We start from the raw sequence: 115343 nt of genomic DNA, 5'->3' as shown, positions 1-115343 counted from the left end.
GCAACTTGTTCGCGTGCAAGTTCAACGGCTTCTTCTGCTTCCCAACCAAAAGCGTGATTTCGTGAGGCGGCGTTTCCGAATTTATCGGTAAAGTATGGCATCATTGCCTCTAAGACACGCGGGTCCATTGGCGTAGTGGCATTATTATCCATATAAATCGGGCGGCTAAGATCTAATGACATTCGTAAGCAAATTAAAGTTAGATGTGATAAAAATTTTGGTAAAAGGCTTAATTCAAACCTCTGTTGTAAATCAATTTCAAAGTAATTCTGCGACAGTCGCTTCGTCGAATATTTCTTTAAATCGAGTTTGCAATCGTGTCAATGGTCTCTTTATGGTGCAAAGCGATACTGCGCCGCAACCGGAGCCGCTCTCGCATTCTATAAGCTCAATCGGTTCCTCAATGGCTTCAGCGATTTCGGTAAAAGAGATATCGGCTGCTGGTCGATTGAGCCGGTAACCACCCTTGACCCCTTGAACGGAACTCAAAATGCTAGCTTTTGAAAGTTGCTGAAGTACTTTTGAAACCAATTCATACGAAACACCGGTGTATTCGGAAATCTCTTTTGCGGTAGCCGTTTCACCATTTGAGGTAGATGCGATATAGCGAACCGCCATTAAGCCGTATTCAAATTTCTTCGTTAATCGTAGCATAAATTAAATTTACTATCCAAAAAAAAGCACCGTAAAGAGTCAATTTCTAAAGTTACGTAAGGTATGATTAAAGTTAGACTCTTTTAGTCGTATTTCGAGCGTTTGAAAAAGCCGATTTGGTCGGCTTTTGGAAGACAGTCTATTCAAAATCAATCCAAGCAAGCCTTAAGACATCAATGGATTAGACCGAAGACAATTTTTTATTTTACAGTTAATTAAACAGAATTGAATCTCGTGACGTTTCAAAAGTACGACTAATTTAGTCTTATTTCAAGAAAAAAATCGTATTTATTGGCGTTGACTTATCTTTGTAGAAAACGAGACGAAAAGAAAAATCGATGAAGTGGCTGAATCAATTTGCGACAAAACTCGGAATTCTTCGGGCGGAAATCATCATTATCGTTGGGCTTATTAGCTTATTTCTCATTGGAATTCTGGCACAAATTTGGCAAGGCTCCGTGAGTCGCGACAGGTTACTACGTGAGATTCGAGCGGAAATTTTTTATGAAACGGAAGCGGATAGCCTTATGGAAAGTGATTCTTTGCTATTGGAATTGAGCAATCCTTATCCAACACTCGTTGATTCTCAAGGCACGGTTAGAGGTATGACATCAAATGAAAAACAAGAAGAAAAATCAGAATCTCGGAAAAGTGGAAATCTCGATATCACCGGTCAAGGAACAAAATTAAATATTAATACTGCAACCGAAGAGGATCTGCTCAAAACGCTTCCCTATATCGAGCCGGCATTGGCCAATCGAATCATACGATTTCGAAAGTCACAAGGTGGGAAGTTGTACTCACTTGATGAACTTTTAATGGTAAGAGGAATTGGAGAAAAAACATTAAATAATTACAAGCGATATCTCACGCTTGATACCACGCAAACCCGCTGACGGGCAGACCTATTTTTCAAAGACATAGCGAAATAAGGCAGAGAAAGAGTATTTTAAAATAAAACTGCTCAGCCCAAGAATTCATCTTTATCGACAACAAAAAAGGATGCCGCATAGCCAATTGTCTGTTTCACTCGAAAGAAATAGTGTTACCATTATCGATACCACAATTTCTTCTGACTTTGCTGTTAAAATCGAAGCGCAAGAATTGCTTTCAACGGATTACGATATTTACAGCGAAATTTTTGAACGAGGGAATAGCAAACTCATTTTAGACCTTTCTACAAGACTGGCTGAAAAACTTAAAAGGTTTAAAACCGATAAGGTAGCTGTGAATTTGCTGATGAATGGTGCGCGATGCCTCACCGCTCAAGTGGATTCCGATTTAACCCCCGTTGATTTCGCGGCAGAATTGGAATTTGAGGCGGAGCAATTTCTCTCAAACCCTGCAGATTTTATCGCACAGCCCTTCAAACTTTCAGATCATTCACATTTGCCTTTTGAAAATTACGCACTGGCATTTATTCCAAAACGAAATCTTACACGGTTGCAATTGCTTTTTTCCCCAATTCGAAAAGAAATTAATTTGATTGACGTATCTCATTTTTCACTCGTTGCAGCTTGTTTAATGAGTCATTCGCAATTCATCCTGTTGGAATTGGAGCCAAACTACTTGGCTGTCTCAGTAGCAAGAAATGGAGAAATTTCAAAGGTTGGTTATTGGGAGTTACAATCCGAGAGTGATGCGGCTTATTTTGCACTCCGCGAAATCAAAGCCATTGAGGAGATCAAAACCCAAAAAACAGCGTTCCCAATTTTAGCTGCAGGAAGTTCTGGCGGCGGAGCGGCAAGAGCATTTATTTCGAATGCGGCTTTTGTTGATGTAATTGGCGTGGTTGCCCCGAAATCCACTATTAACAATCCAACGCTCAACGCTTCTGAGATTAAAGCGCTTGGGTCTGCGCTTACGGCAGCAAAGTATTTTACTTAGTATTTTTCAATAAGCTAATTCCTAAAGATTTATCCTGTTTGCTTGCTTTTTAAGTAAAGCGCTTGATGATGTGTTTGAATATCAAAAGTTTTGAATTAAAAAAAAGACTCAATGCCATTTGTTGCGGTTATCACCGATCACCCTGAGCAGGCGAATCTATTGCCGAGGCTTTTTTCTCAGCAAGCAATTACGGTTGAAACTTATACTTACAATGAGTTAGACTTGGTTCCACAAACGACGGAAGTTGTTTTTGCAGATTATAATGGCAGTCAGCTTCAAACCGATGCACTGATTCTGCTCCAATCCCGATTGAATGCCGCACCGATTTCCGCCCTAATTCATAACCGTGAGCTTACCGTTGTGACCCGCGCGATTCGAACATTTGCCTCCGATATTTTTCACCCCACCGGTCATTTTGCTGAAGACTCAGCCGAGGTAATTTCTTCCTTCTATCGGCTACAACGCAAGCGCGCTCATTCTCTAGCGCAGCAAAAAGAGCTGCATATCAAACTAAAAAATAGCGCGCATGCCGTTCTTTCTCCTAAGGTGAAGAAAGTGCCAAATACGATTCAGAAAATTGAGCAGCCGGTTTTGATTTTGGATAGTGACAATCGGATCGTGGGGATAAATTCAGCTGCACAACTGTTAATGGGGCTTTCGGAAGAAGATGTTTACGGGCGGCGAGTCGAACATTTTTTGATGCTAACCGAGGATGAGCGAAAAAATATTCGAGAAGGTAAAAGTTTCCGTGGCGAGTTTTCAGCCTCGTCTTTTGTAGAAATGAGCGTCGGTTATACAATTACCCCGCGCTTTGATGATAATGGCGCGATGCTTGGGGCGATGGTCATTTTCAAAGATATTACCGAAGATAAAATCAGACGCGTTCAAGCCGAGAAATCAGAAAAGATGCAGACTTTGGGAGAAATCGCGGCAGCGATTTCGCATGAAGTCAAAAATCCGCTTGCCGGAATCAAATCGATGGTACAAGCCATTAGTGTGGATTTAGATCCGAAAACCGAGATGTACCAATATGTGAATCAAATTTCTCAGGAAGTCTCGCGGATCAATAAATTCATTGAAGATACCTTCGCCTTTGCACGCCATAAGCGGCAACGAATTGTCAAAATCGCGGTTCCTGAAATCATTGATTCTGTGCTTGCACTTCTGGCAGAAAATTTCAAGTCAAGCGGGGTTCAAGTGTTCAAGCATTATGAACCCAATTTACCAATGCTGCGTGTGGATGCTGATCAAATCAGGCAGGTATTTCTGAATGTGGTTATGAATGCCGTCGAGGCAATGAACCAAGCCAATGGCGGGCTCGGGGCTACTGAAAAAAAATTAGAAATTACAGCCCATCAAACCATTGTGTTCACGGGCGGCGAAACACGGCCTTATGTCGAAACACTTTTTCACGACACCGGCCCCGGAGCCCCATCGCAAGTATTATCAAAAGTTTTTGATCCCTTTTTTACGACAAAGTCAAGCGGAACAGGTTTAGGGCTGGCAATTTGTTATAAAATTATTCATGAACATCACGGCCAAATTGAACTCTTGAATCGGCGGGGCGGTGGGGCAACGGTTTCGATTCGCTTGCCCGTATTGTTTCTTTCAAGGTTTGAAGATAAACTGAAGGATCCGGATGTTGCACTTGCCACAAACGCCTCTCAAAATGGGGCGCAAGAAGGAAATCGTGCATTGGTTCAAAATGTGACTCAAGAAATAAAATCTCGTGAAAAATCAATTGCAGAATCAGCAGTTCTTCGTTCATAATTCCCTCTTCTCAAATCGCCTGTTGAAAGCGTTAATTGCCTCGCTTCTTATCCCTTTTTTTTACGATTGTTCAATCCATCTTAAAGCGGGTGAAAATGGATGGGGTGTGAACGAAGATTCCACAACCACGAAATTGCGCGTCTTGGCTTTTTCTGCTCACCCTGATGATGAAGACGGTGCGACACTCTCATATTATGCCGAAATGCCCAACACAGAAACCTATAGCATCTTTTTTACCCGAGGCGAAGGCGGTCAAAACGAAATTGGTTCAGCACTTTACGACGAATTGGCTTATATCCGTACAAACGAAACTTATCGCGCGGCTTCTCAGCTTGGAACAGAAACCTTCTTTTTGGGATTCGAAGACTTTGGATTTTCAAAAACCGCGACCGAAACCTTTCAACGATGGGGTGGAAAAAACCGCGTCATCGAGCACGTGGTTTATGCCATTCGCTTGATTCAGCCCGATATTATTATCTCCAATCACGATACCATCACCACAAAACCGTTTCGTCAGCACGGCAATCATCAGGCGGTCGGAATTTCAATTTTCGAAGCATTCGAAAAAGCGGCCGACTCAACTTTCTGCCCGCATCAGTTTCGAAATGGAATTCGCCCTTGGCAAACTTCAAGGCTTTTTACGCGGATTTTTCGCGACAGCGCTCACGCTTCAATCTTAATCCCAGTGGATTCACTTGTTGAAACACAAGGCAAGACTCATGACACAATCATAGAAAAAGAAACCTATCGGAATCGCGCCTTTCGCGCACTTGCGGAACATAAATCGCAAGGGATGGATAAAATTTCGCCCATCACTTTTCCTTTCTTTTATTTGCCGCATCGATATTGGCTTACAAGAAGCCGTGGTGAAAACAATCGGACGGGTTTAAGGCTTGAGGAAGGGCTTTCGATAAATAAAAAAATCATTTACCCGCTCCGGGAGTGGGAAAAAAGTGGATACCCGTTTCAACCGATGCCGCCGCTACTCCTTTTCGCCTCACCACAAGTAATGCTGAAAAAGCGCATTGAAGAAGACGCCTATAGCCCGCAATTTCCGGTTCGATATCGGCGAGAGATTGAGTTTGTGGCCGTGAACGCCACAGGTGAAATATTGCCTGTCTTGCTTACCGCCCATCTTGTTTCGCCAAAAGAAAGGCGGCTCATCGCACAGCGTTCATATCTTTTTGCGCGTGAAAAACGGTTTCGGCTAAAAGACACGCTTTCCGTTTGGCTTGAGGCAGACCCAAAATTTGAATCAATCCGGGTTGAGCTTTCCTTAAAACCAATCAATTCGAGTGATACCGAGCGGTTCCGAAAAGTTGAAAAAACGCTCTTTATTGCCCCGGTTCTTGCAACAAAAGACAGTTCGATGCGGCCGATTGGATTAATTGAAACCTACGATCGAACCTTACGTGATTTCTTTGCGCAAATGGAAATCGACTTTACGCCTTTGGATTCGCTCACATTAGAAAAAACGGTTAAAAACTCCCGGTTAAAAGCCTTTCAAACCCTCATCGTTGACCTTCGTGCGCATTTGTATCGGCCTGATATTGTGAAGCACCGTAAGCAACTTTTGGAATATGTTGAAAAGGGCGGTCATCTGATTGTTTTTTATCATAAGCCGAAAGATTGGAAAGAGGGGGAATTGATTTCGCCGTTTCCCATTGAGCTCACCTCCGAACGCGTCACAGAGGAAACTGCTCCTGTTAAAATTCTCACCCCAAAGCACCGCTTCTTTAACTTCCCAAACCGACTTGAGCCCACGGATTGGCAAAATTGGGTTCAAGAACGGGCGGTTTATTTGCCTTCCGGCGATACTGCCAAAACCTCGCCAAAATTTGAACGCCTGCTCGAAATCAATGACACCAACGACCCTGCACCGCCAACATCAATTCTCACCGCCCGTTACGGAAAAGGGCGGATCACCTACATTTCGCTTGCACTTTATCGCCAACTCCGAATTTGGCAAAACGGTGCCGTAAGGTTATTTTTGAACTTGATTTCCGATGAGGGAAGGCTGAAAAAGTAGGTGGTTAACTTTAAGTGAAACCTCTAACGACCCAAAGCCGTTTACATTTTCTCTCTGACTAAATAAATTAACGATGAGATATAATAAAATGACTTTCTCCACCACACTAAAAGACAATTCTAAACAATTTTTGAAACATTTAATTAATATTCAATTCCACTTCCTTCGCCCAATTTTTTCAATTCTATTTTTATTATGCGGGATTTTATTTTCTCAAATAACAATTTTGGGAAATGAAAATGATATGCCTCAACAAAAAAAGCAATCCGGTTCAAAAAAGATTCCAAAGTGGAAGGCGGAAAGGGATGCGCTGAATGAAGAAAAGAAAGTCGGCGAAAAATTCGTAGGAAAATACCGTCGAGGCAATCCTGATGAAATGATTGAATTTTATTTCAATAAGAAAAATCGAATAAAAGGCCGCTATTTAGGTATCAATCGATTCGATTATCAATTTAGCATTACAGATGTGAAATTGATCGATGACCGTACGATTGAATATAAAGTAAAAGGAAAGTGGCACCGAGCAATGCGCATCGATGAATCACTCCAAGTGATTTATCCATCCGGGCAAATTCAATACTGCCCCAAAATTAACGAAACTGCTTTAACAGCGAATTAAAATGGAAATCCTGAAAGATTTATTTCTCTTTCTCTCCGAAAGAAAAAAATGGTGGCTTGCACCGTTGATTGTGGTTTTACTTTTAATTGGAGTATTGGTGGTGATTGGCGGCGGATCGGCAATTGCGCCATTTATTTATACACTATTCTAATTACCATTTACATAATTGATTTCTAAAGGGATGAGTCAAAACTCATCCCTTTTATTATTTATAGAAAATTAAGTTGAAAAATTATTAGAGATCTATTCGGCAAGAAAAATAAATGCACTTGAAAAAGGGGAATAGTCTTATTCAAATTCAAAATAAATAATGAATTTTCAATTCATTAAATAACATTATTCTCAATTTAAAAAAATTAACTATTCAAAACCTGAGACAATAATCCTGAAAAGGTTAAAAGGTAAAGGTAATGAAATGCAAACCGAGCTTTAAGGCGAACAGGTTCAATTCAAAGTCGAATCCGTTCATGTCTGAGGTAAACTTGTTCAAGTCAAAGGCGAATCCGTTCATGTCTGAGGTAAACTTGTTCAAGTAAAAGGCAAACTCGTTCAAGTTTGAGGTGAACTCGTTCAAGTAAAAGGCAAACTCGTTCAAGTAAAAGGTGAACTCGTTCATGTTTGAGGCAAACTTGTTCAGGTAAAAGGCGAACTTGTTCATGTTTGAGGTGGGAGGGGGTACCTTCGAGGAGGGGTGGGGGACTTCCGAGGTGGGTGAATTATCGAAAAACTTGAAAAAACGGGGGATTTCTTGTGAATTGAAGCCGAAATCAAGCAAACGAAGTGCATTCTTCCCCATTCAGGTGGTTTTGAGCATAAAAAAAGGGCTGCTTTTAGGCAGCCCTAGAAAATGAAAGAGGAAGCAAAATTATTTCAGCAAAATCATTTTTCTGATTTCAGAAAAATCTCCCGATTGAATCCGATAAAAATACACCCCACTGCCCAGAGCCAATTGATTGGCCGAGAGTGTGTAAGTGTAATAGCCTGCGGCTTTCGTCTCAGAAATTAGTGTCGCGACTTTTCGCCCCAAAACATCAAATACCTCCAATTGTACAAACCCCGAGCGCGGCAATTGATAGCGCAGGGTGGTGGTTGGGTTAAAGGGATTTGGAAAATTTTGAAGCAAGGCAAAGTCCTTCGGAATCGGGCGTTCGCGATTCGGAACATCAAGCGTAACGGGCCCAAGCGCACGAATCGAGGAAAACCCCGAGAAGCTTCCGCCAAAGTAACGTGGATTGGTGTAGGTATATGCCGATGAACCGCCCTCAAGCGTAATAATTGCCGAAGCCAAGGCTACCGACCCATCGAAACTACCGCCGTAAAAACGCGGGTTCAAATAGGTGTACGGGGAAGGTGTCCCTATGAGCGAAATAACTGCCGAGGTGTCGCGCGAACTGCCGTCGAAATTACCGCCATAAAATCGCGGGTTCAGATAGGAATAAGCTGTTGGATTTCCGGTCAGCGAAATCACGCCCGTTGCCAAAGCGGAAGAACCATCAAAGCTGCCACCTAAAAATCGCGGGTTAGTATAGGTGTAAGCAGATGCTGCGCCGCTAAGTGAAATGACATTGCTTGCACCGAGCGCTGCGCCATCGAAGCCGCCGCCTAAAAAGCGTGGATTGGTGTAAGAATACGCCGTGTTTGCACCGCTAAGCGAAATCACCCCACTGATGCCCACGCCCTGCCCATCAAATGAGCCGCCTTCATGCTTTTGCGCCAAAGCCATTCCCTGCCCGAGAATGAGCAGGGTAATGGCGGCGAAGCAAAATTGAGTAAGTTGTTTCATACGATCTCCTTTTCCTTGAATTGGTTACGGAGCCGTTCTGACACCTCTGAAGTTATCTCCAAAAAAGTTGTGGTTTCGATCGGATACTCGAAGTCTGATAAACGATGAACTTGCAGAATAATCACCGCCTCGTGAACGGGCAAAGTTTGAACTTGTTGACCATTCCGAAGCTTCAGGCCCTGTCAACGTGCCGGAGGGTGAAATTGCGCCAGAACCGTGAATTCCGGTATAAGCTCTTCCTGTGGTGTTTCCGATCATCACGCAAGCTTCCCACACATTTCCGCTTAGTTCCATTACGCCATAGTAAGAAGAGCCTGACTGCGTCCGGCCGGTTCCGCTTCGTGCAAAAATTCCGGAACGAAGGGTTCCAATTTGTCCGTCACCACCTACGAATGTCACTCCACCATAATTCGAATTGGCTTGTGAATTTGAAATGGTTTCGGTGCCATCTTCATTACCGGAGATGGAAGTTGCCGCTACAGCGGAGGCATTGCCCCAAGCGAATTCTCCCGGAAAAGGCTTTTCGGGGCCGCGGCAGGCTTTTTCAAATTCAAGCTCTGTCATTGGTCGAAGGCCGGACCAAGCCAAATACAGTAAGGAACGATCATACGCACTAAAGTAGATTGGGCGATCAGGTCGATTGGTGGTTATGTTTGGCACAGTTCCGCTGAAAGCGGCAGTTCGTGCTCCGGAAATACTGGCATTGATGCCTTGGCCGTTCGTCAAATTTGTGACTTGCTGTGGGGTTAGGGTATTGTAAAAATCAGCGATTTGGCCAAAAGTCACTTCGTACTTCATCACATAAAATGCCCGAAAGCCTTTAGGAAATGCTGCCGGCAAAGAGCGGGTTTGAGCACTTGAAAAGTCATCTTGTATAGAAGCACCGGTGTTATTTCGATTTGAAAGGTTGGTGGTGTTTGAACCGCCTAAGGTTAACGCATCTTCGCTGGTAATTTCGAAGGGTTCGATGGTTCCGCCTTTACAGAATTGATTGGCTACATTGGTTGTGGTGCTATCACCCACAAAGAAACTGCCTTGCGGGATATACACCATTTCAACGGCAAAGACTTGCATTGTAACAGCTTGAATCGGGACGGTCATATCGACACCATAATTCCAGCGCAACGAAACATTGGAAAGGTTCACTTCTCCTGAGCCTGAAGAAGAGCGGTAAATAAAGGCGCCTTTGCCATCAGCGGAAGGCATAACGGTATAGCCCTGCCCGTTGTGATGAGCCGCATTGTTAGAAAGCGTTGCGTGGCGGTAAAAGCCGGATTCATCGCGGAATTTCACAAAAATCCATACCGCGTCCCAATTGGCTGTAGGTGAAGGAGAGCCGGCGTCGCGCCAAGAGTTTTTCCACGAAAGATTGAATTGAACATTGGTGAAAGCAGGTTGCCCGTTTGGGTTATCACCTGTAAGGGTGACATTCGTGACACGAACGTCATTGGCGAAAAGTGATACTGAAGTGAGAAAGAAGAAGAGGAGGGAAAGCCCGAAAAATTTTGTTAAGTGTCGTTTCATAGTGATGATTGGATATGGTTAAAAACAAAGCAGAAGGAAGTTAGAGAGAAATCGATTAAAAAACACCCCACATTTAAGCGGGTGTGATTTAGGTTACGTTTTAAAATTCTATATCAATTGTGAAGTAAGGGGGAGTTATCAAATTACTTTTGGGAACAATTCGCCTAAGAATCCCGACTTGAAAAGGAAGCCAAAGGTTCAATGTTTATCTATGGAAAAAAAGAAATTTAGGGGACTTTCTCAAGTGTTGAGCCGCCGGTCAACACTGAGCGCTCAATCGCAGGGCTTCCCTTATAGCGAACCGTGCTTCCGCCGGAAGCTTCGACCCAAAATTTATTCAGAACTTGAAGTTCCAAAAAACCGCCGCCCGAAACGATTGCATCGGCTTCGGTGCTGGTTAGGTTTAAAAATCGAGACGTGCCGCCGCCACTTGAATTCAGTTTCAGCATCGGAGTGCTTCCGGAAAGCGTCGCTTTCGAGCCACCCGAAAGCGTCAGTTCAAGCCGTGAGCCCATCAAAACTTCGCCAGATATTTCTCCACCGCCACTGACCGTGATCAAAAGTGAAGGATTGCTCCACTGATTTTCAAATAACACATTACCACCGCCTGAGGAAACGATGTCGGTTAGGGTGGATTTCGAGATATAAACTTTTACATCGGGGTCACCTAAATAAGACACGTTCGGCTTCTGATAAACGCGGAGTTTGCTGCCAACCACTTCAACGATGATATTCTCTTGGACATTGGCGTAGGTTTCTATCGCAAAGAGGGTGGTTTCACTATCGGTAATTCGAAGATCAAAGCCATTGGCGACTTCAATCGATTCAAAGGTTCCTACTGCGCGAACTTGCTTGGCATAAGAACCGGAAGGAACGATAAAGGTATCCACTTCGCAAGCGGAAAAAAGCAATAGGAGCAAGGATAAGGATATGAAACGAATATGGAAATGAAATCGGTGTGTGTGGATAGACATTTTAATTTCAAATTTGGGTTATGAAAAAAGTTAAAGTCACAAAAGGATTGGTTGAAAAATAAGGGAAATGAGAGTATTTCTAATTTGTATTTTACAATCAAGAAACCAGCAATGATTGTGAATACAAAATCTTTTCACCTTGCCGTTTTTGGAAAGCCCGAAAGCGGATTTATTCGAATTCCCGTTTGGGGACATATTCCGCTCTCAGAGCCGTTAAAAGCGGTGCTTTCGCATCCGGCATTTTTACGGTTGAAAGGAATTCGGCAACTCTCTTTTGCCCATCATGTTTTCCCCGGTGCAACGCACACCCGATTTGAGCACTCCATCGGTGTTTACCACCTCACAAAGTTAATCTTAGAGCGGTTGGTTCAAAGCCCCTTTGCAAAGGCGTTACAAAGCGCGTCGTTTCGCTTCGATGAAGAAGCTTGCCGCACGATTCTCGCCTCGGCACTTTTGCACGACATCGGTCATTACCCCCACGCGCATATTGTTGAACGGATACCGCTCAATAGCAAAGATGAAATCATTTTTCAAGATCATCAAGAACTGACAAAACACTTTTTATTTGAAAAAGGCACTCATGAGAATAGCTTAGCCGATATTCTCAAATCACTTTGGAAGGTGAATCCGGTGACCGTTGCCGAAATGATTAAAGGTGAAAAGAAACTTCCCTTTTCAAAAATCATCAGCGGGACGCTTGATCCTGATAAAATGGATTACCTCATGCGCGATGCCCATCATTGCAATATTCCTTATGGAGAGATCGATATTCATCGCTTGATTGAATCTTTCGTACCCGATGCCAAGCATAAAAGGTTGGCGATTACTGAAAAAGGGGTCGCGCCGCTTGAGAGCCTGATGTTCGCCAAGTATATGATGATGCGCAATGTCTATTGGCATCATACCACACGAACGTTTTCGCTGATGCTGAAAAGACTCTTGCAAGATGCTCTTGATGAAGGCGCAGCGACACCCGATGCACTTCGCAGTGTATTTTATCCGAATAGTGATGAGCGGTTGCTCACCGATCTCAACTTTCTATTTCAAAAGAAGTTTAATTCAAGAGATTTACTTTCGGGTTTGATGGATCGAAGACCCTACAAACGCATTCATGAAATTGGAGAAAGCGAATTGCCTGAAATGTCAATTGAACAAATGAGAATCTCCGCTGCAATTCGAAAGAAGAAAGAAATTGAAATTTCAACGCTGCTTCAAAGCCAAGTTTCAAAACGCGAGAAGGCGACAAAGCTCAATTCACACTTAGCCCTAATCGATATTCCATCAAGAAAAAATATTTTTGATCATCACGATTTCAAGGAGCTTCAGCTTTACAAGTTGCCGCCAAAATTCTCTCAAGTAGGGAAGGAAAAGCTCGGAACCTTTGTCCCTTTCGATCAATCCGGCGTCTCGGCCTTTACGACACATTTTATCAGCGAATTTGAAGCCTCATCACGAATGATTCGCGTGCTCGTTGCCCCCGTCTTTGAAATGCAAGCGGTAAAAAATATTCGCGAGATTCGTTCAATTCTTTGTGCGTGAAACTTTAATACAATTAGTAAGAAAACTGCGAGAATACGCACCGTAAATTTTAGGGGCATACCATTTCGAAAAGAGGGCGTGAAAGAGAGTCGTTTTGGGAAGAAGTAACTCTGAAATGAGAAAACAATCGAAATAGGATTTGAAGCGTAAAAAAAAAGGTTTATCTTTGCGCCCTTCTGAATCAAACCGATTCAGTGTATTCGGCGTGTAGCGCAGCCCGGTAGCGCACTTCCTTGGGGTGGAAGGGGTCGCTGGTTCAAATCCAGTCACGCCGACAAACCCTCGCCATAACTTTCTACTCAATAAAAAAATCTGCATCCAATTTTCCTGTTTTGCGAAATACCACCTTCACCATTTCACCAACCTTGACTGTAACATACCTCGAAATTTGCTTTGCCGTTAAAGGCGAGTAATAACTGAGTTGGTATTCGCCCGGTTCCAAAAAATAATCTTTGTTACCGGAAAGCGTGACGCGAACCTTAAACTCATTTTCCATTGAAAGTGTAAATAGCTTTGGGGTTTTGGTTTCATTAAGAACACGAAGCATCCCTTTTGTTTTCGATGGCTTCGAAATGGTAGCTTCGGTTTGCTTTCCTTTTACTTTCTTTGATTGTGCTAAGGAATCAATGGCAGTTTCTTGTGCATGCAAGCTAGTACCCAAAAGAAAAACACTCAAAAAAAATAATCCAAAAACTGCAGAAGCAAAACGATGGGATTGAGTTTCATTAGCCATTGGAATTCTCCTCATCTTTGAGAAAAAGTTGAAAAAAAATCAAAACACCTCGCGTCTCTAAAATTCAAATTACAATTAGCGGCAACGTATAATTCAAATGAACTAAGTTGTGGTAGTTTTTGAGCTTGACTTTTCGCTCCTCCAAAACCATAGTGATAGCGCAAGCATCCCAAAAATCAGAATATTGGCGACAATCGAAACTGCCTTTCCACTGGTGAAAGCCGCGGAAGTCATCGTGAATTTTACCGTATGTTCACCTTCCGGCACAGTTACACCTTGAAAGGCATAATTGGTTTTGTAAATCGGGACTTCATTTCCGTCAATCGTGCAAACCCATCCTCGATAGTTCACTTCACTCACAAAAAGAAAAGAGCGTACAGCGTTACGTGTCTGGAATGATATTTGATTCAAGTTCTCACGCTTATAATCAACCGTTGCCTCGGGGCTTGGCGGAAGAACGCCGGCTGGAAGCTCAGATTCAAGATAAGCCGTTACGGCAGGGTCAAAAGTACCTTTTGCGATAGCTTGCAAAACCTCGTGATCAGGCTTTTGCTCAACATTGCCTAAAAACCACGCTCGGGGCTTAGGATTATCACGTTTCAATACTGTCTTTTGACCTTGAAATGAAACTTGAAAACCCGCAAGCTCTGCAGGTTGATCCACAATCAAATACTTCACATTAAGCAAATCCAACAGCACGGGATATTGGAAAAAAGAAGGTGATTCAGTGTTGCCGTTGCCAAAAAGCTCAATCAAATCTTGATAGTTACGGAGTTTCGCCCCTTGATATCCGCCAACACTCTCCAAACGGTGATAAGCAAACCAATTGGCATCGGTTTCGCGAATGAGAGGAAGAATACGAAATGCCGAGGAGTCGGATTGAATTGAGGAAATATAATCCGGTTTCGAAAACGCCGTTTTCTGCTCTCCTGCATCTCTTAAAGAATCAAGCATCCCGCTGTTGGTTCGGCTGAAATCAATAAATAGGAGCACAATAAAAACACTTTGAAAAAGCACTTTCGGTATTTTTCGGTGAACATAAAAGTAAGTGATTCCTAAGAGCGAAGCCAAAATGAAAAGTGAAAGAAGAAAATCCGATTTCATATTTTCAAAAACCTTCAATTGATCGTTGAACATCCCAATCACTTGTGGGTTTTTATACTGCTGAATTAGCATTTTGCCTTTATCACTTTGAGCGATACTTTTTACATAATCTTCCTTGCAACTGCTTAGTCCCAAGACACCAAATGCGAGCAAAAGTGCGCCCGCGTAGGCTGCCCATCGAAAATATTTTGCGAGTGTTTCATCACCCTCTGCTCGTGCATCATAAATTGCCTTTAATCCATATCCCGAGAGAATGACCGCCGAAACAAGCAACAGGCATAAAATCATTGATGGTGCACGAAACTTGTTGAAAATTGGCAAATAGTAAAACATCGGGTCAAAAAGCAGCGGCATATATTTCCCGAATGAAACTAAAAGTGCGAAACCCCCTATCGCCACAAGAGACAACACAAAATGATCTTTCCGAAAGCGAATGATTCCGATGATGGAAAGAATGAGAATCACTGTGCCAAAAAATTGTGGCGCAGCAGTAAAAGGTTGCGGTCCCCAATATGAGTCGTTTCCAAATCCGTAGTAAGACGGTGCAAAAAAGGTAATCACTTCGCTAACCCCAAAAGACCAATTGGTAGCATAATCATAATCAATTCCGCCGGATGCCTTTTTGGCTGCCGCTTCCGTTTCGCCTGAAATTTCCTTCAGCTCAGGGTAAGAAGAAACAATGCTTTCCTTCCCGCGAATCGAATCATTTTTATACTCCCAAACACTGAGGTAGGTATCTGCCGAAAAAGAAATCGCTAAGAGCAAGGCTAATGCAAATCCTCCCGCGCTTCGTCCCCATCGTGTTAGGGCTTCCTTAAGGGCTTCCGACTTCTGCAAAAAGGATGTTGCAAATTCAAAGGCAAAATAAACGCCAATGGCCAAGTAGGAATAAAACATCATTTGCGGATGCACCGAACGAGCTTGAATATTCAAGACAATAGCAAGCAGTGCCACATTGAGCAAATTCTTCTTCCACGCCTGTTCCGCACGCAAGCGTTCAATAAAAATGAGAGAAAAAGGAATCATTGCAATGGCAATCATCTTGGTGTTATGACCCACGGTAATCCATTGAATTGAGAGTGTTGCAAAGGAGGCGCCAATTGCTGCTACAAAACCGTGAAACGGGGTCATCCCTTTATACCGAAGAAGCGCATAAACACCGGCGCCAAAAAGAAAGAAGTGAAGTATAACAAAGGCTGCCTCTGGGTTAGCAAAGGGAAGAGTAAATACTTTAATCAAAAAAGTCCAAAGCCCATTGATGAAATCAAACCCTCGTTCACCGGTAATGGTTAAACTGCCATAAGCAGGCATTCCACTAAAGATATAGGGAATCCACAAAGGGAAAATGCCTTGCTCTTTAGCATCGTTTAAAAGTGTTTCGAAAGCTTGAGAGGCCGTGTTATCAGGAACTAGAAATACCTTCCCACCAAAAACCGCCGGTGCAAAAAATAACAGAAGCAACAAGAGGAGCGAACCAAGTGCCACTGGATCTTGATACTTTTCGGGGATCAATGCCGGCGGCTGTGGCTCGAAGTGCGATTTATGTCTGCCGTGCTTTTTTGAAGAGTGATTTGTATGTTCTTCGGCGTGCGGCTTTGAGTCGTGAGGTTTTTTTTCGGAAGGCTTTGCCATAAAAGAAATTCAGAAATTCGGTTATCAGTAAAAATGAAAGGTAAATTTACACTTTACGCCCCGATTTATTTGCAGCAACACCATCTCATCCTAAATGGTAAAGTGAAGAGTGAAAGGCACTCAAAAAGGAAATATAGATTATCACTTCACTCACTTGCTGAACAGCCCCAAGGCAATCGCCGGTGTAACCGCCAATGTGCTGTTCAAAAAAACGTTTTAAAACAAGCATTGAAATAAGTGAAAGCAGGAGCGAAAGAGCTATTGCCGTCGTCCACGCTTGTAATGGTATGGCTTCTCCTATTGAAACGTGAAAATCGTATGCGAAAAAAATCACGCTTAAAAGAATCAAAGGAAAAATTCCAAAAAGGTGTGATACGAGAGAGAGTCGTGACGTCGCGATTGGCTTTGATTTGCTTGCATCAAAGTCCTGAACATAAGTCGAAAGTTCTACCACAAGCGAAGCGGCAAATCGGCTGAACGAATATGCGAAAATTAAAATATAAGAAAGGGATAAAGTTGCCATATCAAAGGTATTCTTTAAAAGGAGCGTATCGATTAAAGAAATCAACAGGCTAATCTTTAAGGTCAGGATAACAAAAAGCCCGGCAGTACCGAACACACCGATTCGGCTATCTTTCATAATTTCAAGAATGCGATCCTTTCTCCAACCGCCACCGAATCCGTCACAGACATCAGCAAAGCCATCTTCATGAAAAGCACCCGTAATTAGAAGCGATGCAGCAATCGAAAGAACGACTGCAGGCATAACAGGGAGAAATATCAATGCGCCGATGAGAAAGAGGGAAACAAGAAATCCTACCAAAACGCCAACCCAAGGAAAAAATTTTCGCGAACGCTGAAGCCGCTCCGGCGTGTGGTGAACAAGTCCAGAAACGGGTAGCCGAGTATAAAACATCAACGCAGAGAGCCACTCCTGCCATAGTTCGCGTAGCCTCGTCATGATTTTTTAGTCATAAATGCCGATTCAGAAGCCTTAGAAACCGAAACACCGGATTCGCCGAAGCTCGCCATTTCACAAAGAAAATTCACTGCGTTTTCAACAATCGGATAAGCCAAAACTGCTCCGGTTCCTTCACCCAACCGAAGCCCAAGCGAAAGCAGCGGTTTTTGTTCAAGAAGTTGAAGAACCAACTCATGCCCCTTTTCAGCAGAGGTATGTGAAAAGATGCACGCTTCAGAGAGGTTCTTATTAAGAGAGTGAGCAACCGCGAAAGCTGCCGTTGCGATAAATCCATCAACAAGAATTAACATCCGCCGTGAGTGCGCGGCAAGAAAAGCACCCGCCATCATTGCAATTTCAAATCCCCCATATTCTCGTAATGCTTCAATAGCATTAAGGCGTAAGGATGTTCGCTTCGCGGCCTGTTGAAGCAAATCGACCTTTATTAAGTATCCGTCATCATTAAGCCCGGTTCCTCTTCCAATAAAATCTGTAACCTCACGGCCAAAGATTTTTGAAAAAATAAGGCTTGATGAACTTGTATTCCCAATGCCCATTTCACCAAAAATGACAATGTTTGTTCCTTCCAAGTAAAGTTTTTCAATAAGTTGTGCCGCCCGCTCAAACGCAATTTTGCATTCTTCTTCACTCATTGCGGGTTCAATGAAATAGGAACGCGTGCCAAACCCAATTTTTGCATCAATAAAATGAATCGAATTTACTTCGGGGTGAAAAGTAAAATCAAAGCAAACACCGCAATCGACAACCTTGAAACTCAAATCAGCTTGACGTGCAAAAACATTGATTGCAGCCCCGCCTCGTAAAAAATTAAAAACCATTTGTGCGGTCACAGCTTGTGGAAACGCACTAATGGGTTCGTTTGCCGCACCGTGGTCTCCGGCAAAAATCAATACCGTGGGTTTTGAAAGCTTTGGAGAAAGAGACTCTTGCAGAAGCCCAATTTGCAACGCAATTTCTTCAAGTCTTCCAAGCGAACCCATCGGCTTTGTCTTATTTCCGATTTTCTCCAAGAGGGCTATTCTCAAGTTTTCCATCATCTTACAATAAATCGTCAATGAGTGTGGTTTCGTCAATAAGTCCAAGTTTCCGAAGCCGGGAATAAATTGACCCCTTGCTACGCCCCATTTGCGAGGAGATTTCAGTAATCCCCATCCCATTTGAAAACTTCCGTCGCAAGTCATCCTCTTCACTTTTCTCCCATCGGCTATAAGCCGATGAATTTGAATTTTGCTTTTCTCTTCCGAGTTGAACTGGCATTTCTTTCGTTTTCAATTCGGGTGCTCGCTTTTGCGAATAAGATTTATGGAATGAAGGAAGTTGAGGATAATCTTCTTTAAGGTTCGGAAAAAACATCTTTGTCAAATTCTTAGGCAAAATCAGGTCGGATGTCGAACGGGTCAGCGCAACATAGAGTAAGTTAATTTCTTCATTCAGCCGCTTTGTTAATGATGCCCGGTCGTTCTCAAGCTGATCCTTCGAGCGCTTTTTGAAAGAGAAGTCTTCTTCCAATTTTGAAAACTGTCTTTTAATCTCAGATTCAGTAATAAAATCCTCAGCCAAAGTGACTTCGTCGTATTCAAGCCCTTTCGCTCGATGGACTGTCGAGAAAACCACCCCTGCTTTATCCCGTTCTTCTATTGGGAGCGAAAGCTCACGTAAGCGTTTTATGTAACGCGGCAAATTCTCACCATAAAGCTTTACAATTTCAATCATCGAGCCAAGCGAGGTATCCTCGGTTTCCTCGGTGAAACGAAGCAACTCTTCAAATGAACGAAGCGAAGCAAGTGTGGTATCTCGAATCATTGACGGCTTTCCTAAGTAAAGATTGAGAACATCAAAAAGCGATCCACCTTCTTGCGCATAGGTGTAAGAATCAAACCCACCTTCAAAGTATATAGGCTTCTTAAAATTTTGTTCAAAAACCAAATCAATAGCTTTAGAAAGAAGTGCTGAATTCGTTCGCGCCAAGACGGCCTTCGAAACAGCGCGTCTTCTCTCACCAGCCCCTTTGAGATGAAGAGGGGCTTGATATCCCAAGAGCTTCTTTAACTCCAATGACTTTCGAGCAAGTGATGCAATATTTTCTCCAAATCGGAAACTGGTAGAAAGCGGATATGAAGGAAAATCAACCGTTTCCATTGAATTCACCGCAAATCGCCAACTGTAAATTTGTTGGTGTGTATCGCCAACAATGACAAGGGTTGCGGGTTGATTCAAAAAAATATCCAACATCGCCCCTGAAGCATCTTGACCTTCATCAAAAAGAATTAAATCATATGGAAGTTTCGGAATTGAAAGCTGAAATTTCTTCAAATAAAAATCATGAGAAATCGGGCATTCTCCACGATTCATCAAGGCCAAGAATTGTCGTGTTCCTGCCACGATGGCGTCATAATTTTTTAAAACAAACACACGTGCATTTTCACTGCTCACTGTTTGAAGATAATCTAAGTCTTGAACACGCTCCGTTGAGGAATTGCAAAAAAATGCAGTATAGGCAAGAATATGCCGAGCAAGAACAGTATGATTTGCAATGCCTGAAAACTTTATCAGTTCCATCAAATCCGATGGGCGAATCGATTTTTCTTGTACCTTGTATCCATATCGACGAATAACCTCGCGATAAGCCATTGAATGTGCAGTTTCAACCGTGACTGAGTCAAGCCCATTTTCAGAAAAACGCTTACTTGCACTTACTTTGACCGATTTATTAAACGCCAAATAAAGAGCTTTTAGGTGTTTTCGACTCTTTGCATATTCAATCAGTGTCGATGTTTTCCCAGATCCGGCAACAGCATTGATTTTGATGTTACCTTCTGAGCTGATAATTCTGTGCTGCTCTTCAGTTAATTTCATATTTAAAAATGATGTGGGGCTTATCACAGCTTCTATTTTAAAGCATGATTTAGAACGGTTATATGCGATAAAGAGTTAATAATAAAAGATTTTCGTCATACCAAAACACATTTACAAACTACTCGATGAATAATTTTGAGTTAATTAAAGCTGTCTCCGAAACGGTTGCAAAACCTCCGGTTTTAATTGAAAAATGGCTGAATCAAGCATTTCACCAAGCGGAAATTGAACTTTTAACAAGAGGCGCATTGCCGCTTGCTGGAATTGGAATGCTTCGAAAAACACTTCTCCCCGCTGAGCCGAAAGAAGTTGGCGGTGAGTTAGTCCTTGCTCCACCTAAAATGGCCATCATCCTTCAGAAAGATGCTCCACTAAAAGAAGATTATCTTGCGGCGATTGCCGTCGGTTGCCTCAATATTACTGAAAGCGATGCAAAACTGCTGTCTCGAAACTTTGCTAAAATCGCCAAAAACCAAATTGATTCTGGCAAACAAATTCGCGTAGGGCGGCTTGGCGCAATCATGATTTCTCCTGAATCTCTTCAATTGACTTTTGTGCCTACCACTTGGGCAACTTCACTATTAAGCAAAACCGCAGGTGATTTGGAGCCTATTTCACTTGCAGGAGATTCACAAACGAGTGAAAAACCTAAAATACCATCTCTACAAAGCAAAGAGAATAGTGATTTTCCAATTTCACCAATCCTTTTCGAGTCATCTTCTCAAATATCAAGCCCAAAAGTTGGTGTACCCTTAGAAACAGTAAACGAAAAACTCGAACAAAAAAAAATACCCGAAATATCGCTAAGCGAAGTCATTCCATCTCCCATAGATAATTCGCAAACACAAGAGATTCAATCTGAGACGGAAATTGAACCCACGAATTCATTCTCACCTGAGATGAATTTAGTTCCAGATCGGCAAGAACCAAAGGTTTCGCTTGAATCGCTTCCCTTGATACCATCACTTACGGCAGATGAAGTCAATAAGATGTTTGTAAAGGAGAATAATGATAATACCATTCTCCCGATAATTGCCGAAGGAGAAACAAGTTCAGCGGAAAAATCTAATCCTGAAGTTCCTTCAGAGCCACCACCAAAAAAGAAAAAGGTAATTTATACGGATGATATTTATGATCCATACTACGAGCCACCTATTCCAAAATACACTTATCAACCACCGAAAGATTTTACCCCGGACCTAACCTCAGGCGCGATTCACCACGATGAAGAAGGAATCAACACCACCTTAGCGGAACTCGAAGAAACACTCGATAAAGAGCGTCAAAAAGAAACCCGAAGAAATATCTTCATTATTGTCATTATCGGGGTTGTGATTGTCGGAGGCGTGTGGCTCTATCAAAATACCATTGCCGATAATGTGAATGCGGTTTTAACACAAAAAATCGAAGAGCAAGAAAAAGCAAAAGAAAAAACAATTCAGCATCAAGAAAATAAACAAGAAGAAGTAAAAGTAAATGTTGACTCAGCCTTAATTGCATATCAAAAAGAATCCAAAATTCGTCAGGAGCAAGAAAGATTCACGAAAATCCTAAAAGCCGCAGGCTCCTCCGCAAAATTGCCTCCAATGACAAAAAAGCCTATCAATCCTTCAAAAGGAGGATTCGGGGTAAAGCTCGGAGAATATAAAAGTTTGGAAGAAGCGCTTGGTGTTGGTGCAGTTTATGCAAAAGCAAAGATTTCAAATTATACCTTCACTATTGGTTCAAACGACGATGAAAAATTCATCATTGTCGCTGGTCAATTTCCTACAGCAGCTGCCGTACAGCAGTTAATTCGACGGTTCCCAAAATTCTTTCCAGAAAAAGCCGAACCGGTTGCCATAAAAAAACCGGTAAAAAAATAAATACTCTCGGGCTTGGTTGAAAGAAGTCAAAAATTATTTAAAAATAGTTTCCAAAAAATTTTCTTAAAGAAAAGTAGAAAAAAAGAAAAAATGTTTGGAAATATCGATACTGTCCTGTAGTTTTGCAGTCCTTATTGAAATGCGGTACTGCCTATCCGCATCTTCTTCGCAAAGGAGTTAACCCGAAAAGCCTTACAAAAAGGGCAGTTATGGGTAGCTCGATGTAATAAGAGAGTTTGTTTTACTAAAATAATAAAGTTTAAAACGCCTAATAAAGCGTTTTGTAACTGCTTACAGATTTTTTAGAATGCCAACAATTCAGCAACTGGTTCGTCTCGGAAGAGAAACCAATGTGTTCAAGACCTCATCGCCGGCACTTGAATCATGCCCGCAAAAAAGAGGTGTATGTACACGCGTTTACACAACGACACCCAAAAAGCCGAATTCAGCACTTCGTAAAGTGGCTAAGGTTCGTCTTTCAAATCAACAAGAAGTTATTGCTTACATTCCGGGTGAAGGCCACAATCTTCAAGAGCACTCGATTGTTCTTATTCGTGGCGGTAGAGTAAAAGATTTGCCCGGTGTTCGATATCACATTGTTCGTGGCGCTCTTGATACTTCAGGCGTTGCAGATCGCAAGAGAAGCCGATCAAAGTATGGTGCAAAGAAAGTGCAGCAAGGAGCAGCAGGAGCAAAGGGTGCTGCAGCAGCAAAAGGTGCAAAGAAATAATCGAATTAATTAGAAAAGGAAATGCGCAGAAAATCAGCTTTTAAGCGTCAAGTGACACTGGATCCAAAGTTTCAAGATCCTACGGTTACGCGTTTGATTACAACGATATTGCTACACGGAAAAAAAGATACCGCGCAGCGTATTGTTTATGATGCGATTGCTACGATTGAAGCAAAGACAAAAGAAAACGGGCTTGAAGTATTCAAGAAAGCAATTTCAAACATCGCTCCGGTAGTTGAAGTTCGCGGAAAACGAATTGGGGGGGCGACCTACCAAATTCCGATGGAAGTTCGCGCTGAACGCCGAATTGCCTTAGCGATGCGCTGGTTGAAACAGTATTCGACTTCAAGAGGCGGTCGTTCGATGGCCGATAAGTTGGCTGCTGAATTGATGGATGCGGCAAATAATCAAGGGGCCGCTGTAAAAAAGAAAGAAGAAATCCATAAGATGGCAGAAGCCAATAAGGCGTTCTCTCATTTTAGATTCTAAGTATTGATAGTTGGGAAACGAAATACGATAAAGATACACGATCATGCCAAGACAAGTACCATTAGAAAGAACAAGAAATATTGGGATTATGGCTCATATCGACGCCGGAAAAACGACGACGACTGAGCGTATTCTTTACTATACAGGCCGCGTTCACCGAATGGGAGAAGTGCATGATGGTGCCGCGACAATGGATTGGATGGAGCAAGAAAAAGAACGCGGGATTACCATCACATCTGCTGCAACAACGTGTTTTTGGGTGCCTAAGTACGGAAATTTTAAAGATAAAAAATACCGGATTAATATTATTGATACTCCCGGTCACGTCGACTTTACAGTTGAAGTTGAGCGTTCGCTTCGTGTGCTCGACGGCGCTGTCGCACTTTTTGGTTCTGTCGAAGGTGTAGAACCACAATCCGAAACAGTTTGGCGACAGGCAAATAAATATGGCGTTCCACGCGTTGCTTATGTAAATAAAATGGATCGAATTGGTGCTAACTTTTTTGGAGCCATTGATTCAATGAAAGAACGCTTAAAAGCAAATGTAATTCCAATTCAAATCCCGATCGGTGAAGGTGAGCTATTTGCTGGATTTATTGACCTTATCAGAATGATCGGGGTTATTTATGATAAGGAAGACGGTTCAACTTATAAAGAAATCGAGATTCCCGCCGATCTAAAGGAACAAGCTGAGCAATACCGAATTCAATTGCTGGAATCGGTTTCAGAAGTGAATGATACGCTTCTTGAAAAATATCTTGGGGGTGAGCACATCACTGAAGAGGAAATGCGGGTTACCTTAAGAGAAGCAACGCTGAGAATGCTTATTTTTCCGGTTCTTTGCGGTTCATCCTTTAAAAACAAGGGCGTGCAATTTCTACTTGACGCAGTCATCGATTACCTACCAACGCCGCTTGATCTTCAACTTGTTAAGGGTCAAGATACCAAGAGTGGCGAAGAGATTACCAGAAAGATTTCCGACGACGAGAGCTTTTCGGGCTTAGCATTTAAAATCATGACTGATCCCTATGTCGGAAAACTTACCTTTTTGAGGGTTTACTCAGGTACCCTTAAGGCTGGCAGTTATGTTCTTAATACGATTTCCGGTAAAAGAGAAAGAATTGGAAGATTGCTTCAGATGCACGCCAATCATCGTGAAGATGTTGATGACGCAATGGCAGGTGATATTGTTGCTGCTGTAGGCCTCAAAGATACGCGTACCGGTGATACAATTTGCGATGAGTCTAAGCCAATCATCTTGGAAAAGATGACCTTTCCTGAGCCTGTGATTCAAATTGCGATTGAACCTAAAACCAAGGCAGATTCTGAAAAATTAGGACTTTCACTCCAAAAACTTGCCGAAGAAGATCCGACATTCAGAGTAACGACAGAAGAAGAAACAGGTCAAACTCTTATTGCGGGAATGGGTGAGTTGCACCTTGAAATTATTGTTGATCGGCTTCGTCGTGAGTTTAAGGTCGATGCAAATGTCGGTAAGCCGCAAGTTGCATACCGTGAAACCATCCGCAAGAAAGTCGAAGCGGAAGGTAAGTTCGTTCGTCAATCTGGCGGTAAAGGTCAATTCGGATGGGTAAATCTCATCGTAGAACCTTCCGAGCCGGGTAAAGGATTTGAGTTTGTGAATGCAATTGTCGGAGGGTCAATTCCTCGTGAATATGTTCCGGCAGTTCAAAAGGGGATTGAAGAGTCCTTAAAAGAAGGTGTCCTTGCAGGTTACCCTGTCCAAGATGTAAAAGTGACACTTTATGATGGTAAATATCATGATGTTGACTCATCGGAAATGGCCTTCAAAATAGCTGGTTCAATAGGTTTTAAGGAAGGTGCGAGAAAAGCTAGCCCAGCTCTTCTTGAGCCGATTATGTCAGTTGAAGTGGTTACACCCGACGATTATATGGGAGATGTAATGGGGGATCTTTCAAGTCGCCGTGGAAGAATCGAAGGGATGTCTGCAAGAGCAGGAGCTCAAGTGATTACTGCCAAGGTTCCGCTTGCTGAAATGTTTGGATACTCAACACAACTGCGTTCTATGACACAAGGCAGAGCAAATTATTCAATGGAGTTTTTGGCGTATGAAGAAACACCAAAGAATGTACGCGAAGAAATTATCGAAAAAAGCGGTGTCGCAAAAGGGGCTACAGCGTAATTGTTTCTAACCACTAATCAAGTTTTTTAGCAAATCTTAAAACGAATTCCGGAGGAAGGAAATGGCAAAAGAGAATTTTTTAAGAAATAAACCACATGTAAACGTGGGAACGATTGGTCACGTTGACCACGGTAAAACGACCACAACCGCAGCATTGACGAAAGTTTCTGCCGTTAAAGGTTGGGGTGCAAAGTTCGTCTCCTACGACGAAGTAGCGAAGGCCTCAGAATCTCAAGGTCGCCGTGACCCCACTAAAATTTTAACCATTGCAACGAGCCACGTCGAGTACGAAACTCCGAACCGTCATTACGCACACGTTGATTGCCCCGGTCACGCGGATTATGTGAAAAATATGATCACAGGTGCAGCCCAAATGGACGGAGCGATATTGGTTGTTTCAGCAGTTGATGGTCCAATGCCACAAACAAAAGAACATATTCTCTTGGCTCGCCAAGTGAATGTCCCTTCTATTGTTGTGTTCTTAAATAAAATTGATATCGCCGATCCGGAACTTGTTGATCTCGTTGAAATGGAACTTCGTGAATTACTCACGCATTATGGATTCCCGGGCGACGAAATCCCGATTGTTCGCGGCTCAGCACTCGGTGCAATGAATGGTGAAGATCAATGGGTTGAATCCATTGCAAACCTTATGGCCGAAGTAGATCGTTATATTCCAACACCAGTCCGTGAAGTCGATAAGCCATTCTTGATGCCAATCGAAGATGTGTTTTCAATTTCAGGTCGCGGTACTGTAGGAACTGGCCGCATTGAAAGAGGGAAGATTAAAATCAACGAAGAAGTTGAAATTGTTGGACTCGGCACTACCCGTAAATCCGTTGTTACCGGTATCGAAATGTTCCGTAAAAACCTTGATGAAGGACAAGCCGGCGATAACGCAGGCCTTCTTCTTCGTGGGGTTGAAAAGAAGGACTTGGAGCGTGGTATGGTTATTGCAAAACCGGGTACGGTTACACCTCACCATAAATTTGATGCGCAGATTTATGTTCTTAAGAAAGAAGAAGGCGGACGTCATACTGGGTTTGTAACCAACTACCGTCCTCAGTTTTACTTCAGAACAACAGACGTAACTGGTACAATTGAACTTCCGGCAGGTGTTGAAATGGTTCTTCCGGGTGATAACACCACCATCAAGGTTGAGCTTATGTCTCCGATTGCTATGGATGAAGGTCTTCGTTTCGCTATTCGCGAAGGTGGAAGAACAATTGGCGCAGGTGCAGTTGTTAAGATTATCGAATAAAGCATGATTCATTGGGTATAAAAAGGAGCGATCCATTCGCTCCTTTTTTATCCATAAAATTGAAATAAACACAAAGTACCGTGGCACAACAGAAAATACGCATCAAGTTGAAATCTTATGATCATAGCCTTGTCGATAAATGGGCTGAAAAGATTATTGATGCGGTAAAGCAAACGGATGCGATTATCTCAGGACCGATTCCGCTTCCTACAGATTCGCAGGTATATACCGTTAACCGCTCTCCTCACGTGGATAAAAAGTCACGTGAACAGTTTATGGTTGCTTCTCATAAGCGATTAATTGAAATTATTAATCCGAGCAATCGAACAATCGATCTTCTCATGCGCTTAGAGTTACCGAGCGGTGTAGATGTTGAAATTAAGAACTAAATTTTTATAACGGGTTGTGTCGAATCCTCGACCGCCAATCCTTAAGGAACAATGAGCGCAATATTAGGACGCAAGGTCGGAATGACCAGCATATATGACGCGAAAGGCAAAGAAATTCCCTGCACCGTAATCGAAGCAGGACCTTGCACAATCGCACAAGTCAAAACAAAGGAAAAGGAAGGTTATCACTCTTATCAATTCACCTTTGCTGAAAAGAAAGAAAATAGAGTTTCAAAACCTCTTCTCGGGCATTTCAAAAAAGCCGGAGTGAAGCCTACCTATAGTGTTGTTGAATTTAGAAAAGAAGATGTACAAGCAGACTTAAATGTCGGTGATGTGGTGAAGGTAGATGTCTTCAAAGAAGGCGAGATTGTTGATGTTGTAGGCACTTCAAAAGGTAAAGGTTTTGCTGGCGTTGTGAAGCGCCATCATTTCGGCGGGATGTCCAGAACTCACGGGCAATCTGATCGTGAAAGAGCTCCGGGTTCTATGGGGGGATCCTCTTATCCATCGCGCACATTCAAAGGAATGAGAATGGCCGGAAGAATGGGTGGAGATCAAGTTACAGTGAAAAATTTATTGGTAGTAAAGGTGCTTGCAGACTCAAACTTGTTAGTTGTGAAAGGTGCAATCCCCGGACATAAGAATTCATTCGTTCAAGTTGTATCTGTGAAAGGAAAATAATGTATGGCAACTATTGAAGTGAAAATATTGAAGAAAGACGGAACCGAAACAGGTGAATCGGTAAAGTTGAACGAAGAAATTTTTGGAATTGAACCGAACGATCATGCCATCTATATGGATGTCCGTTCGATTCGAGCGAATCAAAGACAAGGCACTCATAAGGTTAAAACCCGATCCGAGGTTCGCGGAGGAGGAAAAAAACCTTACCGTCAAAAGGGTACCGGGGGCGCTCGCCGTGGTACAAATCGGTCGCCACTCATGCCGGGTGGAGGGTCAATATTCGGGCCAAAACCACATGACTATGTTGTGAAAATCAACAAGCAAATGAAAGCATTGGCTCGTAAATCAGCTTTAACCTATAAAGCGAAGGAAAATGCAATTTTAGTTTTGGAAGACTTTGCACCCGATGCAATCAAAACCAAGCCGATATCAGAAATGCTAACTAAGCTTGGTCTTGACGGAAAGAAAACCTTGCTTTTAACACCGAAGCACAACGAAGAACTATATCGTTCTGGACGAAACATCGAAAACCTCTTTGTTCTCGAGGCAAAAAATGTATCAACCTACGACATTTTGGATAGCCGAGTTCTCGTTCTACAAAAAAGTGCTGTAAAAGTTCTTGAAGAGCAATTGGCCAACTAAATCTTGAGAAAACCAAAATTAGAGAGTATGTCTACTGTTTTAATACGACCGATTCTTACTGAAAAGGCGACTCTGCTTGCAGAAAAGGAAAATCAATATGTATTTGAAGTTGGCGATGATGCATCTCCAAACGCAATTGCAAAAGCAATTGAATCACGCTTTAGTGTTACAGTGACTTCTGTCAGAACAGTCAATAAAAAAGGTAAAGCAAAAATTCAATTTACACGCAAAGGTGTACGCGCAGGACGCAAATCAGATGAGAGACGCGCCTATGTTACACTTGCAAAAGGGAATAAGATTGACTATTACGGCGCGCAAAACACAACTGCAGCCGCTGAGAACAAGTAATCAAGGGTTAATAAAAAATTATGCCAGTAAGAAACTTAAAACCACGCACACCCGGGTCACGATTTCTTTCTTACGCTTCATTCGAAGAAATCACAACCGATAAACCTGAAAAAAGTTTATTGGTACCCATTAAAAGCTCCGGTGGGCGCAATAACCAAGGTCGCGTAACCAGTCGAGGAATGGGCGGCGGTCACAAGCGATTCTACCGCATCATCGATTTCAAGCGCGATAAAGAAGCAATCACCGCTGTTGTTGCGACGATTGAATATGACCCGAATCGCTCTGCGAGAATTGCACTCCTTAAATATGCTGACGGAGAAAAGCGCTATATCCTTGCGCCAAACGGGATCAAAGTTGGAGATAAAATTGAAAGTGGGGCAAACGCCGATATCAAGCCGGGTAATTCCTTATCCTTAAAAAATATCCCCGTTGGTACCGAAGTTCATAACGTTGAATTGAAAGCTGGTAAGGGCGGACAAATCGCGCGAAGCGCTGGTGGATACGTAATACTTGTTGCAAAAGAAGGGGACTATGCAACACTCAAAATGCCTTCTGGTGAGTTAAGAAAAGTAAGGGTAGAATGCCGAGCAACGGTTGGGATTGTTGGAAATCTTGAGCACGAAAATATTAGTTACGGAAAAGCAGGGCGGTCAAGATGGTTTGGCGTCAGACCGGTGACTCGCGGTATGGCAAGAAATCCTGTTGATCATCCAATGGGAGGTGGCCAAGGTAAATCGAAATCCGGTGGTGGACGACAGCATCCTGAATCGCCTTGGGGTCAAAATTCCAAGGGGCTAAAAACACGCCGTGGAAAGAAAGCCTCTTCAAAACTAATTGTTCGTGACAGAAGAGCAAAGAAAACTGCATAAATAAATTAAACAATGGCTAGGTCGTTAAAAAAAGGTCCGTTCATCCAACAGAGACTAATCGAAAGAGTAAAGCAGTTGAATGATAAAGGGCAAAAAAAAGTATTAAAAACTTGGTCGCGTGCATCAATGATTTCGCCGGATTTCGTTGGTCATACGATAGCCGTTCATAACGGGAAAACACACATTCCGGTTTATGTCACAGAAAATATGGTGGGGCATAAACTAGGTGAGTTTGCACCAACACGAGTTTTCAAGGGTCACTCCGGCGCAAAGGTTGAAAAAACAGCCTCAGCACCAGCTAAAAAATAAACATCAGGAGAGTCCAAATGGGTGTTAGAAAAAGAGAATCATCAGAAAAAAGAAAAGAAGCCAAAAAGAGTCAGCAGCAAGCTACCGCTTCCCTTTCTCATGTGCCAACTTCAACGCGGAAAATGAGAATTACCGTATCTATGATTCGAGGAAAAAAAGTATCAGAAGCAAAAGCAATCTTGCAAAATACAACACGGCATAGCGGAAGAACAGCACTTTTAGCCCTGAAATCAGCTATAGCAAATTTTACTGCAAAAAATCCAAATCTTACACTAAGTGAAGATCAATTGGTAGTAAAAAATGTTTCAGTCGATCAAGGAGTTACGGTGAAAAGAATTTCACCTGCACCTATGGGCCGCGCATATCGGATTAGAAAGCGCTCTAATCACTTGACAATTACGGTTGACAAATTGCGTGGCATCGCGAAAGCACAAAAGCCAGTATCTCGCAAAAAGGAATTACCAAAAACAGCATAAACCAAAGGGAGCACTCTTGGGACAGAAAGTACATCCAATCGGTTTCAGATTAGGAATCATCAAAGATTGGGATTCGCGCTGGTACGACAATACCGGTAACATCGCATCCAAACTGAAGGAAGATCAAACCATCAGAAACTATGTAATTACCCGCTTGAAAAGACAAAAAGCAGGTGTATCAAAAGTTGTAATTGAACGGACAACAAAAAATGTCAAGCTCTACATTTATGCAGCGAGACCGGGAGCTGTTGTCGGGAAAAGTGGCGAAGAAATCAACACTTTAGCCCAAGAACTGGGTAAGATTACTCAAAAAGAAGTAAAAATAGATGTTATCGAAATCAAGAAACCGGAATTAGATGCACAACTTGTAGGTGATAACATTGCTTCACAACTTGAAGGTCGTGTGTCTTTCCGACGCGCAATGAAACAAGCCCTGCAACAAGCAGAGCGAGCAGGTGCCGAGGGAATTCGCGTTCAAGTGAGCGGTCGTTTAGGAGGAGCTGAAATCGCTCGTATGGAAAAATACAAAGAAGGCAGCGTTCCGCTTCATACCCTAAGAGCAAATATCGACTACGCTCAATCCACTGCATTTACGATTACAGGGACAGTTGGAATTAAAGTGTGGATTTACAAAGGCGAAGTGTTGGTCCAAAGAATTGATACCATCGAAGAAGAAGAAAAGCAAAAAGTAAAAGACCGTCGCGAACAAAATAGAAGTCGTGGACGCCGAGACGATCGCGGTGGCAACAATAACGCCAATCGTAAACGCCGAAGAGGTAAAGGTGGACCTCGCAAAGGAAATCAAGGTGGGGGCTCCGAGGGAGCACCGGAAACTGAGACCGGATCTGAAAATTAATATTATTTATTAGGAGACCTAATTATGTTGATGCCAAAACGCGTCAAGTTTCGCCGTACACAACGCGGTAAAATGAAAGGCAATGAAACTCGGGGAACAGATATCGCTTTCGGTTCATTTGGACTTAAAACTCTCGAGCAAGCGTGGATTACAAGTCGACAAATAGAAGCAGCACGTGTTGCAATGACACGTTTTATGAAGCGTGATGGGCGTTCGTGGATTCGTATTTTTCCAGATAAACCGGTTACAAAAAAACCGGCGGAAACTCGTATGGGTAGTGGAAAAGGAGCGCCAGAATTTTGGGTTGCCCCAGTAAAGCCCGGACGAATTATGTTTGAAATAGATGGAGTAACGAAAGCAATCGCTGAGGAAGCTTTTCGACTTGCAGCGTCAAAATTGCCTGTGAGAACAAAAATCGTAACTCGGCCAGACTACGAAGAAATCGCAGAAAAAAAATAAAAATTGAAGCTAAAAACTAAGCGACGATGAAAAAATATGAAATTGCGGCTCTTTCCGAATCAGAAATGAAAGAAAGAATTAATGAAGCCCAAAAACTGATTGCCGAAATTGTTTTCAAAAAAGCAACCGAACCACCGCAAAATACAAGCGAAGTGCGCAACTTGCGTAAAGACATTGCGAGAATGAAAACCGCACTGAATAAAAAGAAATTAGCGATTGAAGCTGAAAAAACAAAGTAACGCAACCAATTGAGTACGAATAACATGTCAGAGCAAAATACAACCATTACAAACGAGAAGAGCAGCTCGGCAAATGCTCCAAAAAGAAGTACAAGAAAAGAGAAAATCGGTCTTGTTGTGAGCAATAAAATGGAAAAAGGTATTGTGGTTGCAATTGAACGCCGCGTCCAACATCCGATTTATAAAAAATACTTCAAAAAGACCACGCGTATTATGGCTCATGACGAAAAAAATGAAGCCAAAATTGGTGATAAAGTCTTGATTACCGAATGCCGCCCTCTTTCGAAAAGAAAAAGTTGGCGTTTAGTTGAAATTGTAGAAAAAGCCAAATAAAGTCGAAAATCGACTCTATCAAATCGAAATTTTTAGAATAACGCTATGATTCAAAACGAAACTAACTTAATAGTAGCCGATAACAGCGGAGCAAAAAAGGTTCGCGTTATCCACGTTCCGGGAGGAACTCATCGCCGTTATGCCGGTATTGGCGATGTTGTGGTTGTCTCTGTCAAGGCTGCTATTCCGGGTGGAACAGTGAAGAAAAAAGATGTTTCAAGAGCCGTTGTTGTTAGAACACGAAAAGAACACCGCCGTAAAGACGGTTCTTATGTTCGCTTTGACGATAATGCGGTGGTATTGATTAACGCAACAGGTGAGCCAAAGGGAACAAGAATTTTTGGACCAATCGCACGCGAATTGAGAGATCGGAATTATGCAAAAATAATTTCTTTGGCACCAGAAGTAATTTAAATTTTTTTATTCAAAAAGGTTTGCTATCTTTGCAACCCTTTTTTTAAGGGTATTTCGTTAAGGCTTACAAGCGAGAGTAACTCAGCTGGTAGAGTCACAGCCTTCCAAGCTGTTGGTCGCGGGTTCGAATCCCGTCTCTCGCTCAAGTTACCGAAGCATAAACGCTCGGTTCAAGAATAGAAAAAAAACCAGCTCGACCGGCTACAATCTGAATTGCAGATAACAATGAAATTAGGCACCATAAGACCAAAAGTACACGTTAAAAAGAACGACAACGTTCAAGTTATTGCAGGTAACGACAAAGGTAAAACCGGAAAAGTTCTTCGTGTTATTCCGGAAGAAAACCGCGTCATTATTGAAGGCGTCAATGTACGAAAAAAGCATCAGCGTCCAACAAGGACACAACCTCAAGGGGCTATTGTTGAACGAGAAATGCCAATTCATGCATCAAATGTGAAAAAAGTTTAATTAATCAGAAACGACCAAGACCGTTTCATATTATTACTGAGAATGGCCGAAAAAGAACAAAAAAAATCGAAAAAAAAGCAGGAGGAAGCCGCGCGCGTAGTGGTACCGCTTTCTAATGAACCTGCACCAAAGCCAAGGCTTGCATTAAAGTATAAGGAAGAAGTTGTCAAGAAATTGATGGACCAATTCAAGTACGACAATGTGATGATGGTCCCGAGGTTAAAAAAAATCAGCATCAACATTGGTGTTGGTGAAGCAGCAAGCGATCCAAAGTTACTTGAAACGGCTGTTAAGGAATTAAGTCAAATTAGCGGGCAAAAACCAGATATTCGCAAATCGAAAAAAGCGATTTCAAATTTCAAGCTTCGTGAAAATCAAGCCATTGGTTGCCGCGTTACGCTCAGAAAAGAAAAAATGTACGAATTTCTTGACCGCTTAATTTCTTTAGCGATACCACGTATTCGAGATTTCAAAGGGGTGAGTGATAGCAGTTTTGACGGAAGAGGAAATTATACGTTAGGAATTCGTGAGCAAATTATTTTTCCAGAAATCGATATCGATAAAGTGCCAAAAATCTCAGGTATGGATGTTACTTTTGTGACAAATGCACAAACAGATGAAGAAGCGTATGCACTATTGAAGGAATTAGGCATGCCCTTTAGAAAAAAGAATTAAAAATAGAGAATTCAACAATTTTATGGCGAAGAAAAGCGTTGTGGTTCGTAACGAAAAACGCAAAGCGATGGTTGAAAAATACGCTGCGATTCGTGAAGAGCTGAAGAAAAAGGGTGATGTTGAAGCAATTCGAGAATTACCTCGAAACAGTTCACCGACTCGGGTTAGAAACCGTTGCAGTATGACAGGTCGGCCTAGAGGTGTGTATAAAAAATTTATGTTATGCCGTCATCAATTTCGTGATATGGCACTTTCCGGTAAGATACCGGGTATGAAAAAAGCAAGCTGGTAAAGTTTTGCTTCCCGAAAGGGACAATTGTAATCTATTCCGATAACCTGCGGCCGCCGTCATCTCCGACGGAACGCGCAGAATTCACCAATATCTATGCCAGTACAAGATCCTGTTGCTGACTACTTGACGAGAATTCGTAATGCAGCAAAAGCCAAACACAAAAGTTTGGATGTTCCATCTTCGAAGCTTAAAGTCGCGATTTCAAGGCTTCTAAAAGATAAAGGGTACATTCGTGACTTTTCGGTTGAAAGCATCAATAACTTTCCAACCCTTCGAGTGCACCTAAAGTACGATGCTTATGGTCAACACGCCATAAAATCTCTTGATCGAATCAGTACTTCAGGCCGAAGAGTTTACACAAACAAAGAAATTAAACCCTATTTGAGAGGGTTAGGTCTATCCGTTGTATCGACTTCACGCGGACTTATGACAGATAAAGAAGCCCGTGCGGCCGGTATTGGCGGAGAAGTACTTTTCAGAATTCACTAAATCTTACTGACCCAAGAAGAACTATGTCAAGAATAGGAAAAAAACCTGTTGAACTTCCAAAAGGCGTTAAGGTTGAGTATAAGAATCAAGTGCTCAAAGTTACCGGTCCAAAAGGAGAGCTTTCGCAAGTATTCAATACCGATAAACTCGCTGTTGAAGTAAAAGACAATACCATTGTAATTAACCGTGGAGATGCTGAAGATAAGCAGACAAAAGCGTTTCACGGTTTATATCGAGCGCTCCTCAATAATATGATTATTGGAGTAACCCAAGGGTATTCAAAGAAATTAGAAATTGTGGGTGTTGGTTTTAAGGCTGAAATGAAACAAAGTTACTTGGTTCTTTCGGTCGGTTATTCGCATCAAATAGCATTCAAAGCGCCAGATGGAGTTAAAGTTGAAGCACCATCGCCGACAAACATCTTGATTTCAGGAATTGACAAGCGTATGGTGGGTGAGGTTGCATCCAAAATTCGATCGTTCAGAAAACCTGAGCCGTATCAAGGTAAAGGGATTCGCTTTGAAGGCGAAGCCGTAAGACGCAAAGAAGGTAAAACAGCAGGTAAATAATCGCTAATCAAAACAGGCGGCCAATATCGCCTATATGAAAAATGAATCCAATTGTAAAAGCAGAAAAGAGAGTTAAAATAAAAAAGCGCGTTCGAAAGAAAGTATATGGAACTTCGGAACGCCCTCGTCTATCAATATTTCGTAGCTTGCGATTTATTTACGCGCAAGTCATTAATGACGAAACAGGCCAAACGCTTTGTGCTGCTGGTTCATTAGGCAAAACTGCCACTACCACACTCAAGGGAAAAAAGAAGTCAGAAGTCAGCGAATGGGTTGGTAAAGAATTGGCAGAAAAAGCAAAGGGACTTGGAATTAAACAGGTGGTCTTCGACCGAAACGGATATCGATATCACGGTCGTGTAAAAGCATTAGCTGATGGTGCTCGATCAGCTGGACTTGAATTCTAACTGAAAATTTAATTGCGGTAATGGCAAAGCAAAAAAGAATAAAACCCGGCGAACTTGATCTTAAAGAAAGATTAGTTGAAGTAAATCGTACGGCAAAAGTTGTAAAAGGTGGTAAACGTTTCGGTTTTAATGCAATCGTTGTAGTTGGAGACGGAAACGGACATGTCGGCTATGGACTTGGTAAAGCCAACGAAGCACAAGACGCAATCGCCAAAGGAACTGAAAATGCCAAAAAGAATGTAATGGAAGTTCCGATTCACAAAGGAACCATCCCGCACGAGGTGTATGTGAAGTTTGGTGCAGCAAAAATATTAATGAAACCGGCAACACCGGGTACGGGGCTAATCGCCGGTGGTGCTGTTCGTGCAGTTTTAGAAAGTGCGGGCGTAAAAGATGTATTAACCAAATCGCTAGGCTCTTCAAATCCACATAATGTGGTTAAAGCAACGGTGAAAGGTCTGTTAAGCCTTTCAAATGCTCAGGAGGTTGGATTTAGAAGAAGCAAGACATTAAAAGAAGTATTTGAAAGTTAAGATTGGATAAAAAATGTCAGAGAAAAAGAAGAATACGCTTAAAATTACACAAGTAAAAAGCACAATCAAGGCAACGAGTCGTCAGAAGGCCACAATTCAAGCATTAGGTTTAGGCCGTCCGAATCAAAGTGTGGAAAGAACAAATGACCCCCGAGTACTGGGTCAGATCAGTAAAGTCAATCACTTGATTAAAGTTGAAAAATTAGGATAACACGAGTATTCTATTAAAGAGATAATAATAACATGAATTTACATTCACTCAAGCCGGCAGCCGGTTCAAGAAAAGCAAGAAAACGAGTCGGACGTGGTCCGGGTTCCGGAAATGGTACAACAGCCGGCAAAGGGAATAAAGGTCATAAGGCGAGAAGCGGTTATTCTAGTTCCTTTAAAGAAGGGGGACAAATGCCATTGGTTCGGAGATTACCAAAATTCGGATTTGAACCACCAAATAAGCAAGTTATCGACGTCATTAATATTGCCGATCTTATTGCGCTCGTTGAAAAAGGAAAATTGAGCACAACAATGACCCTTGAATCGCTCGTTGAAGCAGGCGTTGCAAGACGAAGGACGAAATTAAAAGTACTTTCGGAAGGTGAAGTAACAAAGCCAATTAAAATTACGGCACATGCCTTTAGTTCGGTAGCGAAAGAAAAAATTGAAAAAGCTGGCGGAAGCATAATTATTGCTGAAAGAACACTGGCAGAAGCTGAGACAATGAAATCCGCGGGTGATGTGTTGAAGGCTTTGGTAACGCCTAAGAAAAGTGTAGAAAAACATAAAAAGGCCATAAAGCTTGAAAAGAAAAAAGCAGCAGCAAAAAAAACCGCGAAATAATGCAATTAAATAAGAGCCGCCGTAAATCGTAATGCCCAATAGAGAATGAAGCTTTTTGAAAGTATAAGAAACATCGGGAAAATTGAAGAGTTGAAGGATCGTATTCTTTACACGATAGCACTTCTTTTCATTTACAGACTTGGGTCGCATGTAACGATTCCGGGAGTCGACGCCGTTGCTGTTCAAGCTGCAGCTCAAGGACCAAGTAATGACCTTTTTGGACTTTTTGACTTATTCGTCGGTGGGGCATTCAAGCGCGCATCCGTATTTGCGCTTGGTATTATGCCATATATATCAGCTTCAATTATTATTCAACTTTTGGGTGCAGTGGCACCCTATTTCCAAAAGCTTCAAAAAGAAGGAGAAGAAGGGCGAAAAAAGATTAATCAATACACAAGACTTGGAACTGTATTCGTAGCGGCACTACAAGCGTGGGGATTAAGTGTAAGTTTGCAAAGTCCATCGTCTTTTGGTCAATCCATTGTTCCTGATCCCGGTTTTTTATTTACCATATCTACCATTTTCACATTAACTGCTGCGACTGTTTTCACAATGTGGTTAGGTGAACGAATTACTGAGCGTGGAATCGGAAATGGAATTTCGCTCATCATTATGATTGGAATTTTAGCGCGCTTTCCACAGTCACTTGTGGGAGAATGGCAGATGGTGGCTTCTGGAAATAAGAACATAATCATCGAATTAATTGTCCTCGCGATTATGGTCGCGATTATCGCAGCTGTCGTATTCATTACTGTTGGTACTAGACGAATCCCGGTTCAATACGCTAAGCGGGTTGTTAATCGAAAAGTTGTGGGTGGTTCAACCCAATACATCCCGATGAAAATCAATACGGCTGGTGTTATGCCTATTATTTTCGCTCAATCCATCATGTTTATACCAAGTACGCTCATTTCCTTTTTTCCTGAAAGTGAAACGATGCAAAGGGTCAGCCAATGGATTGCATATGATTCTTGGGGATATGCGATCATGTTTGGACTCTTGATTGTATTCTTTACTTATTTTTACACTGCAATTGCATTTAATCCAAAAGATGTTGCAGATACAATGCAGAAGCAAGGTGGATTTATTCCGGGCGTCAGACCGGGAAAAAGCACATCTGATTTTATCGATAATATTCTTACCCGAATCACATTGCCCGGCGCTTTCTCGCTTGCGTTAATTGCAATTTTGCCGACAATTTTAATCAAATTCGGGAATGTGACACCGGGTTTTGCGCAATACTTCGGAGGAACCAGTTTATTAATTATAGTGGGTGTTGCATTAGATACTTTGCAACAGATTGAAAGTCATTTACTCATGCGTCATTACGATGGATTTATGAAATCAGGAAGGATTAAAAGTCGTAGCAGCGCAACCGCTTAAAAAATGATTACGGCACGAAGCGAAAAAGAGATTGAACTGATGCGTGAGGCCGGACGAATTGTTGCAGAGGCCCTTGACTTGTTACAGCAAGAAATTCGAGAAGGTATCACAACTAAGCACTTGGATGTTTTAGCCGAAGAATTTATTCGAGGTCAAGGAGCTTTGCCAAGTTTTTTGAATTATGTTCCGAAAGGATCAGTGGGGACAAGACCATATCCCGCTACACTTTGCACCTCAATCAACGAGGAGGTTGTACACGGGATACCAAATTTGAAACGCGTAATTAAGAGTGGCGATATTGTTTCAGTTGATTGTGGCGCATTCAAGAATGGTTACCACTCAGATTCTGCCAGAACATTTATTGTTGGTGAGGTAAAGCCTGAAATAAAAAAAATGGTCGAAGAAACAGAGCACTGTTTAGAATTGGGAATTGAACAAGCTATTGTAGGGAAGAGGCTCTTTGATATATCTGCAGCCATTCAGGAAAACGCTGAAAAATTTGGCTACGGTATAATTGAAAATATGGTTGGCCACGGTATTGGAACAAGGTTGCATGAAGAGCCTGCAGTGCCAAACCTAGGAAAAAGAGGAACCGGTACATTTTTAAGAGAAGGGATGGCTCTAGCAATTGAACCAATGATTAATCTTGGAAAGTCAAGAAAAGCAAAAATTGGTTCCGACACTTGGACCGCCATTACGGGGGATGGAAAACCCTCCGCACACTTTGAGCACACGATTATCGTTCGCAAAGATAGAGCAGAGGTTTTAACAATATCCCGCTTGAAAAGAAGCGAAACTAAAGCGGTACGAGCTGAACAACTTGTTAGTCTCTAATTCATCATTAAATCTTTAATTCGTTTGGCGAAAGAAGAAGCAATTGAAATTGATGGGGTTATTTTAGAAGCCCTCCCGAATGCAAGTTTTAGGGTAAAACTTGAAAATAACCTTGAAATTCTTGCACATATTTCGGGAAAAATGAGAATGAATTTTATTAAAATCTTACCGGGAGACCGTGTAAGGGTAGAAGTTTCACCTTACGATCTCTCGAAGGGTAGAATTAACTACCGTTATAAATAAATTGGTTGGAAAGTTATATTTTTTTATCTTTGCGCCCTTTTTTTATATACCTTAACGGGAAAAGAAAGGTCTGGAACAAGAAAAGAGAAGCACAATATGAAAGTCTATTCATCGGTTAAAAAGCGTTGCGAGAGTTGCAAGATTATCAAAAGAAATGGGAAAATTTTGGTGATTTGCAAGAAAAACCCGAATCATAAACAACGCCAAGGGTAATTTCAATTAATCCCAATTATTAAACAGAAGAGCACATGCGTATAGCAGGGGTGGATTTACCGAGAAATAAGCGCTCGGTTATTGGTTTAACTTACATCTATGGAATTGGAAAATCTTCAGCTCAAAAAATTTTGGCAAAAGCTAAAATTAGTGAAGATCGAAAAATTGCAGAACTGACAGATGATGATGCGAATGCGATTCGTAGCATTATTACATCGGAATACCGTGTTGAAGGTCAAGCTAGAAGTGAGCAGCAACTTTCAATTAAGCGATTAATGGATATTGGTTGCTATAGAGGACTTCGTCATCGGAGAGGTTTGCCGGTGAGGGGTCAAAGAACGCGAACCAATGCGCGTACACGTAAAGGAAAGCGAAAGACGGTTGCAGGTAAGAAGAAAGCAGCAGCTAAAAAGTAAAAAATAAAGTTGAAAGATGGCCAGTCCAGTAAAAAAGAAGAAAAAAGTATCGGTTACCAGTGAAGGCATTGCGCATGTTAAAGCGACCTTCAATAATGTGCTTGTCACGATTACAGATTCTGTCGGTAACACCGTTTCTTGGTCAACCGCAGGCAAAATGGGATTTAAAGGTTCAAAAAAGAATACGCCTTACGCAGCACAGGTAACAGCGGAATCAGCCGCAAAAGAAGCCCACGAATTGGGAATGAGAAAAGTGGATGTGCTGATTAAAGGGCCGGGTTCGGGGAGAGACGCAGCGATACGTTCGATGCAAGTAGCCGGATTAGAAGTTCGTTCAATCCGCGATATTACGCCGCTTCCTCACAATGGATGCCGCCCTCCAAAACGCAGAAGAGTTTAATCGATAATTATTGGGAGATAAAGCCAAATGGCACGATACCTAGGTTCAACAGCAAAAGTTTCACGAAGACTGGGCGTTGCAATTACCGCCAAAGATGAGAAATATCTTGAGCGTCGTCCTTACCCACCGGGTCAGCACGGGCAATCCAGAAAAAGCAAGATTTCTGAATATGCCGTTCAGCTTCGCGAAAAGCAAAAAATGAAGTACATCTATGGCGTCCTTGAAAAGCAATTTCGAAATTATTACGAAAAAGCGGCGTCACAAAGAGGTGTTACCGGTGATAACTTAGTAAAAATGCTTGAGCGCCGTCTGGATAATGTAATTTATCGCGCGGGATTCGCTGTATCTCGCCGCGCATCTCGCCAATTGGTTTCTCACGGACACTTGCTTATCAATGGAAAAAAAGTCAATATCCCTTCATTTCAATTGAAAGCCGGAGATGTGATTACTTTCCGTGAAAAAAGCAAGGACTTAGAAGCAGTGCGAGCCTCGTTGAATAAAAGAATTGAAAACACCATTGCAAAATGGATCGCAGTTGATAAAGCAGCGGCTAAAGCAACTTTCTTAGCCATACCCGATCGTGCGGATGTCAACGAACCTTTCAACGAGCAGTTGGTTGTTGAATTGTACTCGAAGTAACAGCTAAGACTACAGTAGAAGTAAGTCGCCAGTTAAGAATAAAAAATTTGAAGATATGATACAATCAATGCAAATGCCGGAAAAGTTAGAATTAGACGAAGCGTCCTATTCAAATAACTACGGCAAATTTACAGCTCAACCGCTAGAACGCGGATACGGTGTTACGATTGGCAATACACTTCGTAGGGTATTACTTTCTTCTCTTCCCGGAACTGCGATAACAGGGATTAAAATTGATGGCGTATTGCATGAATTCTCAACAATTGAAGGTGTTAAGGAAGATTTACCTGATATCATTCTCAATCTGAAACAAGTCCGATTCCGTTCAATCAGCAAAAAAAGCGCAACCGTCTCTTTAGTTTTAAAGGGACCAAAGGATTTTGTAGCAGGTGATATTGTAAGCCCAGAAGTTGATTTTGAAATTCTCAATCCGGAACTTCATATCGCGACACTCAATAAAAATGCCACTTTGAAAATTGATATATCCGTAGGCAGAGGTAGAGGCTATGTTCCGGCGGAAGACAACAAACCAGATAATGCGCCAATTGGATTTATTCCAGTGGATTCAATTTATACACCAATCAAGAATGTTCGTTATAGTGTTGAAAATACTCGTGTTGGTCAGAGAACAGACTATGAAAAATTGAATTTGGAAGTAGAAACTGACGGTTCAATATTACCAGATGAAGCAATTACTTTGGCTGGTAGGATAATTAGTGATCATATTAAGCTCTTCTCTCAGTTTACTCAAACCGCAGATGAAGAAGTGATGACTGAAACGACCAAGACTGATGATGAGGAGTTTAACCGAATGAGAAATCTCTTAACCACACGCATTGAAGATCTTGAACTTTCCGTGCGTTCTCACAATTGCTTGCGTTCGGCGGAAATTGAAACCTTAGGCCAGTTGGTTGCAAAAAGAGAAGAAGAATTGCTCAATTTCAAAAACTTTGGAAAAAAATCACTCGCGGAATTGCGCGAACTTGTCGAAACACGCGGCATTCATTTCGGAATGGATGTGAGCAAATACCGCCTAAAAGAAATCTAAGGACAGTTTACAAGATTATACACCAGTAACGATTTAGAAAAATGAGAAAATTGAAACCGCTCCGTAAATTAAGACGGACGACAACCCACAGACATGCTTTGATGTCGAATCTTTGTACACAATTAATTTTGCACAAGCGGATTCAAACAACAGAAGCTAAGGCAAAAGACCTACGCATGTACTTTGAACCCTTAATTACAAAGGCCAAAGCCGGTACACTTCACGCACAACGCGAAGTCTTTAAAGTCATTAAGGATAAAGAAGCGATAAAAGAGCTATTTGGAGACGTCGCAAGTAAAACTTCCGCTCGCAACGGTGGATATACACGTGTGGTGAAAATGCCACCCCGTTTTGGTGACGGTGCAAAAATGGCTTTCATTGAACTTGTCGATTACAGCGAAATTACTGAAGCGCCAAAGGCACAAAAGCAAGATCGTGCAAAACGCGTTCGAGGTTCAAAAGAATCGAAAACCAAAAAGGATTCAAGTGCAAAAGAAACTGCTGCAGGTGCATAACCAAAAAAAATCATTACCTACAGAAAAGGCTGCCAAATTGGCAGCCTTTTTTTGTGGATAAGAAAAATAGTTCATACAATTTGAGATTTATTCGGAAATAGAAATTAGTACGCTAAAAGGTTTGTGGTTTAACTTTAACGATAAAACTTTGCAACCAAATTATCTTTCGAGATTGGTTAAATAGTGAAATTAATCTTTTCAATTACTGGAGATTTTGGAATAATATGAAAATAATCTATTCAATCAGAGTTAGGGTTTATGACGCGAGAGGAATAATTTTCATTGAAATATCTAACGCGGTTACGGAATGAGTTAATTCACCAACAGAAATAAAATCAACGCCGGTTTCAGCGATTTTACCGACAGTTTGAAGTGAAACCCCACCGGAAGCTTCCAGCAAAACTTTAGGATTTATTTCTCTTGATATCTCAACCGCCTCCTTCAAAGCATCAATCGTAAAATTATCAATCAGAATAATGTCGGGTTTCGAAATTAGTGCCGCTTTTAGTTCAGGAATTGAACGAACTTCCACTTCAATTTTCACTTCAAGTGATTCCTTTTTTAAGTAGGCTTTTGCCCGTGCAATGGCTTCACCAACGGAACCTGCAGCATCAACATGATTATCTTTAATCAATATCATATCATAGAGACCAAAGCGATGATTCCGCCCGCCGCCATCGCGAACGGCTGCTTTATCAAAGTAACGCATTCCGGGAGAGGTTTTACGGGTATCTAAAATCACGGCTTTGGTATGTGAAACCGCTCGAACAAATTCCCTTGTTTTAGTTGCGATGCCAGACATCCGCTGCATCACATTAAGCGAGGTGCGTTCGCAGACAAGAAGCGTATCCGTTGGGCCTGTAACTTCGGCAATAATAGTGCCAGACTCGACCTCCTCCCCATCTTTAATAAAAGAATGAAAATGATTAGGCAGAGCCGATAGGGAAAAAAGTCGCTCCGCAACAGCAAGTCCAGAAATTACACCGAATGACTTCGCGCGAAAAATTCCCTTACTACGGTGAGTTGGTGGAATTATGGCAAGCGTGGTAATATCGCCCTCATTCAAATCTTCAATCATTGCAAGCTCAAGCGTTTCGAGCTCACACTCTTCATGAAACTCGCGAAATTGATCAGACATATTAAAAATTTGGTGAATCAAAATTTTTGAAATGACCATTGGAGCGAACCCGTCGCTTAATTTCTTCAGAACGTTCAATTTCAGGAATGGCCTTTTCAAAGTAAGAAATAATAAAAAGGAGTCGCTCAGTTTCACTCCGCATCTCTAATAATTTTTGCTTTTGAAGCACATCAAAACCTGAGGAATGTGCGATGCGAAACGAAACGGAATCAGTTTCTTCATATTCCTCAACAAATGTCTCGCCTTGAATGAGTTCACGGAACTTCATGTGAAGTGTGATGGCGCGTTCACGTTGAAGTATATCAACTTGATGGTCATCATCTTGAAAATATTCTACTTGAGCGCGCATATAGGCACGGTCTCGATAGGTTTCAATCATTTTATAACGGGTTAAGCCTGTAGTGATAATATCCAATTGTCCGTCAGGATATTCGCTCACCACTTCAGTAATTTCTACGGAACAACCGATGGTATAGAGTTTGTTGTTATAAGCGAGTGAAACACCAAAAGGCAAAGGCCGATCGCCCAATAGTTCTTTGCGACAGTCGGCAATCATTTGCTTGTAGCGTTCTTCAAAAATATGAAGTGGTAATGGCTCGGTTGGGCAAACCACAACCGGCAAAGGGAATAGAGGAATGAGATGAAGCTCAGGCATGAGAATATGATTAGCGTATAATAGATTGCTAAGGTAATTTAAGGCAAAAGGGGAAAAGCACACAGAAAAATCAAAATGGAAAATCAAAAAAACACAGGTAACGAAAAAGTACTAAAACATGAAATTGTCAACGGAAAAATGACAACTTCAAAAGGAAAAATCAGATTGGTCAATGCCATCTTTTATGCTCATCACGGGGTAAGCGAAGCCGAACATAAAGTTGGTGCTCGATATGAAGTCGATGTCGAATTAACCTACAACTTTACAGAAGCAGGTGCGACGGATTCACTCTCAAAGACCGTTGATTATGAAAAAGTGTATAAAATTATGAAAGAAGTAATCACACCCAAAAAATACTACCTCATCGAAAAGGTTGCAAAAAATATTGCTGAAGAACTCAAAAAGGACTTTGCAGATATTGAGGAAATTAAAGTAAAGGTGAGAAAGCGAAACCCACCCGTGGGCGGGGTTTGTGACTATGCTGAAGTGGAATATGCGCTCACCTGAAAACGATTGGCATTTAGTTTGGCTTGGCGCAGGAGCAAATGTGGCAGGGAAATTTGGAATCCCACACGAAACGCTTGAAACTGCATTAAATCGACTGCAGCATCATCTTTCGCTTCGGGTCTTGAAAGGCTCCAGCTTTTGGGAAAGTCCGGCACTAACAACGGAAGGAATCGATTATTCAAAACCACCATACCTCAATGCCGTTTGGCTAATTGAAACGAAATTAAGTCCAGAGGAATTACTTCGAGAACTGAAGCAACTAGAAAAAGAAAGCGGGCGAGAGCCAAGAAAAAAATGGGAATCGCGACCACTTGATTTGGATATCCTCTTTTACGATCAGTTGGTGATAAAATCTGATGTTCTAACCATCCCACATCCCGAATTGCACCGGAGAGAATTTGTCTTGCGGCCACTCTTGGAAGTCGGAAACCCGATTCATCCGATATTCAATTCGAAGTGTAGCGACCTTTTAAAGATTCTTGAAAGTGATTCAACTTTATCAAGCGAAAATGGAAAGGAACAAAAATCAAATTCAACGAAGTTAACAGCGAAAAAACTGAGTTTACGCTACTCGCCTTCATCGGAATCTTGAACGATGTCCCTTTTGGCAGATTCTTGGTCGTAATTGATCATCTTGGGGATAGCATCGTATTCATTAACAAGTGAGAGGACAAAGGCGCGAACTGTTTCGAGCGTTGGTGTGGTTTCCTTAAAATTCTTACAACTGAATTGCTTGTGTTCACAATATGTTTCAAGAAAATAGCCAATGTATGTTTCTTCTTCGCCTGAATCAAGAAGGCGAGAGGTTTCGCGAATTTCAAGCGCATAACTCAAAAGATATTTATTCTCTTTGTTAAAAACGGCAAAAGCATAAAGGACGGGGTTTTCAGACAAGTGTTGTGAAATGAGTTCAGCCGCCGGCAAAGGAGAAACATAAAGATCGATGAAATAAACATCCGTTTCGATTTCTTCAACTTTTACAAGGCGAAGCCAACGCGGGCTCATTAAAGCTTGAGACATAATGAAGTGAATTAATTCAAAAAAATGTTATAAGAACAAAGCAGAAGACAAATATTTATAACAAAAATTTACGGATTTAGATTTTCATAAAAGGAAATCAAGGAGCGAAAAATGAAAAAAGAAAACGAAGTGATTTCTCTAACTGAAGTTAGGCTTCAGGAAATCGAACGGGAATTGGCTGATTTACGCGAGGAGCAATCGCGAATACAAGCGAAGTGGCAACGGGAAAAAGAGGCCATCACAGAATTACGACGATTGAAGAGTGAAATAGAGTCAGCAAAGGTTCAGGCAGAAGAATTTGAGCGAAACGGTGATTTCGGTAAAGTAGCAGAATTGCGCTATGGTAAAATTACCGCCTTGCAAAAAGAACTTGAATCAGCTAAAACAAGACTCGAAACGATGCAGCAAAATGGTGCGATGATGAAAGAGGAAGTCGGTGCAGAGGATATTGCGCAAGTGGTGGCCAAATGGACAGGGATTCCTGTTTCAAAGATGTTACAATCGGAGCGGCAAAAACTCCTTTCGCTTGAATCTGAATTACACAAACGCGTAATCGGCCAAGATGAAGCCATAAAAGCAGTAGCCGAAGCCGTAAGGCGGGCAAGGGCAGGGCTTTCAGATGAACGGCGGCCAATCGGATCATTCATTTTTTTAGGAACAACTGGCGTAGGTAAAACGGAATTAGCCAAGAGTTTAGCTGAATATTTATTTAACGACGAAAATGCCTTGGTACGAATTGATATGAGCGAGTATATGGAAGCTCATAGCGTATCAAGGCTGGTTGGTGCACCGCCGGGTTATGTGGGGTATGATGAAGGCGGGCAACTCACTGAAGCAGTAAGGCGACATCCCTTTTCTGTTGTGCTCTTGGATGAAATAGAAAAAGCGCATCAAGATGTCTTTAATATTCTTTTACAAGTGCTTGATGATGGCCGGTTGACCGATAACAAAGGTCATGTAGTTAACTTTAAGAATACCATAATTATCATGACAAGCAATTTGGGTTCGCAACTGATTCAAGATCAACTTCAATTCATTACCGATGATAACCGACGGGAAGTGGTATCAAAGTTAAAGGTTGAAGTGTTTGAACTGTTAAGAAAAAAAGTGCGCCCTGAATTCTTAAACCGAATTGATGAGGTGATTATGTTCATGCCACTTACCCGAGATGAAACGAATGCCATTGTGCAGATTCAATTTGAACGGATTCGGGAATCGGCCCAAAAACAAGGCTTAACCCTTGAGCTGAATGAAGCGGCAAAAGATTGGTTGTCACAATTGGGCTACGATCCTTCCTTTGGTGCTCGGCCACTCAAGCGCGTGATGCAGCGAACAATTGTCAATACATTGGCAGAAAAAATTCTTTCAGGCACTTTTCGTGAAGGGGATCAAATTGAGATTGGATTAAATGGGACAGAAATCACATTTACTAAAAAATGAGAAGAATATTTATAAATGATATTGGAGAAGTAATATAAAGTTGAAAAGCCCCGAAATCGGGGCTTTTCAACTTTATAAAAGATAATGGCTTACATTTTCTTTTGAAGATTCTTGAAAAATTCGCTGCTGGCTTGCGGTGGTGGTGTCGCAGGGTTCGCTGGCTGAGCAGAGGGCTCTGCCGGTGTTGTGGCGGAACTGGTTTTAGAGCCAATGCGCTGCAATGTTATTTTGCTAATCAACTTCAATGTTTCCATTAAACCTTGACCTTTAAAGGCAACTGCTTCAGAATAAGGAAAGTTGTAAGCAGCATTTAAGGTTGATTGGAATTCATCGATGGTAATTGGATTAGCCACATCTCGCTTATTGTACTGCAATACAACCGGAAACTTGGCCATATCAATCCCATACTCAGAAAGATTATCTTTAAGGTTATTCAAACTTTCAATGTTTTCAGGCATTTTTCCTTGCTGAGAATCTGCGACAAAAACAACGCCATCAACGCCATTAAGCACCAATTTTCTTGTGGTATTGTAATAAACCTGACCCGGAACGGTGTAAAGCTGAAACTTAGTATTGAAGCCTTTCACTGAGCCCAATGAAATTGGCAATAAATCGAAAAACAGGGTGCGATCTTGCTCTGTGGCAAGTGAAATCATCTTGCTTGCGGAATCTTGCGGAACCATTTGATGAAGCACTTGCAAGTTGGTGGTTTTTCCGCTCATCCCCGGACCGTAGTAAACGATCTTAATAATGATTTCCTTATTCGCGTAATTGATATTTGCCATTGCTGATAAAGTTATGTGTTTGAAAATTCTACTGTTGCAATTCGATTCAAGATTAATGAAGCGGATTCGATGGCTGTTTGAACTGCGTGCAAATTGCGCTTCTGACTATAAACCACAAGGATGAGATCATAAACCAATTGGATTATAATTAATTTATCACTCATCGAAATACAAACCTGATTTGGAGACTCACCCAAAACTTGAAGATGCTTTGTCGCATCACTTGTTAAATAGCAAATGACCGGCGAAAGGGCATCATTGAATTCCGTCCCGGGAAATGAAGATACCAAATGCATTCCATCGCTATCGACAACGGAAACACCGATTACCCCTTGGATTCCGTTAAATACGGAAAGAACTTCACTAAAATTTGTCATGAAAACCCCTGCGCTTTATTTGCAGGATATGAGAAAAAGTTACAAAAAGCTAATCGATTTCTAAATCAAAAACTTAAAAGATATCGAACAAGTTGCTTTAAAGAATTTTTTTGAGCGTTGCTGATTCACGATCAATTGCTTTGAATATATCACCCGAAGTAATTGATGCCGGTGAAATTACAATAAACAGTGCTTCACTCTCTTGGACATTGCGCACCATCACAATTTTGTTTCCGAAGCGAAAGGTGATTTCAGAAAGTGTTCCTCCCCCAATATTCTTTCCGAAAGCAAAAACGCCGGGCATCAACTTGGCAATTTCATCGCCGGTTTTCGTAATATCTAAAGTTGCTTTGACACGTTTATCAAGCATAAAACCACTGTGTGTGACTAAAAAAGCGGCATCAGCTTTCGCGGCATCGAGCACGCGATCAAGCATTTTCGCTGGGTCAAGGTCGGCTTGCGGCTTCGGTGCGGGTGCTTGTGGCTTAGCAACTGCCTTTGGAGAAGCGGCGCCGGGCTGAGCAACAGGTGCATCAGGCATTAACATCACTGCCTCCATCATCAGTTGTTCCCAACTTTCAACAATGGTAACAGTAGGCGAAATCTGATCAAGGGTTTCAAAACTTCCACCTTGCCAAGAAACGATTTCTAAAAACGCATCTTTTCCGCTGCGGTTTGGCGTTTCGGCATGCGTGATATCGCCTTTGTTGAAGCAAATAATACCTTGCCCTGAACCGTCGCTTTTTTGAATAAGAAATGTACATGTTGATCGTGAAAGGCAATTCATTTGGATCACATCCATTAACGAAAGACCCGGAATCACACCTTGAACCCCGCTATCGGCTTCGGCCTCGGCAGGTGCAGCAGTATGTTCTTTACGATCAAAAAAATCATCAACAACTTGTTGGAGATGGGTGAATTCAAATGGTTTTTCAAGATATAAAAGAGACCCTCGCCGAGAGGCCTCTTCCTGAACTGCGGTTGAACCGTAGGCGGTCATGATGATGACACCAATATCCGGATAGTTGGTTCTAATATGCCGAAGCAAGTCAATTCCCTGAAATTTGCTATTGGGCATCTTGATATCGGTAATCACCAAATCGTAAGATTCTTTTTTCAGCAATTCAACGGCTAAATCTCCGGTTGGGGCATGCTTAGCAAAGTAGTGTTGGTGTTGACCTAAAGTTTTTAGAATGCCGATGGCGATGTTTGGCTCATCATCAACAACGAGCACGCGGCGTTTTTGGACATCAGTAGCTACTGTGGACATAAATCAAATTCCCTTTTGAAACAAAAGGGTAAAAAATTCAGATGGAATTAATGAATACGGATTATTTACAAGGGTAATTTAATCAAAAAAAAGTGTCTCTTCAGAGAAAAGAACAGTCAAAATGAATAAATGAATCAAACCAAGTAAAATTATGACTTGTGAATAAGTAACCAATAACTTGAAACACTCGGCAAAATAAAAAAGCGGACTTGACACCCGAAAGGGCATTTCAAATGTAGAAGAACGCTAAAAGGGAACTTCATCATCGATTTCAGAACTATCGCGATTTTGAATTTCTGTAATCAATTCGATTCCCTCAGGTGTAAATCCAAAAAGCTCATCGGCGGTGAAAATTCGGCTGAAATCCGAGGGCTTGAAGAAAGGCTTAAACTTATCGGTGAATTCGTCAAGTCTGCGCAGGTAAAAGTCGATGTTTTGATCAGGCTTGTCTTTATTCCACTCCGATGAAAGTTTTCCTTTTTCTGCGTTATTTCCGATAATTCCGGAACCTGAAAGGTAGTAGGTCACACGGTCACCTTTTGAAGCAACTTTTTTTGCACGAATCAAAACTTCATAAGTGATTCGTTTCGGCTTACCATTTTTAACACCAAGTTTGTATTCATCCATTGATTCCTTGAGGCTTTCGGTTCGACTGAATTCCGAGACATCCATTTCTTTTTTGATAATTCGCTCGCGGGTGTGAATAAAGAGTTGATGCAGCCCCACGATATCGAAATCAAGCAGATGTTGGAACCCCTTTTTGACAAACTCTCGGCCAAATTTTTCTCCGCTACGTGAAACAAGGGACGACCCTTTGATTTTCAATTTGCCGTCATACGATTGAAGAACATAGTTCTTCTTCATATAAGAAATCATTTTTTTGAATCGACCATCGTAAGCGATTGAAATCCCTTCGGGCATTGTGTCGGAAACTGATTTCACCAAAGCGCGTTCATCGTCTTCACCTTGAACGTTGGGAGGGGGAATTAAAAGAATTCCATCGGTATCAACTTCCACCACGCGGCTTCCGCGTTTTTCGAATTCAACAATCATTTTTTTGGCGATTTCTTGGCCTTTGGTTGTAACCCGGTCGGCTTCGGCATAATCATTAAAGATTCCTGCTCGAAACCCAAGGTAGCCATACATTGCGTTGATGAGAATCTTGAAGGAATTCTGCATTGCATCATAAAGGTCACGCTCGGCTTTTTCGGAGGAAGTTTTGGCGCGGCGTTTCGCGGTAAAGCGAAGTTCTTTTAGGTCTTTAAGAATTTTAGGAAAAAGTTTTCGCTCATCTGACTTTGGGCAAATATCAAAAGTGAGCATAATGGATGGATAAAGCGATTCGACATCGGCATAAACGATTGGACCTAAAATTCCTTTAAGAAAAACTTCGGTAAACCCGCCCGACTCCTGCTGCCCGATTTGAGGCCGAGGAAGTGAGTGCTTTTGCCGCAAGTATTCGCGAACAAAGAGGGCTTCAATCTTTGCCGCAGGGCCCATTCTCGAAACCTGTCCGTAGGAAAAGGGCATCATTTGGGTCATATAAAAATTGCTCCCCGAAAGGAGTTCGGAAAGTTTTCCGGCTTCACGAACATCATCGAGCGCATAATTCAGAAGCTTCTCAGGATTGGTATCCCACGTATGGGCGATGTCTTCGTGAGCAATGTATGTGCGGGAATCAGAAGCAAATCCGAAGTACTTGGCGGATTCTTTGAGGCTATAGCTAGGCATTGCCCGCTTGACGGAATCAAAATATTGAACCAGAAACAAAGTATCCACCACATGACGGCCGGCGATTTCGCAGTAGGGGTAATCGATGGTGCGCTCGGCAAATCGAATGCTTGCCGGATAGCTGCGTGGGAGGGAGCCATCGCGACCTATGGTAAAGCGAACCCCATTAAGTTCACAGCGGCGTTGAATGTAAGGTAAATCGAAACTGAAAATGTTATGACCTTCAATGACATCGGGGTCGCGCTCTTTAATGATTTCAATGAGTTCAAGCAATAAGGCCTTTTCACTTTGTGCTTTTGTGTGAATGACTTTTTCCCAACCGGAGCTATCGGAAAGGGAGACAATGATGATTGGATCTTTACCGATTTCAATTTTTCCGGAACGAGTGGCTTCGGGCTTCCAGTAGGTTTCGATATCCAACTGTAATCGGCGCAAATCTTGAAAAGTCATCCCTTTGAAGAGCGTTTTCCCTGATTGGAAAAGGTATTGAGAAGAGGCGTCACCTTTGGCATAAATTTCTTCTACACGATTCCCGAATCCATCTTCATCGCTTACCAAGGTTTCTTTTGGGTTTAACCGACGCTTCGTATCGGCAACATAGTCTTGAGCGGCACGGTATTCCTTCCAACTTCTAAAAATGGCCAGATGCTTGTAATAATTATTGCCTTCGAGATCTTTCAACCAAAAACCATCAGCCGAGCGGAAGTCTTTCAAAAACCCGTGTTTGGATAGAAAGAAAAATGGATAACAGGGGTCATCTCGGTGGATCAGGCTTCCGGAACGATCTCGTTTATAGACGCGGATATGTGTATCGTTAAGGGTAGAAACAGCGATAATATTTTCTTCTGAATCTTTTCCATAAAGCAATTCATTCGAAAGAAACCCGGCGGCTAGAGAGAGCTTTTTTGCCTCTTCATTGGTCAGCTCGGGAGAACTTTCCGGTGAGGCGGCAACGGGTTGAGAAAATAAATCCATTTGTTGGTCAGAGTTTTTCAAAAATGTAAATGCGAAAGCAAATATCAAAGCCCATCAAATACCTAAGGATTCGTTAAAGGTATCCAAAACATCATTCAAAGAACGCTTCAACGAGAGGAAATCGTTAATTCTTCGAATTAAGTAAAAAGTTATAAGCAGAAGTCCCAAAATGAAAACCATTTCGGGAAAGATCGAAAAACGAAAATAGCAAAAAGGGAAACAATGATTGTTTAATCTGAATGGAGGTGAATGGGATGGAAAGCAAACGCTTCGGCGAAATGGCCACAATCAATTGATTGTTAAAGCGAGATGATATCAAGCCTTCTGCGAAGTTCATCAACCGTTTGGCGGGTTTCAAAAGAAGAATTGAGCTTAGACTCAATGGTCGAAACGGCATGCATGACGGTGGTGTGATCGCGGCCGCCGAAGTGAAGGCCAATTGTTTTAAGGGTTTTACCGGTTTGATTTTTCGAAAGGAACATTGCCACTTGACGAGCTTCCGCAATTTCCTGTTTACGCGATTTTCCTTTGAGGTCATTGGCAGAGAGTCCGAAATAATCGGCAACGACTTTTTCAATCATTTCAAGCGTTACGGTCTTGCTTTTTTCTCTGATGATATCACGTAAGGCATTTTTTGCGAGCGCAAGATCGATTTCTTGCCCTGAAATCGAAGCCGTGGCAAGGAGTTTAATAAGGCAACCTTCCATTTCACGAATGTTGCTATTGACATTGGTACAAATGAATTGCGAGACATCTCGCGCAAGGGTGATGCCGTGTTCTTCGCTTTTGCGGTTTAAGATGGCAAGCCGCGTTTCATAATCGGGCAGTTGCAAATCGGCTGAAAGACCGGAAGCAAAGCGTGAAAGAAGGCGTTCTTCGATATCGCGAATATCTTTTAACGGACGATCGCTTGAGAGCACAATTTGTTTATTGGATTGAAAAAGGGCATTGAAGATGTGAAAAATTTCTTCCTGCGTTTTTTCTTTTCCGGCAAAGAATTGAATGTCATCGATTATAAGCAAATCAATACTGCGATAGAACTCGGCAAATTCCCGAATTCGGTCGTTCTGAATGGCGCTTACAAAATCGATAGTGAATTTTTCGCTTGAAACATAAAGCACGAACTCAGCCTTTTGTTTTGCACGAGCATAATTGCCAATAGATTGGATTAAGTGGGTTTTACCCAGCCCGACTCCGCCGTAAATAAAAAGCGGGTTATAGCTGTTATTTCCGGGGTTTTCAGCCACAGATTTTGCAGCGGCGTAGGCCAAAACATTGCAATCGCCCTTGATGTAGTTATCGAAACTATACTTTGGGTTCAGGTAGCTTTGAAACCGCTCGACATTGGCGCGAAACAGCTCAGAAATTTTCCGATTTTGCGAAATGCGATAAGGTGTAAGCTCCGATTGCTGTTCGATATGTTGCTGTGGTAAAGTGAGCGTGACGGAAGGCATTTGGTCTTGCGTCTTGACCACTTCAACGGAGTAAAGCATTTTTGCCCCGGGCCCCACAAACTTGATTAAACTGCTGCGAAGAATGTTGTAATAATTTTCTTCGATGAATTCATAAATAAAATGGCTTTTCACTTGCACGGTAAGTTCTTCACCAACAAGAGAGACGGCCGTGATGGGTTCGAACCAAGTGCTGAAGGCTTGAGGATTGAGGTTATCGCGCAAGAAATCAAGGCACTGATTCCAAACCTCGGAGGCTGTGCGGCTTGACGCCAAAGGATCCGCAATTTGTTCCGCAGAGGGCTTTAAGTGCAATGGCTGATACGGTTGGTTTATTTCTTTTTGTGTGGATCCCGTGGCATTTACAAGCGATGGCGTTTTAGGTGTCGTCTCGTTTGACTTTTGGTCTTCAATGGATTCATGTGTCTGAGAAGATTCAGCAGGTGGAATTTCCAAAGAAATTTGAAGCGGATCCTTTTTTTGGCGGTCGGACTTTGCCGAAGCGGATTTTGACGAAAGGGAAGGCGACTCCGACCCCGAAGGCAATGGGGCAGAGGAAGAGATTTCGAGGCCGATTTTCATCAGCGAAGAAGTTGGTTTTTCAGCCATTATGAATGAAGGATCCTAAACTTTCAAATTTTTATTACTCATCCTTGAGTGCAAAAGCACATCAATCGAAGAGATAGAGAATTGTATGCTCAAAGAGTCGCATTTTCATTAACCTCTATGGAATTTCTCCTTAAAAAAGGCTTTATCCACATAGGCTTGCGGCAATAAGCGACTCTTTTGGCTAATATTGATAAAGAATACAGTTGACAAGTGCCCAAAAATAATGCGTTTTCAAGCCAAGGAAAACGCGTAAGTACCGAATTCACCGAGACTTAGGCGAAACGAAGCAGTAACATTGCCGTAACATTAGAATAACGGAAGTTTATTGGAGATTGGGGATGTGGAATTCTCCACATCTATCCACAAGTTATCCACATTTTTTTCCCGTTAATGATTCTTGGCTTATTTTTTCGAAAATTCGATAAAAAATTTCAAAAATCACGCCGAAATCACCCAAAAATGAGCGCTGACAACAATTCAAAAAATGCAGTTGTGAAATCAGCGATATTGCACCTTAAAAAACAGAGATTACCAAAAAAGAGAAAGTAAATAGTACGAATCAAAAGAAAAAAACAAGACTCTCGAAAGACAAATTCAAATTCAATTGTGAATATATCGCATCCTGCTATCGAAGCATAAAAAGCCATTTGTATGAATCACTCTCGCGCTCTGAATTGACAAGAGGCGACACTTCCCCAAGAGCTTGATAGCCCAAAAGGAAAAGATGAACCGACAAAGTGAAAAAAACGAAGCGGTGTGACCTCGAAATGAGGGGACAATAATACAATAAAGATATAATGAGTCAAACTTGTTTTTTAAAAAAAACTGTGGTAAGTTTGCGCTCTTTTCTGAAATACTCGGCCTAAAAAGTGCGTGCATTTCTCACGCGAAAAAAATCTAAGATTTTTGGATGATTCGTTACAGAGAGACAGTTTGAAAACATATTGGAATGGGATATTGCCCGCAGAAAAAAATTAACACTGAAACCTAACAAACGATGAAACGTACATATCAACCGCATAACCGGAAGCGTCGCAACAAGCACGGCTTTCGCTCGAGAATGGCGACAAAGAATGGTCGCAAAGTTTTGGCAATGCGCCGAAAGAAAGGCCGTTATAAATTGACGGTCAGTGACGAGAATAAACCTAAGTAAAATGAAGTTTTTAGGTTTACGAGGCGACTTAGAAGTCGCCTTTTTTTATTTCAAAAATTATTTATGAACTGATTTCGAATTAAAGTATGCTCAATCAAAATGTTTTAAAGGGAATCCTCCTCAAAATTGATTTTGGAAGATAAAAGTGAAGGAGGTTCAATTGAAGGAGGTTCAAATGATGAGGTCAATCAGCAATTGCAGTCTTAATGGGATTTGAATAAAGCAAAAGACACCAAAGTGGCAGGGCTAACAAAGGAAGAAATCATTCGCTCAAAAAAGGAGCTTGAGATGCTCTTTGATAAAAACGCTTCGAGTGTTGCAGTGCACAGGGAGGGCGGGGTGAAAATGCTTTGCAGAATCAAACGCCTCGATGTTGAAAAAATGGGAATGAATGAGAAGAACCCCTCCCTAATGGAAACGCAATTGGATGTTGAAAAGGAAACCCAAATACTGAAAGTTGAACAATCGAAATTGTTTCGAATACAAGCACTTTTTAGTGTGGGAAAAAGAATTGAGCCTAAAGCGACAAGACGCAATCGAATTAAACGCTTAATGCGAGAAGCTTTTCGTCTTCAGAAGGAAGTGATTTACAACTGCGGAGAGTCGGCAGGGATACAAGGCATACTGCAAATTGCGTTTTTATTTGTCGGTAGCGGCTCAAAAAAGGAAGGAGATCGAGATCGTTCAACGAAAAAAAATAAGCCAAAATTGCCTTCTTACAATGAAATTGCCGCTTGGATGACCAAAGGCTGTGAGAAGGTCATTCGAAAAGTTGCCTTAAAAGAGAAAGGGAGCTGAAAACCTAATCCAAGCCTTTTTCACAGATAGCCGGATGATGTGGCAATAAGATTTTAATTCTCCGGTTCTTCTTCCAACGATTCGTAAACGCCCCCACTCCAAGCACCGAAGGCAAGAAAAGCAACTGCAAAAGCAGGTCGCAAGAAAGCGCGGCTCCACTCAAAAAAATACGGGAGCATTTTGAATGTAATGGCGAAAGCGCACAATCCCAATAAAGCGCCTCCCACAATGCCGACGAGGATTCCCCAACGATGCAAGAGAAAATGAGTCAAAAACCCGAAAGCAAAACACCATAAGCTTAATATGAGCAATGCATAACCCAATACGGGAAATGAAGCATTGCTTTCTGCCGAGATGACGGATGGACCCAATACAAAAGAAGCTATGATCTGAAAGGGTAAAAGAAAAGAATCGAACTTGAAATAAGAAACAACTGAAAGTGCGAGCGGAAAAAACCCACATCCTGAAAGGCAACTGATTAGGCTTGCGCGAAAATCTAACTGAGATGTTAACATGATGTTTAAGTATTGTGCCGACCAAGGCAATTATCGCAAATCCCGCAGCGCTCGGTGTAATAAGCTTCGCCGAAATAATCCAAAAGATAATTTCGACGGCAACGCTGATAGTGAATATAAGAACTGACGGCGGCAAGTTTCTTTAGGATAACGGTTCTGCGTTGATCCAAAAATTGCCATCGGGCATCATTAAGAATTTCTGGGGTTGGCAAACGAAGAAGCTCGGCTTCAAGCAGATCTTGAGCTTCAAAATGTGCCATATTGATGCTGCGCCAATGCTGAAACACTTCAACGGAAATCGATGCAGGGATTCCGGACTTTTCAGAAAACGACGCCAACGAAAATGGTTTTGATTCCAAAAAAACGGAGTGGCTAAAGTATCGCAAAATCGCTTGAAAAACTTTGTGTTCTGAAGGGAGGGTAGGCCGTTGAAGATATTCTTCCATCGACTCTCGCGAGACAAAAAAGTGAAGTTTTTCCCCTTCGGCATTTGAGGTGTGGTTCTTTAAAAGCCCCATCCGCTCAAGAAAAGAAAAAATGGCATCAATAGGCGGAAATGAATCAGAAGGAAAATCAAGTGGGTGTACTTTATGAAGCATTTCCGAAAGAAAATCTCTTGGAACAGAAAAAAGATCGCCGGCAAGATGGAGTTTGAGTGGCTTAGGGGTGTTTGGTTTGTACCAGCTTGCAATCATTTGATAAAGACATAATGCTTGGCGTGCGGTGGGTGTTGCAGATGAAACGAGCACTTTGCGGCGTTCAATATCAGCCTCTTGAAAAAGAAGAACCGCATAGCTTTTTTTCCCATCACGTCCTGCACGGCCGGCCTCTTGATAGTATGCTTCAAGGGTATCTGGCGGCTCAAGGTGAATAACAACGCGAACATCGGTTTTATTGATGCCCATTCCAAAAGCATTGGTAGAGCAAATGATGGGATATTTTCCAGAAAAAAATCCGTCTTGAATTTCCGCACGCTTTTCATCAGGAAGTCCGGCGTGGTAAAACGCTGCGCGGTATCCATTTTGATTGAGATAAAAGGCAGTTTCTTCGGCAAGCTTACGGCTCATTGAATACACAATTGCTGAGCCCGGAACGGCCTTGAGGATTTGCATCAATTTGGCGCGTTTATTTTCAACTTCAAAGATAGAGAGTGAAAGGTTGGTACGTTCAAACCCTCCTACATAAAAGAAAGGGTTGAAAAGTGAAAGAAATTTTTGGATGTCTTGAAGAACCTCTTGGGTTGCTGTTGCAGTTAGGGCAACAATATTTGGTCTTTTCGAGGGAAAAATTTTCGATAAGGTACTCCCTATGGCCTGATAACTTGGGCGAAAATCATAGCCCCATTCTGAGATGCAATGTGCTTCATCGACAGCGATAAACGAAATTGATATCGAACGCAAAAGCAATTGAAATCGCTCGTTTTGTAGCCGCTCCGGTGAAACAAAAAGGAGCTTAACTTTCCCCTCTTCTAAATCGGAGATGATCTTGGTGCTTTGTGCCGGTGGTGTTTGGCTGGTGAGCGCTTCAGCAGGGTAATTTCGAGCTTTAAGGCCATCCACTTGATCTTTCATAAGAGCAAGAAGCGGTGAAATTACAATGGCGGTACCCGTTAAGACAAAAGCCGGAACTTGATAACAAACGGATTTTCCCTGACCAGTGGGCATGACCCCAAGGACATCGTGCTTCGAAAGAACTTCGAGAATAATGGATTCTTGCCCACCGCGAAACTCTCGATATCCAAAAAATTTGTACAAGACTTCAAGAGCCTTTGTTTTTAAGTTTTCACGCGAGGGTGAATCGCTTGAGGAAGCTGAGAGTGTCATTCTTTTAAGTTCACTTGGTTATGGGCTTGCAGTTTAAATCTGCTAAAAATGAAAAGAAAAATAGACGAAAAAAAGTCTAAAGATTTATAAACAAAAGGGAAAAAAATAGTCGCGTCTCTTTGGAATCAAGCCGAGTTTCTCGAACGGGTGAAGCGGAACACAATGGGAACGCATCAACTGATGTGATATTTAACCGCATTGCAGGTCTAAAATAATGTATATTTAAGGCTGTCTTTCAATCTTTAATGAATCTTTTGAACAGAACGGGTGAGTTCGGTTTTGAACGATTCTTAATTAATGCAATTCGGAAAAATGAGAGGGAATCGGCTTTGTATGAAAAACACAAACAAAGCACCCTTTTTGAATAAAGAGCAAAACCTGTGGGATATAAGTTAAATCAATTATCAATGAAGCAAGGAAAAAGAGCATTGATGATCATTCAGCTCTTTTTCTTTGTTTCGGGATGTATGAATCAAAATGAACCTCAGCTCCGAAGTGAATACTCGGCGGGAAGCAATGGAAAAGTTTATGGAGGATCCTATTCATACAGTGTTTCAATACCAATCGAATCTTTAGACCCCATCAATATCTCTGATGCTTCATCGATAACGCTAGCGCATCAAATTTTTGAACTCCTTGTCGATTTAGATTCCAAAACCCTACAACTGACGCCGGAGCTTGCCAAATCGTGGACGATTGAAGATGGTGGAACAACCTATACTTTCACTCTCCGAGATAGCGTGTATTTTCATCAAGACAATTGCTTCCCTCAAGGGGTGGTGAGAGCGGTCTCTGCTGAGGATGTGAAGTTTTCATTTGAACGGGTTTGTAACCCGCGATACTCGCCTGTTGGCTTCTATGTGTTTAAGGATATCGTGTATGGAGCTACCGAATTCTACGAGGAACAAAAAGCGGCATTGGAACAGGGACGCGAACCAAGAATAAATGAAGTGAAAGGTTTCGAAGTGGTTGACCGGCTTCGATTTCGGATTCGACTGAATAAGCCGTTTGGGCCTTTCTTAATGACCCTCACCAATGGGTTTTGCTACATCGTTCCCAAAGAAGCCGTGCTTTTTTACGGTGAAAACTTTGGGAGACATCCTGTGGGCACCGGTCCCTTTATGATCAAAGAAATGGGGGTGAAGGAAAACGGAATAACGAAATCAATTTTAATCAAACGAAATGATGGCTATTGGGGGAAAGATGAGTTTGGAAATTCACTTCCTTTCTTGAATGAAATTCGTGTCAGCTATATCCCGGATCGGGGGATGCAGCAAGCAGAATTCAAGAAAGGAAACTTGCTGGAATCTTCCGGTTTACCGGGTGATATCCGAAGTCTATGGTTGGATGAAACCGGACTTCGGCTGTCACCCGAGTATCAGAGAGACTTCCGCTATCAATGGGTTCCTGCTTTAGCAACCGAATTTTTGGGACTTCATGTCATGCAAGCCCCATTTACAGATGTAAAAGTGCGGCAAGCGATTGCTTTTGCGATTAACCGAGAACTCTTGGAAAGAACCGAATTGAAGGGCGAGGGTGTTGCGGCGAATTTTGGATTTACCCCACCTACAATGCCGAAATACCGCGCTTCGCTCATAAAGGGATTTAAGTACGACCCGAATCAAGCCAAAAAACTTCTGGCACAAGCGGGATTTCCAAATGGTAAAAATTTTCCTGAGTTAATTCTACACATTCCCGCAAACAGTGAAAAGACTTTGCGAATTGCGCGTGCGATTGAGCGAATGATAACCGAGACACTTTCTATTCGTGTTTCAATTCGTCAAATAGAGTGGGCGGAGTTAAATCGGAGCATTGAAAGTGGGAAAGTCGCTTTCTATAAGCAAGAGTGGGTGGCTGATTATGCAGAGCCCCAAAATTTCCTCAATCTTTACTACGGTAAACTTTTGCCAAAAAATCCAGATGAGCGAAGTTTCCCAAATATGCAACGTTACAACAGCCCGCAATTCAATTCGATTTATGAAAAAGCGTTATCAACCCCTAATGATTCGCTGCGATACAAGCTTTACCAACAGGCTGAGCAAATTGCTGTTGATGATGCTTCGCTTGTGATTCTTACTTATCCGAAAGAAGAGCGTGTGTTGCATGCAGAAGTGCGTGACAATCCCCTGAACGCAATGAGTCGTAACGATTATAAATGGGTATGGCTTGATCGGCTTGATAGCATAAAGAAAAAGTGAGCGAGTTTGGCGGAGGAAAATCGACTGCCGGGCACTAAGCGTCTAAAATAGGGCTAGCCTAAGGGCGATGAAATTCCACTCATAAAGGGAGTGACCGTTTTTCAAAAAATGAATTAAGTCATTCAAAAAATCATAACCCGAAGGAATGTTAACTGATTAAACTTCCGCTCTCCCTTCAAGAGCTCGGGTGAGCGTGGCTTCATCGATAAACTCTAATTCACTTCCAATCGGAATCCCACGGGCGATACGCGAGACTCTAACGCCTAAGGGCTTGAGCAGCTTCGAGAGATATAAAACCGTTGTTTCTCCTTCAACCGTGGGGCTTAATGCCAAGACGATTTCAGAAATAATGGGGGACTCAGGATTCGAAAATCGTGCTAGCAATTCCTTGACCTTCAATTCGTTAGGCCCGATGCCGTCAAGAGGGGAAATCACGCCGTGTAAAACATGATAAAGCCCGGTGTATTGATTGGTTTTTTCAAATGCGATGACATCGGCAGGAGACTCAACCACGCAGATGACGGTGCGATTTCGTTTGGGGCTCATGCAAACCGGACAAGGGTCTTGATGCCGATCGGTCATGTTACAGCAAACGCTGCAGTAAATCACTTTTTCTTTGGCTTCGGTAATGGCAGTTGCTAAACGCTTAACATTTTCAGGGGAATCGCGCAGAAGATGAAGCGCAAGCCTTTGAGCGGTTTTTTTCCCAATTCCGGGTAATTGCGATAATTCTTCGATGAGATTTTCAATGGCTTGGGAAGAATAGCGGTTCATAGATAAAATTATAGTTAAATTTTGTTAACGGAAATACGATTTGTAACTTTGTTACTTTTTGTTTTCAAAACAGATTAAAGCACTTTTGTTGGATTGAACCGATTTTCGACTTTTAACATTGAGCGAAAATAGGTCAAAATATCGAACCAGTGTTATACACCAAATAATATTATTAAGTTGAACTTTGTACCGCACTCGCCCCTTTTCTTCTCTCAAAAGATTCGCCAAAGCAAGAATATCGGGTTATCTATGAGGAAGATGCTTTTGCATGTCTTGGTTATGGTGTTCCTAAGCGGTTGTGGAACGATGAAAACAGTGGATTTGGAACTTAAGCAGGTATTTCTCATTGAATCCACACACCCGGTAGAACCTTCGGGACTTGAGATGCAAGACGGGAAACTTTGGTTTGTATGCGATAAAGATGACTCAACACTTTATTCCGTAACGCTTCCTAAACTGACTGATCGAACCTACGGCTCAGAGGGAACCGCTCGCATTCTAATTGAACCACTGTACCCAAAGGAAGAAAGAAAATTCCATATTTATTCCAATGGGGCATTGCCTGAGAAATGTGACTTTGAGGGAATCTCAAAATCTACGGATGGGAATTTTTATCTCGTTAGCGAAGCACAGTCCAAAATTATCAAAGTGAATCCCAAAACAGGAGAAACATTCGTATTGACGCCCGATTTAAAGCCTTTTGTCAAAGACTGCGGCATGCTTGTCAATCGCAATGCGGGTCTTGAAGGGATTGCGGTTGTAAGTGCAAAAGAATTTTTACTCTCAGCTGAACGGGAAGTGAATGGGATAATTTATGTCAAACTCGATGCGAGAGATTCAATTCAAAAAGTGGTGGGGTATTTAATTCCTGAAACAAAAGCGGAACTGAAGATGCCCAGAACGCCCGACTTCTCAGACATTTTTATTGAACCTGTTCAAGAAAAAAGTAACGATTCCCCGGCTCGTGAAGATGTCGAGAGGATATCACAAGAAAATCGAATTTTTCTTTTGTATCGCGGCGCAGAAGGCATACTTGAAATGGACTTCAAGGATGGAAAATTTCATGAAAAAGGATTGTGGCGTTTTTCGAATTGGGTCACCCATCCCGATTTTAGTTATCAAGATACCACTTACGGCTTAGCCGAAGGATTATGGATGGATGAATCACATATCTATGTCATTTTGGATAATAATCAGGACGCTCGAAGAAATGCCCCTCAAGACCGTCGTCCATTGCTGTTTATATTCAAGCGCCCGAATTGAAATCGTATTGAACTTGAAAGAAAAAGGGGTTGAAACCCACAACCGATTTTTTTTGAATGGATAAATTGCATTCACGTTGTATTTTCTTTTTCCCAAAACAATAAGCATTAAGCACATCACCATCATCACTTCCTGAGACCCTTACGGGAGGCCATTGGTTTTCAAAATAAATTCTAAAAATCTATGAGCACACAGCCATTCACCGTTCTTTGCCTTGCTAGTTATGAAAAGGGTCAAGAATTCATGCGCGAATGCAAGCGGCAAGGCGCGCGCGTTTTTCTATTAACTTCCCAAAGCATTGCCGGCGCTGATTGGCCACGTGAAAGTTTGGATGATATTTTTTTGATTCCCGATAAAGATAAAGAGTGGAACAGGCAAGATGTAATTTACGGGGTCAGTTATATGGCACGCAATCACCGCATTGATCGCATTGTCCCGCTTGATGATTTTGATGTAGAAACTGGCGCTGCGCTAAGGGAGCATTTGCGAATTGGAGGAATGGGCGATACTACCGCGCGATATTTCCGCGATAAACTTGCAATGCGTGTTCGCGCAAAAGAAGCTGCGATAGCGGTGCCCGATTTTGTTCATGTGCTTCATTACGATGCCCTTCGCGAATTTATGAAGCGCGTTCCGGGTCCTTGGTTAGTAAAACCAAGAATGCAAGCTTCAGCGCTTGGAATAAAAAAAATTCATCATGAGGAAGAGCTTTGGCGTCACTTAGACCACTTGGGTGATAAACAATCATTTTATTTGATGGAGCGATTTGTGGAAGGGGATGTTTATCATGTCGATTCAGTCATATCGGAGCGGGCCGTGGTTTTTGCGTGTGCTAGCAAATATGGCAAACCGCCAATGCATGTGGCGCATCAAGGCGATGTATTTACCACCAAAACGCTTTCTCCAACTTCGGCGGAGGCAAAAGCTGTATTGAAAGCCAATAAGACTGTCTTGCAAACGCTTGGGCTGGTGCGAGGGGTTTCTCATACTGAGTTTATTATGGGGAAGGACGGCACGGTTTATTTTCTTGAAACCTCAGCGCGGGTTGGCGGGGCGAATATTGCCGAACTTGTTGAAGCCGCTACGGGCGTGAACCTTTGGCGTGAATGGGCAAAGATAGAATGCGAACAAGGAGAAAAAAGCTATATGCCACCAATAGCAGAAAAAAATACTGCCGCACTATTAATTTCGCTCGCAAAGCAAGAGCATCCGGATATGAGTGCCTACAATGATCCCGAAGTTTGGTGGAAAATGAATCGGAAGCATCATGCCGGGCTTATTGTGACATCCCCAAAAGCCTCGCGGGTAGATGAACTATTAGAGAGCTACTTGCAGCGGTTTTACAATGACTTTTTCACGACAGCGCCATTGCCGGATAAGGCGACGAATTGAACCGATCTGTTCGAAGTTCAATGCGGTTTCTCAGTCAAGTAAAGTCGGATATTACCTTTTTTGATTTTATCCAATTGCAAAGAACCTAAAAGATTATGTCTATTAAGGTTGAGAAAAAAAATTTATTTCCATCAAATTATTCTGCTTAAACAAGAATTAGTATCTCCTAAAATCCTAAACTATGAAACAGTTTTATCAATGGACAATTACGCTGCCCATTTTAGCTTCCCTGCTTTACATGACAAATCTAATTCATGATTATGCAATACTTCAATTATTGGCAGGTGCGTTATTAATTGGCTCGGTGATGTCTGCGGTGCATCATTCAGAAATTATTGCCCATCGGGTTGGTGAACCTTTTGGAACAATCATATTGGCTGTTGCCGTTACGATTATCGAAGTTTCTGTGATTATTTCATTAATGATTTCAAGTGGTAGCGAAGGGGTAACTTTAGCACGAGATACTGTTTTTGCTGCCGTAATGCTGATATTAAACGGAATTGTGGGGATGTGTCTTTTTTTGGGAGGATTAAAGCATCACGAACAAACGTTTTCAGCACACTCGGTTCGAATTGCGTTGGTCTCTTTGGTTTCAATCGTGGTGTTTACATTAATCCTTCCTTCATTTACCACCACGATTTCAGGTCCCTACTATTCAACCACCCAACTTCTTTTTGCTTCGGCTGTGTGCGTTATCATTTATGCATCATTTTTATTTGCGCAAACAGTTCGGCATAGAGAGTATTTTTTAACGAGCAACGATTCACAAGAAAGCGAAACGCCGCATAAGGTATCGACACGTGACTTCCTCATCAGCACCGTATTTTTGCTTATTAGCTTATTGATTGTTGTTTTATTGGCTAAAACTCTTTCTCCAACAATTGAGAAAATTGTCTTGGGTTATCACTTGCCAAAAACGCTCGTTGGAATCATCATTGCGGCAATTATTCTTCTTCCGGAAGGCATCGCTGCCATTGCCGCCGCCAAAAACAATAAACTTCAGTCAAGTTTGAATTTAGCTTTAGGGTCTGCACTCGCCAGTATTGGCTTAACCATCCCTGCTGTTTCATTGGTTTGTTATGCCTACAATATGGAAATTATTTTGGGGTTGGATTCCCTTTCAATCATATTATTAATGCTCTCTACTTTCACAGTTATTCTTTCTTTGAACAGTGGAAAAAGCAACGTCGTGTATGGAACCGTGTTACTTGTAAATTTATTGGCTTTTATTTTTCTGATTGTTTATCCTTAGAGTTTTATTACCATTTTACTTAGCGATCGATTTCGTAAATTGGCGTGAAAACCCTCCTAAAAACAAATACCATCCTTAAATATTTTTTCAATGGGATGATTCGCCACATCGAGAATCTCGCGTGTCCTTTCTTCCTTAATACTTCCTCGAAAAATTAAGGGCGGTTTGGTAAAAACCATTTCAACTTAAAAATAGAAGCCGGTTTAAAGGTGAAATCTATCGCCGCTTACATTTTTGTATCTTTTTGAATGAAATCCGACCTCAAAAGTCATTTTTGAAGTTAAAATCAAGCTTAGGTTTAACGCTCAAATCAAAGCTTGATTTCAAGGTTAAATCAAAGCTTGTTTTGACGGCTGAAACAAAGCTTGATTTCAAGTCTGAAACAAAGCTTGATTTCAACGCCAACATTAACCTATTCTCACGGAAAGAATAACCTATTCTTTCCGTAACAATAAGGCTTTCTCACGGTTGAAATAAGGCTTTCTTTCCGATAAAATACCCTATTGTAATTTCGGCGCACTCAAAAAGCGTTTTTATATTAAAATCGCTCAAAAATTGAATTTCTGCAATGCCTCGCGAAGAAACTTCCCGTTGCATTGCCCAAGAATGGCGTATTTTGGGGTCAATTAAACGCATGAACCAAAAGTATGAATGTCTTAACCGTCGAAAACCTCAAAAAAACCTTCGGGCTTCGTGAACTCTTCAAAAGCGTTTCGTTCGGGATGGACGAGCGCGATAAAGTGGGTGTCATCGGCGCCAATGGTTGCGGCAAATCAACCCTGCTTAAAATCATTGCCGGTGAAGAACAAGCCGACGCCGGCCGAGTGACCACACCAAACGGCAAAACCGTGATCTATTTGCCGCAAGACCCGCCCTTCAACCCCGAATCCACAGTGCTTGAAGCCGTGCTTGAAGCGAAAAACGAAACGCTGAAACTTATTCTTGATTACGAAAAAACCTGCATCGAGCTGGACCGAAACCCGACCGATGAAGTCATCGAACGGCTCACCACGCTCTCGCACAAAATCGATGAAAAAAATGCGTGGGGCATCGAAGCCCTTGCGAAATCCTCGCTTGCCAAGCTTGGCATCACTGCGCTTGAGGCAAAAATGAAAACGCTCTCCGGCGGTCAGCGCAAACGCGTGGCTTTGGCGCATGCCCTCGTCGCCCCGGCCGATTTGCTCATCTTGGATGAACCCACCAACCATCTCGATGCCGAAAGCACCGATTGGCTCGAAGAGTATCTCCGAAGCCTCAGCGGCGCCATCTTGCTTGTCACGCACGACCGTTATTTTCTCGACCGCGTTGCCAATAAAATCATCGAACTCGACCGCGGCAACTTGCAAACCTTTTACGGCGGCTATGCTTACTACCTCGAAAAGAAGGCCGAGGAAGAAGAGCGGCGGGCGATTGAGGGCCATAAACTTGGGCAGCTTCGCAAGCAAGAACTCGCGTGGCTGAAAAAGGGCGCAAAAGCCCGCACCACCAAGCAGAAAGCGCGAATCGACCGCGCCGAAGCCTTGCTTAATACGCCTGAAGAAAAAGCCAAAGAGAAAATGGAAATCGCGCTCACAATGAATCGCTTGGGGAAGAAAACCCTTGAATTCATTGGGGTTTCAAAATCATTTGGAGATAAAACAATTCTGAAAGACTTCACCTACCCAATGGAATCGCGCGATCGTATCGGCATCATTGGCTCCAATGGCAGCGGGAAATCGACGCTGCTTGAAATGATTGCAGGGCGGCAGAAGCCCGATAAAGGCGAAATTCAACGCGGCGAAACTGTGGTGCTCGGCTACTACGATCAGGAAAGCCGCGAACTAAACCCCGCGCAGCGCGTGATTGATTACATCAAAGAAACCGCCGAGCATATCAAAACCGCTAACGGCGGAACCATCTCTGCCGGGCAAATGCTTGAGAAATTTCTCTTTTCTCCCGAAGCACAATATTCACCGATTGCAAAGCTTTCGGGCGGTGAAAAACGGCGGCTGTATTTGCTGAAGATCTTGATGTCGGCCCCGAATGTGCTTTTGCTCGATGAGCCTACCAACGACTTGGATATTCCCACGCTTGAAGTGCTCGAAGATTATCTCGATACCTTCGCGGGATGCCTCATTGTCGTTAGTCACGACCGTTACTTCCTCGACCGCACCGTGCAGCATCTTTTTCGCTTTGAGCCCGATGCGACGCTTCGGCATTTCAGCGGCGGCTACTCCGACTTTTTGGCAGAGCGTAAAGAAGAAGAAGACGCGGCAAAGTCGGCAGAAAGTAAGAAGAAAACCCAACCGGAGCCCACGCCCAAAGCGGTGCCGGCGGCGGCGACAAGCGACTCGCGCAAACTGAGCAGCAAGGAGCGAAAAGAACTTGAAAAACTCGAAGCCGCAATAGCAAAAGCCGAGGCAAGAAAAGAGGAGATTGGGAATTTGCTTTCAAAGCTTGGGTCGGATTATGAAAAGGCAAAACCGCTTTATGATGAATTGGAAACGCTTACCAAGCGGCTAGAAAACGATATGGCACGGTGGTCAGAACTCGCCGAGTGGGCATAGCGTGATGAAAGAAGCATGTCTGAATCAGGATTGAAGGATTGAAGGATGAAAAGGATTAACACTTAAAAAGTGAGCTGGTTGAGCCTGCGCCGCACTGAGCCTGTCGAAGTGTCGAAACCACCGTGTCGTGCACCACACATCCTCAGCAAGTCATTCCGGCAAGCGAAGCGCGTCCGGAATCCGCACGCCACAAAATAAGGTGGTTGAGCCTGTCGAAACCACCGCATCTCACCTTACCGTCTTTTAAAAAAATGATTAGGAATTATTCTCACAATAACACAAAAAACAAAAAATGTTCAGTAACTTGGCTAAACCTTGAAACACCCTTGCAGAAAGGCGCTGCAACCCGTTTCAACGTATTCCACAACACGCCTTACATTTGAAACTACCGATGAAAAACTACTCTACACTTTTCTATACAATTTTCTCGATCGCTTTTTTTGCCCAAAACCTTACTGCGCAAGGCATTGAGCAAAAGCCCTTACAAGATGCCTTAGATGAACAAGGCCGAATAAAAAAAGGAATGCAAGGCTCCTTTAAGGCAGAGGGATTCCAAATGCAATATGGCAAAAATGGAGAACCGATTTTTCTCCCAAGCACACAAAACACGGGCGGCACTTGGGAGGGGCTTGGAGGAAACCCACCCAATTTGGCGGTATTGTGAGTGCAATTGCAATTAGTGGCAGTGATGTCTATGTGGGCGGTGGATTCAGATTTGCAGGAGGGAAAACAAATGCGGATTTTATTGCACGGTGGAACGGGACAAGTTGGAATGCCTTGGGTACGGGGCTGAATAATACCGTTTTTGCCATCGCGGTTAGTAGCAACGATGTCTATGTGGGCGGCGGGTTCACTGACGCGGGAGGGAATCCTAATGCAGATTATGTTGCACGGTGGGACGGGAAAAGTTGGAGTGCACTAGGTATGGGTTTGAATGGTGGTCAGGTTTATGCCTTAGCGGTTAGCGGCAGTGATGTTTATGTAGGTGGTGAGTTCAGTGACTCGGGTGGGGATTCCAGTATATGTTGGATAGCAAGGTGGGATGGTACTAATTGGAATTCTCTTGGCACAGGGCTGAATAACACGGCTTGGGCCATAGCGATTAGTGATAGCAACGTTTATGTAGGAGGTACATTTTGGAATGCGGGAGGAAACCCAAATGCCGACAATATAGCAAGATGGGACGGCACGAGTTGGAATTCTCTTGGCACAGGTCTGAATAGTTTTGTTTTTGCTATTACACTTAGCGGGAATGATGTCTATGCGGGGGGAGAGTTCACTGATGCAGGCGGGAATCCTAATGCAGACGGTGTCGCGCGTTGGAACGGGAATAATTGGAATGCACTGGGTACGGGGGTCAATAGCGGTACGGTCTACACAATTACTGTCAACGGAAATAATGTCTATGTTGGAGGAAATTTTAGGCACGCCGGGGAGTTATTGGATGCGAATGGAATTGCGATGTGGGACGGTACAAGTTGGAAAGAGTTCGGAATAGGATGGACCTCTGGATTGGTTCGCGCCATTACATTCAATGGGAGCGATGTGTATGTCGGTGGTATCTTCGGGGATGTAGGCGAGATAATAGGCGAAAGTCATTTTGCAAAGTGGGACGGCAAAAATTGGAATGCTCTCGGTACAGGTACAGGCTTGAATGGTAGTATTTCTGACATTGCAGTTAGTGGGAGTAATATTTATGTAAGCGGCAGTTTCTTTAGAGCAGGAGGAAACCCGAATGCTGTAGGTATTGCACGATGGGATGGCACAAATTGGAATGCACTTGGCACGGGGCTGAATAACTCGGTTAACGCCATTGCGGTAAACGGCAGCGATGTCTATGTAGGAGGCTGGTTTACAGACGCGGGGGGGATTGTTGCGGCAGACTATATTGCGAGGTGGAACGGGACAAGTTGGAATGCCTTGGGTACGGGGCTGAATAATACCGTTTTTGCCATCGCGGTTAGTAGCAACGATGTCTATGTGGGTGGAAATTTCACTGACGCGGGTGGGAACGCTAATGCAGACCGTATCGCACGATGGGATGGCACGAATTGGAATGCGCTCGGTATAGGTTTGAATTGGTCGGTTTACGCGATTGCGGCAAGTGGTAGCAATGTGTATGTAGGAGGAGAGTTCACTAATGCCGGGGGAAACGCTAATGCAGATCGTATCGCACGATGGGACGGCGCAAGTTGGAATTCCCTCGGAACAGGGATAGGGGGGAATGGCTCGGTTAAAGCCATCGTAATTAGTGGTAGCAATGTGTATATAGGTGGGGGCTTCTCTGATGTAGGTGGGAACGCAAGTGCTGATTGTATTGCAAGGTGGGACGGTACGAGTTGGAATGCGCTTGGAACAGGTCTGAATGGTACAGTAGAAGAAATTGCAACCAGCGGCGGCGATATCTATGTAGGCGGCGGTTTCATGAACGCCGGGGGGGTTGCGGCAGCAGACTATTTTGCGCTGTGGAACGGGACAAGTTGGGATGCCTTGGGTACAGGGGTGAATTCGAATGTTTCTGCGATTGTGGTCAGCGGAAGTGATGTATTTGTGGGTGGTGGTTTCACGAGCGCTGGTGGGGTTTCAGCGTCGCGCTTTGCGCGGTGGAGACAGTCACCCCTTTCCGTCTCCGAAACAAAGCAAAAAGTATCAACCTATGCGTTAGAACAAAACTACCCCAATCCTTTTAACCCAACCACTCAAATTGCCTATCAATTGCTGCAAAGCGGAGTGGTTCAGTTAGACGTTTTTGATATGCTGGGGAGAAAAGTCGCTACTCTCCTTAATCAACGCCAAGAGGCAGGTCGATATGAAGTGCCATTTAATGCATCATCCCTTTCAAGCGGGGTGTATTTTTATCGGTTGCAATCGGGCAGTTTTGTAAAGACAATGAAGATGACTTTGGTGAAGTAATTATTTACCATAAAGAATATTCTTTAAGGGCGCAAGTGAAAGGATTGCGCTCTTTTTATTTAAGGACACTTTTTGTATTGAATCAACTTTTTGTCATTTCGAACGGAGCGAAGCGGAGTGAGAAATCTCTGGTGTGTGGAAGTTCCGAGATTTCTCGCTGCGCTCGAAATGACTCTTTCAGGTGAAGGGCATACAGATTCCGGACGCGCTGCATCGCGAGCTTGCCGAGCGTCATTCTTCGCCGGAATGACAAAATGAAGGGGGTCATTGAGCCTGTCGAAATGCCCCCCTTCACGACACGGTGGTTTAGAAGGCTCAACCACCCTCTTTATTGCCTTATTTTCTGTCATTTCGAACGGAGCGAAGCGGAGTGAGAAATCTCTGGTGTGTGGAAGTTCCGAGATTTATCGCTGCGCTCGAAATGACTTCTTTAGGTTCTGTGCTAAACGAAGCGGTGGTTTCGACAAGCTCAACCACCTCGTGTTGTGGCGTACTGAGAGTCTGAGATTTCTCGCTGCGCTCGAAATGACAAAGTGAAGGGGGTCATTGAGCCTGTCGAAATGCTTGTGCTGAGCCTGTCGAAATGCTTGTGCTGAGCCTGTCGAAGTGCCCCCTTTCTCGACACGGTGGTTTCGACAAGCTCAACCACCAACGCCCTAAGATTTCTCGTCTTCCGATTTCACCAATAAAAAGTCAATCGTGCGGCGGCGTGGGTCAACTTCGTGGACTTTTACCTGAACCCGCTTGCCCAATTGCAGCCGCTTTTGTCGCCGCTTCCCGACAAGCGAATAAGTTCGCTCATCAAATTCATAATAATCATCGAGCAAGTTTTTGATATGAATCAGCCCTTCAACACCCATATCATCGAGCTTCACATAAATGCCGAATTCGGTTACGCCCGAAACAACGCCCGGATATGTATTGCCGATGTGTTCGGAGATAAACTCCACTTGCTTGAGCTTAATTGAATCGCGTTCGGCTTCGGTGGCGTTGCGCTCCTGATCGCTGCTGTGCTTGCATATTTCGGGAATCTCGCGAAGCAGCCGTGCGTGCCGCACCTTCGCAAGCTTTTTGCGTGCTTTCCGAAGCGTTTCATATTCAAAGAGCAACCGGTGAAAAATAAGATCGGGGTAGCGGCGAATCGGCGAAGTGAAGTGCGAGTAATACTCGAATCCAAGCCCGTAATGGCCGATGTTCTTTTCGGAGTAAATCGCCTTGGCCATTGTACGCAAGGTGATTTCCGAAACCATAAACTCCACCGGCGAACCCTTCACCTCTTCCAATAATTTTCGCAACGCCTTTGATGACGCGGTGTCTGAAAGGTTGCGGCTCTTGGAGATTTCAAGCGTGTAGCCGAGCTTCTTCACAAATGCAGCGAGGGTGCGAATCCGGTCGGGATGTGGGGAATCGTGGATGCGATAAACCGAGGGATAATTCTTCTCATATTCATCGTGCGGCTGAAAATGCTTGGCCACATGCGCTGCCACCGTGCGGTTAGCGAGCAGCATAAATTCTTCAATCAGCCGGTGGCTATCGAGCCGCTGTTTGCGAAAAACGGAGATGGGTTTTCCGGTGTCATCGAGTTTGAACTTGATTTCTTCGGTATCGAAATCAATCGCGCCTTCATCCATTCGCCGCTTGGTCATAATCTTTGAGAGCTTGTGCATATCCGAGAGCTCTTTGTAATGATCGCCTTTGCCGGCATTAAGAATATCTTGAACCTCTTCGTAAGTGAAGCGCCGCTTGGAGTGAATGACGGTTTTCTCAATCCAATAATCCAACACCTCGGCATTTTTATTCATCGTCACGAAGGTGGAGTAAGTGAGCCGATCTTCGTTTGGAACAAGACTGCAAATATTTTCAGATAGGTTGGAAGGGAGCATTGGAATCACACGATCAACCAAATAGACGGAAGTTGAGCGTTCTTGCGCTTCTTTATCGAGCTTTGAGCCTTCGGTGACATAGTGCGAGACATCGGCAATGTGAATGCCAATGATGTAGTTGCCATCTTTACCGTATTCGATGGAGAGCGCATCGTCGAAGTCTTTCGCGTCGTAAGGGTCGATGGTGAAGACGAGCTTCTGGCGCATATCAACGCGGGTAGCAATTTCATCCTCGTCAATCGTCTCTGAAATCGCATCGGCTTCTTTGACAACAGCCTTCGGGAAAGTTTCGTCGATGCCTTTGGAGCGTGCAATCGCAAGCACTTCGACTTTTGAATCTCCCGCGCGGCCGAGCACTTCTTTTACTTTTCCCGTCAGCGTTTCATTGTCTTTGAAATCGAGTTTATCGACAACAACCTTATCGCCATCCGTAGCCTCTTTGGCATCTTTCAGCGGAATGATAATGCTGACAAAGAGCTTCGAGTTATCGGGAACCAAGCGGAAAAATTTATTATGACGCTCGACTTTTCCGACAACTTCCTTAAGTCCTCGCTCAACCAAACGCACAATTTTCCCTTCGCTGCGTTTCGACCACGCTTCGCGCTGATACGGCGAGGTGAAAGGAACGAGCGTGACTTCCACTTCTACGGTATCGCCGTGAAGAATTTTCTTCACTTCGTGTGCGGGTACATAAATTTCTTCGTCGTATTCAGGTATGGTCACCAAGCCGTAGCCATTGCTGTGAGTGGAAATTTTGCCGATATATTTTTTGCCTCGTTCGAATTTCGGTTTTTTGATTTCGATTGCGGCGGCGGTTTCGGTTTCGATGACTTCATCGGCACCGGCTTTGCTTGATTTTGAAAGGCTGTAGAGCTTTTCGCTGTCTTTCTCTAAGCGTCCTTCTTCGTGCAGTTTATGAAGCACATACCAAAAGCCGGGCAAATCAGTGTCGCTGCCGTAGCCTAATTCGGTTGCAATGGTGCGAGAGCGAAACGATTCAGTGTCTCTCGATGAAAGAAAGTTGACGATTTCCGCGGCGATGCTTTTTTCGCCTTGCTTCATGAGGAAATCGCGAATGGCATCGAAGTCGTCGGGGCGAGGCCGCTCGGCACCGCGTTTGTTCCCTCTTTCAAATCGCTTATCGCGACGGTGTTTTTTGTTATTTGGCATAGCGATTCACAACTGAGTTGCGGTTAAGGATTGGAAGGAGAGGAATGACAAAGCAGAGAAAAAAAATTTAAGCCGAAGTTGAAGCAGCAAAGGAAGAGGAGGATACGCAGAAATAATATTTGGGTTAAGCGGCATGAATTGATTCAAATGCAAGACTGATAAATTTAATAAAGATAGGGAATTTCCGTTCATTTTTGAGGGGTCGTGTCCTCAAGAGGTTTCCTGTAGAAATCGGTAATCTGTAGTTTCTTTTGGCAGAGTGAAATTTCGTCGGGGTCATTGCTGGCGATAAGGCTGATGACGTGGGGTGCCGTGTCTTCCAAAAGTTTTTCAAATCGGGCTTTTCCATCGGTATCGAGTGTGGCGGTCGGCTCATCTAAAAAAAGCAGCTTTGCGGGTCGGGCAAACGCTTGAATGAGCCTAAGCCGTTGAATCATTCCCGAAGAATAAGTTTTGAGCATTGCATCTCTGGCGTGCCACAAGTTCAGGGTTTGAAACAGATGCTCGATGATTTCGAATTGCTCTTGATGGGTTTTCTTTATGCTTTGGCCTAAAGCAAATTGAATATTTTCAAGTCCTGTAAGTTCGTCATAAAAGGTTAAGTAAGGGCCGGCAAATCCGCTGTGTTTGAAGTATGATTCGCGTTCAAGAATAATTCCGTCAAAAGTTAACTGTGTTGTGCCTTCACTTGGGCGCATCAAGCCGGAAAGAATTTTAAGCAGGGTGGTTTTTCCGCTTCCATTTCTGCCGGCAAGTGCAAGCCGCTCGCCACGTTGAAGTGAAAAAGAAATATTTGAAAAAAGTGGCTTAAATCCATATCGTTTTGTGATGCCTTGGGCAATAAAGGAAATTGCGGAGAGTGAAGTGTCTTCAATGGGTGACGGATTTGACATAGCTTCTATTCTCCTTTGATTGAAAAGGTGGCAACATCGTCAGGCTTTTTACCTGCTTCAAACCGCGCTCGGTATTGCCTGACCGTGTAAATAATAAGGGGTGTGCCAAATGCGGTTGCCCAAAGCCAACGAATGACATCGGGTATAAATGTGAAATTCACCACCGAAAAAGCCGAAAGTGTGGCAATGTAAGACGCGCCCATTCTCGCGATATGATCGTAAAACCATTGATATTTCGAAGGCTGTAAGGTCATCCACTTGCGAAGATCTTGGACTCCCAAGACCGCACCAATGCCGCCAAAGACAATCATCACCACACCCAATTGAGCAAAATTGATGATGCCGTAAATCATCATCACAGCCGAGGCAAGTAGCATAACCACCGCAAGATCCCGATCCCATCGACTTCCATTGCCAGCGGTTCTCTTTTTTTGATAAAGTGCCCGATAGCCCGTTAGAGAGAAATAAAAACTGAAAATGGCGATTAAAAGAAGAAAATGATTGGTGCGAAGAATTGACATCCCCAATGCCGTGGCAGCAACAATCGCCATTCCCCAAAAATATATTTTACCTGACAAACGATGCTTCCTTCCGCCCTTATGCGTAACCATTGCAACGGGACCTGCGAAGAGCGCCGTGAAACCTGCAAGAATATGAATGGAACGCAAAAAATTAAAAATGAAATCGTTCATAATTTACCGGCAGATAAGTCAATGGTTTGCTGCGATTTCCAATCGTATAAAAAAAATTATTCAACTGGAAGGCTGGTTTTGAACGAAGAAATCAAGCTATGAAAGGTCTCCGTTTCTTTTCTGAGCGAAAGATTGACCGTAACACGCAGCGCCTTAAGTCCGTGAACGCCCTGCATATCTTCCAATTCCAATTCTTCCACTTCCTTTTGAAGGAAGCAGATGTTTTGAAGATACTGAATCATTTCACGGTATTCAGCAATCTCCCGCTGCTGAGAGTAAATGATGGCAATTCGCCCCGGCTGCGTGACGCGCTGCGATTCGCCTTTCACCACAGCTTTATCGATGCGTTTCTTCATAATCTCATAACGAATGTTATAAGTACCATCCACATCAAATTGCTTTTCATCGATATGAAATCGAATGGATAGCGGTGCGCTTTGAACTAAAATCAAGTGCGCGGTATCAAGCGGAACCGTAAGTGTTTCTTTCATTCGATCGGAAAGGCGTGCGACCCCGCAAATTGTCATGAGTTGCCACAGCCGCAGGTTGCGAGCATAAAGCGGGTCGAAACGGCCGTCGGGGCAGATCGATGCGCCGATATACATTGTATGGTCAACCCCATCAGTTTTATGACGCTCGTAATAATGCGGGAACATTTTTTGCGCGGCATCTTGCTCATGATCGAAATATCGAGCGATCGCTTCGGAGAGCGAAGCAACGCTTTCATCAAATGCTTTGCGCTTGTCATAGAGTAACCCAAGCCGCGGATCAATAAGTGATCGATAGGCTTCGATTTTAGATTTAATGGGTTTTGAAAATCTTTCGGCTTCGGGGAAAAAGGTTTCAATTTTATGTTTCAAAAACTCAATTGCTGAGCCTTCGTCGCCCGAACTTAAGCTCTTCTTAAAACCATCCATTTTAGAATTGAGATGAAAAATCATTTCTTGAATCAGCGGCAAAGGCTTTACTTTTTCTGCCATTTCAAGAATCTCTTTGGCGAGCTGCATTTGCCGAATCATATCGGCTTGAATGGCGGCATTGCGAAGCAAAGAGGAATTGCGAATATCTGAAACGCCGTAAAGTGGGTAAACATCGCGGAAGATGATTTCGTCCAAATCGGAATTCATTCCAGTGTTCTGCCGAGCGATCCACGCTTCAGCGGCCTCTTGAAATCGCCACTCCACAGAAGGGTGAATCACCGTAAATTTTTCACGAATCACCGCTTGCAGCTCGGTGTTGCTTTCTTCGTTGGCGCGTTTAACTGCCATTGAAAAGAGCGGAAGTACTTCTTTGAGCCGTACCACATTGATGGGGTTGATATCTCCGGCATTGGGCGAAGAGATTTCCAGTGCGCCGATCACATCACCTTGGTAATGAAGCGGAGCGATAAAGACATTGCGAACCCCTTTAATAAAAAGCTTCTTGAGCGAGTCACAATGATTTTCTGTGGGAATGTCATGAATATCTTCTATTAAAATTGGACGCGATTCCAAAACGGCTTTTGAGTGGATGGAATCTTTCAGCTCTGAAATGCTGAAGCGAAGTGCAGGAGAATTTTTTTTCCTAAGCGCTTCAAGTTCCTCATCGGCATTTTCACAATTATAATTAAGAACGGTAACCACATCTTTATTGACGGAAGCAAGTGCCATTCGTAAGTCGGGCTTATTCATAAGTGCACGAATATATTGGCGAAGGCTTGCAAAACGGGCATTGGAGACGATGGATTCCTTCTCGATGAGGTCTCGTTTTAACCCCGAAATCACTTCCTGATCAGTAACATCCAGAGCACTGACAATGGTAAAGCCACGGAATTCAAATTGTTCGCGCGGGATGAGTTCGCGCCAAACATTTAAATCTGAAAGGTTAGCAAAAAGACGTTTTTTTTCAGTTTCGGTCAGTGGCTTGACAGGGCCGTGGGCGATAATTTCGCAGAAGCGGGTATTGATAGAAGCGCGGAAATACCGATCAAGCAAAGTATCAGGGTCGATGATTCTGAAAATAAACGGGTATTGAAATTCTTGAATGTCAAGGCCATAAATCTGTTTTGCGATATGGGTAAAGGCTTTGAGTTCGCGGCCATAAGACATTTCCGATTCGTTGAGATTGAGCCACGACTGAATGCCGCCATTTTTACGAATCATTTTTTCATAAGGAGGTGTCGCATAAAATGATTGGAAATTAAACGGGATAAAGGCTGCCATATAATCGCTTTCCCAAGAAACAGGAGGGAAAACAACAGAGAACATTGTATCCAAAAGGCCTCGATGATTTTCAAAGCGTTCTAAAAATGCCTCAAGCTCCGCTTTATTATCTGAATCAATGGGCAGCAGGAGTTCGGGAATTTTCTTTATCTCTCGGTGGATGCTTTTGCCTAATGTATTTCGGATGGCATCGTCACGCTCGGCGAATTTTTCCCAATACGCCACAAGCGGTGAGAGCGATAGAGAGGTTTTAAAAGGAAAGTGAAATAGCGTGTGAGCGTCGGTATTTTTTTCTAAATCAACTTTAATGGAGGTTAACAATTTTTTAGCCGCACCGTTGGTGTTAAGATGATTCCCATTTTTTGGTGCAGAGTGAGCATTCGGTGTGGGTTGTTCGGGTAAACGCTCAACGCTCCACGGATCTTTTAACGAATTGGTCATGATGATACAATAGTTATTTGGCCGGCAGAATGACCGACGGTCAGTGAATTTACGCCAAGCCTAATTAAAAAGTTTTGGGTTTTTTTACGAGGGCTAAATTTACGATTAAAACCGCTGCTTTGCGGCTTGAAGGCACCAGAGGTGTATGGCTGCGGAAAGTGCAATGCTTTCAAAGCGAAATCTCATAAAGGGTTGTTTGGCTAAAAAAGCAAAAATTGGATTCTGATAGGTTACGATAGGGACCAGCGGGGCTGCAAAGTAGATTCCTGAATCAAGAATTGGTGATTGAAGGATGTGACGAAGTTTCGAAAAGGTCTCGCGGTCGTTCAGATGAATGGCTGTTGCAAGGGTTAAGAGAGACTCGTATCGCGACCTCGGAACCATTTTTTTAAATAATCTTTTCATCATCTCGATGTCTTCATCACTGAAAAAACCAGCCTTTACCAACTGACCTAAATCCACAGCACGCGCTAAAATGTAGAGTTGCAGCAAAGGAACAGGGTAATACCGAGTAAGAAAGAACGGGTGCGAAAGGATGAACTCATTTTTTAAGATATGCTTTATCCAACCTGCGGTTTCTTGTGCCCCCTCATGATTTGTAAATCCAAAACGGGAAAGAAACCATAAAATGTTGGCAGATACTCCCAAATCCAGCGTTTCAATTTTACCTAATGAACACCGTTCCCTTTCAGGAAACCAAGCCAAGTAAGCGCCATTCCAATTGCCTAAGATTCGCTGCGGATTAGGTGGAATGAAGTTAATTTCATCGCATCGGTAAAATGCCAATTCATTTAAGATTGGTTCAAAAAATTGCGTTTCATGAAGGACCAATTGTTGCACCGTTGTATCATCAGCATCGGGTGAAAGTGTGAGAAACTCAAACTTGGATAAAGTTGGTGCATTGGGAATGGTAGAACGCCCATCATTAAACGGCCAGTAATAGGCTAAATGACCCTTTCGATAAGCTAAAAGTCTGTGCTTTGCTTTTTCAATATGATCATTTAACGCTTGATTTTGAATAAAGCAGTGTTGTAATACCAATAAGATATTTGCAGGCATAAAGCCATTCAAATCAGGGACGCGGTTTAGATACACGCGCTCGGTATCCCATTCATGATTCGGGCCAAACCGCTCGATAAGGGTTTGAACTAAGAAGGTTTCGATATCGCCGGAAAAGCCATTTCTTGGTGTTAACATCGTCATGAATGAAAGCCAATATTAAAGATGAATGGATTCAATTTTAAACCGATAATAAAACCGATAGGAAAAGAAAATAAGGTTTTCGTGAAGAATTAAACTCAATTTCGAAATCGATAGCGTTGTAAACAAGAAAAAGAAAAGGCGAGCTGAAAATGCTCGCCTTACTTGAATAAATCAAAAAGATAGAAACGCTCAATACTCAATGGATTGAGCGGTTAAACCTTCCATCACATCGGTGCTTAAAGACGGCAGTGAGAAACTCACATAAGCCCCGAAAGAGAGACCGCTGAAATTCACATCCTTGAATCGTGAATCATTAACGATTTGCCGTGTATCACCGTTTTTATATTTGATTTCACCTAAAAATGCATCAAAGCCAAGCTTGTATTGTGCTGTAACGCCAATGCTAAGGTCTGGGTTAAAGAGATATTCTAAACCGGCATCGAGGCGAATTCCGGGTGAAGCAATGGTAACACTTTCAACTTCACGGAATACATCGAAAAGATTTCCGTTTGCCATCAAGTAGAGCGCATCCACACCGGCATAACCACCAAGATTAAAGTTGGCTCTTCCAAACCAGAATTTTTTCACAACACCGGCATACGCTGTTCCAACAAGGGGAGTAACCTCAATGGTAGAACTGGAGTAAGAGGCATTCAGGATTCCTCCACCTAAATCAACGACAAAGAAAAGTTGTGTTGATCCGGTAATTTTTGCAGCGTTAAACCAAATCCCCAATTCAACTCCAAAGTAAGAATCTGCTTGTGAGCTAATGGCATCAAAGGTTGCGACTTCGGGAACTTTTGTGGCGCCATACTTTGGGCGAACCACGACATCAATTCCCAATTGCGGGTGTTCATTAAGCGTTTGTCCTTCTTCGGCGCGGCCAATATAATTTTTCAATTCAGAAAGCAAAGCAGAAGAACTGGTGTTATCGCCCACCTTTTCAACACGTGCAAAACCGACACGCTTAAATACGGCTTTTCCCGATTCATCCTCTTCTTCTTGATAGACTTCAAAACCGTCATCAAGTCCTACACCTTCACGAGTGCCGAGTCCGGTGGTAAATTTATTTCCTTCTACCGAACGAACACCGCCCGCTAACTTGAAATCAGGAATCTTCTTCATTGCCTGAGCAATATTTTTTGCCCAAGTATTGGCTGAAAGCAAACGGGCATAAGTTGTACCATCGACCTGACGATTTTTGATCGAATACATATCAGAAACTTTGGCTGATGAATTTCCCGACTCTGGTTCAGGCGCAGATTCCAATGCTATGACGCGGTTTTGGTCTTCTACAACCTTAAACCATAAAACATAACCCTCCAGATTGACCGAAACGCTTCCTTCACTTGTTGACTCGGTGTAATCAGTAACGACGGGCAAATAAAGGTAGGCAGAGTTTAAGACTTGCTGAATATCGGCAGCCGTAAGTCCGGAACCCTTAAGCTTCTCAACGGCTGCACGTGCAAGTGCTTCTTCTGAAAGGTTGCCCTTTGCGCGTTCTTCTGCCACAGCCTTTACCACGGCAAGAATTTTGGGCATCACGGTTTGCTCCAAAGCAGTGGTGATGGCTTTTTCGGAGTAATCGGAGTTGCGAATTTTCGCCACGAATTCCTGAGAAGCCGATTCAGAGATTTGGTTGTAATCGAAGCGCGGCAGTTCAATATTGGCCTTCAATCGAGAACTGATAATCTTAACATCCGGATTGCCTTTTTTGACAATCACCGTGCCAAGCGAGGTCACCGATTTACGCACATACTTGCGTTCTTGAGCAAAAAGTGGCGAAAAAGAAGTGGTGAAAAGTACAAGAAACAAAAACCCCAAGGAGAGAAGCGAGTGTAAGTAACGTAACTTCATAAATTGGTTTCGAATTAAGTGAATTGAGAAAATGCAGCGACAGGCAAATTTACTGGATTTTCATTAAGCCCATCGATTTTTTTTAACGCATACGGTGTCTCACCACGTAGGTGTTTCTTAATCCAAAATTGCAAGAGAATTAGGTTGAAATTACAAATGAATAAGATGTCGCTCGCGATACCGCCGGTAATAAAGAAGGCTTGATGCCGCATAAAGCACAATCGTAAAGGCAAAAAGCGGTTCGTAGCCAACCCATTCAATCACAAACCCAGCAATAAAAGGCATCACGCTCCACGCCGCATTCCAAAGAAAATGATCTAAACTGCTGATTAACTGCCGCTGCGATTCATGAACCGATTCCATATTGTACTGGTCGATAAACGGGGAAGACATATTCATCAGTACATTGCGAAATCCCAAAGCAAATACAGCCCAAATGAGAGACTCCCCAAAACCCACGATCGCCATAAACGGCAATGAGGCTGCTTGAACCACAATAATGCTCCGTAGTACACCGAGCCGCTTTGTCACGAGTGGTGAAGCCACATACCCAAGCGATACAGCTGCTTGCACTCCGCTCATAATGCTTCCGATCGTAGAAGGGCTGAGCATAAAATCAGTTTTCAAAAAAAGTGGGATAAAAGGAATTGTAGCGCCGGCGCCAATTGCGACAAGTGTATGCGGGAAAATAATGCTGACCAATGCCTTTCGTGTGTGCCTTTCCGGCCAATTCGATTTGATATCACCATAAACGTGATGAAAAATCTTAAACGGAACTTGAACACCCAAAACCACTCTTTGAAAAAAAAGAGGAATCGCCTGCAATTTCACGAAGGTCTTTTGAGGGTTATTGGCAACGAAGTTCATCGGCAATGGATTCCGCTCAGCGTGTAGCTTTGAAAAGACTGCTGAAGAAGCAAGCATCACCACGGTGGATAAAGCAAGACCTAATTGATAAGATGCAACTGAAGAAATGGGGAATAGGATAGCAGATAAGATCCAAAAAAATGTTTCAGGCGAGTATCCACCAAGAAAATTACCAACCATTAACCCTGCCATCTGAAATGCGGAATTAAGCCCAAAGAGGTAAGGGCGCTCATGCTTTTCGGCCAAAGTCATCATGACCGACGCCGGTAGAATTCGCAACGATGCACCTGCCGCCCCAATCAAAACATTGTAAATTGGAATCGAAATCGGGTTTGACGAAGCCGCACGAGCGGAATAAAGAAATGCTTCAAAAGCCGCGCAAAAAATAAGCATTCTTCGGGGGCTAAATCGCTTGGCCATAAATGCCGAGGGTATGGCCATTAGCATAATTCCCAACGCAAGGGTGCTGACTGAACTACCGATAAAGGACTCTTTGAGTCCACGTTCCTTTAAATACAGATTGAAAAGTAAATCATTAATGGCCGTGCCGGTCGAAAAGAGAAAGGAGCCAAGAAGAAATATTTTTGCATCTCTCTGAAATCCGGCAATGTGGCGAAAATAAGCCCTCACAGCGTCTTCCCTTCTTTCGAAAGATGAGGTTTCAAAAATAGAATTCCTTTAAGCGATTGAATTCGAATGATTTCACGAACAGAAGGGTTATTGCTCGCGCTTCTCTCGCCTTGAAAAATCGGGCTCTCTTCTTCAGATATATCGGTCATAGCTGATTGGGCGTTCCTTGCTGAATTCGATAAGCGCTCAACAGAGAGTCGATTTCCATTCAAAGATTCAATAAAGAGCATCATTTCCATACACTTTACCTCAGGTAAATAAATCAGCTGAGAGGAATCTGTTTCAAAAGATTTTGTGGTTGTCCGTGACTGAACGGCATACTTTTCAATAAATGGAAGTAGGCTATATCTCAAAATAAGAGAATCACCGGTAACGGATTGGGTTGAAGTATGAAAGAAAAGAAGATCAGAATTTTCGATTGCGATTGAAACCGAAGTATCTGGCAATTGGGCCTTAAAGCGAAACCTTGGAATCGAATCCTTTCCGAATTCCTGTTCAAAAGTATCCCTTAAAAAAATGCCCTCTTGGTATCCTTTCAAAGGAATGCGAGGTATGGAAGAAAAAAAGTCGAAATAAAAAAAGCCGTTCATTGATGGCGTTGGGGAAACGCCTAAAGATTCTAGTATCGATGATTGGCCATCATCCCACTCTTTTTGATCTGAAGAAATACCCACTTCTGCAAAGGTAGCCTTCTTCTCTTTCGGAATAAACTCTGAAATCGCTGAAAGAGAATGATATGATCTTAAATAAGATACGGTCTCAAAAAGCTCTCTTCGGTCTCTTTCGGAAATTGATTGATCCCGCTCGGGTAAAATAAACTGAAGCTCTCCGTTAAGAAGCAATCCATTTGCACTCATGAGTGATTTCAATCGTCCCCATTGGCTTTGATAGCTCATTGGAATGGCTAAAAAGGCAATCAAAACAACGGCAATGGAAAGTGAAACCGGAATAAATCGAATACCTAAGTCTCCATTGTGATTGATTGAAAATCGCTTCAAGCGGAGTGTATAATGAAGAGCGATGAATAGGAGCCAAAGCGAAAGCACTAAAATGATGAACCGCTTTTCGGTTAAGCCATATTGATTCAACCGAAGCCCAATCGAAAGCAATTGCAACCCAATGAGTGGGAAAAGTGCAACATAAAACCATCGTGAAAAAATCGGAATCCATTTATTCTCAGTGTTATTGCGAATGGGATAAAGGAGAAGCAAGGTAAAGATTGAAGCCGTGGCATAAGAAATTACGAGCCACGAAACCCACCCTTTGGGTAAGGAAAAAAGAATGATAATCTTTGCCAAGTACGCATAAAGAATGAGAAGATAAAGCGCAACGAGCGGTAAGAGCACAAACTGTGTAAAGCGCTTCAGGCCAATTGGGTAAGGCGATTCTGCGGATTCTTTAAGAGCAATTTGCTCCGCGCGGGGCACACCTGAAAGGAAAAATATCGTGTTGAAAATCGATAGAATAGCAAAAAAAAGCTGTGCGTATCGGAAGCCTTTAATTTCCAAATCAAAAAGCTTTGTCAGCGCTAAAATCGCAATCGATAGACCCACATAAAGAACCCCTGAATAAAGCGCTGTGATGAGGCTTCTTAGGAAAAGCGTTTTGTTATACTCCCAGAAAAGTGATTCCGTCACTTGACGAGAGTCTTGCCCCCACGCCGTTTCACGCGTCAAAAACGGTGCGAATGCCACAAAGAGATGTGCAGCAAAAAACAGTGGCCAAAATCGAATGAAGAACTGCTCATTCCGAAATGCCTCGTTCCAAATCGCATAGATATAAAAACCCTGCAAAAGCAGAAGCAAGGTAGCCCAAGCAGTCTTTACGAGTCGCGAAATTAATTGTTCTGCCGCAATATGCCACGCTACCGAAAGCGGCAAAGCAATGGCAAAAGCAAAACAGGTACGTATCCAAATTTTATCCGGCTCATGTTCAATGGCAATGAAGGTGGTCACAAACAGCCCGAATGAAACAGTAACCGAAAGTGGAAATCGCTTTAGCGTTGAAGCGGCTTTCGCTTGTAACTCTTCAAGCGATGGTACGGTGAATCGCATATCAAATATTGAAATGGAATTGGATTCGTTATCGCCTTTTTCAATGAACCTAAAAAGCGATCTTGTTTAAATGACCGAAAAGATACAATCATGAAACTGAAATCGAGATGCGATTTATCAGTAGGTCTCCAACATTAAAGAAGTAAACCGGCAGAGTGAACCCGCGAAGGTAGAAAGGAAATTGGAAAGGTGAAAAAAGTGAAAAATGAAAAAATCGCATCGGTATTTCCCAAAAGAAAAATGCCCAATGCGATTTGACCAAATTGAATAACCTTGCAAGTGCTATGCGGCAGGTGATATTTTTCCTGAAATATTTGTGCCATACGAGGGCCTTAAAAACCAAAGCAATGCCAATATGATGCCTTGTGGTGTATGCACCAATGCGAAGTTCGACCAACTGATAATCTGCTCGGCGTTAAGCACTTCGTAAGTTGAAACAATGGCTCCTACAATCTGTTCAATCACGACCATCCACATCAGTTTTTCATACTTGACAACATCCGTAGCGATAATCGCATATCCAACCGCCAATACATACATCACCATTCCATATTGATGAAAGACATTGACCGTCAAAGGACTATCAAGATAACCCGACCAGCCATAAAGCGAAGCGCCAAGGTTAAGGAATACCGTTGAACCCAAAGCATTTAAGAGTTCCCACGCAGCCAAAAGCCACATTAGTGCCGAAAGCAATTTGATTTTGTTGTTATCCATTATTTTTTGCAGCGAATTGTTGATGATAATTTTTGAAAGCACAAGTTAAAAATTTATGAATCAGCTTTAGGTACAACCGCATTGAGCACAATAGGCTTACCAAAAAGCTGACGTATCCGTAACGAAGAAAAAAAGTTTTTCATGCGCATCATTCTCGAAACCATTAAGAGTGGGCAGAAATGCAAACACGCCCCACGCTTGCCTAAAACAGCTACCGATAACCCAACCACGAGGAAAAAACCTGCTTGTAAAAAATGCGCTTGCAAATCGGTGTAATCAAATCCAAAGGGAATCGCAATAGAATTCAAAAGCTCCGGACGAATAAGCCACGAAAAGGGTGCCCAAAGCACCGCAACCGCAAGCATGAAACCACGCCAAAAACTTGGGCTTAGTTTCCAACGCCTTTTGGCAAGCGGCTCTGCCCAATCTTGCGCCGCCCCAAGCCAACAGACCCAACTGCATACGATTGGACCGTTGGTAATGGTAATTACGATGATCGCGGTCCAAAAAACGCCGCCAATGACCGCCCAAGTGAGACTCGGAAGCCGCGTATCAATCAGCACCAAGTTGATAAAAACGAATATCGCCTGTACAGCTTGACGCTGCCGACGCACGGATTTCGACTCCGCTTCCGATGTCACACTTCGCATCGCGGTCTTATAGTTGAGGTTGAGTCGTCTTCACATCCGCTTCTAACCCGTTCAAAGTGTGAAGCCGAGGATAAAGCAAAAAGAATAATATGAATGTGATGACTTGAACCGAAGCCACAAGCAAAAACTGTGGAAAGAGAATGGTTCCAAAAGCCAATTCTACCGCCGCACTAAGCGCGTTAATCACTTGTTGCGCCATAATAAATACAAGCATTTGACGGTGAAACACGGGAAATTGTGATGTAAGCAATGTGAGCAGGCCAATGCCAAAAAGCATCACACCTTGCTCGCAGCGAACGATGCTGTTTAAGCGCATCGCGGCAACCAAATTCATCTCGGCAGTTTTATCGCTACTGATATTTGCAACGCCCACTTCCCAAAAAATGGTTGAACCAAGTGCCCACAAAATCCAAAGCACACCCGCAATCGCACACAAAACGCGTAAGGCAATGTGCTGAAAATGTGGCGCAAGTTTGATTCCAAATGCGACTTGCTGCACTTTGAGCGCGAGTCGCTCGGTTTCGTGCGAAAAGTTATTTTTTTGAGAGGGGCATAAAATGAGTAGCAACACCGCAACACCTGCTTCCCAAATAAGCACGGGCAAAAAATGCATGAGAGAAATGCTTGAAATCACAAGTGCATATACACCCAAAACAACCATCGTAAACCGAACCGCGGCAAAAGCACGAATGAAATTTTGAAATAAGACCGGGTTTGTTCCAAAAAGCAATGAGGTTAGCGCAAGCTGAATAACAAAAAATCCGTATTGACGAGTAATGGAATGGGCATAAAGAAAATTAGTCCCTTCTGTCGATGGCGTAGGTATTGGTGGTAAAAAAAATGGTGTTGAAGTTTGGGCGAAAAAAAGATTGCAGATAATAAACTCAATCAGATAAACGACAGCGGCTGAAATCAGCACAATCTTAATCGGTCTATCATTTTGAAAGGAAAGTGAAAAAAGAAATTGAGAGGAGTTGTTGTGCGAATGAAACACATTTGGGGAATTGATACTCATCGATACATCTTTTTACATCGCAGTTCATACTTTACTCCCAACTACCATAATTGGAGGACTAGAATACTCAAGACTATTTGCAAGCTATAAGTTCCTCTTGAGTTCCAAAGGCTTAAAAAGGGTATGGTTTCAAAAACGACGCGTAAAGGAGAATTCTCCCAATGGAAACGATATGCTAACTTCACGCGGTTTAACATTCATCGAAACAATCGACTCAATGGCCGTAAAATCCGTTTTTCCTGCGCTCGACGACAAAACACGCGCGCTTTTTGATCAAACTTTCCTTGACGCCGTCCGCTACGACGCCGCAGGGCTCGTACCCGTGGTTGCGCAAGATGCCGAAAACGGGAAAGTGCTTATGCTCGCCTATGCCAACCGCGAAAGTTTGGAAATCACGCTTCGCGAAAAAAAGGCGTGCTATTGGAGCAGAAGCAGAAAAGAATTGTGGCTCAAAGGCGCAACCAGCGGCCATTTTCAACACATCAAAGAAATTCTTATCGATTGCGATGGCGATGCCATCATCTACAAAGTCATTCAAGATACAGCGGCTTGCCACACCGGTTTTGAATCGTGCTTTTTCCGCAAGGTTACAGATGTTGGAACACTCGAAGCGGAGGGTGATTTAAAATTTGATGCACAAACCGTTTACGGAAAAAAAGGATAACGCAATGCCCGAAAAACCGCTTCCTGTCGAAACGCTGGTCAGCTCGAAATCGCGCGACGGCGTTCAGACAATGTTCAATGAAATTGCCCCGAAGTATGATTTTTTGAATCACGCCTTAAGTTTTGGAAATGATTATTACTGGCGGTTTCGAACGCGTTACCTCGCCTCTCAATTGATGAAAAAGATCAATAAGCCGGAAATCTTAGATGTTGCTACGGGCACCGGCGATCTCGCCATTGCATTGCGAAAAGTAAAGGGAGCGCGTGTCACGGGAGTCGATTTCTCCGAAGAAATGCTCGCCATTGCTCGAAAGAAAAATCACGACATTGCATTCATTTCGGGCGATGCGCTCAACCTACAATTTCCGTCGGAGCGGTTCGATTTGGTCACCGCCGGTTTTGGCGTGCGCAATTTTGAAGATTTAAGCCGTGGGCTGAAGGAATTTCATCGTGTGCTGAAGCCCGGCGGATATACCCTCATTATTGAACCAATGATTCCTACCTCGCCCTTGATTCGCCAAGCGTATTTAGCCTACTTCAAAAAAGTGTTGCCAAAGGTGGCCTCGCTTTTTGGTGGGTCATCTTTTGCTTATGATTATTTGCCCAAGTCGGTTGAAAAATTTCCGCAAGGCGAAGCGTTCTTAAAAGAACTTGGCAAGGCGGGATTTCGCTCCGGCAAAGTCATCACAATGACCCTCGAAACCGCGGTGCTTTATTTAGGCGAAAAATAAATGAGTACGGGTCAACCACTGAACAAAACGCCGGACCAAACGCCGAGTCAATCGCTCTCGCAGCCATTAATGATTGAAGGCGACGCCGGCAAATTGGAAGCCATCTTAAACCCCGCCGAGCGCCCAAAGTTTCTGGCTGTGGTTTGCCACCCGCATCCACTCTACCAAGGCACAATGCACAATAAAGTGGCCGTAACCATTGCCCGCGCCTTGGTTGAAACAGGCGGCGCGGTGCTGCGCTTTAATTTTCGGGGTGTGATGCAAAGCGAAGGCACTTATGACCACGGCAATGGCGAAATACGCGATGCCGAGCGGGCAATCGAATTTATGCTGATGACTTACCGCAAATTTGATGTGCCCTTCATTCTTGCGGGCTTTTCCTTTGGCGCGTGGGTTGGGCTCCGACACGGCGCAGCGAACACACATGTCTCGCATTTGATTGGACTTGGCGTTCCAATGCGACTTTTCGATCCGGAGCGTGAAATGGTGAACCTCACCACCTGCACAAAACCGAAGTTTCTTTTGTGCGGTGAGCGCGATGAATTCTCTCCAATGGAAAAGCTAAAACCGTTTTTAGATTCCGTTGCCGAACCCAAAACGGTGGAAATCATGCCCGATGCCGATCATTTCTTCACCGGCCGCCAGCACGAAGTCAAAGCACTTATTGAAACTTGGGTCAAGAATTACGTTTAAGGCTTTATTGAATTTATTTTGAATGATTCTTAAAGGAATCTCTCATGCAAGTTTTTGGTTAAAAAGGGTAATTGAAGAGACATTTTATTCCCCTTATGCAAAAAGAAGAATTTGATGGGAACTTTTTTTTGTGATATGAAACAACCGCCGTGTTTTATCGTTCATTGACTTTACCTCACCGTTATAGCATTCAGTTTTTCAATTTTTTTGAAGTTCGGCGCCTTGCGCCAGTGGAATTTATTTGTTCAACACCGATTTCAGGCCAGTCATGCAGCATTGTTCTACGAAGTTTCTCAATAGATATAAGATTTCCTCACAAACCCAAAGCATTGGTGGTTTCCGTACCCTTTTGCGAGGTTTTCAATTATTTTTTGCCATTCTGATAATGGGAACAGCGGTTCTGCCCTCCAATCTCGTTACGCTGAAGGCTCAGAGTAACTCAACATCCAAGATTGAAACAATGACTGAAGTGAGGCGGTTAACCTTGCAAGAATGTATTCGTCTTGGAATAGACACCTCATTTTCGGTGATTCGTGCAAAGAATCAATTGGATCTAACAGGTTCACAATTGCTTTCTGCTTACGGAAATTTCTTGCCTAATCTTTCGGTCAATGCAAATTATACCCCTTACAACTTGAATAATTCTATTCAAAACTCTTTTCCTTTTGTTCTTGTAAACAATCAAACAGAATCCGCAAATTTTGCTATCAATAGTTCGCTAAATTTATTCAACGGATTTGCCGATTATGCGGGTCTTCAACAAGCAATCGCCAATGAAACCGCGCAAACCTACACGCTTGAACGAGCCAAGCAAGATATTGCTTTCGATGTCGCACAAGCCTATTTGCAAATTCTACTTAATCAAGAACTTTTGAAAATTGCGCAAGAAAACTTGAAGTCATCGCAAGAGCGGCTGCGCCAATTAAAAGAGCAAACACGGGTTGGTTCGAGAGCAATTGCCGATTTGTATCAGCAAGAAGCACAAGTGGGAGCCGATGAACTTTCTGTCATTCGAAATGAAAATTTAGTTCGCAATAGCAAATTGGCGTTGCTTCGAAGAATCCGACTTGACCCCATTAAAGACTATGAATTTGTTGCACCTGAAGTGGATACGATTCGGCTCGAGAGTACCTTCTTAGACCCCAACACTTTAGTTGATTCAGCTTATGTCAATCGTTCAGATATACAAAGTGCGATGGCTGCGTCTGATGCGGCTGAATTTGGAATCATGCAAGCACAAAGCAGCTATTTTCCTAGGCTGAATTTAAATCTAGGAATCAATTCAAATGGTTTGGCAATCAAGAATAGAGGTCAGGATTCAGTACAATTCCCAACCATTTTTAATCAATTGACAAATCAAATTAGTTATCGTGTAACAATTTCACTTAGTTGGAACATATTCGATGGATTTCAGCGCGAATTGCAAGTGGAACAAGCGCAAATAAATGCCAAGAACACGAAATTGAATCTTGAAGATCTTAAGCTTCAAGTGGTAACACAGGTCAAGCAATCGATTGGCGATTATCAAGCAGCGGTGCAACAGGTTGAAAGCAGCGAAAAGGGACTTAAATCGGCGAAACAAGCCTACGAAACCGTTCAAAAACGCTATGAAGTGGGTTCTTCCACATTTGTTGAATTGGCATCGGCTCAAGCGGCGTTGGTTCGTGCTCAATCAGACCGTGCACAAGCGCTCTTTAATTTTACTTTCCAAAAGAAAATTCTTGAATACTTCTTGGGCACCATCAGCATTGGTGATGAATTAAAAAACTAACCTCAAGGAAAACTTTACCGTTATAAACTTCAGTAACACTAAACAGCAGCACGATGATGACCGAAGTCGCAACAACGAATTTTGATACGTCTTCAACAACGACAACCAAAAATCCATTTATGACACAAACTTCTACCGCAACGGGAGGGCAAGCCTCTCCGAATCGAAAGAAAAAGAGACGTTTATATTATTTGATAGGTGGGGTAATTGCCGTCGTTGTCATTATCGTTGTGGTGATGATGAATCGCAAACCGGAAACAGGCATTATGGTTACAACTGAAAAAGCTGCGATTCGCACCATTACCCAAATTGTTACAGCGACAGGAAAAGTTAACCCTGAAGTTGAAGTGAAGCTTTCACCAGAAGCCTCCGGTGAAATCATTGAACTTCCGGTGAAGGAAGGTCAAAAGGTGAAGAAGGGAGATTTACTCTTTAGAATCAACCCACTCATCACACGTGAAGTGGTTGGTCAAAATGAAGCCGCACTTGCTTCCGCAAAGGCGCAGAATTTGCAGCAAAAGGCGCGTCTTTTGCAAAGTGAAGAAGAGTATCGAAGAGCGCAAAAACTCTTTACAGATAAGCTTTCATCAGAAACAGAATATTTAACTGCAAAAACGAATGTTGAAGTTGCTAAGGCGAATTATGAAGCGTCAGTTTTTGACATTCAGCGTCTTGAAAGTTCACTCCGTCAGGCAAGAGAGCAGCTTTCAAGAACATCGGTTTTTGCGCCAATGAATGGCACGGTCAGCTTGCTTTCTGCAAAGCTTGGTGAGCGTGTGGTCGGAACGGCAACAATGGCCGGTACGGAGATTATGCGAGTGGCTGATTTGGGCAAGATGGAAGTTCGGGTTGATGTCAATGAAAATGATATTGTGAATGTGAAAATAGGCGATACTGCTCGTGTGGGTGTTGATGCATACCCAAATCGTAAATTTACTGGGGTAGTGTATGAAATTGCCAATACCGCAAGAACCACGGGGCTTGGAACTCAAGAAGAAGTCACAAACTTCACGGTAAAGATTCGTATTATCGATCATGAACTTTTGCTTCGCCCCGGGATGAGCGCAACGGCTGATATCGAAACCAAGAGCGTTTCTAATGTCGTTACTGTTCCGATACAAAGTGTTACTGTTCGCGCGGGTGAAGGTGGCTTGAGCGCAGAGGAAGTTAACCGCAAGCGTGAAGAGCAATTAAAACAAAGTGGAGGCGATGCAGAGGCTGTGAATGAAAAAATGAAGGCACAGCAAGAAAAGGCCGATAAAGCAAAATTCAATCGCGTGGTGTTTGTAAAGTCGGGTGATATTGTTCTTTCAAAAACGGTTGAAACCGGTATTGCTGATAATTCATACATCGAAATCAAATCCGGAATCAATGATAATGATGAAGTGGTTTCTGGGCCATACCGTGCCATTAGCCGTGAACTTCGCGATAGCAGCAAGGTTTCGATGGAAGTGAAAGAGCAGAAGAAAAAATAAAGTAAAAAAGATTAATTAGAGACGAGTCTTCGTTTGAGAGGATTCCTAATTAAAAGTTGGCACTGTGAATTAAAGAAGAATAGAGACTTAATTTTTTCATAAAGAAAAAAAAGACAGCATGAGCTACGCGCATATCCGGCCAAAAGGAAATCTGGTGATTCGGATTGAAGGGGTAAAAAAAGAATATGTTATGGGAGATGAAATCGTTCGCGCACTCCGCGGTGTCGATTTATCCATATACCGAAATGAATATGTCGCGATTATGGGGCCTTCGGGAAGTGGTAAATCAACAATGATGAATCTCTTGGGTTGCCTTGATACGCCTACTTCCGGGATTTACGAATTCAACGCCAAAAGCGTGGCATCGATGGAAGACGACGAACTTGCTGAAATCCGAAATAAAGAAATCGGCTTTGTGTTTCAAACCTTTAATCTTTTGCCCCGCTCCGACGCGCTTCAAAATGTCGAGCTTCCTCTTGTTTATGCTGGTATGCCGGGTGAAAAAAGGCGTGAGCAGGCACTTCGCGCGTTGGATAGCGTCGGCCTTGCTTCGCGTGTGCATCATAAGCCCAATGAACTTTCGGGAGGGCAACGTCAGCGCGTTGCCATTGCACGTGCGCTTGTAAACAATCCATCCATTATCTTAGCCGACGAGCCAACAGGGAACTTGGATACCAAAACAAGCCACGAGATTATGGGAATTTTCGAAACGCTTTACCATCAGGGCAATACCATCATTGTGGTCACGCACGAAGAGGATATTGCGCGTCACGCACGGCGAATTGTTCGCTTGCGCGACGGGGTAGTTGAAAGCGACCGCGAAATCACACCCGAAGAGCATATTGCAATTCAAGTGCCCGGGCTGCAAGCAGTCAATTAATTTAACTTCTTAGCTTGTGAAGCGCATTCAACTAACCATTGGATTTTTTGGGCTTATCTCTCTCTTGCTTTTTGCCCCCTTCTCTTTTGCCGCTGCCGTCGATTTCGATGAAGCCATCGAAAAACTTCTGCGCGAAGGCAAATACGGAGAGATTGAAACGCTGATGAAAGCGAGGCTCTCGCAAAACCAAAATGATGACGAAGCGCTTTATTACCTCGCGATTATTCCGATTCGTATGGGGAAAGGGCCGTATGACGAGGCCGCACAACGATTAGAAAAATGCATCTCACTCAAGCCCAGTAACGCGAATTATTATCATTGGTTAGGTAGGGCTTATGGCCTAAAAGCTCGTGATGCCGGTATCTTTAATGCCGTTGGCTACTTGGGAAAAATAAAAGATGCCTTTGAAAAGTCACTTGAACTTGAGCCCAATAATTTTGAAGCCCGTTCTGAATACATCCAATTTCACGGGAGAGTCCCCGGCATTTTAGGCGGAAGTTTCAAAAGAGCAAAAGAACTCGCAAAAGGATTTGAACAATACGATCGCGTGAAAGCTCGGCTTTTATGGGCTGAACTTTGGGGATTCGAAGAAGAGTATGGCAAAATGAAAGAAGAGCTAAATGCCCTTCCAATTCCCCTTCCCGAACATGCACAGAATCACACCCGGCAATTGCTTCGCTCCATTGGTGGTGGGCTTCTTGAACGCGAAAAAGCAAGCGATGCCAAAGATGTTTTTCTTCGCTATATCCAGTTCTTTCCCGATGAACCTTTTGGTTATAACGGGCTTGGGCGTGTGTATTACGATTTAGGTAACTATTCCGAAGCGATTCAGCAGTTTGATAAAGCTATTTTGCTCGATAAAAACATTGGTTCGCAATACCGCTTAGGACTCATTTATGAAAAGCAGGGTGAAAAGCAAAAAGCTATACAAAACTTTGAGGCTTTTTTGAGCATCGCACGACAGCGCGATAAAAAGCAAGAAGAAGATGCCCGTAAACGCTTGCAAACATTGCGCTCACAAGGGTAAAGTGCAAAAGATCAAACATATTTTGTTACGAACTAAAGGAATTTTAATAAGAGAAATTGACGGAGGAAATACGCGATGCGACGACTGATTTATGAAATCAATGAAAGTTTTCGGATGGCCTTTGCGCAAATCCGCTCTAATAAAATGCGCTCAGCACTGACGGCGCTTGGTGTCGTGATTGGGATTTTGGCCGTTACCTTGATGGGTACTGCCATTAATGGCATTGATAAAGGTTTTGACCGAAGCCTTTCAATGATTGGATACGATGTGCTATATGTACAAAAATGGCCTTGGACAGGTGGAAACGAGTGGTGGAAATACAGAAACCGCAGGCAGATAAAAACCGAATATGCCGATGAAATCAAACAAATTGTTTCAGAAACACCCAAAACCGAAATTGCACTCGCGGTTCCGCAAGGCGTGACCTTCCGTTCTGTTAAGCGCAACGAAAACAAAATCAATTCCATTTTTGTGATTGGTACAACCGAAGAGTTCACTCAAGTGTCGTCGATTGATTTGCAAGACGGGCGATTTTTCACCGAGGTAGAATCTCGCGGTGGAAGGCCTGTCTGCGTTCTTGGTTTTGATGTCGCCGATGGGCTTTTCCCCAATGAATCCCCGATTGATCAAGATGTTCAAATTGCTGGCGCAACTTTCCGAGTAATCGGAGTTTTTGCCAAGCAAGGCAAGTTTTTAGGGCTGTTTAGTTGGGATTCACAAATTGTTATGCCCTTGAGCGTCTTTAAGAAGTACTATGGGGAATCTCAGAACGACCGAGTAGTGGTGAAAATCAAAGATAAGAATCGCATCGAAGCCGCTAAAGACGAACTCACCGGCATTATGCGTCGTGTTCGAGGCCTTTCAGCCGATAAAGAGGATGACTTTTCGCTCAACGAACAGCAAGCCTTCAAGAGCACGCTCGAGCCAATTAAATCTGGTATTGCGCTTGCAGGGCTTTTCATTACAGGGCTTTCGCTTTTTGTGGGTGCAATTGGAATTATGAATATCACCTTCGTTAGCGTAAAAGAAAGAACAAAAGAAATTGGAACACGCAAGGCTTTGGGCGCACGCCGGAGAACCATATTGATGCAGTTTCTCATTGAAGCGGTTTCAATTTGTTTGGTTGGCGGGGTTGTAGGGCTTTTGATTGCATTTTTGATGAGCCTTGGAATTGGAGCGGCATTCCCGAGTTTTCCGGCTGAGTTTTCGGTGAACTTGGTTGTTGTCGGTATGGTGGCTTCAATCCTTACAGGCGTGATTTCAGGCTTTGCGCCAGCGTTTTCCGCCTCGAAGCTTGATCCCGTGGTTGCCCTTCGTTATGAGTAAAATTTGACTTTTCTCTAATCTTGAAATTAGACAGTAAGTTTATAAGGACGCCGAAAGCGTCCTTTTTTTATACCTTACCCCGAAAAGGAAAATCCGTATTTCATAAACCCACCGTCAATTGAAATGACCTCGCCGGTGATATATGAGGCAGCAGGCATTGCTAAAAACGCGGCGGCAGCGGACACTTCTTCAGGAGTTCCAATTCTTCCCAGCGGTGTGCGTGCAAGAACTTCGGAGAGATAAATTGGATTTTGCAGCACGGCTTCGGCAAGTGGGGTTTGAATGTACCAAGGCTGAAGGGTGTTCACACGAATTTTATCTTTCGACCACTCTACCGATAGATACCGTGAAAGTTGTGCAAGAGCCGATTTCGTCATCGCGTAAGGGGCGCCGGTTTTCACCACACGTTCGCCGGCAACAGACCCAATGAAAGTGAGCGAAGGATTCGGAGAACCGCTCAGAAGTGGCTTAAAAAGTCGTGCAAGTTCAAAGGCAGAAAAAAGATTGGTTTGAAAAATTTTTTCAATGTCGGCATCGGAGTATTCGGTTGTTGCTTTGCGAATATTGGTGCCGGTATTGAGCACAAGAGCATCGAGCTTTCCCCATTTGTTTTGAACCGCGGTTGACAAATGCTCTAGCGAAGGGGCGAGCGTGAGATCAAGCGCGAGTCCCTCGGCTTTCAAGCCTTTGGCTTGCCACGCGTTAATCAATTCAAAGACATCTTTTCCGGTGCGGGCTACAATAAAAACCTCTGCTCCAAGAGCTAAAAATTCTTCGGCAATCGCACGGCCGATGCCTTTTGTACCGCCTGTTACTAAGGTTTTGTGGCCGTCAAGCCGCCACCGTGAATGTGATGAAGACATAAATAGGATGAATGATTTATAAATCGGATAAGATAAATATAGAAAATGAAGTATATCGGCAGTTGAACTTTGGTGTGCAGTCGATTCGCGAATTATTGCATCTATTACCTCACACTTCACTTTTGAAGAAGGAGTAAATATTACCAAATGTTAAAGAGTCATTCTTTCACTTCACTTCGATTATTTTTATCACAAAGGCAATAACTGTGAGATAAAATGAATCGTGAAAGTCTCGACACGCAAAACAACGACCGTGCACTTTTGAGCTCGGCTGACGCGATGCGTTATCATCATGCTGCTGGTGCGATGGAAATTTACTCGGCACTGGAAAAGTCTCATTGCACAAGTAACATTGAACTTTGCATCTTAGCTAAAATCGGGAAAGCTTTTTCCGCCATTCTCTTAGGCGATTTTTCCCTTGCTTTCTTGGCATTGAGCGAATCCGAAGCGGCTATCGAGACGCTCGAAATAAACCGTAGTTCACCCAATCTCGAAAGGGTGCTTCGCGGGAAAATCTTAAAAACAAAAGGCTTTTTTTATGAGCATCAGGGGGAGCCTGAAAAGGCGATAGATGCTCACGAGCGGGCGTTGCCGCTTTTGGAAGAAGCAGGGGAAGTGAAAGATGAAGCGGCTTCCACCTTAGGCTTAGCCAATGCCTACGGGCGAATTGGCAATTACAAGCATGCCTTGATTAATTACCTGAAAGCGGAGTCTCTTAATCGGGAGTTAATTGATGAAGAAGGTGCGGCGCTGGCGATAATGGGGCGAGGCATCATTTTTTCACGTATTGGCGAAACTGCCGAAGCAATCGAATCGCTTTATCAAGCCCTTGCGATCTTTGAGCAAATGAAAAGCCAGCTCAACACCGGGAAAACCCTCATTAACATAGGAACAGTGCTTTTAGAGCGAGAGCAATTTGAAAAGGCGAAAGATGTCTTTGCAAAAGCAATGGGCATTTACCGCTCCCTTGGAAACGAAACCCGCGAAATTTCCGCCGCGTCAAATCTTGCTTTGGCCTACCTCAAACTGAAAGATTACAATGCATTTCGGTTTGTGGCTGAGGAGGCATTAGAGAAATCAAGAAAAAGTTCAAACCTTGATGCACGCGTTTCGCTTTTGCACAATCTGGGCGAAGCCGCATTCGAGCAAAGTAATTTTACGGAAGCTGAGTCATACTTACGTGACGCGCTTTCGCTTGCCTGCGAAATCAAAGAGCGCAAAAAGGAAGCGCAAGTCCGTTTAGCATTGGCTGCTTTGCTTGCCAAAACCAATCGGGAATCAGAAGCGGAAGAAGCCTATTTAGAGGCTCATCACATCGGGCTTGACTTGGGCGAACTTCGGTTACAATCAACCGCTACCGCAGCACTGAGCGCATTCTACGAATCAACCCAGAAGCCTCTATTCGCACTGGACTACTTGAAGCAGCATCTCGTTTTGGAACGCGAATTGCAAAGCAAGGAGCGTAAACGCTCGATTGAAAGTTTGGAAATTAAATTTGAAAGCGAACGAATTCGCCGCGAAGCCGAAGCCGAACGCGAACGAAGCACAGCCTTAACTGCGGCACTGAAATCCGCAGAAGAAGCCAACCGTGTGAAAACGGAAGTGCTTAATATTGTGGCGCACGACCTTCAAACGCCAATCAGCTCGGTGTTGAATTTTTCATACCTCTTAAAATCAGCCCCTGCCTTAAATGAAAAGCAACGCGAAATGTTGGGGTATATCGAATCCGTATCAAAAGCAATGCTTCGCCAAACGGTGAATTTACTCAATGCAGCCTCCGAAAAAAGCAGTAGCGAAATGATGCGCGAACGGGTGAATCTGAAAGTCTTGATAGAAGAGTGCCTTGTAACTTCTGGGGCAGAGCGGAAATCGCAGCAAATAAAAAGATCACTCGCAACAGTGGGTGATGTTGAAGGAGACCCTGATAAGCTCCGCGAAGTTTTGGAAAACATTATTGGGAATGCCGTGAAGTATTCTCCTCGGTGCAGCACCATCCAAATATCACTTTCAGAAAAATTGGATGTGAATCCAAATGGCATCAAACCCGCGAGCCTTCTGTTTTCTGTTCATGATGAAGGACAAGGCATGACTGAGGAAGATTTATCCAAACTCTTTGGAAAGTTTCAGCGCCTTTCTGCAAAGCCGACAGGTGGCGAAACTTCTACAGGCTTGGGGCTTTATATCACCAAACAAATTATTGAACATCACGGCGGAAAAATTTGGGCCACCTCTGAAGGGCTTGGCAAGGGAAGCACTTTTTGGGTGGAACTGCCTCTCGGAAAATTCTAATGAAAATGACACACGTTGGTCATATCCAAGTTTGCTCGGTTGAGTTAATATTCTATAAAGCAAAAAGATATGCAGCAAAGTGAATTGAAAGGCCGAGTGATAAGAGTCGGAATCGTTGAAGATAATGAGGCCTTTCGGCAGGGTGTGGGGTATATGATTGAATCGACGGAGGGGTTTGAACTGGTTGGGAAATATGAATCCCTTGAATTGGCAATGGGTTTAATGCCGGAGTGTGATGTGATTTTAATGGATATTCATTTGCCGGGGAAATCGGGGATTGAAGGCATAACTGAAATGAAAGCGCGATTCCCTGCGGCTCAAATTGTGATGATGACGGTTTTCGATGATGAATCGCACATTTCAAAATCAATCATTGCTGGCGCGAGTGGCTATATCTTAAAGCGCACGGCACCGGCGCGTCTGATTCAAGCGATTCAAGATGCGGCAGATGGCGGAATGCCGATGTCGCCGGCGGTTGCAAAAAAAATCTCCCAACTGTATGTGCAATTTGCCCCCGAAGAGCATACCGGCGTTGATCTCACGCCGCGTGAAAAGGAAATCCTTTCCCTGCTTGTCGATGGGCTCAACTTTACAATGATTGCCGAAAAGCTCTTTATAAGCTTTGAAACCGTACGCAATCATACCCGCAAGATTTACGATAAACTCCACGTCCACTCCAAATCCGAAGCCGTGTCAAAGGCCATCAAACAAGGATTGATTTAAACTCCCTTCTTCTGAAAAATGACACACGTTGGTCATTTCAAAGCTCTCTTTGAATAAAGATTTTTGTAAGGTTCTTTCACAAGAATTTTTGAAAGCCTTATCAAATGAAACAAAGTGTCAAAATGAAAAAAATGTTAACACTACTTGTGGTGCTGTTCTTCACCGCAATTCGATTAAACGCGCAGGATGGCACGCGTGATTTTAGCTTTAACCCGAAAACATTAAGTGGGACAACCATTATCCCTTCAGCTCAATTGCAAGGGCGCGATGTTGCAATTCAAACCGATGGAAAAATAATTGTTTTAACAAACTCCAATGGACTGTTCCGATTGAATTCCAATGGGGCCGTAGATAGCACATTTGGAACGAATGGATACTCTTCGATTTTACTGGGATCAAACCCCGAACTGTGGGCAATCGCGATACAGAGCGACGGAAAGATTGTTGTTGCCGGAAAGGCAAATTCATTTGGTACCGATGATTTTGTCATTGCAAGATTCAATGCCAATGGTGGTGCCGATCTTTCATTTTCAGGAGATGGTGTTGCAATGTTTGGAATTGCAACAGGAGCGCAAGATGTGGCCTACGGGTTAGCCATTCAACCAGATGGGAAGATTGTGGCTGTTGGCACAACTTCTGCCAATGGTACTGATTGGGGAATGATTCGAGTGAATACTGATGGAACACTTGATGGAACTTTCACAAACGGACAAATCACTCAAACGGCAAGCAACGATGGGCTTTATGCTGTAACGCTACAAAGTGATGGCAAAATAGTGGTTGCCGGTTATGTTGTAGAAAGTTCGGAACAGAGAGCGGCATTAGGTCGGTTTAATTCAAATGGTGTTCGTGATTCCACATTTGATGCGGATGGTACAAGGATTGATGATTACGGCATTGGCTCGCAGAATTTTAATAGTGTAAAAATTCAAGCAGATGGAAAAATTATCGCGGCCGGAGCATTTTCAAGCGGGGCAACTGCTACTGCAATTGTTGGGCGATACAACACAAACGGCACTAATGACAATTCATTCGATAACGATGGAAGAGTCACAATCAGTGCAATTTCAACCCGTCAAGCGTTTACAAAACTTGAACTGCAAATCGATGGAAATATAGTTTGCTCAGGCTATGCGGGGGCGAACCTTGATAAAGATGACTTTTTTGTTATTCGTTTGCAACCCTCCGGTGCATTTGATAACACCTTCAATACCAACGGACGAGTTTTAACAGATTTCAATGCAAATACCGATCAAGCAAGAGGACTTGCCATTGATGGAACGGGCAAATTGGTCGTTGCCGGACTTGTCGATGATTTTGTGGGAAATGTGAATGTGGGTGTTGCACGCTACAACAGCAATGGAACACTCGATAACTCATTTGCTATTCAAACAACAGGCTCGACGAATATTCGAGATGCCGGTGCCGGCTCTGAGATTATCCGTGATCTTGCTCAGCAAAGCAATGGAAAGATTATTGCAGTAGGTTCGCTTTTTGGAAATCTCGATTGGTGTGTGACGCGCTACAATCAGGATGGTAGTACAGATACCACGTTCATTACCTCTGGAAATAGCAATGTTTATTTCTCATTTGCAAATGGCGTTTCTGAATCCGCCACCTGTGTTGTGGTTCAATCGGATGATAAAATTTTGGTTGGTGGATACACACAGGTTTCAGGAACAAATCGTTTTGCTCTCGCGCGCTTTAATGCCAATGGTGGTTTAGATAATTCATTTGCCGGCGGACAAGGCTATATTATTTCAACACTGGCAAGTTCTGAAATCTATGATGTGCTTGCGCTCCCTAATGGGAAAATTATCGTTGCGGGTTGGAACGATGACACTCAAGATGATTTTGAAGTCTTTCAATACAATAGCGATGGAAGCCCGGATTTAGGATTCGGTTCTGCAGGTCAAGTATCGATTGATATTGTTGGAACTTCGCGTCAAGTTGCTTACGCTTTAGCTCGTCAGGCTGATGGGAAAATTTTGGTTGGGGGAACAACCAATACGGCAGGTGGACAGTTCGCAATTGCTCGCATAAATGCAGACGGTACATTGGATAATACCTTCGATACTGATGGAAAGGTGACAATTGATATCGTTTCGGCCAATACCAATAATGAAAGTATCTATGCCATTCAACTTCAAACAGATGGTAAAATCGTTGTTGGTGGAACGGTTGCCAGTACCACCAGTGGTATTCATAACAACTTTGCTTTAGCTCGCCTAAATTCCAACGGTTCTTTGGATAACACATTTGGAACGAATGGAACTGTTGTCACCGATTTTAATACCCGCGAAGACGGATGCTTGGATATCAAGGTTTTATCGGATGGAAAAATTCTTGCAGCCGGTTATGCTGTAACCGGTACCACGAATGACTCACGCGAGATTGCTGTTGCTCGCTATTTATCAACCGGTGCGCTTGATAATACATTTGGAACCAATGGAAAAGTACAAATTGATGCAGGCGGGTTTCAACGAGAAGATCTCGGATACTCACTTCTCGTTCAATCTAATGGAAGAATTATCGTAGGAGGTTATTCGCGTCGTGTTGACCAAGATTTAACACTACTCGCACTAAATGGAACGACCTCTCCTCTTTCAACTCGAATAGAGGGAAAATCAAGAGTCAATAATTTTGAACTCCAACAAAACTACCCGAACCCATTCAACCCGAGCACGAGCATTCGCTTTCAACTGCCGCAAAGCGGATTGGTGCAGCTTGAAGTCTTTGATCTTTTGGGTCGCAAAGTGGCAACCTTGATTAACGCGCGTCAAGAGTCTGGCAGCTATGAAGTGAATTTCAACGCCTCACAACTTTCAAGTGGCGTGTATTTCTATCGCTTGCAAGCAGGCAGTTTTACCAAAACAATGAAAATGATGTTGGTGAAATAAGAGAGGATCATTGAAAGAAATGCAAAAAGGGTCGAGAGAAATCTCGACCCTTTTTATATCCAAAGTAAATGAAAATATGGGGGATTGATTTACCTAAACATTAAAACAGCTTTTCAATCACCCGATCACCATAAACCGAAGGCGCTGTGAGTTTTAAGAAATTATGCGGGAATCCAAGTTCCACGGCGCTGACCTCGCTAAGCCGGTTCATCTGTTCTTCGCTTAAAGTAATTTCAGCCGCTTTCATATTATCGGTGAACTGTGCCATTTTTCGGGCGCCGATAATAGGAATCACAAGCGGGCTTTTTTGCATCAGCCACCGAAGCGAAACCTGCGCCGCCGATAGTCCGGTTTCTTTTGAAATGCTCACAACCGAATCGGCAATTTTTAATTTGTGAGGTGTGGTGTGTGTAAAAGGAGCAACATGCAAGCGATCGTTTCCGCCATCCGATTTTACCTCGGTTTTTCCGCCACTCGTGTATTTGCCCGAAAGCAATCCGCCTGCAAGCGGCGACCACGCCGCAACCGCCATCTTGAAATACTCCGCCATTGGCAAGAGTTCACGCTCAACCGTTCGCTCGGCAAGGCTATACTCGATCTGAAGCCCCAAGAACGACGACCAGCCGCGAAGTTCCGCCAACGCGTTGGCGTATGAAACAGTCCACGCCGGCGCATCAGAGATTCCGATATAAAGCACCTTGCCTTGTTTAACCATATCATCTAAAGCACGCATCATTTCATCGATGGGTGTAAGCGGGTCGTAGCGGTGAACCCAATACACATCGATGTAATCTGTCGCGAGCCGCTTTAAGCTGCCGTGAAGTGATTCAATCATATTTTTTCGGTGGTTGCCTCCGCCATTGGCACTGCCTGAATTCATAAAATTGAAGGTGTATTTCGTGGCAATGACATAACCCGTACGGCGCCCTTTCATAAATTCACCAACCATCTTTTCGGAGGTACCTGAAGTATAGCCATCGGCGGTATCAATAAAATTTCCACCCAAATCGGTGTAGGAATTGAAGATGCGTTCCGATTCATCACGGCCGGAGCCCCAACCCCAGTCTTCCCCGAAGGTCATTGTTCCAAGGGAGATTTCAGACACACGAAGCCCTGAGCGGCCAAAAGTTTTGAATTTCATTTTTAAAAAAGTTGAATTGTTCATTGGTTTGTTAATCCAAACATACAAGTTCAATTGAAGAAAAATCAAGTGCAATTCAAGAATTAACAAACCCTTGATAATGACCTCAAAAAACTGCTTTCAGGTCAACAGAATGAGGGTTAATTTTAAGGAGTTTTATTTGCACATTTTCCATTAACGACCAATCGAAAAAGGAGAAGTAACGATGTCATCCATTCAAACGCTCACTGCCGAGCACCGAAGCATTACCCCGCCCGAATCGCTCTATCGAAATGCACTCATTCAAGATTACGATGCGCTTTACCGATATAGCATTTCCTCACCCGAAAAATTTTGGTCAACCATTGCCGAAGAGCTTATTTGGAAGGAGCGGTGGCATACCGTCCTAAATTTTCAGCCGCCACATCATGAGTGGTTTGTGGGCGGAAAAACAAACATCACCATTAACGCGCTTGATCGGCATGTGGCAACGCATCGCCGCAACAAAGTCGCGCTGATTTGGACAACGGAAAGCGGCAAAGAAGTGGTGGTGACTTACGATCGGCTTTTGCGCCGTGTCTGCCAAGTCGCGAATGCTCTCAAGGAAGCAGGAGTGAAGAAAGGTGATCGTGTGATTATTTATATGCCGCTCACCGTCGAAGGAATTTACGCAATGCTCGCATGCGCACGTCTTGGGGCAATTCACTCGGTAGTGTATGCAGGAATGGGCGTCGCCGCACTGCGCAATCGATTGGAAGATTGCCGTGCAAAGGTTGTCTTTTGTGCCGATGTCACTTACCGAGCGGGGAAGACGGTGAATTTGAAAGGGATTGTGGATGAAGCGGTGTCATCGTGCGAGTTCGTGGAAAAAATTGTGGTGCTGCGGCGTCAAGAGCCAAAGCAAGAATTCACTTCATCACGAGAAGTGGATTTCTTTGATTTTTTGAACATCAGCCTCAGTGGTGCGAGCCTGAAATCGTTGATGCCGAGCATCCGCTGTTTATTCTATACACAAGTGGAACAACCGGAAAGCCGAAAGGCGTGGTGCATGTTCACGGCGGGTATATGGTTGGTACATATTATTTATCACGCGCATTTTACGATATCAAAGAAACAGACATTTTTTGGTCAACCTCCGATATCGGGTGGATTGTGGGGCATAGTTATATCGTTTACGGCCCGCTGCTCAATGGCGCAACCGTACTCGCTCGCGAAGGTGCCGTCGATTTCCCTCACCCCGGTATCATCTGGCAAACCGTAGAGCGCCACGGCGTGAATGTGATGTTCACGGCGCCAACAGCCATTCGCCTCTTTATGAAATACGGTTCAGATCATGTGAAGAAATACGATGTATCGTCACTACGGCTTATGGCGTGCGCCGGCGAGCCCTTAAACCCTGAAGCGCATCAGTGGGCGCAAGATGTCATTTTGGGAGATAGTGGATATGTGGTCGATAATTGGTGGCAAACCGAAATCGCTTCGCCGGTGATTGGAACGCTTCCTGCCTTCAAAGCAAAACTCGGTAAAGCAGGAAAACCTTTGCCCGGCGTGGTGGCTGAAGTCGTTTCGCCCGACGGGGTACCCGTAGGCCCTAATCAAGGCGGGTTGCTCATTTTGCGCCGACCGCTTCCTTATATGCTTCGGACGATTTGGGGCGATGACAGCCGATACAAAAAATATTGGGAAGATTTCCCCGGCTGCTACACTTCGGGCGATGTCGCGTTTTATGATGAAGAAGGTTACATCTGTGTGCTTGGCAGAGCCGATGATGTCATGAATGTGGCAGGGCACCGCATCGGGACGGCGGAAGTGGAGAGTGCCTTTATCACGCATAGTGCTGTGGCAGAGGCAGCCGTGGTGGGATTGCCCGATGAATTAAAGGGTGAGCGGATCAAAGCCTTTGTGGTGATTCGTGCCGGGCATGAAGCCAATGAGCATTTGAAAAATGTATTGCGCGATCATATTCGCCGCGAGCTTGGGCCAATTGCTACACCAAGTGAAATTGAATTTCGAACTACACTTCCCAAAACACGAAGCGGGAAGATTGTACGAAGGTTACTCAAAGCGGAATCTTTAGGTCAAGACGCAGGCGATTTATCCACCCTTGCGGATTGTTGATATGGTGAATGTTCTTCGTGAATCAGAACATTCGACCCCTACGGGGTCGGGGAAACTTAATAACATCGTTCTATAAACATGTGACCCCTACGGGGTCATAAATTATGAAATCGCGGTTGTCAGGTGATTCAAAAGCAACATATTATCAACGATTTGAATGATATTTTATGCGGGGTCATCATTTATCGTTCCAAATAATCTCGACCCCATTAGGGGTCGCATGTTGATAGCAAAGGGATCCCACAATTAATACGACCCCAGCGGGGTAGAATGTTTGTAGAACAAAAACAAAATCATTAGCCGACCCCAGCGGGGTCGAATGTTCGTAACAGAATCAAGATAGTAGATCGTGTGTGGAGTATATTATACCGACCCCGTTAGGGGTCGCATGTTAATAGCAAAGGAATTCCAAAAATAAACCGACCCCATCGGGGTCGAATGTTCATCAATGGCAAATTGTTATTCACAGATTTATATCCAAATCGTTTTTGCAGTGAAAGGTCGTGAAAATTCTATTCATACCACTTGGGAAGAAGAATTATACAAATACATAACAGGTATCGTGACGAAAAAAGGGCATAAACTTTTGGCAATAAATGGAATGCCTGATCACATTCATATTCTAATCGGATTAAATCCGTCTTTTTCTTTGTCCGATTTGGTGAGAGAAATAAAGAAATCATCGAATGAATTTATCCGAGAAAAAAAATACGTAAACCATCCATTTTATTGGCAAGAAGGGTATGGGGCATTTTCATATAGCCATTCTTCTTTAGATCAGGTGATTCGATATATCCAAAATCAAAAGTATCATCACACGAAACAAAGTTTTCGCGAGGAATATGTTGAGTTTTTAGAGCGATTTATGATTGAATACAAAGATGAATATCTCTTTGATTGGATTCAATAAATCATGAAATATGAATAGAACATACGACCCCTACGGGGTCGGGGATTTTTTTTTCATTTTCATTCTATAAATATGTGACCCCTCTGGGGTCATGAATACCGGGTTTTATGGGATGCGGCGCGTTTATAAAATTATTGTAACCTCGACGCTAAAGAATTCAATGGTATCAATAATGGTTTAAAACCTAGGAAATTAAATCATCATTGTTCATTGGTGAAAAAAAATCACGACCCCGTTAGGGGTCGAATGTTTGTAGAACAAAAACAAAATCATTAACCGACCCCAGCGGGGTCAAAACAATCAATACCGCCAGCTGGTTAAATCGGCGCCGGGTGGGGCAGTGGTGCGAATGCGTTCTAAAATTTTCGGTAAATACATTGTGTTGTAGCGAAGCCGCGTGATATAATTCGGCAAATTCGGGTCGCCATTCCAGCAATGTTCAAAACGATCGCCATACTTGACCTCGGCATTGGCCTTTGGATTCACAAGCGATTTTAGCGTTTCTTCCATCAAATACACGGCATTATTCAAATAAAAATTATCCATATCGCCGCAATAGAGATGAATTTTGCCGGTGAGTTTTGGCCCAAGTGATGCCCAATCGCGTTTGAGGATATGTTGCAAATCGTAGTTTTCTTTCCAGTATGCTGCAACTTTAGGATCAATCACGCCCGTGCGCTTATCCCAAATGCGTGCAGGGTAGCCATCAGGCCCAACGGGTGAATACACCGCTTCCCAAATATCATATTGATCGCCGGAGCGCGACTTCGTTCCGAGCACCAATTCCTTCATATTCACTTCTTCGAGTGTAGCCGCCACATGACCCAAGTAATTTCGCTTTCCGGGTCGTGGTGTTCGGCGAAATGCGCCTTCATCGAAATAAGCATTTTTATCTTGATATAAATTCACCACCGTGTAGGCGCGGAAGTCTATCGGGTCGGGGCAGGCGGCAAAGCAGCCGTTATACTCTGTTGGATAGAAGACTTGCGCCGCGATTGCTTCCCAACCGCCGGTTGAGCCTCCGTAAAGGAATCTCGCCCAACCTTGTCCGATGCCGCGAAACTGCTTTTCGATGGCAGGAATCAGCTCATACGTGATGGCATCGCCGTAGGGGCCAAGGTTGGCGGAATTCACGGCGTAAGAATCGTCGTAATATGGGTTGGCATGTTGAATTTCGATGACGATGAATCGGGGGAAATTTTTGCTTGTCCACGTTTTATAAAAATCATACGCTTCTTGCGCTTGAATTTTTTTGTATCCATATATTTTGAACCGATCGATATAATCGGACGTATCCATATTCGCGGGTGGCGGGGTTTCGCTGAATCCGCCGAAATCGGAAGGGAAGTGGCCGTGAAACACACACAATGGGTAACGCGCTTCAGGATGTTCATCAAAGCCTTCGGGAAGAAGAATATGAGCGCCCAAATACATTGGTCTTCCCCAAAAGTCGCTCAAGAGTTTGCTTTGAATTTTAATATGCTTGATATACTTCGTGTCTTTTGGTTCTGCAATTGGGGGATTTGCAAAAGAGAGTTCGAGCTTTAAGTCTCCTTTCATCTTGGGGTCGAGCGAAACACGAATGGGTTTGCTTACAAGGTTTCCGGGTGCGATTCGGAAGTTCTGACCTTCGCCGCGGTCGGCAGGGAGTTTAAGCACTCGCCCATCCTTCAAACGAAAGGTTTCATATTTGTGCAAGAGTGCCTGAACAAAATAATTCCCCGCTTTGAGCTCTGAAATACTTTTTGCGGGATAACCAAGAACAGTGGCGTCAATGATCGCGGGCTTTCTGGGTTGCCACGCGTCAACATCGATTCCGAAAATTTGCGCGGTGCTTACTTCATCTCGAATTTGAAAGCGCGGTTCACTGCTGCTATCTGCAGAAATCATCACCAAGAGTCGCCCATCTTGCGCCGCACTTTCAAGTGATTTCGGGAAGGTAACCGAAATTCGTTGCTGTGCTTGAAGAGCGACACTTGAAAAAAGCAACATTCCCAAAATGAATTGACGAATAAGGTGATTGGTATTTTTTGAAATGAAAGGCGTCATACATTCAGTTGATTGGTGATCAGAAAGAGGAATAGTATAATTCAAAAATCGGATGTTCAAAAATTTCTTCCATAAACCATTCAAAGAAATACGATGATATCGCGTGTTGATACCGGTTTGATATTAATTGATATGCAAGGCAAATTGGCGCGTGTGGTTGATGGCAGCGAACGGCTCATTGCCAATAGTTCAAACTTAGTGCGTGCAGCAAGCATCTTAGGATTACCGCTGATTTGGTTAGAGCAAACACCGGAAAAATTAGGAATCACCGTACCCGAAATTGCGGGTTTGCTCACCGAAAAAAAGCCGCTTACCAAATCGACATTTAATGCCTGCGATACCGCGCACATTAAAGAGGCTATCCTTAAAGAAAATGTAAGCACTTGGTTAATCTGTGGTATTGAGGCGCACATTTGTGTTTACCAAACCGCCCTTGGGGTAAAGGAATTGGGAAAAAATGTGGAAGTAATTGGAGATGCTGTGGGTTCGAGAACCGTGGAGAATAAAGAGCGTGCGCTTCAAAAGTTGATTCAAAATGGAATTGGAATTACAACTGTAGAAATGTGTCTGTATGAACTTATTAAAGATGCGCAAAGCGAACACTTTAAATCAATTCTATCTCTGATCAAATAAGAGAGTTGGTTTTAAACCATATCCTTCTAAGTGAATGCAGTTACATCATAACATAAAACAGATTTCTGCAGCGGTTGTGTTTGGTTGTTTTTCAATAGTGTGGATATGGTGGATATCACATTCATACGCAAAGCCAAGCAAATTAAATACAGAACGCGATTCAAATCGATTCACTCAAGCAACGGATACCATTCGAATGACTATCGGATTCGTGGGCGATATTATGGCCCATATCACCCAAGTGAAAGCGCAAAAAGTGAACGACACAACCTACGACTTCAACGATAATTTTCAGTTGATGAAACCACTGTTCACACCGATTGATTTGATGATAGGGAATTTAGAAACCGTCTTTGGCGGGTCAGGTATTGCCTATTCAACACACCCGCGCTTCAATACACCCGATGCACTTGCAGCAGCTTTGCGCGATGCAGGTTTTGATCTGCTTTCAACAGCCAATAATCACATGATGGATCAGGGAATCGAAGGAATGAAACGCACGATTTCTGTGATTCGGAATCATGCAATGAATTCCACCGGCTCAAGGCTCTCTTCCGATGAACTGCGTTACTTTGTGCAAACGATTCAAGGAATCAAAATTTCCATTGCCGCATTTACTTATGAATCAGATCGAGTCAAAGGTGAAGTGCTCATCAACGGGCTCAAAATAAAAAAGGACGATAAACTTCTCGTCAATTCCTTTACGCCGTTTAACCTGCAAGACGCTACAGATTCGCTTCGAATTGTAACCAATGCAATGATGGCCGATAGCTCCGAATTGCAAGTGATGATTATGCATTGGGGCGATGAATACAAAACAAAACCGAATACCGTTCAACAAGCGTTGGCGGATAGCCTGCGAAAAATGGGTATTGATATTGTTCTGGGAAGCCACCCGCATGTCATTCAGCCGGTGGTATTCGAAAGGGATCCGATTCAGGGAAAAGATTTTCTTGTGGCGTACTCCTCTGGCAATTTTATCAGCAATCACCGATTCGAAACCAAAGGCAATTACTACACCGAAGATGGTCTTTTTGTGGTTGTAGAGATTGAAAAGATTGGCGAAGCAAAGCCGAGACTTAAAGCAGTAAATACAATTCCGCTTTGGGTAAATAAGTATTGGAATAATGGAAGAAATCATTTTGAAGTAGTACCTCTTGAATCGATTCTGAATGATTCGCTTTCCTTAAAACGATTTTCAAAGGCCCAAAAGCAGAGAATGGAAAGTTCTCTTAAACGCACTAAGGAGATTCTAAGTATCAAGTGACAATTGAAAGAAATAGAGGTAGTTGAAAAGGGGGAACAAAAATTAATCCATTATCTCGATTCGGTTTCTTCCATTTTGCTTGGCTTTATAAAGAGCTTGATCCGCTCTCTGGAAAAGAATTGTGGGCGATTCAGGAAAGGAAGACAGTGTAATACCAAACGAGGCCGTAAACCGCCCAACGTCTTCAACATTACAATTCAGAACCTGCTGACGAAGCCGTTCGCCTAATTGCTGCAACTCCTTTAAGTTGCTATCCCGCACGATGATGATAAATTCCTCACCACCCCACCTTACCAATGTATCAGACTCGCGAAGTGAATGTTGAATGCAATTCGCAAACAGTTGTATTACACGATCTCCCGCCGGATGACCATAAGTATCATTGATTCTTTTGAAGTGATCAATATCGGCAACGATTAATCCCGTTCGCGACTGCGGTAAGGCGGTAAGTTCATTAAGAAGTATTTCTCCGGCTCTTCTGTTAAAAGCGCCGGTAAGCATATCCGTTTCAGAGGCAATCTTAAAACGCATTCGCTCGTCTTGCAAGCGCATCACCGCAACATTCATTTTAGAGTGATAATACACCATACAAGTATTGACCGCCATAAAAGGACCTAAAGTCATAAACAGGTCTTTTCCACGGGGTGTGAAAATTTCTTCGGGTATAAAGGCGAAGTAAATGACGATTGGAAACGCCGTGATCACCCAAATTCCAAGAGCGCGCCGAAGGCTTGAGCGTGGTCGAAGAAAAACAATAATAATGGTGGTGAGCAGAAATGGCCCCGCAGAGATTGGTGGCAAAAGATCAAGCAAGCTCGAACTCGAAAAAAACAAAGATTGAAAAGTGTAGAAGTAAATTGGAATCACAATGGCAGAAAGTGAAAAGAGTGCAATGTGATTAATGGTAGCCGCTATCCGATTTGGATCTCGTAGAAGGCGAATCAAAAGAAATGTGCTCACAATAAAACCAAAGGGTGGAACAATGAAATCGATGAAATGAGAATGTTTTGAATCAAGAAAATGAATGCAAGTGATAACAAAAGACGAAATCACCATAATGAATAAAATCAGTGTAAATATCCTGCGCCGTAATTCTTCTGAAAGTGAATCAAGTGTTTGCATTAGTGTGATGAATAAATGGATTGAGCGTTTGATATGTCGCAAAGTAAGAACCGAAGGAGCGAGAGTCAAATGCAAATGGAAATAAAACCAGAATGCAGGGTATTCATGAATTGGGGAAATGCTTCAAGGGAGTTGACATATAGATATTCAATTCACAAAAAAAATACGACCCCGTTAAGGGGCCGTATTAGAGCAGCGTTTAATTAGCGCTTAAAAGCCAATAAAGACATGCGCGGCAACAGTTGAAAAATTTGGGATATAGATATAACGAACATCCACGCCAAGTCGAATTGGGCCGAGAGGTAAAATGACATCGAGCCCCGGTGCAGCCATCATCTTGAAGGCGGTTTCGGATGCTCCAACAGATGCATCTTCAATCGCAATCAACACAGCACCCTCAGCGCGAGCTGTACCAACAGTTAAGTGCGGACGAATCCTTAAAAGACCGGCATTGAAAGAGTAAGCCCCGTATGCGCCAAAAGTGGCAATTCGTGCCGCAGCACCCACTGCAATCGAATTTCCATCTTCATCTTCTATGGTGCTTCCTTCCGCTTTACCATTATACCAAATGAATTCTCCGCCAAACGAAACCGGTAAGACCGGTAAACTAAAGAGATAGCGCGCGCCACCTCCCAAATTATACCCATCCTTAAAGCCATTTCCGACCGTCAACTCAAATTGAGCAGAAGCCTTGGCTGAAAATAGAATGAGAAAAAGCCCGATAAGTGCAAGCAGTTTTTTCATTTTATGTATGATTTTTTTGTTTGAAAAAAGGTGAGTTTTGAGCCTGAGACCTGTTCCAATTTAAGGGAATCTTAAAGGGAAATAAAAATGGGTTGAAAAAAAATGAAGGGATCAATCAGAATGATACTCGCCCACCAAGTACAAAAGGCTGATCGAGTGGCGCAACACCCGATTCAACAATTGATTCATAACAACAAGCAGCACATAAAGCTGTTCACGCCAAACATAAGTGAGCACTTTCAGCGGGTTAAATTGGCGTTTAAGAATCATTATGAAAGGATTATCGACGTTTCAGAACTTTGAACCCAATCGAGCGGCCTTGCTTTTGCATAATCGCGAGGTTAATCCACGCCATCGCAAAGTGCTCCAAGAGTTCTACTTTATCATCGCCTCCGAAATCATAACATGCTTCAAAGCCGGCATCTGTGGCTAAGCTTTCCGCCACTTGTTTTGCAGCGAGACTCGAGCCCGCCATAAACATATCCAGCGCAATTGAACCATACTTCGTCTCTGATATGGGGTGTTCCATATTTTCAAAGCCGGTGGAATTAAAGCACTTCACCACAAGGCTTTGCGGCGCAAGTGCTTTTAAGGCCTCGAAACCATTAGCATACGGATGAGGTTTCTCGCGAATTGAATTGGTGGCATCAATAAGCACTTTGCCGGAAAGATTTCCTAAAGTGGGTACAAGTGTGGGCATTACGGCAGCAGGAATTGAAAAGAGAATAGCTTCCGCAGCGGCGGCGGCATCTTGATGCGTGTGAAGTGAAATCCCTTTTTGAGACGAAAGGGATTGAAGATCGGGTTGAGTGGTATCGCGCGTTCCAATCAGCACACGATGCCCTGCATTTGCCCACGCGCGCGCAAGTGCGCTCCCCACATTTCCTGCGCCAATAATTGCAATCTGCTTCATTAGTAATAGAAAGTTTCGTTTTGAATTTTTCCGTCCTTCACTTCATACACACAAACTTCTTCCATTATCATTCGCTGTCCGTTTTCTTTAACGGTAACATCCATTGCGATTCGCAGTGAGAAAAATCTTCCTGCAATTAACGGCTCTGAAACCTCAATTCCGTGAACCGTTAATGTGCTTTGAAAATAAATCCCTTTTTGGCGAATGCCCTCCAAGCCGCGTGTCACGGGCTGAGCGGAAGTTTGTGGCTCAAAGCTAACGGCGTCTTCAGCGTAAAGCGCTTGCTGTGCTGCTTGAAAATTCCCTTTGCGGCAATAAGCTACTAATGAAGATGCGATTTCGTTAATATTCATCTGATGTTGATATGGATTAAGAATTAGACGCCTAATGCTTCAATAACCAAACGTGCAGCCGCTGCACCCGAAAACTGTTGCTGACCGGTAATCAAGCGGCCATCGCGAACGGCAAAGGCCTTGAACATACCGCCGTTGATATAGTTTGTGTTAGAAATCTTTTTAGCTTCTTCTTCAATCCAAAAAGGCTGAATGCGTTTGCCTACAAAGTTATCGGCAAATTGCTCTTCACTATTGGCAAAGCCCGTCCACGTTTTTCCTTCAATAAGAAGTTTGCCATCGGAGCCTTTTACTTTAAGCAGGATACAAGTGCCGTGGCATATCGCAGCCACAACCTTTCCCGCGTCATAAAATGATGAAAAGAGCGTGTGAAGTTCAGAATCATTCACAAAAGTTACCATTGGTGATTGCCCACCGGTGATAAAAATGGCGTCATAGTCGGCAACTTTAATCTGTGAGATGGGTCGTGTATTTTGAATCAGTGCTGCATGCTTGGGAGATTTCTTAAACCCAAGCGATAGCAAATCGTGAGCGGAGTAACCACTTGCGTCTTCGGGGTCGCTGTAACCATCGGCTACTAAATCGCCGCCCTTTGGTGAAAAGATATCAATGTGGTAACCGCGTTCACTAAATTCCCAATACGGATGCGTCAGTTCAGCCCACCAAAAGCCAATTGGCCATCCGGTGGTGGGAGAAGTTGAAGGATTAGCGGCAATCAAAGCAATTTTTTTGGGCTGATTGGGGTTAAGGACATTTAGCGATGCGCTCATTTTGTATTTAGCATAAATTGAAAAAAAATCTTTGTGCGCCGCAAAGTAGCCGCAAAAATGACGCGCGTCAAGAACGCACTTTGCTGTGAGTAACTACCCTTTCGGGAAGAATTGAGGAATTAAGAGAATTAAAGCAATGCCAAGATTCGAGTTTCGAAAAAAATTTTATAACAACCCTGTTGAATTAGCACTTGATGTTTTAGGCGGGCGATGGAAGATGCCCATTTTGTGGCGTCTTAAAGATCGGGTTTGGCGATATGGTGAACTGAAAAAAGACTTGGGCAGAATCACACATAAAATGCTTGCCGAGCAACTTCGCGACCTTGAAAAAGACGGCTTGATTTCGCGCAAAGTCTATAATGAAGTGCCGCCGAAGGTGGAATACAGCCTCACCAAAAAAGGAAAAACCGCCGTTCCCCTCATCAAATCTCTCCGCACTTGGGGCGATGCATTTAAGAACGAGACGTTGGTTGGGGTGGTTTCCGAGCCAAAAAGGAAGTAAGACTAATCAGAGTATTAGTGAAGAAGTAAATGCTTTGAATTTGGAAGAAGGTGGGGGAAAGCCTTTCTAAAA

At 43.2% G+C, this 115343-nt stretch carries 116 protein-coding genes, 2 tRNA genes and 1 pseudogene (2 of these 119 cut by a window edge); 73 read left to right on the top strand and 46 right to left on the bottom strand.

Going from position 1 to position 115343, the window contains the following annotated elements; translation table 11 throughout:
• Both SFU91_04595 and SFU91_04590 read right to left on the bottom strand, forming a co-directional pair.
• Positions 1–182 carry the start of an IscS subfamily cysteine desulfurase gene (locus SFU91_04595; protein MDX2128295.1) on the bottom strand. The gene continues 1048 nt to the left of window position 1, outside the view, so 182 of the gene's 1230 nt are visible here — the first part of the coding sequence; its start codon is at positions 180–182; its stop codon lies off the left edge, out of view.
• Positions 183–258: 76 nt separating this feature from the next.
• Positions 259–654, bottom strand: coding sequence for an Rrf2 family transcriptional regulator (locus tag SFU91_04590; protein MDX2128294.1), 396 nt, complete (start codon positions 652–654; stop codon positions 259–261).
• Between the two features lie 338 nt (positions 655–992).
• Between SFU91_04590 and SFU91_04585 the strand changes: the two genes are divergently transcribed.
• The 6 genes from SFU91_04585 (at position 993) to SFU91_04560 (ending at position 7110) form a co-directional block, all read left to right on the top strand.
• The gene (locus SFU91_04585) at positions 993–1550 is read left to right on the top strand and encodes a helix-hairpin-helix domain-containing protein (GenBank protein MDX2128293.1); all 558 of its coding nucleotides are present in this window, start codon (positions 993–995) and stop codon (positions 1548–1550) included.
• 106 nt (positions 1551–1656) lie between these two features.
• On the top strand, positions 1657–2541 hold the full coding sequence (locus tag SFU91_04580) for a hypothetical protein (protein ID MDX2128292.1): 885 nt from the start codon (positions 1657–1659) through the stop codon (positions 2539–2541).
• Between the two features lie 111 nt (positions 2542–2652).
• Positions 2653–4311: an ATP-binding protein gene (locus SFU91_04575; protein MDX2128291.1), complete on the top strand. Its 1659-nt coding sequence runs from the start codon at positions 2653–2655 to the stop codon at positions 4309–4311.
• Positions 4271–6340 (top strand): PIG-L family deacetylase, encoded by a 2070-nt coding sequence (locus tag SFU91_04570; GenBank protein MDX2128290.1) that lies wholly within the window; start codon positions 4271–4273, stop codon positions 6338–6340. Before SFU91_04575 ends, SFU91_04570 begins: the two co-directional genes overlap by 41 nt.
• 244 nt (positions 6341–6584) lie before the next feature.
• The gene (locus SFU91_04565; protein MDX2128289.1) at positions 6585–6959 is read left to right on the top strand and encodes a hypothetical protein; all 375 of its coding nucleotides are present in this window, start codon (positions 6585–6587) and stop codon (positions 6957–6959) included.
• 1 nt (position 6960) lies between these two features.
• Positions 6961–7110, top strand: a complete 150-nt coding sequence (locus SFU91_04560) for a DUF5989 family protein (protein MDX2128288.1) — start codon at positions 6961–6963, stop codon at positions 7108–7110.
• A 714-nt stretch (positions 7111–7824) separates the two neighbouring features.
• Here the strand turns inward: SFU91_04560 and SFU91_04555 are convergent.
• The 3 genes from SFU91_04555 to SFU91_04545 all read right to left on the bottom strand — a co-directional run bounded on the left by SFU91_04555 (position 7825) and on the right by SFU91_04545 (position 11240).
• Positions 7825–8742: a T9SS type A sorting domain-containing protein gene (locus tag SFU91_04555; GenBank protein ID MDX2128287.1), complete on the bottom strand. Its 918-nt coding sequence runs from the start codon at positions 8740–8742 to the stop codon at positions 7825–7827.
• Positions 8743–8766: 24 nt separating this feature from the next.
• Positions 8767–10266, bottom strand: a complete 1500-nt coding sequence (locus SFU91_04550) for an SUMF1/EgtB/PvdO family nonheme iron enzyme (protein MDX2128286.1) — start codon at positions 10264–10266, stop codon at positions 8767–8769.
• A gap of 227 nt (positions 10267–10493) precedes the next feature.
• On the bottom strand, positions 10494–11240 hold the full coding sequence (locus tag SFU91_04545; GenBank protein MDX2128285.1) for a head GIN domain-containing protein: 747 nt from the start codon (positions 11238–11240) through the stop codon (positions 10494–10496).
• Between the two features lie 111 nt (positions 11241–11351).
• Here SFU91_04545 and SFU91_04540 point away from each other — a divergent pair, with 111 nt between their 5' ends.
• Positions 11352–12779, top strand: coding sequence for an HD domain-containing protein (locus tag SFU91_04540; GenBank protein MDX2128284.1), 1428 nt, complete (start codon positions 11352–11354; stop codon positions 12777–12779).
• A gap of 201 nt (positions 12780–12980) precedes the next feature.
• Positions 12981–13054, top strand: a tRNA-Pro gene (locus SFU91_04535).
• A gap of 20 nt (positions 13055–13074) precedes the next feature.
• Here the strand turns inward: SFU91_04535 and SFU91_04530 are convergent.
• The 5 genes from SFU91_04530 to SFU91_04510 all read right to left on the bottom strand — a co-directional run bounded on the left by SFU91_04530 (position 13075) and on the right by SFU91_04510 (position 20086).
• A complete protein-coding gene (locus SFU91_04530) occupies positions 13075–13512 on the bottom strand; it encodes a hypothetical protein (GenBank protein ID MDX2128283.1) in 438 nt (145 codons plus the stop codon).
• A gap of 102 nt (positions 13513–13614) precedes the next feature.
• A complete protein-coding gene (locus SFU91_04525; GenBank protein ID MDX2128282.1) occupies positions 13615–16248 on the bottom strand; it encodes a hypothetical protein in 2634 nt (877 codons plus the stop codon).
• Positions 16249–16333: 85 nt separating this feature from the next.
• Entirely contained in the window at positions 16334–17209 is an 876-nt protein-coding gene (locus SFU91_04520) for an adenosylcobinamide-GDP ribazoletransferase (protein ID MDX2128281.1), read from the bottom strand.
• Positions 17206–18267, bottom strand: a complete 1062-nt coding sequence (gene cobT, locus SFU91_04515) for a nicotinate-nucleotide--dimethylbenzimidazole phosphoribosyltransferase (protein MDX2128280.1) — start codon at positions 18265–18267, stop codon at positions 17206–17208. Before cobT ends, SFU91_04520 begins: the two co-directional genes overlap by 4 nt.
• Position 18268: 1 nt before the next feature.
• Positions 18269–20086, bottom strand: coding sequence for a 3'-5' exonuclease (locus SFU91_04510; protein ID MDX2128279.1), 1818 nt, complete (start codon positions 20084–20086; stop codon positions 18269–18271).
• A gap of 125 nt (positions 20087–20211) precedes the next feature.
• On the opposite strand from SFU91_04510, the gene SFU91_04505 reads away from it, so the two are divergent.
• The 36 genes from SFU91_04505 (at position 20212) to rplQ (ending at position 42571) form a co-directional block, all read left to right on the top strand.
• Positions 20212–21951, top strand: coding sequence for a hypothetical protein (locus tag SFU91_04505; GenBank protein ID MDX2128278.1), 1740 nt, complete (start codon positions 20212–20214; stop codon positions 21949–21951).
• Positions 21952–22258: 307 nt separating this feature from the next.
• Positions 22259–22681, top strand: coding sequence for a 30S ribosomal protein S12 (rpsL, locus tag SFU91_04500; GenBank protein MDX2128277.1), 423 nt, complete (start codon positions 22259–22261; stop codon positions 22679–22681).
• A 21-nt stretch (positions 22682–22702) separates the two neighbouring features.
• Positions 22703–23170, top strand: coding sequence for a 30S ribosomal protein S7 (rpsG, locus tag SFU91_04495; GenBank protein MDX2128276.1), 468 nt, complete (start codon positions 22703–22705; stop codon positions 23168–23170).
• A gap of 43 nt (positions 23171–23213) precedes the next feature.
• Positions 23214–25334: an elongation factor G gene (fusA, locus tag SFU91_04490; GenBank protein MDX2128275.1), complete on the top strand. Its 2121-nt coding sequence runs from the start codon at positions 23214–23216 to the stop codon at positions 25332–25334.
• A gap of 61 nt (positions 25335–25395) precedes the next feature.
• Positions 25396–26595, top strand: a complete 1200-nt coding sequence (tuf, locus tag SFU91_04485) for an elongation factor Tu (protein ID MDX2128274.1) — start codon at positions 25396–25398, stop codon at positions 26593–26595.
• Positions 26596–26675: 80 nt separating this feature from the next.
• Positions 26676–26984, top strand: a complete 309-nt coding sequence (gene rpsJ, locus SFU91_04480; protein MDX2128273.1) for a 30S ribosomal protein S10 — start codon at positions 26676–26678, stop codon at positions 26982–26984.
• A 51-nt stretch (positions 26985–27035) separates the two neighbouring features.
• Positions 27036–27668 (top strand): 50S ribosomal protein L3, encoded by a 633-nt coding sequence (gene rplC, locus SFU91_04475; GenBank protein MDX2128272.1) that lies wholly within the window; start codon positions 27036–27038, stop codon positions 27666–27668.
• Between the two features lie 12 nt (positions 27669–27680).
• On the top strand, positions 27681–28310 hold the full coding sequence (rplD, locus tag SFU91_04470) for a 50S ribosomal protein L4 (protein MDX2128271.1): 630 nt from the start codon (positions 27681–27683) through the stop codon (positions 28308–28310).
• Between the two features lie 27 nt (positions 28311–28337).
• Positions 28338–28658: a 50S ribosomal protein L23 gene (rplW, locus tag SFU91_04465; GenBank protein MDX2128270.1), complete on the top strand. Its 321-nt coding sequence runs from the start codon at positions 28338–28340 to the stop codon at positions 28656–28658.
• Positions 28659–28678: 20 nt separating this feature from the next.
• Positions 28679–29527, top strand: coding sequence for a 50S ribosomal protein L2 (gene rplB, locus SFU91_04460; protein MDX2128269.1), 849 nt, complete (start codon positions 28679–28681; stop codon positions 29525–29527).
• Between the two features lie 12 nt (positions 29528–29539).
• Positions 29540–29836, top strand: a complete 297-nt coding sequence (rpsS, locus tag SFU91_04455; GenBank protein MDX2128268.1) for a 30S ribosomal protein S19 — start codon at positions 29540–29542, stop codon at positions 29834–29836.
• Positions 29837–29853: 17 nt separating this feature from the next.
• The gene (gene rplV, locus SFU91_04450; GenBank protein ID MDX2128267.1) at positions 29854–30312 is read left to right on the top strand and encodes a 50S ribosomal protein L22; all 459 of its coding nucleotides are present in this window, start codon (positions 29854–29856) and stop codon (positions 30310–30312) included.
• A gap of 16 nt (positions 30313–30328) precedes the next feature.
• Positions 30329–31168 (top strand): 30S ribosomal protein S3, encoded by an 840-nt coding sequence (gene rpsC / locus SFU91_04445; protein ID MDX2128266.1) that lies wholly within the window; start codon positions 30329–30331, stop codon positions 31166–31168.
• 24 nt (positions 31169–31192) lie between these two features.
• Entirely contained in the window at positions 31193–31627 is a 435-nt protein-coding gene (rplP, locus tag SFU91_04440; protein MDX2128265.1) for a 50S ribosomal protein L16, read from the top strand.
• Positions 31628–31653: 26 nt separating this feature from the next.
• Positions 31654–31866, top strand: a complete 213-nt coding sequence (gene rpmC, locus SFU91_04435; GenBank protein ID MDX2128264.1) for a 50S ribosomal protein L29 — start codon at positions 31654–31656, stop codon at positions 31864–31866.
• A 24-nt stretch (positions 31867–31890) separates the two neighbouring features.
• Positions 31891–32199: a 30S ribosomal protein S17 gene (gene rpsQ, locus SFU91_04430; protein MDX2128263.1), complete on the top strand. Its 309-nt coding sequence runs from the start codon at positions 31891–31893 to the stop codon at positions 32197–32199.
• Positions 32200–32244: 45 nt separating this feature from the next.
• Positions 32245–32613 carry a 50S ribosomal protein L14 gene (gene rplN / locus SFU91_04425; GenBank protein MDX2128262.1) on the top strand — a complete coding sequence of 123 codons (369 nt, stop codon included), beginning with the start codon at positions 32245–32247 and terminating at the stop codon, positions 32611–32613.
• Positions 32614–32683: 70 nt separating this feature from the next.
• Positions 32684–32756 (top strand) — tRNA-Gly (locus tag SFU91_04420).
• Between the two features lie 82 nt (positions 32757–32838).
• Positions 32839–33081 carry a 50S ribosomal protein L24 gene (gene rplX / locus SFU91_04415; GenBank protein MDX2128261.1) on the top strand — a complete coding sequence of 81 codons (243 nt, stop codon included), beginning with the start codon at positions 32839–32841 and terminating at the stop codon, positions 33079–33081.
• Between the two features lie 42 nt (positions 33082–33123).
• Positions 33124–33756, top strand: coding sequence for a 50S ribosomal protein L5 (rplE, locus tag SFU91_04410; protein ID MDX2128260.1), 633 nt, complete (start codon positions 33124–33126; stop codon positions 33754–33756).
• A 22-nt stretch (positions 33757–33778) separates the two neighbouring features.
• Entirely contained in the window at positions 33779–34048 is a 270-nt protein-coding gene (gene rpsN, locus SFU91_04405) for a 30S ribosomal protein S14 (protein ID MDX2128259.1), read from the top strand.
• Between the two features lie 93 nt (positions 34049–34141).
• Complete coding sequence (rpsH, locus tag SFU91_04400; GenBank protein ID MDX2128258.1) at positions 34142–34537, top strand: 30S ribosomal protein S8; 396 nt, start codon at positions 34142–34144, stop codon at positions 34535–34537.
• Between the two features lie 23 nt (positions 34538–34560).
• Entirely contained in the window at positions 34561–35106 is a 546-nt protein-coding gene (gene rplF / locus SFU91_04395) for a 50S ribosomal protein L6 (GenBank protein ID MDX2128257.1), read from the top strand.
• Between the two features lie 41 nt (positions 35107–35147).
• Positions 35148–35513 (top strand): 50S ribosomal protein L18, encoded by a 366-nt coding sequence (gene rplR / locus SFU91_04390; protein ID MDX2128256.1) that lies wholly within the window; start codon positions 35148–35150, stop codon positions 35511–35513.
• Between the two features lie 20 nt (positions 35514–35533).
• The gene (gene rpsE, locus SFU91_04385) at positions 35534–36046 is read left to right on the top strand and encodes a 30S ribosomal protein S5 (GenBank protein MDX2128255.1); all 513 of its coding nucleotides are present in this window, start codon (positions 35534–35536) and stop codon (positions 36044–36046) included.
• Between the two features lie 13 nt (positions 36047–36059).
• A complete protein-coding gene (gene rpmD / locus SFU91_04380; protein MDX2128254.1) occupies positions 36060–36257 on the top strand; it encodes a 50S ribosomal protein L30 in 198 nt (65 codons plus the stop codon).
• Between the two features lie 32 nt (positions 36258–36289).
• A complete protein-coding gene (rplO, locus tag SFU91_04375) occupies positions 36290–36880 on the top strand; it encodes a 50S ribosomal protein L15 (protein MDX2128253.1) in 591 nt (196 codons plus the stop codon).
• A gap of 45 nt (positions 36881–36925) precedes the next feature.
• The gene (gene secY / locus SFU91_04370; GenBank protein MDX2128252.1) at positions 36926–38263 is read left to right on the top strand and encodes a preprotein translocase subunit SecY; all 1338 of its coding nucleotides are present in this window, start codon (positions 36926–36928) and stop codon (positions 38261–38263) included.
• A 3-nt stretch (positions 38264–38266) separates the two neighbouring features.
• Positions 38267–39097 (top strand): type I methionyl aminopeptidase, encoded by an 831-nt coding sequence (gene map, locus SFU91_04365; protein ID MDX2128251.1) that lies wholly within the window; start codon positions 38267–38269, stop codon positions 39095–39097.
• 24 nt (positions 39098–39121) lie between these two features.
• Positions 39122–39340 (top strand): translation initiation factor IF-1, encoded by a 219-nt coding sequence (infA, locus tag SFU91_04360; protein MDX2128250.1) that lies wholly within the window; start codon positions 39122–39124, stop codon positions 39338–39340.
• A 96-nt stretch (positions 39341–39436) separates the two neighbouring features.
• Complete coding sequence (gene rpmJ, locus SFU91_04355) at positions 39437–39553, top strand: 50S ribosomal protein L36 (GenBank protein MDX2128249.1); 117 nt, start codon at positions 39437–39439, stop codon at positions 39551–39553.
• A gap of 35 nt (positions 39554–39588) precedes the next feature.
• Positions 39589–39969, top strand: a complete 381-nt coding sequence (gene rpsM / locus SFU91_04350) for a 30S ribosomal protein S13 (protein MDX2128248.1) — start codon at positions 39589–39591, stop codon at positions 39967–39969.
• 16 nt (positions 39970–39985) lie between these two features.
• On the top strand, positions 39986–40369 hold the full coding sequence (rpsK, locus tag SFU91_04345) for a 30S ribosomal protein S11 (protein MDX2128247.1): 384 nt from the start codon (positions 39986–39988) through the stop codon (positions 40367–40369).
• A 27-nt stretch (positions 40370–40396) separates the two neighbouring features.
• Positions 40397–41008, top strand: coding sequence for a 30S ribosomal protein S4 (gene rpsD / locus SFU91_04340; protein MDX2128246.1), 612 nt, complete (start codon positions 40397–40399; stop codon positions 41006–41008).
• Positions 41009–41063: 55 nt separating this feature from the next.
• Positions 41064–42056 carry a DNA-directed RNA polymerase subunit alpha gene (locus SFU91_04335; GenBank protein ID MDX2128245.1) on the top strand — a complete coding sequence of 331 codons (993 nt, stop codon included), beginning with the start codon at positions 41064–41066 and terminating at the stop codon, positions 42054–42056.
• 41 nt (positions 42057–42097) lie between these two features.
• Positions 42098–42571: a 50S ribosomal protein L17 gene (gene rplQ, locus SFU91_04330; GenBank protein MDX2128244.1), complete on the top strand. Its 474-nt coding sequence runs from the start codon at positions 42098–42100 to the stop codon at positions 42569–42571.
• A gap of 256 nt (positions 42572–42827) precedes the next feature.
• Here the strand turns inward: rplQ and nadC are convergent, their stop codons facing one another.
• Positions 42828–43709, bottom strand: coding sequence for a carboxylating nicotinate-nucleotide diphosphorylase (gene nadC / locus SFU91_04325; protein ID MDX2128243.1), 882 nt, complete (start codon positions 43707–43709; stop codon positions 42828–42830).
• A gap of 1 nt (position 43710) precedes the next feature.
• Positions 43711–44364, bottom strand: coding sequence for an LON peptidase substrate-binding domain-containing protein (locus tag SFU91_04320; GenBank protein MDX2128242.1), 654 nt, complete (start codon positions 44362–44364; stop codon positions 43711–43713).
• A gap of 75 nt (positions 44365–44439) precedes the next feature.
• Here SFU91_04320 and folB point away from each other — a divergent pair, with 75 nt between their 5' ends.
• Positions 44440–44871 carry a dihydroneopterin aldolase gene (folB, locus tag SFU91_04315; GenBank protein ID MDX2128241.1) on the top strand — a complete coding sequence of 144 codons (432 nt, stop codon included), beginning with the start codon at positions 44440–44442 and terminating at the stop codon, positions 44869–44871.
• On the top strand, positions 44843–45463 hold the full coding sequence (gene folK / locus SFU91_04310) for a 2-amino-4-hydroxy-6-hydroxymethyldihydropteridine diphosphokinase (GenBank protein ID MDX2128240.1): 621 nt from the start codon (positions 44843–44845) through the stop codon (positions 45461–45463). The genes folB and folK overlap by 29 nt, the downstream gene beginning before the upstream one ends.
• On the opposite strand, the gene SFU91_04305 is transcribed toward folK, so the two are convergent.
• Complete coding sequence (locus SFU91_04305; GenBank protein MDX2128239.1) at positions 45439–45891, bottom strand: hypothetical protein; 453 nt, start codon at positions 45889–45891, stop codon at positions 45439–45441. The genes folK and SFU91_04305 overlap by 25 nt on opposite strands.
• A gap of 111 nt (positions 45892–46002) precedes the next feature.
• On the opposite strand from SFU91_04305, the gene SFU91_04300 reads away from it, so the two are divergent.
• Positions 46003–47331, top strand: a complete 1329-nt coding sequence (locus SFU91_04300; GenBank protein MDX2128238.1) for an AAA family ATPase — start codon at positions 46003–46005, stop codon at positions 47329–47331.
• Between the two features lie 89 nt (positions 47332–47420).
• On the opposite strand, the gene SFU91_04295 is transcribed toward SFU91_04300, so the two are convergent.
• From SFU91_04295 to dnaA, 5 genes are all read right to left on the bottom strand, one after another.
• The gene (locus tag SFU91_04295; protein MDX2128237.1) at positions 47421–48116 is read right to left on the bottom strand and encodes a GTPase domain-containing protein; all 696 of its coding nucleotides are present in this window, start codon (positions 48114–48116) and stop codon (positions 47421–47423) included.
• A gap of 11 nt (positions 48117–48127) precedes the next feature.
• Positions 48128–48493, bottom strand: coding sequence for a hypothetical protein (locus SFU91_04290; GenBank protein MDX2128236.1), 366 nt, complete (start codon positions 48491–48493; stop codon positions 48128–48130).
• 97 nt (positions 48494–48590) lie between these two features.
• Complete coding sequence (locus tag SFU91_04285) at positions 48591–49763, bottom strand: response regulator (protein MDX2128235.1); 1173 nt, start codon at positions 49761–49763, stop codon at positions 48591–48593.
• 246 nt (positions 49764–50009) lie between these two features.
• Positions 50010–52469 (bottom strand): DNA polymerase domain-containing protein, encoded by a 2460-nt coding sequence (locus SFU91_04280; protein MDX2128234.1) that lies wholly within the window; start codon positions 52467–52469, stop codon positions 50010–50012.
• 299 nt (positions 52470–52768) lie between these two features.
• A complete protein-coding gene (gene dnaA, locus SFU91_04275; protein ID MDX2128233.1) occupies positions 52769–54529 on the bottom strand; it encodes a chromosomal replication initiator protein DnaA in 1761 nt (586 codons plus the stop codon).
• Positions 54530–55526: 997 nt separating this feature from the next.
• On the opposite strand from dnaA, the gene rpmH reads away from it, so the two are divergent.
• Positions 55527–55682 carry a 50S ribosomal protein L34 gene (gene rpmH / locus SFU91_04270; protein ID MDX2128232.1) on the top strand — a complete coding sequence of 52 codons (156 nt, stop codon included), beginning with the start codon at positions 55527–55529 and terminating at the stop codon, positions 55680–55682.
• 213 nt (positions 55683–55895) lie between these two features.
• Positions 55896–56480: a ribonuclease P protein component gene (locus SFU91_04265; GenBank protein ID MDX2128231.1), complete on the top strand. Its 585-nt coding sequence runs from the start codon at positions 55896–55898 to the stop codon at positions 56478–56480.
• Positions 56481–56533: 53 nt separating this feature from the next.
• Here SFU91_04265 and SFU91_04260 read toward each other — a convergent pair whose 3' ends face one another.
• Together SFU91_04260 and SFU91_04255 are read right to left on the bottom strand one after the other, a co-directional pair.
• Positions 56534–56995: a hypothetical protein gene (locus SFU91_04260; GenBank protein ID MDX2128230.1), complete on the bottom strand. Its 462-nt coding sequence runs from the start codon at positions 56993–56995 to the stop codon at positions 56534–56536.
• Positions 56996–57000: 5 nt separating this feature from the next.
• A complete protein-coding gene (locus SFU91_04255; protein MDX2128229.1) occupies positions 57001–58818 on the bottom strand; it encodes an ATP-dependent DNA helicase RecQ in 1818 nt (605 codons plus the stop codon).
• Positions 58819–59225: 407 nt separating this feature from the next.
• On the opposite strand from SFU91_04255, the gene SFU91_04250 reads away from it, so the two are divergent.
• Positions 59226–61016, top strand: a complete 1791-nt coding sequence (locus SFU91_04250; protein ID MDX2128228.1) for an ABC transporter substrate-binding protein — start codon at positions 59226–59228, stop codon at positions 61014–61016.
• A gap of 156 nt (positions 61017–61172) precedes the next feature.
• Here the strand turns inward: SFU91_04250 and recR are convergent, their stop codons facing one another.
• The gene (gene recR / locus SFU91_04245; GenBank protein ID MDX2128227.1) at positions 61173–61790 is read right to left on the bottom strand and encodes a recombination mediator RecR; all 618 of its coding nucleotides are present in this window, start codon (positions 61788–61790) and stop codon (positions 61173–61175) included.
• A gap of 249 nt (positions 61791–62039) precedes the next feature.
• Here recR and SFU91_04240 point away from each other — a divergent pair, with 249 nt between their 5' ends.
• The 3 genes from SFU91_04240 to SFU91_04230 all read left to right on the top strand — a co-directional run bounded on the left by SFU91_04240 (position 62040) and on the right by SFU91_04230 (position 65697).
• Positions 62040–63053, top strand: coding sequence for an esterase-like activity of phytase family protein (locus tag SFU91_04240; GenBank protein MDX2128226.1), 1014 nt, complete (start codon positions 62040–62042; stop codon positions 63051–63053).
• A 183-nt stretch (positions 63054–63236) separates the two neighbouring features.
• A complete protein-coding gene (locus tag SFU91_04235; GenBank protein MDX2128225.1) occupies positions 63237–64445 on the top strand; it encodes an ATP-grasp domain-containing protein in 1209 nt (402 codons plus the stop codon).
• Between the two features lie 181 nt (positions 64446–64626).
• Complete coding sequence (locus SFU91_04230; protein MDX2128224.1) at positions 64627–65697, top strand: hypothetical protein; 1071 nt, start codon at positions 64627–64629, stop codon at positions 65695–65697.
• A 462-nt stretch (positions 65698–66159) separates the two neighbouring features.
• Here the strand turns inward: SFU91_04230 and SFU91_04225 are convergent, their stop codons facing one another.
• Positions 66160–66333, bottom strand: coding sequence for a hypothetical protein (locus SFU91_04225; GenBank protein ID MDX2128223.1), 174 nt, complete (start codon positions 66331–66333; stop codon positions 66160–66162).
• A gap of 11 nt (positions 66334–66344) precedes the next feature.
• On the opposite strand from SFU91_04225, the gene SFU91_04220 reads away from it, so the two are divergent.
• The 3 genes from SFU91_04220 to SFU91_04210 all read left to right on the top strand — a co-directional run bounded on the left by SFU91_04220 (position 66345) and on the right by SFU91_04210 (position 71156).
• Positions 66345–68243 carry an ABC-F family ATP-binding cassette domain-containing protein gene (locus tag SFU91_04220; GenBank protein MDX2128222.1) on the top strand — a complete coding sequence of 633 codons (1899 nt, stop codon included), beginning with the start codon at positions 66345–66347 and terminating at the stop codon, positions 68241–68243.
• A 391-nt stretch (positions 68244–68634) separates the two neighbouring features.
• Entirely contained in the window at positions 68635–68907 is a 273-nt protein-coding gene (locus SFU91_04215) for a hypothetical protein (GenBank protein MDX2128221.1), read from the top strand.
• Entirely contained in the window at positions 68904–71156 is a 2253-nt protein-coding gene (locus SFU91_04210; GenBank protein MDX2128220.1) for a T9SS type A sorting domain-containing protein, read from the top strand. Before SFU91_04215 ends, SFU91_04210 begins: the two co-directional genes overlap by 4 nt.
• Positions 71157–71215: 59 nt before the next feature.
• Here the strand turns inward: SFU91_04210 and SFU91_04205 are convergent, their stop codons facing one another.
• The 14 genes from SFU91_04205 to SFU91_04140 all read right to left on the bottom strand — a co-directional run bounded on the left by SFU91_04205 (position 71216) and on the right by SFU91_04140 (position 87429).
• Positions 71216–71506, bottom strand: a complete 291-nt coding sequence (locus SFU91_04205; protein ID MDX2128219.1) for a hypothetical protein — start codon at positions 71504–71506, stop codon at positions 71216–71218.
• Positions 71493–71633 carry a hypothetical protein gene (locus tag SFU91_04200; GenBank protein ID MDX2128218.1) on the bottom strand — a complete coding sequence of 47 codons (141 nt, stop codon included), beginning with the start codon at positions 71631–71633 and terminating at the stop codon, positions 71493–71495. The genes SFU91_04205 and SFU91_04200 overlap by 14 nt, the downstream gene beginning before the upstream one ends.
• On the bottom strand, positions 71626–71805 hold the full coding sequence (locus tag SFU91_04195; protein ID MDX2128217.1) for a hypothetical protein: 180 nt from the start codon (positions 71803–71805) through the stop codon (positions 71626–71628). Before SFU91_04195 ends, SFU91_04200 begins: the two co-directional genes overlap by 8 nt.
• A 7-nt stretch (positions 71806–71812) precedes the next feature.
• Positions 71813–74209, bottom strand: coding sequence for a ribonuclease R (rnr, locus tag SFU91_04190; GenBank protein MDX2128216.1), 2397 nt, complete (start codon positions 74207–74209; stop codon positions 71813–71815).
• A 188-nt stretch (positions 74210–74397) separates the two neighbouring features.
• Positions 74398–75102 carry an ABC transporter ATP-binding protein gene (locus SFU91_04185; protein MDX2128215.1) on the bottom strand — a complete coding sequence of 235 codons (705 nt, stop codon included), beginning with the start codon at positions 75100–75102 and terminating at the stop codon, positions 74398–74400.
• 5 nt (positions 75103–75107) lie between these two features.
• A complete protein-coding gene (locus tag SFU91_04180) occupies positions 75108–75794 on the bottom strand; it encodes a DUF2306 domain-containing protein (GenBank protein MDX2128214.1) in 687 nt (228 codons plus the stop codon).
• Between the two features lie 56 nt (positions 75795–75850).
• Entirely contained in the window at positions 75851–78436 is a 2586-nt protein-coding gene (locus SFU91_04175; protein MDX2128213.1) for a GAF domain-containing protein, read from the bottom strand.
• Positions 78437–78541: 105 nt separating this feature from the next.
• Entirely contained in the window at positions 78542–79639 is a 1098-nt protein-coding gene (locus SFU91_04170) for a hypothetical protein (GenBank protein ID MDX2128212.1), read from the bottom strand.
• A gap of 189 nt (positions 79640–79828) precedes the next feature.
• Positions 79829–81496 carry a hypothetical protein gene (locus SFU91_04165; protein MDX2128211.1) on the bottom strand — a complete coding sequence of 556 codons (1668 nt, stop codon included), beginning with the start codon at positions 81494–81496 and terminating at the stop codon, positions 79829–79831.
• A 150-nt stretch (positions 81497–81646) separates the two neighbouring features.
• Positions 81647–82993 (bottom strand): MFS transporter, encoded by a 1347-nt coding sequence (locus SFU91_04160; protein ID MDX2128210.1) that lies wholly within the window; start codon positions 82991–82993, stop codon positions 81647–81649.
• Positions 82990–85047, bottom strand: a complete 2058-nt coding sequence (locus tag SFU91_04155; protein ID MDX2128209.1) for a DUF4153 domain-containing protein — start codon at positions 85045–85047, stop codon at positions 82990–82992. The genes SFU91_04160 and SFU91_04155 overlap by 4 nt, the downstream gene beginning before the upstream one ends.
• Before the next feature lie 282 nt (positions 85048–85329).
• Complete coding sequence (locus SFU91_04150; protein MDX2128208.1) at positions 85330–85764, bottom strand: hypothetical protein; 435 nt, start codon at positions 85762–85764, stop codon at positions 85330–85332.
• Between the two features lie 53 nt (positions 85765–85817).
• Positions 85818–86414: a 4Fe-4S binding protein gene (locus SFU91_04145; protein MDX2128207.1), complete on the bottom strand. Its 597-nt coding sequence runs from the start codon at positions 86412–86414 to the stop codon at positions 85818–85820.
• A gap of 7 nt (positions 86415–86421) precedes the next feature.
• Positions 86422–87429, bottom strand: a complete 1008-nt coding sequence (locus tag SFU91_04140) for a hypothetical protein (protein ID MDX2128206.1) — start codon at positions 87427–87429, stop codon at positions 86422–86424.
• A 217-nt stretch (positions 87430–87646) separates the two neighbouring features.
• Between SFU91_04140 and hisI the strand changes: the two genes are divergently transcribed.
• The 8 genes from hisI (at position 87647) to SFU91_04100 (ending at position 95995) form a co-directional block, all read left to right on the top strand.
• Entirely contained in the window at positions 87647–88093 is a 447-nt protein-coding gene (gene hisI, locus SFU91_04135) for a phosphoribosyl-AMP cyclohydrolase (GenBank protein ID MDX2128205.1), read from the top strand.
• A 4-nt stretch (positions 88094–88097) separates the two neighbouring features.
• Complete coding sequence (gene ubiE, locus SFU91_04130) at positions 88098–88823, top strand: bifunctional demethylmenaquinone methyltransferase/2-methoxy-6-polyprenyl-1,4-benzoquinol methylase UbiE (GenBank protein ID MDX2128204.1); 726 nt, start codon at positions 88098–88100, stop codon at positions 88821–88823.
• Complete coding sequence (locus SFU91_04125) at positions 88824–89516, top strand: alpha/beta family hydrolase (GenBank protein MDX2128203.1); 693 nt, start codon at positions 88824–88826, stop codon at positions 89514–89516.
• 268 nt (positions 89517–89784) lie between these two features.
• Positions 89785–91287 carry a TolC family protein gene (locus tag SFU91_04120; GenBank protein MDX2128202.1) on the top strand — a complete coding sequence of 501 codons (1503 nt, stop codon included), beginning with the start codon at positions 89785–89787 and terminating at the stop codon, positions 91285–91287.
• Positions 91288–91340: 53 nt separating this feature from the next.
• Positions 91341–92762, top strand: a complete 1422-nt coding sequence (locus SFU91_04115) for an efflux RND transporter periplasmic adaptor subunit (protein MDX2128201.1) — start codon at positions 91341–91343, stop codon at positions 92760–92762.
• A 118-nt stretch (positions 92763–92880) separates the two neighbouring features.
• Entirely contained in the window at positions 92881–93642 is a 762-nt protein-coding gene (locus tag SFU91_04110) for an ABC transporter ATP-binding protein (protein MDX2128200.1), read from the top strand.
• A gap of 16 nt (positions 93643–93658) precedes the next feature.
• Complete coding sequence (locus SFU91_04105; GenBank protein ID MDX2128199.1) at positions 93659–94669, top strand: tetratricopeptide repeat protein; 1011 nt, start codon at positions 93659–93661, stop codon at positions 94667–94669.
• A gap of 75 nt (positions 94670–94744) precedes the next feature.
• Positions 94745–95995: an ABC transporter permease gene (locus SFU91_04100; protein ID MDX2128198.1), complete on the top strand. Its 1251-nt coding sequence runs from the start codon at positions 94745–94747 to the stop codon at positions 95993–95995.
• Positions 95996–96069: 74 nt separating this feature from the next.
• On the opposite strand, the gene SFU91_04095 is transcribed toward SFU91_04100, so the two are convergent.
• Positions 96070–96858, bottom strand: a complete 789-nt coding sequence (locus SFU91_04095) for an SDR family oxidoreductase (protein ID MDX2128197.1) — start codon at positions 96856–96858, stop codon at positions 96070–96072.
• A 216-nt stretch (positions 96859–97074) separates the two neighbouring features.
• Here SFU91_04095 and SFU91_04090 point away from each other — a divergent pair, with 216 nt between their 5' ends.
• The 3 genes from SFU91_04090 to SFU91_04080 all read left to right on the top strand — a co-directional run bounded on the left by SFU91_04090 (position 97075) and on the right by SFU91_04080 (position 102770).
• Entirely contained in the window at positions 97075–99147 is a 2073-nt protein-coding gene (locus tag SFU91_04090) for a tetratricopeptide repeat-containing sensor histidine kinase (GenBank protein MDX2128196.1), read from the top strand.
• Between the two features lie 69 nt (positions 99148–99216).
• Entirely contained in the window at positions 99217–99870 is a 654-nt protein-coding gene (locus SFU91_04085) for a response regulator transcription factor (GenBank protein MDX2128195.1), read from the top strand.
• Positions 99871–99992: 122 nt separating this feature from the next.
• Entirely contained in the window at positions 99993–102770 is a 2778-nt protein-coding gene (locus tag SFU91_04080; GenBank protein ID MDX2128194.1) for a T9SS type A sorting domain-containing protein, read from the top strand.
• 100 nt (positions 102771–102870) lie between these two features.
• Here the strand turns inward: SFU91_04080 and SFU91_04075 are convergent, their stop codons facing one another.
• Positions 102871–103911 carry an aldo/keto reductase gene (locus SFU91_04075; protein ID MDX2128193.1) on the bottom strand — a complete coding sequence of 347 codons (1041 nt, stop codon included), beginning with the start codon at positions 103909–103911 and terminating at the stop codon, positions 102871–102873.
• Positions 103912–104116: 205 nt separating this feature from the next.
• On the opposite strand from SFU91_04075, the pseudogene SFU91_04070 reads away from it, so the two are divergent.
• The 3 genes and pseudogenes from SFU91_04070 (at position 104117) to tnpA (ending at position 106918) form a co-directional block, all read left to right on the top strand.
• Positions 104117–104737 (top strand): annotated as a pseudogene (locus SFU91_04070) (AMP-binding protein).
• Positions 104738–104865: 128 nt separating this feature from the next.
• Positions 104866–106008, top strand: a complete 1143-nt coding sequence (locus SFU91_04065) for an AMP-binding protein (GenBank protein MDX2128192.1) — start codon at positions 104866–104868, stop codon at positions 106006–106008.
• A gap of 448 nt (positions 106009–106456) precedes the next feature.
• Positions 106457–106918, top strand: coding sequence for an IS200/IS605 family transposase (gene tnpA / locus SFU91_04060; protein ID MDX2128191.1), 462 nt, complete (start codon positions 106457–106459; stop codon positions 106916–106918).
• A 300-nt stretch (positions 106919–107218) separates the two neighbouring features.
• Here the strand turns inward: tnpA and SFU91_04055 are convergent, their stop codons facing one another.
• Positions 107219–108967 carry a hypothetical protein gene (locus SFU91_04055; protein MDX2128190.1) on the bottom strand — a complete coding sequence of 583 codons (1749 nt, stop codon included), beginning with the start codon at positions 108965–108967 and terminating at the stop codon, positions 107219–107221.
• Positions 108968–109060: 93 nt separating this feature from the next.
• Between SFU91_04055 and SFU91_04050 the strand changes: the two genes are divergently transcribed.
• Both SFU91_04050 and SFU91_04045 read left to right on the top strand, forming a co-directional pair.
• On the top strand, positions 109061–109600 hold the full coding sequence (locus tag SFU91_04050; protein MDX2128189.1) for an isochorismatase family protein: 540 nt from the start codon (positions 109061–109063) through the stop codon (positions 109598–109600).
• 34 nt (positions 109601–109634) lie between these two features.
• Positions 109635–110867, top strand: a complete 1233-nt coding sequence (locus SFU91_04045) for a CapA family protein (GenBank protein ID MDX2128188.1) — start codon at positions 109635–109637, stop codon at positions 110865–110867.
• A gap of 42 nt (positions 110868–110909) precedes the next feature.
• Here the strand turns inward: SFU91_04045 and SFU91_04040 are convergent, their stop codons facing one another.
• The 6 genes from SFU91_04040 to SFU91_04015 all read right to left on the bottom strand — a co-directional run bounded on the left by SFU91_04040 (position 110910) and on the right by SFU91_04015 (position 114769).
• Complete coding sequence (locus tag SFU91_04040) at positions 110910–111989, bottom strand: GGDEF domain-containing protein (GenBank protein ID MDX2128187.1); 1080 nt, start codon at positions 111987–111989, stop codon at positions 110910–110912.
• A gap of 210 nt (positions 111990–112199) precedes the next feature.
• Positions 112200–112733, bottom strand: a complete 534-nt coding sequence (locus SFU91_04035; GenBank protein MDX2128186.1) for a hypothetical protein — start codon at positions 112731–112733, stop codon at positions 112200–112202.
• A 111-nt stretch (positions 112734–112844) separates the two neighbouring features.
• Positions 112845–113003, bottom strand: coding sequence for a hypothetical protein (locus tag SFU91_04030; GenBank protein ID MDX2128185.1), 159 nt, complete (start codon positions 113001–113003; stop codon positions 112845–112847).
• A gap of 10 nt (positions 113004–113013) precedes the next feature.
• Positions 113014–113646, bottom strand: a complete 633-nt coding sequence (locus SFU91_04025) for an NAD(P)-binding domain-containing protein (GenBank protein ID MDX2128184.1) — start codon at positions 113644–113646, stop codon at positions 113014–113016.
• Positions 113646–113999, bottom strand: coding sequence for a nuclear transport factor 2 family protein (locus SFU91_04020; protein MDX2128183.1), 354 nt, complete (start codon positions 113997–113999; stop codon positions 113646–113648). The genes SFU91_04025 and SFU91_04020 overlap by 1 nt, the downstream gene beginning before the upstream one ends.
• 23 nt (positions 114000–114022) lie before the next feature.
• On the bottom strand, positions 114023–114769 hold the full coding sequence (locus SFU91_04015; protein ID MDX2128182.1) for a type 1 glutamine amidotransferase domain-containing protein: 747 nt from the start codon (positions 114767–114769) through the stop codon (positions 114023–114025).
• 136 nt (positions 114770–114905) lie between these two features.
• On the opposite strand from SFU91_04015, the gene SFU91_04010 reads away from it, so the two are divergent.
• Positions 114906–115271, top strand: coding sequence for a helix-turn-helix domain-containing protein (locus SFU91_04010; GenBank protein ID MDX2128181.1), 366 nt, complete (start codon positions 114906–114908; stop codon positions 115269–115271).
• A gap of 66 nt (positions 115272–115337) precedes the next feature.
• Here the strand turns inward: SFU91_04010 and SFU91_04005 are convergent, their stop codons facing one another.
• A protein-coding gene (locus SFU91_04005; GenBank protein MDX2128180.1) for a formate--tetrahydrofolate ligase crosses the window boundary here: on the bottom strand, positions 115338–115343 show its end. 1665 nt of this gene lie beyond the right edge of the window; only the last 6 of its 1671 coding nucleotides appear in the window; its start codon lies off the right edge, out of view; its stop codon occupies positions 115338–115340.

It is taken from the genome of Chloroherpetonaceae bacterium (genome assembly GCA_033763895.1).
Taxonomy (GTDB): Bacteria; Bacteroidota; Chlorobiia; order Chlorobiales; family Thermochlorobacteraceae; genus JANRJQ01.
Note: the sequence above shows the minus strand (reverse complement) of the source record. Positions and strands in the feature narration are given on the sequence as shown.

What these genes read in the sequence shown, in the direction of transcription:
- SFU91_04215 (MDX2128221.1), top strand. Translation starts at nt 68,635, where the DNA reads ATGAAAAACTACTCTACACTTTTCTATACAATTTTCTCGATCGCTTTT.
- SFU91_04540 (MDX2128284.1), top strand. Translation starts at nt 11,352, where the DNA reads ATGATTGTGAATACAAAATCTTTTCACCTTGCCGTTTTTGGAAAGCCC.
- SFU91_04180 (MDX2128214.1), bottom strand. Translation starts at nt 75,794, where the DNA reads ATGAACGATTTCATTTTTAATTTTTTGCGTTCCATTCATATTCTTGCA.
- SFU91_04090 (MDX2128196.1), top strand. Translation starts at nt 97,075, where the DNA reads ATGAATCGTGAAAGTCTCGACACGCAAAACAACGACCGTGCACTTTTG.
- SFU91_04145 (MDX2128207.1), bottom strand. Translation starts at nt 86,414, where the DNA reads ATGCGAAGTGTGACATCGGAAGCGGAGTCGAAATCCGTGCGTCGGCAG.
- SFU91_04040 (MDX2128187.1), bottom strand. Translation starts at nt 111,989, where the DNA reads ATGCAAACACTTGATTCACTTTCAGAAGAATTACGGCGCAGGATATTT.
- SFU91_04170 (MDX2128212.1), bottom strand. Translation starts at nt 79,639, where the DNA reads ATGACGATGTTAACACCAAGAAATGGCTTTTCCGGCGATATCGAAACC.
- SFU91_04150 (MDX2128208.1), bottom strand. Translation starts at nt 85,764, where the DNA reads ATGGATAACAACAAAATCAAATTGCTTTCGGCACTAATGTGGCTTTTG.
- SFU91_04140 (MDX2128206.1), bottom strand. Translation starts at nt 87,429, where the DNA reads ATGAGTATCAATTCCCCAAATGTGTTTCATTCGCACAACAACTCCTCT.
- SFU91_04125 (MDX2128203.1), top strand. Translation starts at nt 88,824, where the DNA reads ATGAGTACGGGTCAACCACTGAACAAAACGCCGGACCAAACGCCGAGT.
- rpsL (MDX2128277.1), top strand. Translation starts at nt 22,259, where the DNA reads ATGCCAACAATTCAGCAACTGGTTCGTCTCGGAAGAGAAACCAATGTG.
- SFU91_04235 (MDX2128225.1), top strand. Translation starts at nt 63,237, where the DNA reads ATGAGCACACAGCCATTCACCGTTCTTTGCCTTGCTAGTTATGAAAAG.
- rpsD (MDX2128246.1), top strand. Translation starts at nt 40,397, where the DNA reads ATGGCACGATACCTAGGTTCAACAGCAAAAGTTTCACGAAGACTGGGC.
- SFU91_04175 (MDX2128213.1), bottom strand. Translation starts at nt 78,436, where the DNA reads ATGACCAATTCGTTAAAAGATCCGTGGAGCGTTGAGCGTTTACCCGAA.
- SFU91_04285 (MDX2128235.1), bottom strand. Translation starts at nt 49,763, where the DNA reads ATGTCCACAGTAGCTACTGATGTCCAAAAACGCCGCGTGCTCGTTGTT.
- SFU91_04240 (MDX2128226.1), top strand. Translation starts at nt 62,040, where the DNA reads ATGAGGAAGATGCTTTTGCATGTCTTGGTTATGGTGTTCCTAAGCGGT.
- SFU91_04520 (MDX2128281.1), bottom strand. Translation starts at nt 17,209, where the DNA reads ATGACGAGGCTACGCGAACTATGGCAGGAGTGGCTCTCTGCGTTGATG.
- SFU91_04050 (MDX2128189.1), top strand. Translation starts at nt 109,061, where the DNA reads ATGATATCGCGTGTTGATACCGGTTTGATATTAATTGATATGCAAGGC.
- SFU91_04335 (MDX2128245.1), top strand. Translation starts at nt 41,064, where the DNA reads ATGATACAATCAATGCAAATGCCGGAAAAGTTAGAATTAGACGAAGCG.
- ubiE (MDX2128204.1), top strand. Translation starts at nt 88,098, where the DNA reads ATGCCCGAAAAACCGCTTCCTGTCGAAACGCTGGTCAGCTCGAAATCG.
- rplR (MDX2128256.1), top strand. Translation starts at nt 35,148, where the DNA reads ATGAATCCAATTGTAAAAGCAGAAAAGAGAGTTAAAATAAAAAAGCGC.
- rplV (MDX2128267.1), top strand. Translation starts at nt 29,854, where the DNA reads ATGGGTGTTAGAAAAAGAGAATCATCAGAAAAAAGAAAAGAAGCCAAA.
- rpmH (MDX2128232.1), top strand. Translation starts at nt 55,527, where the DNA reads ATGAAACGTACATATCAACCGCATAACCGGAAGCGTCGCAACAAGCAC.
- nadC (MDX2128243.1), bottom strand. Translation starts at nt 43,709, where the DNA reads ATGTCTGATCAATTTCGCGAGTTTCATGAAGAGTGTGAGCTCGAAACG.
- folK (MDX2128240.1), top strand. Translation starts at nt 44,843, where the DNA reads ATGCTGAAGTGGAATATGCGCTCACCTGAAAACGATTGGCATTTAGTT.
- SFU91_04095 (MDX2128197.1), bottom strand. Translation starts at nt 96,858, where the DNA reads ATGTCTTCATCACATTCACGGTGGCGGCTTGACGGCCACAAAACCTTA.
- SFU91_04085 (MDX2128195.1), top strand. Translation starts at nt 99,217, where the DNA reads ATGCAGCAAAGTGAATTGAAAGGCCGAGTGATAAGAGTCGGAATCGTT.
- SFU91_04165 (MDX2128211.1), bottom strand. Translation starts at nt 81,496, where the DNA reads ATGAAGTTACGTTACTTACACTCGCTTCTCTCCTTGGGGTTTTTGTTT.
- SFU91_04565 (MDX2128289.1), top strand. Translation starts at nt 6,585, where the DNA reads ATGCCTCAACAAAAAAAGCAATCCGGTTCAAAAAAGATTCCAAAGTGG.
- SFU91_04010 (MDX2128181.1), top strand. Translation starts at nt 114,906, where the DNA reads ATGCCAAGATTCGAGTTTCGAAAAAAATTTTATAACAACCCTGTTGAA.
- SFU91_04580 (MDX2128292.1), top strand. Translation starts at nt 1,657, where the DNA reads ATGCCGCATAGCCAATTGTCTGTTTCACTCGAAAGAAATAGTGTTACC.
- SFU91_04045 (MDX2128188.1), top strand. Translation starts at nt 109,635, where the DNA reads ATGCAGTTACATCATAACATAAAACAGATTTCTGCAGCGGTTGTGTTT.
- SFU91_04295 (MDX2128237.1), bottom strand. Translation starts at nt 48,116, where the DNA reads ATGGCAAATATCAATTACGCGAATAAGGAAATCATTATTAAGATCGTT.
- SFU91_04590 (MDX2128294.1), bottom strand. Translation starts at nt 654, where the DNA reads ATGCTACGATTAACGAAGAAATTTGAATACGGCTTAATGGCGGTTCGC.
- SFU91_04290 (MDX2128236.1), bottom strand. Translation starts at nt 48,493, where the DNA reads ATGACAAATTTTAGTGAAGTTCTTTCCGTATTTAACGGAATCCAAGGG.
- rpmJ (MDX2128249.1), top strand. Translation starts at nt 39,437, where the DNA reads ATGAAAGTCTATTCATCGGTTAAAAAGCGTTGCGAGAGTTGCAAGATT.
- rpsS (MDX2128268.1), top strand. Translation starts at nt 29,540, where the DNA reads ATGGCTAGGTCGTTAAAAAAAGGTCCGTTCATCCAACAGAGACTAATC.
- SFU91_04250 (MDX2128228.1), top strand. Translation starts at nt 59,226, where the DNA reads ATGAAGCAAGGAAAAAGAGCATTGATGATCATTCAGCTCTTTTTCTTT.
- SFU91_04230 (MDX2128224.1), top strand. Translation starts at nt 64,627, where the DNA reads ATGAAACAGTTTTATCAATGGACAATTACGCTGCCCATTTTAGCTTCC.
- SFU91_04115 (MDX2128201.1), top strand. Translation starts at nt 91,341, where the DNA reads ATGATGACCGAAGTCGCAACAACGAATTTTGATACGTCTTCAACAACG.
- SFU91_04155 (MDX2128209.1), bottom strand. Translation starts at nt 85,047, where the DNA reads ATGCGATTCACCGTACCATCGCTTGAAGAGTTACAAGCGAAAGCCGCT.
- recR (MDX2128227.1), bottom strand. Translation starts at nt 61,790, where the DNA reads ATGAACCGCTATTCTTCCCAAGCCATTGAAAATCTCATCGAAGAATTA.
- rpsM (MDX2128248.1), top strand. Translation starts at nt 39,589, where the DNA reads ATGCGTATAGCAGGGGTGGATTTACCGAGAAATAAGCGCTCGGTTATT.
- rnr (MDX2128216.1), bottom strand. Translation starts at nt 74,209, where the DNA reads ATGCCAAATAACAAAAAACACCGTCGCGATAAGCGATTTGAAAGAGGG.
- SFU91_04035 (MDX2128186.1), bottom strand. Translation starts at nt 112,733, where the DNA reads ATGAAAAAACTGCTTGCACTTATCGGGCTTTTTCTCATTCTATTTTCA.
- SFU91_04530 (MDX2128283.1), bottom strand. Translation starts at nt 13,512, where the DNA reads ATGGCTAATGAAACTCAATCCCATCGTTTTGCTTCTGCAGTTTTTGGA.
- rplW (MDX2128270.1), top strand. Translation starts at nt 28,338, where the DNA reads ATGTCTACTGTTTTAATACGACCGATTCTTACTGAAAAGGCGACTCTG.
- dnaA (MDX2128233.1), bottom strand. Translation starts at nt 54,529, where the DNA reads ATGGCTGAAAAACCAACTTCTTCGCTGATGAAAATCGGCCTCGAAATC.
- rplQ (MDX2128244.1), top strand. Translation starts at nt 42,098, where the DNA reads ATGAGAAAATTGAAACCGCTCCGTAAATTAAGACGGACGACAACCCAC.
- rplP (MDX2128265.1), top strand. Translation starts at nt 31,193, where the DNA reads ATGTTGATGCCAAAACGCGTCAAGTTTCGCCGTACACAACGCGGTAAA.
- rpsE (MDX2128255.1), top strand. Translation starts at nt 35,534, where the DNA reads ATGGCAAAGCAAAAAAGAATAAAACCCGGCGAACTTGATCTTAAAGAA.
- SFU91_04110 (MDX2128200.1), top strand. Translation starts at nt 92,881, where the DNA reads ATGAGCTACGCGCATATCCGGCCAAAAGGAAATCTGGTGATTCGGATT.
- rplF (MDX2128257.1), top strand. Translation starts at nt 34,561, where the DNA reads ATGTCAAGAATAGGAAAAAAACCTGTTGAACTTCCAAAAGGCGTTAAG.
- SFU91_04560 (MDX2128288.1), top strand. Translation starts at nt 6,961, where the DNA reads ATGGAAATCCTGAAAGATTTATTTCTCTTTCTCTCCGAAAGAAAAAAA.
- SFU91_04030 (MDX2128185.1), bottom strand. Translation starts at nt 113,003, where the DNA reads ATGATTCTTAAACGCCAATTTAACCCGCTGAAAGTGCTCACTTATGTT.
- rpsK (MDX2128247.1), top strand. Translation starts at nt 39,986, where the DNA reads ATGGCCAGTCCAGTAAAAAAGAAGAAAAAAGTATCGGTTACCAGTGAA.
- hisI (MDX2128205.1), top strand. Translation starts at nt 87,647, where the DNA reads ATGGCCGTAAAATCCGTTTTTCCTGCGCTCGACGACAAAACACGCGCG.
- SFU91_04025 (MDX2128184.1), bottom strand. Translation starts at nt 113,646, where the DNA reads ATGAAGCAGATTGCAATTATTGGCGCAGGAAATGTGGGGAGCGCACTT.
- SFU91_04205 (MDX2128219.1), bottom strand. Translation starts at nt 71,506, where the DNA reads ATGACAGAAAATAAGGCAATAAAGAGGGTGGTTGAGCCTTCTAAACCA.
- SFU91_04575 (MDX2128291.1), top strand. Translation starts at nt 2,653, where the DNA reads ATGCCATTTGTTGCGGTTATCACCGATCACCCTGAGCAGGCGAATCTA.
- rpsG (MDX2128276.1), top strand. Translation starts at nt 22,703, where the DNA reads ATGCGCAGAAAATCAGCTTTTAAGCGTCAAGTGACACTGGATCCAAAG.
- tuf (MDX2128274.1), top strand. Translation starts at nt 25,396, where the DNA reads ATGGCAAAAGAGAATTTTTTAAGAAATAAACCACATGTAAACGTGGGA.
- SFU91_04220 (MDX2128222.1), top strand. Translation starts at nt 66,345, where the DNA reads ATGAATGTCTTAACCGTCGAAAACCTCAAAAAAACCTTCGGGCTTCGT.
- SFU91_04080 (MDX2128194.1), top strand. Translation starts at nt 99,993, where the DNA reads ATGAAAAAAATGTTAACACTACTTGTGGTGCTGTTCTTCACCGCAATT.
- rplE (MDX2128260.1), top strand. Translation starts at nt 33,124, where the DNA reads ATGGCCGAAAAAGAACAAAAAAAATCGAAAAAAAAGCAGGAGGAAGCC.
- SFU91_04120 (MDX2128202.1), top strand. Translation starts at nt 89,785, where the DNA reads ATGCAGCATTGTTCTACGAAGTTTCTCAATAGATATAAGATTTCCTCA.
- SFU91_04555 (MDX2128287.1), bottom strand. Translation starts at nt 8,742, where the DNA reads ATGAAACAACTTACTCAATTTTGCTTCGCCGCCATTACCCTGCTCATT.
- SFU91_04100 (MDX2128198.1), top strand. Translation starts at nt 94,745, where the DNA reads ATGCGACGACTGATTTATGAAATCAATGAAAGTTTTCGGATGGCCTTT.
- cobT (MDX2128280.1), bottom strand. Translation starts at nt 18,267, where the DNA reads ATGATGGAAAACTTGAGAATAGCCCTCTTGGAGAAAATCGGAAATAAG.
- rpmC (MDX2128264.1), top strand. Translation starts at nt 31,654, where the DNA reads ATGAAAAAATATGAAATTGCGGCTCTTTCCGAATCAGAAATGAAAGAA.
- SFU91_04300 (MDX2128238.1), top strand. Translation starts at nt 46,003, where the DNA reads ATGAAAAAAGAAAACGAAGTGATTTCTCTAACTGAAGTTAGGCTTCAG.
- SFU91_04550 (MDX2128286.1), bottom strand. Translation starts at nt 10,266, where the DNA reads ATGAAACGACACTTAACAAAATTTTTCGGGCTTTCCCTCCTCTTCTTC.
- rplN (MDX2128262.1), top strand. Translation starts at nt 32,245, where the DNA reads ATGATTCAAAACGAAACTAACTTAATAGTAGCCGATAACAGCGGAGCA.
- SFU91_04510 (MDX2128279.1), bottom strand. Translation starts at nt 20,086, where the DNA reads ATGAAATTAACTGAAGAGCAGCACAGAATTATCAGCTCAGAAGGTAAC.
- SFU91_04255 (MDX2128229.1), bottom strand. Translation starts at nt 58,818, where the DNA reads ATGACACTCTCAGCTTCCTCAAGCGATTCACCCTCGCGTGAAAACTTA.
- SFU91_04505 (MDX2128278.1), top strand. Translation starts at nt 20,212, where the DNA reads ATGAATAATTTTGAGTTAATTAAAGCTGTCTCCGAAACGGTTGCAAAA.
- map (MDX2128251.1), top strand. Translation starts at nt 38,267, where the DNA reads ATGATTACGGCACGAAGCGAAAAAGAGATTGAACTGATGCGTGAGGCC.
- SFU91_04280 (MDX2128234.1), bottom strand. Translation starts at nt 52,469, where the DNA reads ATGGATTTATTTTCTCAACCCGTTGCCGCCTCACCGGAAAGTTCTCCC.
- SFU91_04320 (MDX2128242.1), bottom strand. Translation starts at nt 44,364, where the DNA reads ATGCCTGAGCTTCATCTCATTCCTCTATTCCCTTTGCCGGTTGTGGTT.
- rpmD (MDX2128254.1), top strand. Translation starts at nt 36,060, where the DNA reads ATGTCAGAGAAAAAGAAGAATACGCTTAAAATTACACAAGTAAAAAGC.
- SFU91_04545 (MDX2128285.1), bottom strand. Translation starts at nt 11,240, where the DNA reads ATGTCTATCCACACACACCGATTTCATTTCCATATTCGTTTCATATCC.
- rplC (MDX2128272.1), top strand. Translation starts at nt 27,036, where the DNA reads ATGAGCGCAATATTAGGACGCAAGGTCGGAATGACCAGCATATATGAC.
- SFU91_04525 (MDX2128282.1), bottom strand. Translation starts at nt 16,248, where the DNA reads ATGGCAAAGCCTTCCGAAAAAAAACCTCACGACTCAAAGCCGCACGCC.
- SFU91_04585 (MDX2128293.1), top strand. Translation starts at nt 993, where the DNA reads ATGAAGTGGCTGAATCAATTTGCGACAAAACTCGGAATTCTTCGGGCG.
- SFU91_04305 (MDX2128239.1), bottom strand. Translation starts at nt 45,891, where the DNA reads ATGTCTCAAGCTTTAATGAGCCCGCGTTGGCTTCGCCTTGTAAAAGTT.
- SFU91_04020 (MDX2128183.1), bottom strand. Translation starts at nt 113,999, where the DNA reads ATGAATATTAACGAAATCGCATCTTCATTAGTAGCTTATTGCCGCAAA.
- folB (MDX2128241.1), top strand. Translation starts at nt 44,440, where the DNA reads ATGGAAAATCAAAAAAACACAGGTAACGAAAAAGTACTAAAACATGAA.
- SFU91_04225 (MDX2128223.1), bottom strand. Translation starts at nt 66,333, where the DNA reads ATGCGTTTAATTGACCCCAAAATACGCCATTCTTGGGCAATGCAACGG.
- rplX (MDX2128261.1), top strand. Translation starts at nt 32,839, where the DNA reads ATGAAATTAGGCACCATAAGACCAAAAGTACACGTTAAAAAGAACGAC.
- rplO (MDX2128253.1), top strand. Translation starts at nt 36,290, where the DNA reads ATGAATTTACATTCACTCAAGCCGGCAGCCGGTTCAAGAAAAGCAAGA.
- rplB (MDX2128269.1), top strand. Translation starts at nt 28,679, where the DNA reads ATGCCAGTAAGAAACTTAAAACCACGCACACCCGGGTCACGATTTCTT.
- SFU91_04185 (MDX2128215.1), bottom strand. Translation starts at nt 75,102, where the DNA reads ATGTCAAATCCGTCACCCATTGAAGACACTTCACTCTCCGCAATTTCC.
- SFU91_04055 (MDX2128190.1), bottom strand. Translation starts at nt 108,967, where the DNA reads ATGACGCCTTTCATTTCAAAAAATACCAATCACCTTATTCGTCAATTC.
- rpsQ (MDX2128263.1), top strand. Translation starts at nt 31,891, where the DNA reads ATGTCAGAGCAAAATACAACCATTACAAACGAGAAGAGCAGCTCGGCA.
- rpsN (MDX2128259.1), top strand. Translation starts at nt 33,779, where the DNA reads ATGGCGAAGAAAAGCGTTGTGGTTCGTAACGAAAAACGCAAAGCGATG.
- tnpA (MDX2128191.1), top strand. Translation starts at nt 106,457, where the DNA reads ATGGCAAATTGTTATTCACAGATTTATATCCAAATCGTTTTTGCAGTG.
- SFU91_04015 (MDX2128182.1), bottom strand. Translation starts at nt 114,769, where the DNA reads ATGAGCGCATCGCTAAATGTCCTTAACCCCAATCAGCCCAAAAAAATT.
- SFU91_04075 (MDX2128193.1), bottom strand. Translation starts at nt 103,911, where the DNA reads ATGAAATTCAAAACTTTTGGCCGCTCAGGGCTTCGTGTGTCTGAAATC.
- secY (MDX2128252.1), top strand. Translation starts at nt 36,926, where the DNA reads ATGAAGCTTTTTGAAAGTATAAGAAACATCGGGAAAATTGAAGAGTTG.
- fusA (MDX2128275.1), top strand. Translation starts at nt 23,214, where the DNA reads ATGCCAAGACAAGTACCATTAGAAAGAACAAGAAATATTGGGATTATG.
- rpsH (MDX2128258.1), top strand. Translation starts at nt 34,142, where the DNA reads ATGCCAGTACAAGATCCTGTTGCTGACTACTTGACGAGAATTCGTAAT.
- SFU91_04260 (MDX2128230.1), bottom strand. Translation starts at nt 56,995, where the DNA reads ATGTTAACATCTCAGTTAGATTTTCGCGCAAGCCTAATCAGTTGCCTT.